This window comes from Marinobacter alexandrii, from assembly GCF_005871205.1.
GTDB classification, from domain to species: domain Bacteria; phylum Pseudomonadota; class Gammaproteobacteria; order Pseudomonadales; family Oleiphilaceae; genus Marinobacter; species Marinobacter alexandrii.
The window spans coordinates 401,278-516,065 of record NZ_SWKM01000012.1 but is presented as its reverse complement, the minus strand read 5'-3'; the positions used below and the strand labels follow the sequence as shown (position 1 = coordinate 516,065).

The window sequence follows — 114,788 nt, the reverse complement described above, 5'->3', positions numbered from 1 at the left end:
ATGTACGGTCGGGACGAGGTGGTCATGATTCTAGTGACCTATGCCGTGCTACTGATCATGGAAGACGCCATTAAACTGATTTGGGGCGTTGAACCCTATTTCGCCTATCAGCCCTACACCATGCTGGGACGAACAAAATTCGCGGGACTGTCGTTCGCCAATTACGACTTCATGCTCATTGGCGTCAGTATTCTTATCGGTCTTGCACTCTGGTACGGCCTCAATCGGACCCGAAATGGCAAGCTGCTGCGGGTCGTCATCCATGACCGTGAGATCGCCGGCGCTCTGGGCATCAACGTCTCACGCATTTTCACCATTACCTTCCTGATTGGCGCCGGCATTGGTGCGCTGGCTGGTGCACTGACCGCACCTGGTCTCTCTGTGGTGCCCGGCATGGGTATCGAAGTCATTGTGCTTGCCTTCGCCGTGGTGGTCATTGGTGGTCTGGGAAGCATATCCGGAGCACTGGTCGGCGCTTTGATCGTTGGCATGGCCCGCGCAACCGCCGTACACCTGTATCCGGAAGTCGAGTTGTTCGTTATCTACGCGGTCATGGGTCTGGTTCTGGCGTTTCGTCCCCAAGGCCTGTTTGCCGTTGCCAACGCGAGGAAGATCTGATGAAAACAAAATCCTTAGCGCTGCTGTTTATTCTGGGCCTGGCGATTCTGGCCGGTGGTCTGCTCTTGCCCCAGTGGATGTCCTATCTGTTCACCATTGCCATGGGCAAAGGCCTGGTGGTTCTCGGCCTGGTCCTATTGATGAGGGCCGGTCTGGTGTCATTTGGCCAGGGCCTCTATTACTGCGTGGGCGCCTACGTGGCGGGCATGCTGACCCAGTTTGCTGAAGTGACCGATATACTCTTGATCCTGCTTGCTTCCATAAGTGTCAGCGTTGTTATTGCTGCCATTATCGGGCTGCTGCTGTGCCGGTACCGGGAAATCTTTTTCGCCATGTTTTCCATGGCATTTTCGATGATCCTATACGGCCTGCTGGTGCGCATGCAGGTTCTCGGCTCAACCGATGGCTTCAACGTTGCCAACCCCAGCCTGCTGGGTTGGGCTCCGGGACCAGAAGGCGCCTCAGACCTGGTATTGGCCGTTGCCGTGTTCCTGGTTGTCAGCCTCGGCATTCTGGCCTGGCGTTACCTCAACTCGTTGTCCGGCTACGCAGGCGAAGCGGTTCGGGAGAATGAGATTCGTCTGGAGTACCTCGGCGGCTCGGTATTCAAGGTGGTTTACGTCAAGTACATCATTGCTGCAGCCCTCGCCGCCATCGGTGGCACGGTAACAGCCTTGGTTAGTGGCCATGTCGATCCGGAAATGGCCTATTGGACCACCTCGGGCGAGTTTGTCTTTATTGCGCTAATGGGTGGCACCGCGCACGTCGCCGCGCCGATCATTGCCGCCGTGCTGTTCGAGGCGCTCCGCACTTACGCCTTTGCTGTTGCTCCGTACACCTGGCAGATGATTCTGGGTTTCGCGCTGCTGGCAATCATCCTGTTCATGCCGTCAGGCCTTTGGTCACTGGTTGAACGATTCCAGAACAAGAAAGCGAGGAAAACCACATGAGCGCTTTGTTGAAAACCGTCAATCTGGAGAGAACCTTCGGTGCGGTCACAGCGGCCACTGACATCAATGTTGAACTCAACAGTGGCGAGATTGTTGGGGTCATCGGTTCGAACGGAGCTGGCAAAACCACCTTTATCAATATGGTAACCGGATACATTCAGCCATCAGGCGGCGACATTCTGGTCCGCGGCGAATCAATCATCGGCAAATCCCCCCGGGAGGTATCACTGGCCGGTGTTGGCCGATCCTTCCAGGTGGCCCAGCTATTCCAGGAGCTAACTGTTCTGGACAACATGCTGATTGCCTTTGGCTTTTCCGTCGACCGAAAGCTCAGCTTCCTGAATCCGTTGCGGTCTGCTGAAAAGATTGAAAAAGCACAAGCGGTGTTGCGAGAGTACGAAATCGAACAGTATACGGACGAGGTTGTGTCGACCCTGCCACAAGGTGTCCGGAAACTCCTGGATATCGCTATGGCCATGCTTTCGAATCCCGGCTTGATGCTGCTGGATGAACCGACCTCTGGCGTCGCCATTGAAGACAAGTTCACCCTCATGGACACAGTGATGGCGGCAGTGCGCAAGAGTGACGCAGCCACCATGTTTGTCGAACATGACATGGAAGTGGTTCTCCGTTACGCGGACCGGGTATTGGCCTTCTATGACGGCCGCGTCCTCGCTGACGGACCGACTCAAAAAGTCTTGTCGGATCCCAAAGTGCAGGAGCTGGTTGTCGGCCACCATCTGGATTTGAGCGATAGCGCGCCCGCTACTACAAAGGAGTCTGGCCATGCTTGAACTTAAAAACGTGACCACTGAAATAGCCGGGACTTTGATCCTCAGGGACGTGACCTTCTCAGTTGAAAAAGGCTCGATGGTCGGCCTGATTGGTCGGAATGGCGCCGGCAAGACCACATCGCTTCGCTCAATAATGGGTCTGCTCAAGCCAAAATCCGGACAAATTCTCATCAATGGAACAGATATGACCAAGCAGGGTTCCTTTGAACGCGCAGGCATGTCCATTGGCTACATGCCAGAAGACCGCCGTTTGGTTCCTGATCTGACCGTTGAAGAAAACATCATGGCGCCGGCCTGGGCCTGCCAGCTGACCAGCGCCGAAGCCCGGTTGGCCTGGATCTATGAAATGATGCCTGAAGTAGAAGCTTTTTCTGATCGCCGGGCACTACAGTTGTCTGGTGGACAGCAAAAGCTGGTGGCGCTGGCCAGGGCGATGATGACCGGTACCAACCTGCTATTACTGGATGAGCCCTTTGAGGGGGTAGCTCCAGCTCTTTCACGGCGCCTAGCCAGTGTCTTGAGTACACTGAAGGATGAAGGGCTGACCGTTCTGCTCTCCGAATCAGACCAATCACATTCGGCAGATCTGGTTGACGAAGCTTTTCAGATCGAGCGTGGCAGCGTTGAGCCATTGGCGTCTCTGACTTAGGAGAGGAAATATGACGGCATTTACCTTTAATACGACCAAAAGCGTGATTTGCGAGCCGGGCTCCATCAAAAAGCTCGGCGCTATCGTAAAAGAACAGATTGGCAACCGCGTTTTGATCGTGACCGACCCCGGCCTGATCCAGGCCGGCCTGTTGAGCAGTGCAACCGACTCTCTGGATCAGGCCGGCGTGCAATACCAAGTGTTCGATGGCGTTGTCGCTGATCCACCTGTGGCGGTTGTGGAGGCAGCCCTTGCAGACGCCCGAGCGGCCAATATCGATGGTGTCATTGGCTTCGGCGGCGGCTCCTCCATGGATATCGCCAAGCTGATTGCGTTGCTTATTGGCGGCGGTGAAAAACTGGACGACATCTATGGCGTCGGGATGGCCAAAGGCCAGCGACTGCCCCTGATTCAGATCCCCACCACAGCTGGTACCGGCTCCGAAGTCACGCCCATTTCTATCATCACGGTGGGCGAAGCCGAGAAGAAAGGTGTGGTCGCACCCCAGCTACTTCCGGACGTGGCCCTGCTGGATGCCGAACTGACCCTTGGCCTGCCAGCACCGGTAACGGCAGCAACCGGGATCGATTCGATGGTTCACGCCATCGAGAGCTACACCTCCGCATCGGCCAACAACAACCCGGTGTCGCGCACACTGGCTCGTGAAGCCCTGCGCTTGCTCGGCGCCAACATCGAGACTGCGGTGAAAGACGGCCGCAATGTTCAGGCACGCTCCAACATGCTGCTGGGCGCCATGCTGGCTGGCCAGGCTTTTGCCAATTCGCCCGTGGCCGCAGTGCATGCCCTGGCCTACCCGATCGGGGGTATTTTCCACGTGCCCCACGGGCTTTCAAATGCTCTGGTCTTGCCCCATGTCATGCGTTTCAACGCCAGTGCCTGTGCCGAAGCCTACGCTACCCTGGCGCCCGATGCCTTCCCGGATCTCGCCTCCGTGCCAGAGTCGCAACGGGTGGAGGAGTTCATCAATCGGCTGGAAGCATTAAGTGCGGATATCGGGCTTGAGCAAACCCTGCGGGAAGTGGGCATTGGCGAATCCGACCTGCCGGTCATGGCGGCCGACGCCATGAAGCAGACCCGATTGCTGGTGAACAACCCGAGGGAGGTCTCAGAAGCGGACGCATTGGCCATATACCAAGCCGCATTCTGAGCGAGCCACCTGATAATCTGGCGGTACTCTTTTCCCCTTTTCAGGCGCAGTCGCGCGACTGCGGCAGCGCCTACTCATTGAGGTTAGTTATGTCACTTGATCTTAAGAACTCTGAACTCCTGCGAGACCGAGCCTACGTTGATGGTCAGTGGACAACAGCGTCGACTGCGAAAACCTTTGCAGTCATCAATCCGGCCAACGGCGAACATCTGATCGATGTGCCGGATATGGACGAGACTGATACCCGTAAAGCCATCGAAGCCGCAGAGCGGGCATGGCCAGCCTGGCGCTCCAAGCCCGCTAAGGAGCGAGCTAACCTCCTACGCGTCTGGTTCAACCTGATTATGGAAAATCAGGAAGATCTGGCTCGCCTGATGACCGCCGAGCAGGGAAAACCCTTGGCGGAATCCCGCGGTGAAGTAGGTTACGGCGCCAGTTTCATTGAGTGGTTCGCGGAGGAGGCCAAACGTGCCTACGGCGATGTAGTTCCTGGCCACGGCCAGGACAAACGCATTGTGGTGATCAAACAACCTGTCGGCGTGGTTGCCGCGATTACACCCTGGAATTTCCCCATTGCCATGATTACCCGGAAAGTGGCTCCCGCGCTGGCAGCAGGCTGCCCGGTAGTCATCAAACCCGCGGAAGATACGCCCCTCTCCGCATTGGCAATTACTGCGCTTGCTGAACAAGCTGGCATCCCCGCTGGCCTGATCAATGTCATCACCTGCTCCAAACCGAACGCCGTCGCGGTTGGCGGTGAACTAACCGGCAATCCTATCGTCCGGAAGGTCTCTTTCACCGGCTCTACGCCCGTGGGCAAGCTGTTGATGCGCCAGGCCAGCGATACCGTAAAGAAGGTCAGTCTGGAATTGGGCGGCAACGCGCCGTTTATTGTTTTCGACGATGCCGATCTTGACGCCGCTGTTGCTGGCCTCATGGCCTCCAAATACCGCAACACAGGCCAGACCTGTGTTTGTGCTAACCGGGTATATGTTCAGTCAGGGGTGTACGATGCTTTTGTTGAAAAACTGAAAGTCGCTGTCGGAAACATGGTGGTTGGCGCCGGTCTGGAAGGCGATACTCAGCAAGGTCCGCTGATCAACGAAGCCGCTCTGGAAAAGGTACAGCGACATATCGCCGATGCCACGGAAAAAGGCGCCGAGATTGCCATGGGCGGCAAACCGCACGCCCTCGGCGGGACCTTTTTCGAGCCTACTATTCTCACGGGTGCCACTCAGGACATGTTAATCGCCAGTGAGGAAACCTTTGGCCCGGTTGCGCCCTTGTTCCGGTTTGAGACTGAAGAAGACGCTATAGCCATGGCCAATGATTCTGAATTCGGTCTCTCCGCGTACTTCTACAGCACCAATATCCACCGGGTGTGGCATGTCGCTGAAGCACTTGAGTCCGGGATGATTGGCGTTAACGAGGGCATCATCTCCACCGAGGTAGCCCCGTTTGGTGGTGTCAAGGAAAGCGGCCTTGGTCGTGAAGGCTCCCATTACGGGCTTGATGAGTACATGGAGCTAAAATACCTGTGCCTCGGTGGTATGCGCTAACCACCTGTATCACGTTTTGAGCTCCGGGCAGAACACTCGGAGCTCACAAAATTAACCTATAGGAGCAGGTTCGTGGAACGAAACAGTTTCCCGGTGTTCTATCCAATCAGCACCCGATGGATGGATAACGATGTCTACGGCCATGTAAACAACGTCACCTATTATTCCTACTTCGACTCAGCCATTAATCGCTATCTGATTGAGGAAGGCGGTCTCGATATCCATAACGGATCAGTGGTCGGATTTGTCGTCAGCTCCAACTGCCAGTTCCGCAAACCCGTGGCCTACCCGGACGTATTGGAAGCTGGATTACGAGTGGTTAAAACTGGCAACAGTTCCGTAACTTACGAGGTTGGCATATTTAAGCAGGGCGACAATCAGGTGTCTGCCGTGGGTCAGGTGGTGCACGTTTTCGTGGACAGAGAGAGCAACGCCTCCACCCCGATTCCCGGCGATCTCCGAAGCGCCCTGGAGAGGATTAGCCAAGCCTGACCTAAAGGTCCTCACCCCAGCGAGACCGGATTTTCGGCGATATGTGCTGGGTTAAAGGGACTGCCAGCGGGCACTGAAGAAATCGAGAAACACCTGGATGCGGGCCGACAACGTGGTGTTGCGATAGTAGACCGCATTGACCAGCTCCCGCGGATTGGGCCGGGTCAGGTGCTCGCCGAGCACTTCCACCAGGCGACCTTGTTTCACATCCTCCCCCACCATGAAGCGCGACAGATAAGCCAGGCCATTGCCTCTCAAGCACAGCTGGCGTACCGCTTCTCCACTGCTGGCACGGATGGCTGGCCGGATCTGCAGGCCGTCACCCACATGCCACAGATTGAGTGTTTCGGGCGCCGTGAAGCCGATCAGCGTGTGCTTGGCCAGATCGTCAGGCGTCTGGCACAGCCCCTGTTCCCGTAAGTAATCCGGCGAACCCACGATCGACAACGGCGACCGCCCCATCGGCCGCGCGTGCAGCGTCGAATCTTCCAGCGGACCGATCCGGATCGCGACATCAATGCGCTTTTCCAGCAGATCCACCATCCGATCACTGGCAGTCAGTTCCAGCTCGATCTCCGGGTACGCCTCCCGAAACGCTTTTACGTGCGGCACGATCTGATGCAGAACGAAGGGATTGGCAGCGTCCACCCGTAACCTGCCAGCAGGTTTCTGGCGCCGAACCGCCAGCGCTTCCTCCGCCTCTTCCAGTGTGGACAAACCGGCACGCACCTGGGCGATAAAGGCCTGGCCTTCCTCGGTGAGGTTGACCTGGCGCGTGGTGCGATTGAGTAAGGTGGCATCCAGGGATTTTTCGAGACGGGACACCGCCCGGGAAACCTTGGTTACCGAGATCTCCAGATGTTCCGCCGCGGCGCTGAAACCACCGCTGTCGACTACCGCCAGCAGGAAAACCAGATCCTCAGAACGACTCTTCATTGCATATTCCGCAAAGGTAATTTTCGAAAACAGGTATTTATCGCAAAAGTATGCGGCGCCAGACTAGCCAGCGTCAATCAAACCTACTGGAGATATCTGCTATGCCCATTGCGCTATTTGCACTGACACTCAGTGCCTTTGCAATCGGGACCACCGAGTTCGTTATTGTCGGCCTGGTCCCGACCATCGCCCTGGATCTCGGAGTCAGCCTGCCCTCGGCGGGGCTGCTGGTGAGCCTGTATGCACTCGGTGTTGCCGTAGGCGCACCGGTTTTGACCGCCCTGACGGGACGCTGGAATCGCAAACTGGTGCTGCTGTCGCTGATGGCACTGTTCATCCTTGGCAACGTGCTGGCGTGGATGGCACCAAACTACGGCTCGTTGATCACCGCCCGGATCCTGACCGGTCTCGCCCACGGGGTGTTCTTCTCGATCGGCTCGACCATCGCCACCAGCCTGGTTGCGAAAGATAAAGAAGCCAGCGCCATCGCCATCATGTTCACCGGCCTCACCGTGGCCCTGGTGACAGGTGTACCACTGGGGACATTCATCGGCCAGACCTTTGGCTGGCGCGCCACCTTCCTCATCGTCGCCGCCCTGGGTGCCATTGCCCTGGTTGGCAGCGCCCTGCTGGTCCCGAAAAACCTTAAGCAATCGGTGCCGGCAAGCCTGCGCGAGCAATTGCAGGTGCTCACCCATCCTCGCCTGCTGCTGGTCTATGCCATGACCGCCATCGGCTACGGTGGCACATTCACCGCCTTCACCTACCTTACCCCCATTCTTGAGGATGTCACCGGCTTTGCCTCGGGTATGGTGAGCCTGTTGCTTCTGGTTTATGGCGTTTCGGTGGCCACCGGCAACATCTGGGGCGGCAAACTGGCAGATCGTCTGGGGCCAACCTCTGCTCTCTACATCATCTTCGGTGGCCTGGCGGCGATCATGTTTGCGCTCACCTTCAGCGCCCACTACCCGATTGCCGCCGTCATCACCCTGTTGGTCTGGGGCGCCTTTGCCTTCGGCAATGTTCCGGGGCTGCAGGTGTACGTGGTGCAACTGGCCGAACGCTACACGCCTCACTCTGTTGATGTCGCGTCCGGTCTCAACATCGCCGCGTTCAACATCGGCATTGCCGGTGGCGCCTGGCTTGGCGGGCATATCGTTGAAGACATGGGGTTGATGAGTACGCCCTGGATTGGCGGACTGATCGTGCTTTCGGCCTTGATGCTGACGCGGATTTCGGCCTCACTGGATAACCGCAGCCCGGTGCCAGCGTAAATAACCTCCCTGGAAGCTTCCGGTTACGGCGGGCACGAGCCGAGCCGGAGGCATACATCTCTAAGCTTGAACGGGACAATTTACTCCCACCTAGTCGGCAAGGAGCTAATAAAAAAGGGGCGTGGCAGTTTTACTGCCACGCCCCTTAGAGGTTGTTTTGACTGACTGTTAATTAAGCCAGATCAAACCGATCTGCGTTCATCACCTTGTTCCAGGCAGCAACAAAGTCCTTCACGAACTTCTCTTTGGCATCGGACTGGGCGTAGATCTCGGAAATCGCCCGCAGTTGCGAGTTCGAACCGAAGATCAGATCCACCCGGGTACCGGTCCATTTGACGTCCCCGGTCTTGCGGTCGCGGCCTTCGAAGACATCAGGATCGTCGGAGGTTGGCTTCCACTCGGTGTCGAGGTCCGTCAGGTTCACGAAGAAATCGTTCGTGAGCTGGCCTGGGGTATTGGTAAACACGCCGTGTTTGGCCTGCTTGTAGTTAGCATCCAGAGCACGCATACCACCCACCAGCACGGTCATTTCCGGTGCACTCAGGCCCAGCAGTTGCGCCCGATCAACCAGCATCTCCTCGTCTGAGACCGTGAACCGGGCCCGGCGATAGTTGCGGAATCCGTCGGCTTCCGGCTTCAGGGGCTCGAACGAATCAGCATCAGTCTGCTCGTCGGTGGCATCGGTGCGGCCTGGGGCAAACTCGACAACGATCTTATGACCTGCGTCCTTCGCCGCTTTCTCAACGGCTGCGGCGCCACCCAGTACGATCAGATCGGCCAGAGACACTTGCTTGTTGCCACTTTGGGCGCCATTGAACGCCTGCTGAATGCCTTCCAGGGTCTGAAGCACTTTCGCCACTTGCTGTGGCTCGTTGGACTCCCAGTCTTTCTGGGGCGCCAGCCGGATACGTGCGCCGTTGGCACCACCGCGCATGTCGGAGCCGCGGAACGTGGAGGCAGAACACCAGGCAGCCGCCACCAGCTCAGACACAGACAATCCGGATTCCAGGATCTTGCTCTTGAGATCCGAAATGTCCTGAGAATTCACCAGCTCATGGTTCACCGGCGGAACCGGATCCTGCCAGATCAGGTCTTCGGCCGGCACTTCCGGGCCCAGGTAGCGAGCCTTCGGGCCCATGTCCCGGTGGGTCAGCTTGAACCAGGCGCGGGCGAAGGCGTCAGCAAACTCTTCCGGGTTCTTGTGGAAGTGCTCGGAGATCTTGCGGTACTCCGGATCCATCTTCATCGCCATGTCGGCGGTAGACATCATGATCGGCACTTTCTTGGACGGATCTTCCGGGTCCGGTGCCATATCGCTTTCAGTCAGGCCCACCGGCTTCCACTGGTTAGCGCCCGCCGGGCTCTTGGTCAGTTCCCAGTCGTACTTGAACAGCACGTCAAAGTAGCCCATGTCCCACTTGGTCGGGTTAGCTGTCCAGGCGCCTTCCAGGCCACTGGTGATGGCATCCCGGCCTTTACCGGAGCCATGACTGTTCTTCCAGCCCAGGCCCATCTGCTCCATCGGGGCCGCCTCGGGTTCCGGGCCTACCTTGTCCGGATCACCGGCACCGTGGGTTTTACCGAAGGTATGGCCACCGGCGGTCAGGGCTACGGTCTCGTAGTCGTTCATGGCCATGCGGGCGAAGGTCTCCCGAATGTCCTTGGCCGAGGCCAGCGGATCGGGATTGCCATCCGGGCCTTCCGGGTTCACGTAGATCAGGCCCATCTGCACTGCCGCCAGAGGATCTTCCAGGTCCCGGTCGCCGGAATAGCGACTGTCTGCCTTGTCACTGGTGGCCAGCCATTCGTGCTCGGCGCCCCAGTAGATGTCTTCTTCGGGCTGGTAAATGTCCGCACGGCCGCCGCCAAAGCCAAAGGTCTTGAAGCCCATGGTTTCCATGGCCACGTTACCGGTCAGGATAAACAGATCGGCCCAGGACAGTTTGTTGCCGTACTTCTGCTTGATCGGCCAGAGCAAACGGCGAGCCTTATCGAGGTTGCCGTTATCTGGCCAGCTGTTGATCGGCGCAAACCGCTGGTTACCGGTTGCGGCGCCACCACGGCCATCGCCCTGGCGATAGGTACCGGCGCTGTGCCAGGTCATACGGATGAAGAAGGCACCATAGTGGCCGTAGTCCGCCGGCCACCAATCCTTGGAGTCGGTCATCAGGTCAGCCAGGTCTTTCTTCACCGCCGCCAGATCCAGTTTCTTGAACTCTTCGGCGTAATCGAATTCCTCGCCCAAAGGGTTAGAGCGGGGAGAATGCTGATGCAGGATATTCAGGTTCAGCTGGTTCGGCCACCAATCCGCTACAGAGGGGCCGCGACTGTCCATCCGTGTCTGGGCACCGTGCATCACCGGGCACTTACCAGCACCTGATTGATTTGTACTTGAACTCATAACTCTCTCCGGGTGTGCAACATTATCGTTGGTCTATCCAAGATAGACCAAGTTCACAATCCGGCAGCCTCCTGCGATGGGCACAGCAAAAAAATTTGCCACGCTGGCTCTTTCAGGAACCCCTGCCAGTTTCTGTACTTATAGTTGTAGCAGCCGTACCCGGTTGTCACTATTAGCTTTTTCTAACCAGAGCCATAGTTTTTTGTTGTCGATGAAAAAATCGTCAATGCAGGTATTTTGAAGTCGCACGAGGGGCCTTACAGGGAGGATAGAGATAAAGCTGGGAGGGAAAATTGGATTGGAAGTGATCAATCGGGGATAATTACACACACTTTCTAAACCCATTATTGATGTCACTTTTCTTTGATTATGACGTTTTTCAATATTGTTCAGCTTGTTATCTTCACTGTTCTGCTTCTCAACACCGTACACCTGATGCCAACACTTGGCCGCTGCCTGCGCTCACCCGAGGCCGCCTCGCAGTCAGGCTATCTGTGCACCCTGCTCGCCGTCCGCCTGGCGCGGAATGTCCTGGGCCTGATCCTGGTCACCGCCAGCACTGCGCCTAATCCCGAGATTCATGCCCTGGTGCCCAAGGGCATCCTGCTCTTCGTTGTGCTGGCTGCAGCCAGTGTTGCGTTGACTCACTTCCGCCAGCGCAACAGCGCGGAAGGGGCCAGGTTCTAGCCCTTTTGAGGCAATCCAGCCCACCAACACTATTGGACCTGTACATTTTCCAAATCTCTCAGGTTTAGTTGGTCAGAAAATTGTTATTGGCTTGGTTGTTCTCGATCACCACCTCTTCGGTCCGGTCTTTCAGCCCGACTCCTGACAACTTCAGGCGGTCGGCCTCTTGGATCAGGTACAGAAGGCGTTGGCTGGCATCTTCAAAGCGGAGTCCGGCAGACCGGACATTGGAAATACAGTTTCGGTGGGCGTCTGACAGGCCGGCTTTCGGCCCGAAGGTCAGGTAGATGCCCAGGCTGTCAGGCGCACTCAGGCCCGGGCGTTCGCCAATGAGCACCACAACCATGCGCGCCCGCAACAGAGCGCCGATTTCATCGCCAATGGCGACCCGGCCCTGCTGAACAATGGTCAGGGGGGCCAACCGCCACGACTGGCATGCCTGCTTGAGATCGCCCAGAAAGCACTCAAGGAAGGGAGTGACATTGGCCTGAACCGCCGAGGACGACAGGCCGTCCACAATCACCACGGCCAGATCGGGCGCAGGCTCCTCCGGATTCTGGGCAGCCAACAGTGCGTCCTGGGCGGATTGCGACAAGCGTCGCCCGAGGTCGGGACGCTGCAAGTAGGTAAATCGGTCTGCTGCCTGGCTATGCAGGCACACCGGCTCGGAGACAATAGCCGTGCTGGCCAAATGGCTTAGGGATTCCACCAACTGACCCACCGCCAGCGGGAAGTGCACCGCGTCCCGGGCCCGGGCATGGGCAAGCTGGAACTCCAGCAGTTCTGACGTTGGCAGGCTTATCCCGGCCCGCCCCAGACCAATACGGGCATCGGTATAGTGGCGCAGTTGGCGCCAGATATTAGCAGTAACAAGATCTTTGCTGTGATCAGTCATGACCGGCCTCCCCGGACACCCCTTTGAGGCTGTTTCTGAACACTGGCGGCAGTTCCGAGCTGGGCTCGTAGCGGGCAACGTCTTCGAAGATGTTCATGCGCTCCAGCCAGGCTGCAAATTCTGGCGCCGGCTTCAGGTCCAGAGCTCGGCGGGCGTAGAGGGCGTCGTGGAAAGAGGTGGTCTGGTAGTTCAACATAATGTCATCCGAGCCGGGGATGCCCATGATGAAGGTACAGCCAGCCACCCCGAGCAGAGTCAGCAGGTTGTCCATGTCGTTCTGATCCGCTTCGGCATGATTGGTGTAGCAGATGTCACACCCCATCGGAACGCCCAGCAACTTGCCACAGAAGTGGTCTTCCAGCCCGGCCCGAATGATTTCCTTGCCATCAAACAGGTATTCCGGGCCGATAAAGCCCACCACAGTGTTCACCAGCAGCGGGTTGAACCGCCGGGCCACAGCGTAGGCCCGGGCTTCGCAGGTCTGCTGATCCAGGCCGTGATGGGCGTCGGCGGACAACGAACTGCCCTGTCCGGTTTCGAAATACATGACGTTCCGACCGACTGTACCCCGATTGAGTGAGAGCGCTGCATCCTGGGCCTCCTGAAGGGTCGCCAGGCTGAACCCGAAACTGCTGTTGGTCGCTTCGGTGCCGGCAATGGACTGGAACACCAGATCCACCGGAGCCCCCAGTTCGATCGCCTCCAGGGTGTTGGTGACGTGGGTAAGCACACAGGACTGGGTCGGGATGTCGTACTTACTGATCACGTCGTCCGTCAGCCGCATTAGCTTAGTAGCCTGGGCCACGTTATCAGTCGCCGGATTGATGCCAATGACCGCGTCCCCGCTGCCGTAGAGCAGGCCATCCAGAATGCTGGCGGCAATGCCTGCCATATCATCAGTGGGGTGATTCGGCTGCAACCGGGTGGAAAGATGCCCCGGCAGGCCGATGGTGTTGCGAAAGGCGGTTTGCACGCGACATTTGCGCGCCACCAGGATCAGATCCTGATTGCGCATCAGCTTGCTGACCGCGGCCACCATTTCCGGTGTCAGGCCGGGCCTGAGGGCCGCCAACACCTCAGGGGTGGCATGATCACTAAGCAGCCAGTTCCTGAAATCGCCGACGGTCAGGTGAGCGACCGGCCAAAAGGCCGTGGCATCGTGATCATCCATAATCAGTCGCGTGACTTCGTCTGCCTCATAGGGAATCAGCGCTTCCGACAGGAAGGCTTTCAGCGGCAGTTCGGCCAGCCTCATCTGAGCCACCACACGCTCTTCCGCCGACTCTGCCATCACGCCTGCCAACCGGTCACCGGAGCGGGCCGGTGTGGCCTTGGCCATCAGGTCTGCCAGGTTCCGGAAGTGCCAGGTGCGCCCCCCGACCTGATGCGAAAATGTGTGCTTCATTGCGTCCCACCAACTAAAACGATCCCCCCGGCTCACGACCTGAGTTGGAAGGTATGTATATTGCTCATAACTCCACTGTAGCCGGTAGACAAAAAACCGGTTATCGAAAATCAGAAAAACTTCGCAAGACCACAAGTCGCCTGAAACAAGGAAAACCTAACTCGCAAGAATCGCAAGTAGAGGCAAAACCTACGGTCATCGGCAAAACGTGGTGAACGGAATCAGGTCTTACGTGGAGTCGGTCGGCGAGATGCCCGCGACGATGGCAGGGTTGTGTGAAATGGGGTAAAGCGCATGCTGAATGGCCCGGACGCGACTCTCAGCCTGACATCGGTGCGAACTCCACCCGGTTTCTGCCCTTGTCCTTAGCCTCATACATGGCCGCATCAGCCGATCGCATCATGTCATTGAAGCTGTGCGTTTGTGGCGAGATAACGACACCACCAATGCTGGCTGACAAGTTCAGCGGGCGGCCTTCCACCCAGCGCCCGCGCCCGGCTATTTTCCGCAGTAGGCGCTCAGTAACGGCCTCCACTTCCTTGCAACTGCCGGTATTTAGAACGGCCGCAAATTCTTCACCACCAATTCGGCCAATAATGTCACTGTCCCGCAGCTCCTCGGCCATGATCGTTGCGACAAAGCTCAGGACGCTGTCGCCCACCTCGTGGCCCCACCGGTCGTTAATCTGTTTGAAGTAGTCCAAGTCAATCATCAGTACCGTCAGCCCCTGCTGCTGTTCACGAGCCTGATTGAACGCCGCGCGGCCTTGTTGAAGAAAAGCCCGCCGATTTAACAGTTGCGTGAGTTCGTCGCGCTCTGCCAGCAGTTTCAGATTGCGCTCTGCCTGAGTAAACGCCAGCAGCGGCAGGGCCATGACGGTGGCTGTTGCCAGCAACAGATGATGGGCCAGGATCAACGTCAGAACGGCATTCACGTCCAGACCAACCAGCTCCCACCTGCTGGTGATAATCACCAGCACCTGCAGCATCATCAGGATGCCGTGAATACCAAAGATGGTCTGGAGTATCCGGAATGGCAATCTGGGCGTGCGTGAACTACTCGCCAGGCGATAGATCGCGACAGTGAAAACCAGCGCCGACCAAAGCGCCGTCAGCAAACGCGGGACCAACGTGTCCCCCGCATAAGATACCAACAGACCCGCAACGTAGACCACGGCGCATACAACCAGCACTCGCGATGATTTTTTTCCACCTGCCAGTGGCACGCCCAGCAGGTTGTGGATGCCCGCAAGAACCAACCAGGGTGACAGGCCCAGACACAGGTGCGCTGCCAGCTCCGTAACGAGAGGCGCATCCACAACAGAGCGAGCAACAGCCAGCACGATGCCTGCAACAAAGGTTACGCAGGCAAGTGCCCAGAGCCGGAAACAGGCTTGAAGATCTCGCAACCTATAGACCAGCCACAACAAACCACCGACCATCAGATTGATGACGACCGATAGCAACAGCAGTGTTGGCAGATGAATGTTCAGTTCCATGGTGCTCTGGTTTATGGGGCTGGATGACGCGCAGGAATGGCCTTTCGAGACAATAGCAGCTCCCATCGACTATTCGATAGGTTGCTTTGTAGCGATTGGTATCGTTATTGTCACTGTTACGCACTCACCAACACTGGATCGCCATGAACGCCACCATCGAACTACTGCAGTCCCACCGCTCGATTCGAAAATTCACCGAGCAGAAAATCCCCCGCGAGCTTCTGCACGAGCTGATTCGCGCCGGGCAGTGCGCCGCAACATCGAACCACGTTCAGGCCTACTCCGTGATCCACGTAACCAATCCGGAAAACCGGCAGGCTATCGCCGAGCTGGCCGGTGGTCAGGCCTACATTGCCGACTGCTCTGACTTCCTGGTGTTCTGCGCCGACATGAAACGCTCTACCAACGCAGCCGAGCGCGCAGGCGCCGAGGTAGTGCGCGGTACAACGGAGCAACTAGTAGTAGCGAGTGTCGACACCGCCCTGATGGCACAGAATGTCGCCGTGGCCGCTGAATCCGAGGGGCTGGGGCTGTGCTACATCGGCGGCATCCGCAACAATCCGGCCGAGGTCAGCAGCCTGCTGCGCCTGCCAGAGGATGTATACCCGGTATTCGGCATGTGCCTGGGCTACCCCGATCAGAACCCGGAGGTTAAGCCGCGGCTGCCGGTGGAAAGTATCCTGATGGAAGACTACTACCGGGACGATCAGGAGGAACAGCAGGTGTCAGGGTTCGACAGCACTATGAATGAGTATTATCGGGAACGCAGCGGCGGCAACAAGGACACCAACTGGTCAGAGCAGCTCAAGCCATTGTTCACCACCAAGTTGCGGCCGCACATGCAGGGTTTCCTGCAAGGCAAAGGCTTTGGGCTGAAATAGGCGGGCATAAAAAAACCGGGGCAAAAGCCCCGGTTCAAGCATTCACACGATGAACAACACCAGTGCAAATCGTCCTGATGAGGCTTAACAATAGCCCCATCCAGTGACACTTTGATGACAACTCACTTTCGCCGATACGCTAGCGAATGCCCTGCTGATCAGGCGCTGACTTTCTGCCAGACTGAGAACTCCGAGAAGCTGTGCTGGAACTTATTCCGGGTTTCCCGGATCACGAATGGCAGACTGCGCGGCTCGCCGAGAAGGCGGAAATGCGGCGCCAGCATGTCTTTCAGACCGTCGAGCGTGGTGTATTCCTTACCGTCCTTTATGAAACCACCCACCCACGAAGCCTTGGGCGTGTATTCCTCCATCCAGGTGTAGGGCGAGGCAATGGCCAGCAACCCGCCTTCGTTGATCCGTTCGTGCACGGTGGTCAGAAAGTCCGCAGGCCTATAAAGCCGGTCGATCAGATTGCCGGCCAGCACCAGGTCGTAACCCGCGAACGAAGAGTCGAGAGCACAGGCATCGCCCTCGTGAAACGCCACCCGTGCCGTAGTTTGCTCCAACCCCAGGGACGCCAGGGTGCGTTCGTGATAGCTCACCAGCTCACCTTCCTCCGGCCGGGCGTAGCGAACCTGCTTGTCCGTGGCCATCTCCTTGCACTTGCGAATGAAGTTAGCTGAGAAGTCGATGCCGTCAACGTGATCAAAGGTCCTGGCCAACTCAAAACTGCTGCGACCGCAGGCGCAGCCAATGTCCAGCGCCCGTCCCAGAGGACGGCCGTCCATGGCGTCCAGGGCCGCATCTGCCAGCTCTTTTGGGAAATTCGGCTCGCCGTGCCACTGCTCGCCGTAATTGAACTCCAGATACTGGGCAAGCGTGGTGTTGTCTTCATAGAACGCGTGTTGCTGCACTGAGTCATCCTCCGGGATTGACGAAATAGGTATCTGAGCCGGTATTACTGACCTGCCAGTTTCGGGTAGAGCGGTTCCATGACCGGTTTGAGACCTTCAGCATCGTCAATGAACAGCTGCAGATGCGGGAAGGGAATTTCTATGCCGGCATGGTCGAGAGCGTCTTTAATTTGCTCCAGCAACTCCGCCTTGATACTGGGCTGCACATCGAGGTTATCCGGGCCGATCCAGGCCTGAACGGTAAGATCAATTGACGAGTCGCCCAGATTCGACAGCATCACCTTGGGCATCATGTCGGCGATCTGCAGCACCTCTGGATGCTGTTCCAGTATCGGCATAATGACCTTGCGGGCGGCCTCCGCCGATTCCTTGTAGGCGATGCCGACCGGAATATTCAGCCGGATGGCGCCCTCGGTGCTGAAATTGACGATCTCGGACGAGGCTACACTGTCGTTCGGAATCATCGTGAAGATGTTGTCCCGGGTCCGCAACCAGGTGGTACGGAGGGCAATTTTCACCACCTTGCCATCCTGGCCATTGATCGTAACCCAATCCCCGATCCGAAACGGCCGCTCAATCAGCAACGTCACCCCGGCAATGAAGTTGGACAAGGTGGACTGGGCAGCGAAGCCGACCGCGATGCCGACGATACCCAGGCCAGCCACAATGGATAAGACATCAAAACCGAACTGCGCCAGCACGGTGACCGCACCGAAGGCAACCAGCAGCACTGAAAACAGGTTATCCACCAACTGACGGATGGACGGGTCGAGATGGGCGCGTTGCATGGATTCAACGATGACTCGGCCCAGCACCAGCCAGCCGACGTAGAAACCTAAGGCGATAAAACCAGCCTTGGCAACCGACTGCAGCAACTCGGGGGTGGCGCCAAACTGGGCCAGCACGGTCAGCAGGAAACCGAGCCCGACCAGATAACGCAGGCCAGTACGAACATGGGCGAACGTGTGACTGTTGCTTCGCTTTTGCCCGACCACCGCTTTTAGCACCGCCATCACCACAAGGTAAATGCCGGCATAGAGGCCGAGATAAACGACCAGAATGAGCAACTGGCTGATTACTCCGACGCCCATATCGGTCCACTCCACCTCCCCCGCGCCCAACGCTTCGAGGGAATCCCCGAGATTCTTTTTGAGCTGTTCAGCCACGGCTTGCCAAAAGCTGTCCGCCATTGTTGTTATCCTTTTTCAATTTTTCATGTGGCCAACAAGTTAGCCCTACGCCCTGCTATCTTAGGGTTAATACCAAATTATGGATCAATCACGTCAATTGCGCAGGGCCCAGCCATGACCACCCCATCCGTTCTTACCGAGCTCGACAATGGCATTGTCACCATCACCGTGAACCGACCCGATCAACGCAACGCCATCGACCGACCCACAGCGACCGCTTTGCGCAAGGCCTTCACCGACTTTGAACAGAACGACGCCGCAAAAGTCGCGGTGTTGTGCGGTGCCGGCGGCAACTTCTGCGCCGGCGCCGATCTGGGAGCACTGGACGACCCAGAGCGCCGTAACGAAGTCGATCCCCATGGCATCGGTCATGGTCCCCTGGGGCCAACCCGGATGTCTCTGTCCAAACCCGTGATTGCCGCCGTATCGGGCTATGCCGTTGCGGGCGGCCTGGAGCTGGCCCTGATGTGTGACCTGCGCGTGGCTGAACAGTCTGCCGTCTTTGGCGTGTTCTGCCGACGCTGGGGCGTGCCGCTGATTGATGGCGGCACCGTACGCCTGCCTCGCATTGTTGGCCAGGGTCACGCTTTGGACATGATCCTGACCGGCCGACCGGTCAAGGCAGACGAAGCCCTGTCCATGGGATTGGCCAACCGGGTGGTGCCCGATGGTTCCGCCCTGGACGCCGCCCAAGATCTGGCTGCAACCATTGCCGGCTTTCCGCAAAAGTGCCTGCTCGCCGACCGGGCCTCGGCCCTGCGCCAGTGGGACCTGGGCGCCCACGAAGCCCTGGTGGCCGAGGGTGCCGGCGGTTATCCGGTGGTATTTGAGGAAGCGCTTGAGGGTGCCAAGCGCTTCAAGGATGGCGCCGGTCGCCATGGCCAGTTCTGAGCAGCGAAGCCAGCCAGGGATTCAGTTCGGGATAAGCCGCCAGATCCAGAACAAACTCCTGGCCCCGGGCTGCACACTGCAGGTAACACCAGGGCGCATCCAGCCGCCAGCGGTCCGCCTTGGTGTGGTAGCTCAAGGGCGGCCGATCCTCGCCAGGATAAAAGGCGGCGGGCAGTCGCCACTGGGTAGGTAACCGGCCCTCAGGGTCACTTAAAACCTGAGGCGCCTCCAGCTCGGTGAACGCACCTGCCCCGGGCAGTTCCTGGCTCAGACCCGGTAGCTGGAAGCCATTCGAGGCCAGGTACAGAGTATTGCCTGGATCGGCCTGACCGTGAAAATGCGGATGATACCGGGCCCACGGCAAAGACTGCTCCGACAACGCATCAATAACCACAATCTCGCCAATGTGCAGCCAGCCCCAGAGCGCATGAAAAGGTTTGGTGCCGGGCACAAAGCGCCAGCGTCGACGCCAGAGTTCGGCGTGGCGAAAAACCCCGAAAAACAGAAACAGGTCTCCGGCCGTCACACCCTGGTTGCGCAGGTGGCCCTGGGCAGCACCGGTCTGGCCAAGCACCGGGCGCCAGCCTTCTGCACGGGGATAGGCCTCCGCCAGCACGTCGGGATCAAGGTGGGCACCATCTCTGCTCCGAACCCGGCCGCCGCTGAGATCCCGGGCCAGCTTGCCAAGCCGGCGCTCGCCAAAGCGCACGTCGTCGTAACGGATTCGGGACTGGCCATCGGGTATCGGCAACACACACAGGGAACCATCCGGCAGCACCGGACTCGGGCAGCCTCCGGCTGAGGAATCGAAGCCTTTGCGGCTCAGAATCAGGCGCATGGGATCACCACAGCAATAAGGATGAAGCAGGGGCGCGCAATGGTAACCCAGCTATCGAGGAAATACCCGCGGTCGGGTTGAAACCCTCCCGCTTCAGCACCATGATTTTCATCTCATGAACGAACGCTGCTGGAGCCCCATGGCCACCCGACCTGACTATTCCCTGCTTGAACTTGCCTCGGTCCGCGAGGGCGATTCTGTTGGTACCACCCTGACCAACAGCGTCGCTTATGCCCAGCATGCCGAGGCGCTGGGGTTCCAGCGGTTCTGGTTGGCCGAGCACCACAACATGGAGGGCATCAGCAGCTCTGCGACATCGGTTCTGATTGGCCACATCGCCGGCAAAACCAACCAGATCCGGGTTGGCTCTGGCGGCGTGATGCTGCCGAACCACCCACCGCTGGTCATTGCGGAACAGTTTGGCACCCTGGAAAGCCTGTATCCCGGGCGCATTGATCTGGGCCTGGGTCGTGCGCCCGGGACTGACCCTGTTACCGCGCGGGCCCTGCGGCGGGATGGCCTGGGTGCGGAACAATTTCCGGAAGACGTGGCCCGGCTTCAAGAGCTGCTGGGGCCGCTGCATCCGGTCCAGGCAGTGAAGGCCATTCCCGGGGCAGGCACCGAGGTGCCGATCTGGCTCCTCGGTTCAAGCCTCTACAGCGCCCAGCTGGCGGCCATGCGTGGCTTGCCCTATGCCTTCGCCGGTCACTTTGCGCCGCGACTGTATCGCGAGGCCCTGCGTGTCTACCGGGACAACTTCCAGCCCTCAGAACAGCTAGACAAGCCCTACGCGATGCTCGCAGTTCCGGCCATTCCCGCCGATTCCATGGCCGAGGCCAAGTTCCTGGCGACCACCAGTTACCAGCGCATTCTCTCCCTGTTCCGGGGCCAACCGCTGTGGATGCGTTCGCCGGTCGAGTCCATGAACGGGCTCTGGAACGCTGGTGAGAAGGCCAGTGTGCAGGACTTCCTCGCGCTGCAAATGATGGGCGATGCCAACGACCTGAACCGCCAGCTTGATGAACTCTTGGCCAGCGTGGAGGTGGACGAGTTGATGTTCACTATCGACATCTACGATCCGGCCCAACGTCGTCGAGCCCTCGACATCCTGGCCCAGACCCGGGCCGAATCGCGCTAGAGTAAGGGTTCGATTGGTCTCAACAGCAACCCAGAGCATGGATTATGACAACACCCAACCTACACGTACTGCTATCCCACGGTCTGGAAAGTGGCCCCGGTGGAACCAAGATTCAGGCCATGAAGGCCGTCGCCGATAGTTTCCCCGGAGTAACCGCCATCGCCATTGATCATCGCAGCACCAAGGTGCCCGCTATCCGGCTTGAGCAGATGGCGGCAGCCATGGCCGAGGCCGGCGCCGATCCGGCAAGAACGGTTTTAGCCGGATCCAGCATGGGGGGCTGGGTATGTGCACAAACCAGCGCCGATTCACCGGTGTTGGGTTGTTTCCTGCTGGCCCCGGCCCTGGCCATGGCTGGCTACCCGCAATCCAGTCCAACAATTCAGGCCCGCTACTGCCAGATCATTCACGGCTGGGACGATGACGTGGTCCCGGTTATGCCAGTGCTTGAGCTGGCTCGCAAGCAGGCATTGCCGGCGCTGGTGCTGCCCGATGGCCACCGGCTCGAGAACAGTGTCCAGCGGGTGGTCTCGGAGTTCCGACTGTTTCTCGAACTCTGTCGTTCAAACCTGAATAAAGCCTAATTTCATGCACTTGGAATATCTGTTCAAAACCATGGCTTAAAATTATTGTTTTGGTAGTTTCCTTGCGAAAACGTCGTTGTTTTGCCAGTCTTTATTGACGGAATGATAGGTTTCATTAATAAAATGGACGGAGAAAACCCGATGAGCAGCATCAGTAAACTCAAGAAACTAGCCGGAATTTCCGCGTTCGCTTTTGCGGCCATGACCGCCGCCAACTCTGTTAACGCCGCGAACTGGCGCTATGCACACGAGGAGTACGAGGGCGACGTTCAGGACGTGTTCGCGTATAAGTTCAAGGAGTACATCGAAAACAACTCCGAGCATACTCTGCAGATCTATCGCTTCGGCGAGCTCGGCGAATCTGACGACATCATGGAACAGACTCAGGCGGGTATCCTGAACTTTGTTAACCAGTCCCCAGGCTTCACCGGCGCGCTGATTCCGGAAGCACAAATTTTCTTCATCCCTTACCTGATGCCCACCGACATGGACACGGTGATCACCTTCTTCCGGGAAAGTGAAGCGATAAACGAAGATTTCCCCGAGCTGTATGCGGAGAAGGGTCTTGAACTGCTGAAGATGTACCCGGAAGGCGAGATGGTCGTTACCGTGGACGAGCCGGTTACCAAACCTGCGGACTTCAACAACAAGAAGATCCGGGTTATGACCAACCCACTACTGTCGGAAACCTACAGCGCCTTTGGTGCCACCCCGACCCCGCTGCCCTGGGGCGAAGTGTACGGTGCCCTGCAAACCAACATGATTCAGGGTCAGGAAAACCCGATCTTCTGGATCGAGTCCGGCGGTCTGTACGAAGTATCCCCGAACCTGGTCTTCACCAGCCACGGCTGGTTCACCACTGCCATGATGGCGAACAAGAGCTTCTACGAAAACCTGGCACCGCAGGACAAAGAGCTGGTTCAGATGGCCTCCGACTACGCCTTCGAAGAAATCATCAAGCACATCGATGGTCTGGCCGACGAAGCACTGGCCAAGATTCAGAAGGCCTCTGACGAGGTTACTGTGACTCGTCTGAACGATGAGCAGATCAAGGCATTCAAGGATCGCGCTCCTCAGGTTGAGCAGAAGTACATCGAAATGACCGGCGAAAGCGGCAAAGAGCTGCTGAACCAGTTCAAGGAAGACCTGAAAGAAGTTCAGAGCAAGTAATCTGACCCGCATCCTTCCTGATGCACCACGGCCCGCCGGCGCCAGCCGGCGGGCCTGTCTCTTAACCCCGCGCCGCCGGGGACAGCCTACCGGCCGGGCGCAGCATGTTCTGGAGCAGAACCCATGTCCGAGAACTCCCCGGATCTAGAGGACGATACAGGCAGCTACAAATCGGGCCTACCCGGGTTTCTGGGAACCATCGATGTCTGGATCAGTAAGATTGAAGCGGTAATGCTGGCGGTTGGGGTCATCCTGATGGCCGTCAACACCTGCGTAAACGTCATTGCCCGTTTTGTCTTTGGCGAAGGGTTGTTCTTCTCCGGTGAGATTAACCGGATCCTCATCATCCTGATCACCTTTGCCGGTATTGGCTACGCCGCACGCCATGGTCGCCACATCCGTATGTCCGCGCTCTACGACGCCTTCCCCGCCAAAGGCCGCAAGGTCCTGATGATCTTCATTGCCCTCTTTACCTCCGTGGTGATGTTTTTCCTGTGTTATCACTCATTCGGTTACGTCGAGACTCTCTACAGTCGCGGCCGGATCCTGCCCGCGCTCGGTTTCGAAATCTGGTGGATCTATATCTGGGCACCAGTCGGCTTTGCCATCACCGGCATTCAGTACTTTCTAACGGCCGTCAAGAACTTGACCAGCAAGGACGTGTATCTCTCAACCGGGGTGGTTGATGGCTACAGCGATACCGAATCAGAAGTATGAACCACGTAGCTGATACCAGGTAAGGATAGAAAAACATGGCAACTACAATGATGTTGATCATGATCGGGTTGTTGCTGCTCGGCTTCCCGATGATGGTTCCGCTAATCGCCGCCGCGGTGTTTGGCTTCGTAATGATGTTCGATGGCTTCGGCCAGATGGGCACCTTTATCCAGCAGATGATGGGAGGAATCCGGCCAGCCTCGCTGATTGCCGTGCCCATGTTTATCCTGGCGGCCGACATCATGACCCGAGGCCAGTCGGCCGACCGGTTAATCAACATGGTCATGGCCTTCATTGGCCACTTCAAAGGCGGGCTGGCGATCAGCACCGCAACTTCCTGCACCCTGTTTGGTGCCGTTTCAGGGTCCACCCAGGCTACCGTGGTCGCCGTTGGCTCGCCGCTCCGTCCGAAAATGCTGAAAGCCGGCTACTCAGATCCGTTTACACTGGCCCTGATCATCAACGCCAGTGACATTGCCTTCCTGATCCCGCCCAGCATTGGCATGATCATTTACGGGGTGATCTCGGGAACCTCCATTGCCGAGCTGTTCATCGCCGGTATCGGGCCCGGCGTCCTGATCCTGTTCATGTTTTCGATTTACTGCCTGATCTACGCCTACAAGAACAACGTGCCCACAGAGGAAAAGGCCACTTGGGGCCAGCGCGCAGTGTCGGTCCGCGACGCTCTCTGGCCACTGTTTTTCCCGGTGATCATCGTCGGCGGTATCTACGGCGGCATTTTCAGCCCAACCGAGGCGGCTGCGGTGTGCGTCCTATACGCCTTCCTGCTGGAATTCGTGGTGTTCCGCGAGCTGAAACTGGCGGATATCTACCGCATTGCCAAGTCCACCGGCCTGATCACCGCCGTGGTGTTCATCCTGGTGGCCGTAGGCAACGGCTTTTCGTGGATCATTTCGTTTGCCCAGATCCCGCAAGCCATTCTGGAAGCAGTTGGCGTTAACGAGGCCGGTCCGGTCGGCGTGTTGATCGCAATCTGCATAGCGTTCTTCATCGCCTGTATGTTCGTCGATCCGATCGTGGTCATCCTGGTACTGACCCCAATCTTTGCGCCGGCCATTCAATCCACGGGACTGGATCCGGTCCTGGTAGGCGTGCTCATTACCCTGCAGGTAGCCATTGGCTCGGCAACGCCGCCGTTTGGCTGCGACATCTTCACGGCCATTGCCATCTTCAAGCGGCCTTACCTTGAAGTGATCCGTGGCACGCCACCGTTCATCTTCATCCTGGTGGCAGCCGCCGGATTGATCATCGCGTTCCCGGACATTGCCCTGTTCCTGCGTGACGTTGCCTTCAGGGACTGACCCGGAACCGGCCCAGAGGCTTAAGGAGAGAACCATGTTCAAAAGGATCCTGGTCGCCGTTGATGGCTCCACGACATCCCTCAAGGCCATGGACAAGGCCATTGAACTGCAAAAGCTAACCGATGCCGAAATCTACCTGCTGTGCGTGTACAAACACCACAGTCTGTTCGAGGCATCGCTGTCGATTGGTCGGCCTCCGGGCATGGATATACCGGACAAGGTGCTCTCGGAATACGCCAAAGAGGTGGTCAACCATGCCAAAGATCTGGCAAAGTCGCACGGCGCCACCAAGGTGCGGGGCTTTGTCAAAGCCGGCCGGCCGTCAAAAGTGATCATCAAGTTCGCTCAGGACAAGGAAGCCGACCTGATTGTTGTCGGTACCAAGGGTACTCACAGCGACAAAGACGGCATCCTGCTCGGCAGCGTCTCCCATCGGGTGGCGTCCAACGCCAAGTGCCCTGTTTTGGTGGTGTGATTAGTTAACCCAATCATTCCACCGGATTTCCAACAGGAAGCACCATGACTGCGGTTGTTGATTTTCTAAACTCCATACTCTGGGGCTACGTCCTTGTGTACGGCCTGCTGGCCGTTGGCGTGTTCTTTACCATTCGCCTCGGGGGCCTCCAGTTCCTGCATTTCGGCGAAATGATCCGTGCCATTCGCGGCTCCCGTGAGAGCGATGTCCACGGCATATCACCCTTTCAGGCGCTTTGCACCAGCCTTGCTTCGCGGGTTGGCACCGGCAACCTGGCCGGTGTCGCGGTTGCGCTCTACCTGGGCGGCGCCGGCGCCATCTTCTGGATGTGGATGGTGGCCCTGGTCGGCATGGCCACCGGCTATGCCGAGAGCACCCTGGCCCAGCTGTACAAACGCCGCGACGGCAAAGGCCAGTACCGCGGCGGCCCCGCGGTTTACATTGCCAGGGGCCTCGGTGCTCCCTGGGCCGGCGGTATTTTCGCCGTCTGTCTGATTGTATCCTTCGGACTGGTTTTCAACGCCGTTCAGGCAAACTCCATTGCCGACGCCATGAAAGGCGCCTTCGGTATACCCAAGCTCTGGGTTGGCGTTGCTGTTGCGGTACTGGCCGGGGTTGTGATCTTCGGCGGGCTTCGCTCCATTGTCCGGTTCGCTGAACTCGTGGTGCCGTTCATGGCCGGGAGTTACGTACTGATTGCACTGGGCATTCTGGTGGCGAACTACGATCAGGTTGGTGACGTTTTGGCCCTGATTGTGAACAGCGCCTTTGGTCTGAGCGAAGCCACTGGCGGTGTCGCCGGTTCAGTCACCGCGGCCATGCTGAACGGCATCAAGCGCGGCCTGTTTTCCAATGAAGCCGGCATGGGTTCGGCCCCCAATATCGCGGCCACCGCAACACCTGCGCCCCATCACCCCTCTTCCCAGGGGCTGGTCCAGGCCTTTGGTGTATTCATCGACACCATTGTGATCTGTACAGCTACGGCAGTGATGATCCTGCTCTCAGGCGTGCTTGAGCCAGGCAATGGCGTCACCGGCACCCAGCTGACCCAGGACGCCATGGCCGGCCACATCGGCGAGTTTGGCAACTACTTCATCGCGATTGCGATTCTGTTCTTCGCCTTTACCTCCATCGTCGCCAACTACACCTACGCCGAGAACGCTCTGGTTTATCTGGGGGGTGACAACGCCCTGGCACTGAACCTGCTACGCAGTGCTGCCCTGGCGATGGTGATCTGGGGTGGCTATGAAGCGGTAGTAACGGTCTTCAACGCCGCCGATGCGTCCATGGGTCTGATGGCCTCGATCAACCTGATTGCCATCGTAATGCTCTCAGGCACCGTCCTGAAGCTGACCAAGGATTACCTCAGTCAGCGAAAAGAGGGCCTGGTTCCGCACTTTAAGTCCAAGGATTATCCCGAGCTGCACGAGAAGATCGACAGCGACATCTGGCACTAGGCGAGATGCGGAAACGGCGGGGACCAGGTACGCTTAAGCGGCCTGCCCCCCGTGGATCCAGACCCGATTCCGCCCCTCTTCCTTGGCCTGATACAGGGCCTGGTCAGCGAGGCTGAGCAGCTGACGCGGTTCGCCGTCAGCCTCCGGCCAACTGGCCACGCCCACCGACACCGTCACCGCGCCAAGATTCTGCCCCTCGAAAACCACATCAACGCTGGCAACCGCATCGCACAGGCTTTGGGCCCGCTCTCTGCCATCGCCCGTCAGCGCCCCCGGCAGGATCACCACAAACTCCTCGCCGCCAAAGCGGCACACGATGTCGCTTTCCCGGAACTGGTTGAGCAGCACCGAGGCAACGGATTGCAGCGCTTGGTCACCGGCCTCGTGCCCATGGGTGTCGTTGAAGGTTTTGAAATGATCGATATCAATGACCAGCAGTGAAAGCGGCGTTCGCCCCCGCTGAGCTACGGCACACTGGTGCTGAAACAGCTGATCAAAGTAGCGTCGGTTTTTCAGGCCGGTTAACGAGTCTTCGTAGGAGAACTTCTGCAGTTCCTCACGCAGGGAGATACTGGACAGGGTGATGCCAATTCGCTGGATTGCCTGATTCAGTACCGCGAACAGCCGCGCCACGCCGTATTCGCTGTTGGCGGCGTCGAACAGGCCCTCACTTTCCAGCAGCAGTAAGCTTTCGGTCACCTGCCCATCGCTAGCCGACTCTAGGTTGATCCAGAAACACAGCAGGTCCGGTTTCGTCCGTTGCCGATCCGAGCCTGTGGCCTCAGATGAGGCCGGCGGGAGCTGCGAGGGCCGGGGCAACCCTTCACTGCTGTACAGCTGACGCGGCATGGCGGGGTGTTCGCCTTCCACTCCCCATTGCGAGAGCCGTTGATACGTTTCATTGGGCGTGCGCCGATACAGCGCACCACGCAGAGGGCTGCACAGATCCGGCAAACTGCCTGTCAGCACAGCGTAAGCTTGCCCCAGGTTCAGACAGTCCTGCAACTGGGTGATTATATCGCCCAGCACCCGATTTTTTTCGTTTTCAAAGGTCAGCAGCCGCACACGAGCCTGCTCACGGCGAGTCAGGGATTCCGCCCGTGCGGTCCGCTCCGCCACCTTCTGCTCCAAGGAAAACGCCAGCTGCGTCAGCGCCTTTTGAGTTCGTGCGTAATGCCACAGAGCGATCACCACCACCGCGATCAGAAAAACCAGGATGCCCCAGCTAACGGGTATCCGGCCCCACGGCAACACACCATGGGCCACCGCCATCTCGGCCACCAGCAAAGCGCAAAAGACCCCAAAGGTCACCAGCAAAACCCGATGTTCCAGCAACAGATGACGGAACCGGCGCACAGCAACCGTGACCATAGACATCACCGTGATCAAGAACAGGGCGTCAAAGACCGGGAAAGTCGACGACAAATCTATCAGCCCAGACAGTGATAGCCCTATCGCTCCCACCAGGTACACCAGGTGCAGCTTCCAGATCCAGTTGATGAGCCAGGGGCGGTGATCGGACAGCCAGTGTTCCAGCATCAGGGCAAGGGCCACCGGCAGCATGTAATAGGAACCGGCCGCCAGGTAATCCCACAGCAAAGGCTGGTGGGTGATCAGCAGGCTGGCCTGGCTTTCGGCCACCAGCATCAAGCCAGCGGACATGGCAAACAGGGAAATGCAGGCGAAAGTCTTCTTTTCCGTTTGCAGCATGGAGAAAATCAGCGTCAGGGTCGCAATCAGGGCGGCGAAGCCCGCCACGATCAACGCCTCCAGGGAGTTTCTTAGGATGAACAGCACCAGATCGGTGTAATCCATGATCGCGACTTCACCCCACAAGCCAATGTCGGTGTAGTCCGAAAACACCCGGAAGTAGATCGGCTTGCCCTGGTAATCCTCAGGGAGCGGTATGGCGTGCCAGGGCCAGCCCTCAAATGAGCCTCGGCCTTCACTATCAAAAGCGCCATACTGATAGATTTTGTCGCCACCCAGATACACCTGGAAAATGATGTCGACGCTGAAAATGTACAGCACAGGTTCCTGGAAATCGCCGGAAGGCGGCGTTACCCGGTACCAGACATGCTCTTGCCCATCGCGATCGGGTGGATTGGAGGGAAAGTCAATGCTCTGCCACTCGCCTGGTGCGTCCTGTTGAACCCAATCGGGGGTGCCATCGGCGTCAAAGGGCGAATCTCCCCAGCGATATTCCCAGCCCTCGGCCACCGGCAGAGACGCAGCTGTAGCCGTGCCGGCCAACATCAGCGCCAGCAACAACAGGGTGATCAGGTGCACGGAACGAACCACAGGCATCTGGATTGGGAACCTGAACTGAGAATTGATCAAATAGAAACTATAGATCAATACAGCACAGATCGGCCCCATCGGCCAATAAAAACCGGAGGCCGAAGCACGAAGCGGCGAAAACAAAAAGGGGCGCGGGGATAATCCGAAGCCCCCACGCCCCTCACAAGCAGCCCATCACAAGCTGGCGCTTGCTACTGCGTTATTCTCCGGCCACGCTATCGAGATAGGCCTTGTCTGAAATATTGGTCCACTGACGAACCTGCCGCATGTACTCGCGCTGGGACGTGATAATCTCTTTTGCCAGCGGGTCGTTCTCGGCCGCTTCCTTGAGCAGCTTGTTGGTGGCGCTGCGCAGGGCCTCAATGACTTCCGGCGGGAAGGTTCTGTGGGTCACATCCGGGTAGTTTTCTTTCATCTTGTCCCACGCCACGCCGCTCTCGTGGGTGCTCTGGATGTACATGTCATAGGCAGCGGTGCGCATGGCCACGCGCAGCACTTCCTGCAGATCCTCGGGCAGCTTGTTCCAAGTGCCTTCGTTGATCAGGAACTGCACTTCAGCACCCGGTTCGTGCCACCCTGAGTAGTAGTTCTTGGCGATCTGGTGGAAGCCCATATTGAAATCCAGTGCCGGACCCACCCACTCCAGAGCATCAATCGTGCCGCGTTCCAGTGCGCTGTACAGTTCGCCCGGCGGAATGTTGGTGACTGCAACACCCAGCTCAGACATCACCTCACCGGCAAAGCCTGGTGTGCGCATCTTAATACCCTTCAGATCTTCCAGGGAGTTGATCTCATCGCGGAACCAGCCGCCCATCTGATTGCCGGTGTTACCACCGGGAAACGACAGCAGACCATATGGCTCATACACCTTGCGCATCAGTTCCATGCCCTCGCCGTGATAGAACCAGGCGTACTGCTCCGGAGCGATCATGCCGAACGGTACGGTGGTGAAGTACATGGCATTGGGGATGGTGCCCTTGTAGTAATAGGACGCCGTGTGGCCCATGTCGTACTGGCCGTTGCGTACCAGATCGAAGATCCCGAAAGGCGCCTTGTGCTTGTTGGAGGCGTCGATACGAATCTTGAGCCGGCCACTGGACATGGTTTCGGCCATCTTGGCCATGTGCTCTACGGTTTCTCCGAGAATTGGTGAATTCGGGCCCCAGGTTTGCGCGAGGCGCAACGTGAAACTGTCCTCAGCCAGGCTGAGTGAACTAAAAGCAAACAGCAGCACAAACGCGGCTATTTTGAGCGGGCGCATTATCATTGTTGACACCATTAATCCGATTGTTATTTAGGTATTTTTTTATCCCGAGCCAATACTAGCGTGGGATCAAGCATCCCGCCAAGCCCTACTCTGAGCTTACTGGATTCGCCCAGGGGATTGGACTATGTTCCATTGTGGAGTAGGTTTTCTTCGACCAATGCGAATGGAATCTGGGCAATGTACATGGACACCAATAAAGATCTAGATAGTCCGCAGGCGCGCCTGAAACAACTACGCCAAAGTTACCAGGAACGGCTCCCCAGGCGGTTGGACCGGCTGGAGTATCTGATCAGTACCATTCCTGTGGACCGCGAATACGCCGAGGACGGTGCCGCCGTGCGCTCGGGCCTCAACATGACCTACCAGGAGGCCCACAAACTGGCCGGCTCGGCAGGTTCTGTAGGCCTACATTCCGTGTCCGACGCTGCCAAGCGGCTGCTGGACCTCATTGATGGCTGGTTCAGCACCAGCCCGCGTGGTCCGGAAGAAAAACGAAGAGACATGCTTAACCTGGTGCAGAAAATGCGCACTATGGATTTTGATCAAGAGCCCGAACTGGATCAGCGGTTCTTCCCTGGCAGCCGAAAGATCCACATTATTGAAGATAACGAGCTGGTCGCCAACGAAATGCTGCTGTGGCTGGAAGCGGCCGGCTTCGATGCCCAGGTGTTTTTGTCAGCGACCATCTACGGCGACACCTTCGAAGTTCTGCCAACCCCGGATTTGATCCTCATGGACGTCGTCTTCGGCAACGAACGCACTGCGGGGCCCCGCGTCATCGAGTACCTGAAGCGCACAGTAGGACGACTGCCGCCGGTTGCATTCCTCTCGGTCCGGGATGATATGGAGGCACGCCTGACGGCGTTGCGGTCGGGCGCCTCTCGCTACCTGGAGAAGCCGGTCACTCAGACAGACCTGATAGACCTGGCCCACGAATTCACCGATCGCAAGGATTCGCCGCCATTCCGGGTTCTGATGGTGGACGACGACGAAACCACCCTGCAGGTAAACCAGGTGCTTCTGGAGCAGGCGGGACTGGCGGTCTACCCAGTCAGTGACCCAATGACCGCACTGGACGCCGCGCGAGCATTCGAACCAGACATCATTCTTCTGGATGTAATCATGCCAGAGGTCTCTGGCACCGAACTGGCGGCAGTAATGCGTCAGGACCGACGACTCGACCCTGTGCCGATCCTCTTCCTGACCACCGATACCCACCCTGATCAAAAGATTATAGGCGCCGCCTTGGGGGGTGACGACTACATTATCAAACCGTTCGACCCGGACTATCTGCTCACCACGCTTCTGTCCCGAGCCCGCCGTTCACGCAGGCTCAGGGAACTGATCAAGCAGAACGAGGGACTCTGACTCACACCTTGAACTGGCCCACCAGCCCGCGCAGAGTTTCACCCAGGCGGGCCAACTCGTGGCTCGCATCGTTGGTTTGGGTTACGCCGGTGTCGCTGCGTTGAGCGGCGTCGACAATGCGCACCACGTTCTGGTTTATTTCCTCGGCCACCTGACTCTGTTGTTCGGCGGCGGTGGCAATCTGAGTCACCTGGTCGTGGATCTGACCCACTGATTTTTCGATGGTGCCCAGGGCGGTGGAGGCGTGATTGATACGCTCCACGGTTTCCGAAGACCGGTCACGGGACTTGTTCATACGCTCAACCGCTGAGCGGGATTCCGACACGAAGCCATCCACCATCTCGCGGATCTGATCGGCGGACTCGGCGCTGCGCTTGGCCAGTTGACGCACCTCATCGGCCACCACCGAGAAGCCACGCCCATGCTCACCGGCACGGGCGGCCTCAATGGCGGCATTCAACGCCAGCAGGTTGGTCTGCTCAGTGACTGCATGGATGACATCCAAAACCTGCTGAATGTCGTCGGATTTTTCCGCCAACGCATCAATGGTGCGGGCGCTCTCCTGGATTTCCTCGGACAGCTTGTTGACCGCGCCCTGGGCACTGACAATGGTTTCACCACCGTCTCGGGCGACGCGGTCGGCGTCCGATGCAGCACTTTCGACCTGGTTGGCATTGCCGGAAATCTGCTGAATGGTCGTCGCCATTTCATTGATAGCCGACGCAATCTGGTCGGTTTCTGAACCCTGCTCCCGAACTGAGGCGCGGGTTTCGTTCGCCACCCGGCTCAATTCTTCGGCCGCCGAGGCGACCTGATCCGTGGTGGCACCAACCTCGCGAATGGTGTTCTGGATCTTGATCACGAAGGCATTGAAGCGACGACCCAGTTCGGACAGCTCATCGCTACCCTCTTCGGGTAACCGCTGGCGCAGATCGCCATCGCCGTCGGCGATTTCCTGCATCGTGTCGCTGACTTTTTTCAGTGGTTGGGTGACCGAGCGGCCAACCAATAGGCCGATCAGCATAGCAATCACCACGACAACAACGGTCACCAGCAAAATAAAGCTAAGTGTGGCGTTTCGATCTTCAGCAATCTCGGCTTTGGCTGACGCAACTTCCTGATCGATATTGGTGACGTATACACCGGCGCCAATCATCCAGTCCCAGCCCGGAATAATCGTGGAATAGGACACTTTCGGCTCTTCCTTACCGGAGCCCGGATTCACCCAGTCGTAGCCGTGAAAACCATCAGACTCTGCCGCGTTGAACAGCGCCTGCACCAGCTTTTTCAAGGTCGGATTATTGCTTGGTCCTTCCTTGGAGGGGTCCGGCGCATAGGCCAGGTTATTCACATCCCGGGTATAAGCGAACACATAGTTAGTCTTATCGAACCGGATACTGCGCAGGCGTGACGCAGCCTCAGCCTTGGCTTCCTCTTCGGTCAAGTCAGGATCGCTCTTCGCTTCCAGAACTACGGCCTTGGCGGCATCCACCAAGTTTTTTAAGCCGTTTTTCCGGGTCTCCAGCAAATCGGTTTTGAGACGGTGGAGCTCGGCCTTTCCATGAGCGTCGATCTGAATGACGGTAATCCAGGCCAGGGTGGCCGCCGTGAGGATAACAGGGACCAGCACCGCCAGAAGCAGCCGCGAGCGAATACGAAGAGTGTTCAGAAGGTTCATGTCAACTATCCTTGAGGACTGATTAGAGTTATGAATTATCCACAGAGATTCGTCGCGTGCTGTTCCAGTATGTTAAGGCAGGTAACGATGCTGCAACCAGCATAGGGCGCACCCAGTGTGTCTTATGCATCAATCTAACGCTGACTCTAGACTGATCTCATTCACGCACGATCTTAATCCAACTGTCGGCCACCGGCCGCCAAACTTGAATTCGAATAAACAAATTTTCCCTTCAGCGGGATGGAACCATGAAGCAGCTTTTTCTGATCCGACACGCTAAATCCAGCTGGGCCGATGATAGTCTCGGTGACCGGGAGCGCCCGCTGAACGCCCGCGGTCAAAGCCAACTGGCACCGTTGGGATCGGCACTGGCTCATCAAGACGCCTTTGCCGGTGAGGTTTACAGCAGCGTTGCCGTTCGGGCACAAGCCACCCTGGCTGGAGTATTACCCTCGACCTTTCCCGAAACGCGGGTGCAGACCTGCCCGGAACTCTACACCTTTGATTACCGGAAGCTGTTGCAATGGCTGCAAGGTCTGGGCGACCAGGAGACCATTGCCATCATCGGCCACAACCCGGCGCTGCTGGAGCTGGCCCAATGGCTACTGAAACAGCCGCCAGCGCAGTTGCCCACAGGCAGCTTCATGAATTTGTGCATACCCATTGAGCACTGGCACCAGCTCGCTAAAGGTAAGGCCAAGCTGAACGCCCTGCTGACGCCGCAGCAGTTCAGCTATACCCACTTTGTCCGCAAGCAGAAAAAACGAACCAACCCCGACACAACAGGGCGCAAGCGGGACCTCGCCGACACACTCCAGAGCCTCCAGCACTGGCTCAATGATCTGGAGCCGGGGGTCCAACTGGGGCTGGATGACGAGTTCTTGCATCAATACCGGATTGCCCTGCGGCGCAGCCGTGCCATCGCCGAATCCATCCGGGAGGTCAATGGTTCCAAGCTGCTGGCCAGGCCCGTCAAACAGCTCAAGAACCGGGCCGGCGCCACCAGCCATCTGAGGGATCTGCACGTGCTGCTGCAACAGCTGCCCGAGCTTTGCGGAGGCAACGATGAGCTGGAAACCGGCCTGCGCACCTACTTCGAAGAGGCCGCAGATGCTGAACAACAGCTGCTGAACAAAAGCCTGGCCAGCAAGCGCCACCAAAAGCGCACGCAGGATTGGCTCAGCCTGATTGAGTCTGGCGCATTTCAGAAACTTGCCAGATCGCTGAGTCATAAAGACATCCGAACAACCATCGACCGACGTATGACCCAGTGCAACCAGAAAACGGCAGAACTCACGCCTGAGTCATCGGACGAGCAGATTCACGCCCTGCGCAAGTTGTACAAGCGCGCCCGGTATCTGATGGAACTGGAACCGGACCGATGGAAGGGGCCGCTGAAGATGGTGAAAGCGCGCCAGCAGTTATTCGGCCGGTTTCAGGATCTCGCGGTGCAGATTCAGCTGCTGCATCAGTTCCGATGGAATTCGCCGGAAGCTTTGCCGGCGGCGGTTGCCGGTTTGGAGACTCAATTAACCCAGCGGAAAGTGGAGGTCCGCGAGCAGATATTAGCCCTTGGAGGACTTGATGGATCCCCGCTATGACACGCTTTTTTACGACGGTCAGTGCCCGTTGTGCGCCCGTGAGATCCGAACCCTGCGCAAACTCCAGGACGGCAATCTGATTTTTGCCGACATCCACGAGCAGAGCGGCACCAACACCGCGCTGCCCAGCCACGAACAACTGCTGCGCCGGCTGCACCTGATGGCGTCGACCGGGGAATGGGTGACCGGCCTGCACGCCAACGTCCGCGCCTGGTCACACACCCGCTTCGGGTTCCTGTTCAAGCCCCTACTCTGGCCGATCATCTACCCGGCCGCGTCCCGGATTTATGAGCGCTGGGCAGACAGCCGCTATGAGCGCAAGTACGCCTGTGCCATTGGCAACCGCCTCCGGCGGCGCTGCCAGCATTAATTCCCGAACTGCCCCGGCTGTCATTTTTACCGGCACGACAATGAAATAGGCCGAAATAAGAACCATCATGACCGGGTCCGCATATACCACCAGGGCCGACCAGGCAGTCTGTTCCAGCCAGGCACCCACACCAAAGCCGATCAGAACGGCGGCGCTCAGCATGGTATCCATCAACCACTGACGGCGTTCCGCCACTACCAATCCGGACCCAACTCGCTTACCTACCCAGGCAAGGTATAGCCACACCGCCAGGCAACCCACAACACTCACGGCCGCAAACACCATGGCCATGTCGGCACTGACCGCACGACCACCCTCAACCAGAGCGATAACGGCGGACACCATTGACAACAGACACACCAGCGCAATGACCAGCCCTTTGACCGCAATTACCAGGGGCTCAATCGCGCCGCGACCAAACGGGTAGTCGGCGCAGGCCGGGCGACGAATCACCCGCGCTGCATAGAGCGACAGCAGCGACAACACCACACTGACCAGCGAGTAGGCACCATCAAACAGGATCACCAGCGAGCCGATCCAAAGCCCCCAACTGATGCCCACCAGCGCAAACAGACCCGCTGCGATGGCAGACAGGGTTAGCGCCATGTTTTCCCGCGCTATTAACATCAACATTTTTGCTCTCCCGTGATTTAAAGGCCATATTAGCGACACCCGCACCCTGGCGTGAGTCGGTGACCGACGGAAAACCCGTCGCAAGGAGAGCAGTCGTTGAAAACATCGCAAATCAAGGTGTTCCTGGCCGTGGTGCGCAACGGCACCATCGCCTCCGCTGCCCGGGAACTGAACCGCAGCCGAACCACAGTCAGCACCATGTTGGCCGCACTGGAAGATGACCTGGGCGTTGAGCTGTTCGAACGCACCGGCAACCAGCTCCACCTGACCCCGATTGGCAGCGCCATCGTCACCGATTGCCGGCGCTTTGATCAGGTGGCCGGGCAGATTCGCGCCCGGTGCCAGCATCATCTCAGCGGGGCCGAATCGGTACTGAGAATCGCCCGGGACGATGCCCTGCCCGAGGCAGCTTGGCGGGATATTTTGCGGCAACTGAAAACCCGCTTCCCACAAACCAGCCTGTCCGTTTACCTGGCACCACCCCGTGAGCTACCCACCCTGGTGCGCAACCAGTCGGTGGATGTAGCTTATGGCCTGATGCCGGAACTACAGAGTGAGGGCTACCAGTGGTTCCGGGAACTGGCTGATGTGCGAATGCTGACAGTCGCGGCCCCAGACCACCCCCTGAGCCAGCTAAAGCGGGTGACCCAGGACGACCTGGTGAGCCACACTGAGGTGACTCTGGCCTACATGAACAATGCGCGAGTAGAAGCGGAATCCCCGGAAACCGCCAACTACCTGGCATTCACCCAGTACGAACTGATTCGTGATGCCGTCATCGAAGGGGCGGGCTGGGCTGATCTGCCCCTGCCGCTGATTGCTGAGGCGCTAAGGCAACAACAACTGACCGTTATTCGTCATCGCAGCGCCCAGTGGTGGAAAGTATTCAGCACCCTGGAATCGGAACAGGCCCAGGGCGGTGCCGTGGTTGGCTGGCTGGCAGGGGCTCTGGAGGAATACCTGGAGGCGGAGCACTAGAGCAGCGCGAGGCAGTGCCTACAAACAGCAGGCTTTGTATTTCCTGCCACTGCCACAGGGACAACGATCGTTACGCCCGGGTTTTAGCTGACCCTCGCCGGTATCGCCGGTGACATACAGCCACCGGCCCTGTTCCCGAACAAACTGAGACTGCTCTTCCAGATAGCCCCAACCATCTCCGACTCGGTGCACCGCCCTGAAGTGGACCTGGCCCGTTTCCCCGGCCTCGGAACTGTCGAGAATAGTCAGCGACACCCAATCTGGCGACGACTCCAGACTCAACTCGACCGGCCGGGTGCTGGGGTGCCAGGTGGCCAGCAGGTAGTCGGCCTGCCCGACCACAAAAGCACTGTACCGGGAACGCATCAGCGCCTCCGGCGTGGCGGCGGCCTCGCCCCTGTGCAACGGCTGGCAGCACTGTTCGTAGGCTAAGGTGGAGCCACAGGGGCATCGGGCGAGGTCTTGGGAGGAGCAATCTGTCATTGAGTGTGATCCGTTCTTACACCATGGTCGGATAGCCGCGGGCAGTCTATCAGTTTCAACCGGTAGCCCGCTGTGTTATCAAAGCACACCGTCCTTAACCCGGTGACAATCTTGGATGATATTAGCCTGTTACAGGTTCTTCTCGCGAACGCCGCTCTTCTGGCTGGCGCCTGTCTGCAGGGCGTCGCCGGCTATGGCATTGGTACCCTGGCAGCACCATTGCTGTTCCTGATCAGTCCCATCCTGCTGCCCGCGCCACTGATCCTGAACGCAGCGGTACTGACCGTGTTCATGCTGGTGCGTAACCGGGGCGCCCTGGCAATCCGGGAAGTTCGATTTGCGATCGGGGGCGGTGTCATTGGGACGATCCTGGCGGCGCTGATCCTGCTGGTGTTGTCACCAAAAGGTTTTGAACTGATTTTCGGCATCCTGATCCTGACCGGCGTGGCCCTGAGCCTTGGCGGCCTGCGCCCTGCCCTGAACGCCCGCAATAGCGTTATTGCAGGGGCCGCCTCCACCTTTATGGGCACCATCACCGCCGTTGGCGGGCCACCCATCGCCATGATCTACCAGAACCAGAAGGGGCCGCTGGTGCGCGCTAACATGTCGGCGTTCTTCCTGACCGCCAGTTTCTTTAGTCTGGCAGCACTGCTGTACTCCGGGTACCTGGGAGTCCGGGAGCTGCGCCTGTTCGGACTCACTTTTCCGGGCATGCTCATTGGCTTCTGGCTGTCCGGCCATCTGGTGCACCGGATGCCGGCCAACGGACTTCGGCCAGTGATCCTGACCATTGCAGCGGTTGCCGGCATTGCCGCCCTGGTGCGCGGCTTGATGTCGCTGTAACCGTCAATCCACCCAGAACCGCACGCGGAACCCGCTCCTGCGCCAGAGCAAGGCCAACCACAGGGCATGGACATTGATAAGCAGGGCAAAGACCCATTCGAAGGCATCGTCGGTTCGGCGATAGAGCTCTGGCGCGAACGCATTCAACAGCACCGAGAGAATGCCCACCGCTAGCGTGAGCTGACACAGCCCAAGCAGGCCCCGAGCCGGGCGACTCCAGCTTGGATGCAGCCTAAGCGCCCCACTGATCAGCAGTTCACACAGGAAGGTGAGGGAAAGGTAAAGCACAACACCAATACGACGCATCAGGTTAAAGCCATCCCCTTCATGGCCGAGCGCCACGGTGTAGGCACCCAGGGCCAGGCCGGCAACCAGACCGAGCCACGGCACCCAGGCGACTGAGGTTGAGCGCAAGCCCAGTTGAGCCAGCCACACACGGTTGCCCCACCAGAACAAGACGCCGACGATGGCCGCCGGCAGCATGGTTCCCTTAAAGATAAAATAGGCAGTGCCGTGGCGCCCAGTACGACTAATGCTGGTGCAGCTGTCCCAGTAGGGGATACAAAACGAGACGTAACCCTCGATAACCGAGACAAAAAAGGTGAGATGAATGGTCAGCAGCGGCACCAGTGCCGCGCCGAGTGCGAGCCACCAGAGCCTTACGCTGTTGGGATTATACATCGCTGATAATCCAGTCTACTCTGTGTAAATGAGGCAGTTTGCCAAAGAAGGAACAACTAGCTTTCTGAATGAACACCATTTGACCAGATTTTGCAATTTTGGCTGCCCGTGAAGAGGTGCCTGGCCTCAAACTAGGGCATTAATTAGGGATGACTGGATACTTGCCATGGGCAAAACCCACCAAGAGATTGTTGAAACCCGCGTCCACGTCTCTGAACTGTCCCTGGGCATGCACGTTGTGCGACTGGACAGGGCCTGGGAAGAAACAGACTTTCTGCTCCAGGGCTTTGTGATCCGCGATCCCCAGGAAATTCATTCTCTCCAGGCCCAGTGTGATTTCGTCTTTATCGAAGGACGGCTGGACACAGCCTCGCAACACACACCGCACCCGATCCGATCCGAGACCCGCCCGAAATCATCTTCCGGCTTCTTTGGCTTGTTCAAGGGCTCGTCCAAGAAGGCTAAGGAGCAGGAGCAAGTAGCCACACAACCTAAAACCCGCAAGCGGGTCACCTACATCAACAAGGTGGACTTAGGCTCCGAAATGCCTTTTGCGGCGGTCAAATTTGAAGACGCGCAACAAACCGCCAAATCGATCATGTCGGGTTTACGGGTGGGCAGAGCGCTAGACCTGAATAACGCCCGTGCGGTGGTGAACAGCTGCGTTGAGAGCGTCCTGCGCAATGAGAACGCCCTCATGCTGCTCACCAAGATCAAGCATCAGGACGAATACACGGCAGAACACTGCATCAACGTGTCGATCCTGTCGGCGGCATTCGGCAAGCATCTGGGGTTGCTGGAAGGCGAGATTCGCACCCTGGCCCTCTGCGGCCTGCTGCACGACGTCGGCAAGACCCGGATTCCGGATACTGTTCTGAACAAACCCGGAGCGCTTACGCCGGAAGAGTTCGAGACGATGCGCACCCACACCACCCACGGCCGCGCCATCCTGATGGGCACCAGCAACTCGCTGGCCACGGCGGTGGATGTTGCCTACAGCCATCATGAACGGATGGATGGCCAAGGCTATCCTCGAGGCCTCAAGGCCCAACAAGTTCCGTATTTTGCCAAGATCGTCGGCCTCGTGGACACCTACGACGCCATTACCAGTGACCGGGTGTACGACAAAGGCCGTGCGTCCATGCAGGCGCTCGAAGCAATTCACAAGCATCGGGGCACCCAGTTCGACAAGGAACTGGCGGAAGCATTCATCCAGATGATCGGCATCTATCCGCCGGGGTCGATCGTGGAAATGCTGAACGGCGAAGTCGGGATCGTGGTCGAGAGCCACCCCAAGCACAAGCTCAAGCCCAAGGTGCTGATGGTGCGCGACGCCGATCACGTGGAGCTGACGCCGTACCAACATCTGGACCTGATGAAATCTCCGAAAGATTCGACCGGAGTCGCTTACCAAATTGCCAGGGAAGTGCCAGATGGTACCTACAGCATCGTATTGCAGGACTTCGTTGACCAGGGGCTGATCAACTCAGCCCCGGTTATAGAGTCCTCAGACGAACCCTGGAACGATTAGCGACTCGGTAGTTTGGTGACTGCCATGGTCAGCCTGGAAATGCAGGTGGGCTTGCCTTCCTCGTTCTCCAGGCGAATTTCCCAGACCTGAGTGGTACTGCCGATGTGCAGCGCGTGTGCGGTGCCGTAAACCCACCCCTTGCTGACCGGACGCAAGTGGTTGGCATTGATGTCCAGGCCCACCGCCACCGTGTCCGGATTTTTCAGGCAGCAGTTCGCTGCCATGCTGCCCAGGGTTTCCGCCAGCAATACCGAGGCACCGCCATGGAGAATGCCAAACGGCTGTACAGTGCGCTCGTCTACGGGCATACGGCCTTTGACATAGTCGTCGCCGACTTCCAGATACTCGATCCCCATGTGACCGACTGCGGTGTTTTTGCTGGATTCCATGAAGGATTCAAGATTTGGGGTGCGGGTCCAGATAGCCATTAGACGACGGCCTCCTGTGAAAGGGTTTGTGGTTGTAAGAGGCCCAGTCTAACCAGATAGGATGCGAACGACTATCGGAATCTGCTCCGGGCTCACTCAACCCGGACCAGCTCCTGCTTGTCCCACCCCAGCCGACCGGTCTCGGCAATCTGCCGACGCATGCCCGGTACCGGCCGGATCATGAACAGGTCACCGTTACGCCCCACCAGGGTTTTCGACACGCCAACGCCCTTGGCAAGGTGGGCATGGGCATCCATGTGCTCCCCTTCTCCATGCACCGGAATGGCAATCTTCGGCCGCACCCACTGGTACATGGCCTGAAGCTCTTCCTGGGCCGGGTGGCCGGAGGCATGAATCGGCACGGCCGATTGCTCGGCGGTAATCACGGTAACGCTCATTGCCCTTAGCCGGTCGATCAAAGCCTCAATGGCTTCTTCGTTACCGGGAATAGCGCGGGCGCTAAAGATCACGGTATCACCGGCTTCCAACTCGAAATCCGGATGACTGCCCATAGCCAGGCGGCGCAAAGCGGTGCGCGGCTCACCCTGGCTGCCGGTGGCCACGGCCAGAACCTCCCCCTTCGGCAAGTAGCCAAGGTGCGACGGGTTGATCAGCCAGTCGGCCTCATCCCAGATGCCGGCGGCCCGTGCGGCGCCACTCATGTTGATCAGAGAGCGCCCCAGCAGGCCCATGTAGCGCCCGGTTTCCCGGGCTATCAGGCTAAGGGTGTGCAGCCGGGCAATGTTGCTGCCAAAGCAGGTCACCACCACCCGGCCCGGAGCCGCCTTTACCACCTCCAGCAAGCCCTGGTGCAGCGCGGCCTCGGAAATGGAGTGCCCGGCCACCGTGGCGTTAGTAGAGTCGCAGACCATGGCATCTACGCCCTCGGCCGCCAGGTCGGTAAAGGTCTCGCGGGAATAGCCATGGCCGACCAGGGGATGGTCGTCCAGTTTCCAGTCGCCACTGTGAAAAATATTGCCGATGCCAGTGCGGATCATCAAGGCATTGGGGTCTGGGATGGAGTGAGTCAAAGCCAGCCACTGGACGTTGAACGGGCCGATCTGACGGCGTTCGCCGGTCTCTACCACAATGATGGGAACGCGATGGGCCAGATCAAATTCCGCCAACTTGCGACGCAGAATCTCCGCGGTAAACCGGCTGGTGTAGATGGGGCACTGTAACAACGGCCACAGATAGGGCACGGCGCCCACGTGGTCTTCATGGGCGTGGGTAATGATCAAGCCCGCCAACTGTTCCCGGCGGTCGGCGATAAAGGCAGGATCAGCCATCTGGACCGGAGGCTCGCCGCGGTGGTGAACCGTACCATCTGCCGACACCCGGCCGGGCTTTGGGAAGGTCACGCCACAGTCCACCATCAACCACTGGCCATCGTGCCCGTACAGGTTAAGGTTCATGCCGATCTCGCCAGTGCCGCCTAGTGGCAAAAACCAGAGGTCGTTGTGATCAGGTGTCATTTATAACGATCTTCCATGTAGTTCGCGACATGATCGCGGAAAATTTTGTGTACTCAGGATAACCTCCGGCAGATCTGTCCTGCTTTAATTCACGTAACCCCGGTTGAATTTATTCCAACAGGCTCCAACTCGATACCAGGCGCAGCCAAGATTCGCCATTCATTCGTCGAAAAAAGGACGGACACACTATGAAGATTTTGATGGTTCTGACCTCCCACGACCAGATGGGCGATACAGGTCATAAAACGGGCTTCTGGCTCGAAGAATTCACCGCGCCCTACTATGTCTTCCGAGACGCCGGTGCCGAGATTACCATTGCCTCTCCGAAGGGTGGTCAGCCGCCGGTTGATCCGAACAGCGAGGGTGAAGACGCGCTGACCGAAACCACCCGTCGATTCCAGGCCGACGCCCACGCCAAGGAATCACTGGCCAGCACCAAGAAACTGGCGGACGTGGACATGAACGACTTCGATGCCGTGTTCTATCCCGGTGGCCATGGCCCGCTGTGGGATCTGGTCAACGATCAGAAATCCATTGAGGTGATCAAAACCGCCTACGAACAGGACAAGGTGATCGGTGCAGTCTGCCACGCCCCCGCAGTATTCCGGGATGTGGAAGTGAAGCCGGGTCAGAACATTGTTGGCGGCCGCAACGTAACCGGCTTCAGCAACAGTGAGGAAGAAGTGGTTGGCCTGACCAACGTTGTGCCCTTCCTGCTGGAAGACATGCTGAAGGAAAAAACCGCCACCTACACCTGCGGTGACGACTTCACGCCACACATCGTGGTAGACGGCAAGCTGATCACCGGGCAGAACCCGCCCTCCTCGGAAGGCACCGCAAAGGCGGTGATCCAGGCCCTGCAGGAAGGCTAATCAGCTCTTTTGTACCTGCTCCCCGGCGTGGCTAATCAGCACGCCGGGTGCTCCCGCCTCCAGTAATTCCCTGATCGTTCCCGGCACCGTCACTTTTGCCATCTTTGACGGCTGGATCATCACATAGGTGATATCGGCATCCGCGATCAATTGGTTTTCACCAAACCGATAGAACTCAAGATGCAGGGTAAACGAGGTATTACCGATCCGCCCTGCCCGAATGCGGGCCTCCAGCACGTCGTCAAACTTTGCCGGTGCTTTCCAGTTCACGGTGAGGCTGACCACCTGAATGTCCAGATCCTGATCCAGCAAGCGCTGGTAATCCCCGAAAAGGGTGCGTATGTACTCGTTGACGGCAATGTCGACAAAGTCCGCGTAACGGGCATTGAACACCACGCCCTGGGCGTCACACTCGCCGTAACGCACGCGAAATCGGAAACGGAATGGCAGTTCGATGTGATCAGTCATGATTGAGCAGCCCTGATAAGTGTGCCCCAAGCCTAGCCGAATCCCTCAGGTTTTTCTGCTACCGCCGCCATTGAGCACCAGGTAACACCCATAACCGATGACAACACCCCAGAAAGCGGACGACAACCCATACAACGACAGTCCGGAGGCGGTCACGATGAAGGCGATCAGCGATGCCTCCCGGTGACTGGCGTCTTCCAGTGCCGAAAACAGATTACCGGCGATTGCACCCAGCAAGGCAAGGCCCGCCAACACCGCAACGAATGCCGCCGGCAGTGAGGTAAACAGACTCACGATAGTGCCGGCAAAAAGCCCGCCCACCAGATAGAACACGCCATTGGCAACTCCTGCGACATAGCGCTTGCCAGGATCCTTGTGGGCATCCTCGCCAGTACAGATCGCAGCGGTGATGGCCGCCACCACGGTGGTGATGCCACCAAAAACAGCCATTGGCAGCGACACCAGACTGGCAACCCCGATAACCGGTTTCGCTTTGACGTGATAGCCAGCGCCGTTAAGGATGGCCATGCCGGGCAGAAACTGCCCGGTCAGGCTAACCAGAACCAGCGGAATCGCCAGGCTCAGGGTTGATTCCAGATTCCATTCCGGGCTGATAAATTGCGGTACGGCAATACTCCAGCGAACGCCCGACAGAGAGGCCCCTTCCAGCACCACCGCCAGAATCACGCCGGTAATGAGCAACAGGACCAAGGTATATTTTGGCACCAGGCGCCGGAACACCACATAAGCGACTACCATTCCCAACGCCAGCGCAGGGGTAGTTTTAATCGACGTAAATGCACCAACTCCGAACTGGAACAGGATCCCGGCCATCATGCCAGCGGCAATACCTTTAGGAATGGCGCGCACAAAGGCATCGAAGGTGCCAGTAATGCCGATGAGAAATATGATGATGGCAGCGGTAATGTAAGCGCCAACAGCTTCGTTCAGGGTAAGTTCGGGAAACAGAGTGACCAGCAACGCCGTACCCGGCGCCGACCATGCAGTCACGATCGGGGCCTTGAGCCAGAGACTCAGGACAATGCCGGAGATAGCTGCGCCCATGGAAATAGCCCAAACCCAGGATGTCATCATTTCCGGAGAAATACCGGCGCTATTGCCAGCCTGGAAAAAGATAGCCAACGGGCCGGAGTAAGACACCAGCACAGCCAAAAAACCGGCGACAACAGCAGACAAAGACAGGTCTTTCGTGAATGAGGCCATGAGAGGTCCCTGTATTGCTAAATAAAAGAAAAAAGGCCCGCGAAGCTTACGCTCCCGGGCCAAAGTGGGCTACGACTAACCGTCTACCCAGACACAACTTCAACGCTCAATTCAGTGAGTGGTCGCTGCAGCTACTGGCCCAACTTGCGCGCGGGTCTCACGCGACAAGCCCTTTCGGTCTACCAGTGCAATGGCGACTGTTGCAATGGCCCCGGGAATCGCCAGCGCCAGGAAATTCATCTGATGCGGTAGCGCCATTGCCAACAGGGTACCGCCGAGCATTGGCCCAACAATAGCGCCATTGCGACCGATGCCTGAGGCCCAACCCAGACCAGTGGAACGAATACTGGTCGGGTAATATTGGGCAACGTAAGCGTACAGCAGAATCTGTGAGCCGATGGTGGTCGCGCCGGCAATACCCATAAGGGTGTACAGGAACCACATGGGGCTCTCATAGCCCAACAGGATCAGCGAACCGGAACCAAGCAGGAAGAAGCTAACCAGTACCGACCGAAGTGAGAATCGGTCCGCCAGCCAACCGCCGCCCACGGCGCCGACAATCGCGCCAACATTGAGAACCATCAGGAACATCAGGCTGGAGCTCAGGGCGTATCCGGCTGAAGACATCAGTTTCGGCAACCAGGAACCCAGGGCATAGACCATCAGCAAGCAGCAGAAGAATGCCGTCCAGAACATCATCGTGCTCATGGCCCGGCCGTCCCGGAACAGCTCCAGTACCGGCGCTTTGCTTTCTGTGGTCGGCGGCACGATCAACACATCGCGCTCCGTGATGTTTCTGTTCGGCGCTACACGTTGCAGAATCGACCGGGCTTCGCCTTCGCGCTTTTGGGCCATCAGAAAGGCCACCGACTCCGGCAGAAATTTCAGCATGAATGGGAGTATCAGCATGGGCACAATGGCCAAGTAGAACATGATCTCCCAGCCAAAGTTGGGCACGATCCAGATGCCAAGCCCCGCTGACATCATGCCACCCACCGCATAACCTGAAAACATCAGTGCTACCAGGGTGCTTCGGCTTTTCTTGGGGGAATACTCGCTCATCAGCGATACCACGTTAGGCATAACACCGCCGATCCCCAGGCCGGCAATAAAGCGGAGAATGCCGAATTCCCAAGGTGTGGTCGCAAAACCGTTAATCACGGTGGTCACACTGAACAGTACCACGCACATGATGATCGTTTTCTTGCGCCCCAACTTGTCTGAGAGCATGCCAAAACTCATGGCCCCGAACATCATGCCAAACAGTGCGCTGCTGCCAAGCAGCCCAGCCACATAGGGGTTCAAGCCCCACTGGTCCATCAAGAGGGGAAGAACGACGCCATAAATCACCAGATCATAGCCGTCGAAAATGATAATCAGGGTGCACCAGAAGAGTACCTTCCAGTGAAATTTATTGAACGTCGCGTTATCAACAACGTCGTTTACATCAATGTTTCTCATGATCTCTCACTTCCGCTTTTGTTATTGTGCGGAGTTTTATGGTTGCTTAACCCAGATCTCCGCCCGCCACCGGCAGGATGGTTCCGGTCATGTAGGATGACGCGTCCGATGCGAGGAACAGGATAGGTTCGGCCTGTTCGTCCAGGGTTCCATAGCGATGCATGAAGCTGTGTTCCGTGGTCTGGTCTATCAGCGACTGGTACCAGGCCTTTTCCTGTTCGCTTTGCTCCTTGGCATTGCGCGGCGTCAGCCGTGGGGGTGCCTCGGTACCGCCGGGCGCCGCCGCATTCACGCGGATATTGTGAGAGGCATACTCGTACGCCATATTCACGGTCATGGCATTCACACCGCCCTTGGCGGCACCATAAGGCACTCGCATGAGGCCCCGGGTTGCCACCGATGACACGTTCACAATTACGCCACCGTTTTGCTTCAGCATGTAAGGTAAGACAGCGCGACAACTCCACAAGGTGGTGAACAGCGAGCGCTGGATTTCCTTTTCAATCTGCTCAGGCGTGTAGTGCTCGAAAGGCTGCGCCCAGATCGTACCGCCGACATTGTTGACCAGGATATCGATGCGTCCGAACTGTTTTTGCGCTTCCGCCATCACAGCTTCAGCGCCAGCCCAGGTTTCCAGGTTAGCCAAGACCGCCACAGCATCAGCACCCTGGTCACGTAGCTCGGCCGCAACACCCTGCACATAATCTGCAATATCAACCAGCACCAGTCGGGCGCCTTCGGCGGCCGCCAGCTCAGCGACTCGCTTGCCAATGCCCTGGGCGGCGCCAGTAATCACCATGACCTTGTCGGTGAAGCGGGCTTTCATGCGACTTTCTCCTTGGCCGCGGGTGCACTGGGCGTGAATTTCTCATAGTGGAACGAATTCGGATCGATGCCCTTCTTGCGGAAGAACCCGAGCACGGAATCCACCATCGGGGGTGGCCCACACAGATAGACATCGACATCGCCATCATTGAGCGGCGCCTCGTCCATGTGCTCGGTGACATAGCCCTTGCGGGGGTGATTACTGTCCTCTCCGGACACCACCGTGACGTAACTGAAGTTGTCCAGCTCCGCGGCAAAGCTATCCAGGATATCCAGGCACACCAGGTCGTCGTCATTGCTGACGCCATACACCAGATGCGTTGGCTGATCACAACCATGGACCTTCAGGTACTCCAGTTTCGCCAACATGGGCGCCAGGCCGGTGCCGCCCGCCAGCATCAGGATCGACCGCTCAACCGGACGCAGGTAAAAACTGCCCATAGGCCCTGTCAGCGTCACCTTGTCCCCTGTACGCGCCTTACCCACTAGCCATGAGCTCATCAGACCACCCGGCACGTTGCGGATCAGGAAGCTCAGGTCCCGGCTGCCAGGTTTGGAGCTGAAGGAGTAGGCACGGGTTTCCTCGGTGCCCGGCACCTGGATGTTCACGTACTGCCCGGGGAGGAATGCTATGTCGTGGTCCGCAGTGATCTTGAGTTCGATCGACGTAGGCGAGATCAGGTTCACCTCCGCCACCGTTCCGGTCACTTCGGCATTACCGGTCTTGCACATGGTGGAGGCAACGGGCACCTCCACCACACAATCACTGGAGGGCACCATCTGGCAGGTCAGTACCATACCCTGGTCGGCTTCCTCATCGGACAAGGCTTCGTCAATGTATTCCTCGCCCATGTCGAAGTCGCCCTGGTGGCAGGCACCTTTGCAGGTACCGCAAACGCCGTCAGAACAGTCCATCGGCAGATTGATCTGCGCACGGTAGGCGGCATCCAGGACCGTTTCGCCCTCGTTGCAAGAGACGAACCGGGTCACGCCGTCTTCAAAGTTAAGCGCAATGTTGTAACTCATGATGATGCTCTCCCCATCAATTACAGGTGATAAACGTCCAGCACCTGATTGATGCAATCGTTGTTCAGGACCATTCTCTTCTCCCGGATTACGGGCTGCTCACCGGTAATATCCAGGGTGTAGAAGGAGGTTCCGAAGAATTCCGCCGTTTGCTTATAGCGATAGGCCTTGGTCAACCAGTTGAACCGCAGTTTCACCTCACTGTCGCTCTGGGAAAGGATTTCCAGGTTGCTGGTGAAGTGCGTGGTGCGCGGCTCCGGCATGGAGCTGGCGCCGGAACGCTCGGTCTTGATCCGATAGATCCGGTCTTCCAGGCCGTCCTTGTTGGGGTAGTAGATGAGCGAGATCTCGCTTTGCGGATCCTCGGTCAGCTCATCGTCATCGTCCCAGGCCGGCATCCAGTAGGTCACGTCTTCGTGGTAGCACTCCAGCCACTTGTCCCACTCGCGATCATCCAGAAAACGGGCCTCACGGATGATGAATTGCTCGATATCGTGGTAGCTCAGGCTCATGCGGACGCCTCCTCTGAATCTGTTGAACTCGAAGCCAGGGGAATGAAACGGGCACGCTCGGCCTCAATGGCACGGGTCATTTCCACTTGCCAGTGTTTATGGTGATTCACGTACAGGCCTTCGTCGTCCGGCCTCGCACCGCTCATGGTCGGCTTCATGTCGATCTGGGTGGCATGCTCGTCAGGGCCGTCGATCCAGTGTGCAGCGCCCCGGCTCATGTCATTCCAACGCATATCCCGGGCTTCATAGCCGTTCTGACAGGCGCGGAATTCCTCGAGGTCGTCCGGAGTACCCATGCCAGTCACATTGAAAAAATCCTCGTACTGGCGGATGCGCTTGGCGCGCAAATCGGCCGGTTCGTTCTTCGGACCAAAACCATAGATGGTTACTTCGGTCTTGTTGACACCAATTGGACGGGTCACCCGAATCTGGGTGGAGAACTGGTCCATCAGGTAAACGTTCGGGTACAGGCACAGGTTCTTGGTGGTGCGGACAATGGAGTCAGCACGGGCCTCACCGTAGGTTTTCTGAAGGCGCTCCAACTGACTGAAAATCGGACGCACTTCCGGATTCAGCAGCCGGGTCCAGAGCATCATGTGGCCGTTCTCGAACGAGTAGAACCCGCCCTCGGCTGACCAGCTCTTGGCATCAACAGCTTCGGTGCCACCCTTGTCGTAGTTGCGCTGGCCCATGGTCGACAGGTAATTCCAGTGCACCGTGCCGACGTGGTAGCCATCGGCACCGTTTTCCGCAGTCAGCTTCCAGTTGCCTTCGTAGGTGTAGGTTGAGCTGCCCCGCAGGACTTCCAGGCCGTCTTCGGACTGATCAACGATGTTGTCGATGATTTTGGTGGTTTCACCCAGATGCTCTTCGAGCGGCACTACGTCGGCATTGAGACTGCCGAACAGGAAACCACGGTAGTTGCCAAACTTGGGCATCTGCTTCAGATCGTGGGAGCCGTCGGTATTGAACTGCTCCGGGTAACCGCCCTTCTTTTGATCCTTGGCCTTCAATAGCTGACCGTCGTTGCGGAAAGTCCAGCCGTGGAATGGGCAGGTAAAGGAGGTCTTGTTACCGCGCTTCTTGCGGCACAGGGTCGCGCCCCTATGGGAGCAGGTATTAAGAATGGCTTTGAGCTCGCCGTCCTTGGTGCGGGTGATGATCACCGGCTGGCGACCCACGGTCACGGTAAAGTAATCACCCGGCTCCGGGATCTGGCTCTCATGGGCCAGGTATACCCAGTTGCCTTCGAAGATGTACTTCATCTCCAGGTCAAACAGCTCCTGGTCGGTAAATATGCCCCGGTCGCACTGGTAGCGACCGGTTTCAGGGTCGGCAACAACTGCGTTACGAACCTTGTCTGCGAGTTTTTCGAGTTTACTGGTCATGTCGTTCACTCCGTCTTGTTCTTGGTGGCGCTCAGGCGACGTCGGCTTCCAGGGCGCGACGACGTGCGTGGCGCTCTTGAAGCTCGGGCTTGTCCGTGGCTACCAACGCAACGTTGAACTCCACTTCGGTAATCGGTCCGGTAACGCCATGGCGGGCGCCGTCTTCGGACTGTTCAACACGCTTGGCTTCAACCACCAGTTCTTCGCGGGTGGCAAAGGCAAAGTCATCGAAGGTGTACTCGTCACCGGCAATGTTGATCTGGGTAGTCAGATGCTTGTAACCCGGCTTGGACACGAAGTAATGAATGTGCGCAGGACGCTGGCCATGGCGGCCCAGGTGGTTCAGCAGTTGCTGGGTTGAACCCTCGGGTGGGCAGCCGTATCCGGACGGCATGATGCTCTGGGCGGCGTAACGGCCCTCAGCATCGGTCTTGATGCGGCGGCGCAGGTTGTACTCGCTCTGGGACTGATCGAAGTAGGAGTAAGCACCCTTGGTATCGGCGTGCCAGATATCGACAATAGCATCGGCCAGAGGCGTGCCGTTTTCGTCGGTGATCTGGCCCTTGATCAGGACCACTTCAGCCTCGGTGTCGGAGCCGTCGTCCATTCGGTCAAAGCCTTCACTCAAGGGGGCTCCGGCCACATACAATGGGCCTTCAATGGTACGGGGGGTGCCACCAGTCAGGCCGGCCTGCTCGTCTTCGGCGTCCTGACGGATGTCCAGGTAACGGTCCATACCCAAACCCGGTGCCAGCAAGGCCACTTCGCCATTGGCACCCAGTTCGCCAACGTAGTAGACGGCACTCCAGAATTCTTCGGGCGTGACATCAAAATCTTCCACGATCTGAAAAATGTCGTGCATGACGCGGTGAACGATTTTCTTCATTCGCTCATCGCCACCGTCCTTGTTGAAGCCGGCTACTTTTTCCAGCAGTTCCTTAACTTCCGCGGTTTGCATAGTTTTAACGGTCATTGTTGGTCTCCCAATTCTCTTGTTGTTGTTGCTTTGATCAGCTCATCGGTTAGCAACGGGGCGTTGGATTTAACGATCGTCCTGATGAATGGACGACGGGTGCCGGCACAGGGGCGCGACAGTGATATCCATGTAGGGAAACAGCGGCAGATTGCTGATCAGCTCCTGCAATTCCGCGTTGTCTTCCACATCAAATATGCTGACGTTGGCGTAGCTGCCTGCCACCCGCCAGAGGTGCCGCCACTTGCCCTGCTCTTGCAGGCCTTGAGCGTAGGTTTTTTCCCGGGCCTTGATGTCGGCCGCGACTTCTGCCGGCATGTCGTGGGGAATGTTCACCTTCATCTCGACTTTAAACAGCATGTGCTTTCCTCCGTTCTCGATTTCTTCCGGCGCCTCAGGCTTGCCGGCGGTAATAGGTCAACTTGTCTTCATCAAGCTCGATACCCAGGCCTGGGCCCTCGGGTAGATCCACACCGTGGTCGTGAAAGCTCAAGGGCTTGACTACGATGTCGTCCTTCATCAACAAGGGACCGAACATTTCAGTCCCCCAGTGCAGGGTTTCCAGGGTGGACCAGGCGTGCAGCGAGGCCACGGAGCCGATCGTGCCTTCCAGCAGGGTGCCGCCGTACAAGCCGATACCGGCAGCCTGGGCAACGGAAGCCTGCTCGAGCGCCCGCATCGGCCCACCGGCCTTGGCGATCTTCATGGCAACAGCGCCACTAAAGCCGGCTGCGGCCAGGGCGTACATATCCTTAGCATCCGCTACGGCTTCGTCCGCAAGAATCGGCAGGTGGAATTTGTTGGACAGACGCACCAGCGCGGCGTAGTCCTTCATTGGGGTGGGCTGTTCGACCAGATCGATGCCGGCAGCCTGAAGTTCAGCCATACCTTTCGCGGCAGTGGCTTCGTCCCAGGCCTGATTAACATCAACACGAACACTGGCCGACTCGCCGACGGCTTCCTTGATTGCCGCCACGTGACGGACATCGTCCATCAGACGGCGGGAACCGATCTTGAGTTTGAAGTCACAATGCCGACGGGTTTCGATGAGGCCGCGGGCTTCCTCAATATCTTTGGCGGTATCGCCACTGGCCAGTGTCCACAGCACCGGAATGTGCCGGTGGACCGCTCCGCCAAGAAGATCGGCAACGGAACGATTCAGGCGCTTGCCCTGAAGGTCCAGCAACGCTGTTTCAATGGCTGACCGCGCCAGGTTGTTACCACGGGTAGAGCGGTTTAACATTACCCTCAGGGTATTGATGTTTTCAGCGGACTGGCCAATCAGTTGCGGACCGAAATAAGTGTCAATGGTAAGTTTCACGCTTTCGGGGCTCTCTGCGCCGTAAGCCAGGCCACCGATGGTGGTGGCCTCACCCAGGCCCTCAAGCCCATTGGAGTCTTTCATCCGCACGATCACCATGCTCTGAACCCCCATGGTTGTCATGGAAAGCTTATGGGGGCGGATGGTCGGGATATCGACCAATACTGCCTCTATGGATTGGATGGTTGCGGACATGGGATCTCCGGATCGCAAGTTGAAAAGCCTGTGATTCGAACAATACGAAGTTCCACGGATGTGAACCAATATTGATTAAGTAGCAACCGATACCCTGGAGGTATGGATGGAGCTAAGACACTTGCGGTACTTCGTGGCAGTGGGGGAGGAAGGCAATCTGACCCGGGCGGCGGAAAAACTGTTCATTGCACAACCGCCACTGACCCGCGCCATGAAACAACTTGAAGAGGAAATTGGGGTCGAATTATTCATCCGCAAACCCCGGGGGCTGGAGTTGACCAGCGGCGGTGAGTTTTTCCTGGAGCAGGCCCGGCAGATTCTGGACAAGGTTGCAGCAACGGTGGAAGACACCCGACGCATTGCCCAGCATCGCAAGACCATTTTCTCTATCGGCTTCGTGCCGTCGGTTTTCTATGGCCAACTGCCGTTGATGGTGCGGAGACTACGGCGAAACAAAAATCTGGAGATTGTCCTGCACGAGTTGAAAACCCGCGAGCAGGTCGAAGCCCTGAAAACTGGCAAGATCGATATCGGCTTTGGAAGAGTCAGTATTGACGATCCGGATGTGGAGCAGGAACTGCTTTTTGACGAGCCCATCATTGCCGCCATCCCAACCGGACATGAGCTGACCCGCAAACCACCTTCCATGAAGGACTTATCCCACTGGCCGATGGTGGTTTTTCCTTCAGGGCCGGGGCCCAACTTTGCCGATATCACTCAGGGCCTGTTCCACCGGCGTGGGTTGAAGGTGCATGTCAGCCAACATGTGAACGACCTGCAAACGGCGTTATCACTGGTGGCCTCCGAGATGGGATTCACTCTGGTGCCTGAGCAGGTTCGTAAACTTAACCGTGAAGGCGTGGACTTTACACCGCTGGAAGATCCCAACATCACCACCCCGGTGATTGCCTCTCGCCGGCGAGGGGAAAACCCGAATGCGGTCATGCGCCTGGCCAACACGATCCTGGATGAACTGGTACAAAATCGTTTGACCGGGCGCTACCCGTGATCAGCGGGCTGCCTGCCTGATCTGCTCGGCAACGGCCTGGAGCCGTGGGAGGTACAGGCCCAATAGGGTATCCATACCCACCCTGCCCGCGTTGGTACTGACGTTGATCGCTCCCAATAGTTCACCACTGCCAGCAAAGACCGGCACCGCCACCGACCGAAGGCCCTGGTCCAGCTCCTGATCAACCACGGAATACCCCTGCTCGCGCACCCTCTGGATCTCAGTTCGTAAGGCGTTTACCGAGGTTACTGAGGAAGGCGTTAGTGCAGACAGCTGAACTCGACCGAGGAAAGCATTCAACTCTGAGTCCGGCAATTGGCCCAGAAGCACCCGACCCATTGAGGTGTATGCCGCCGGCAATCGCGTACCGACTGATAGCGTGATCGCCATGAGTCGGTGCCGCGCAGCCGAACGGACGACATAGACCACCTCGTCGCCATCCAGCACCGCCAGCGATGAAGACTCCCCCAGCTCGGCGGTGACGTCCTCCAGATACTGCTGAATCACCGCCCGATACTGATTCGACGCCTGGTAGGCGTAACCCAACTGCAACACCCTGGGCGTGAGCTCGAACTGACGACCAGACCGTTTTACAAACCCGAGCGCATGCAGTGTCAGCAGGAAACGCCGCGCCTTGGCCCGGTCCATATCTGTTCGCGCCGCGACTTCGCTCAGGGTCATGCGTGGGTGCTCAGCGTCGAAGGCCTGGAGTATTTCCAGCCCGGAAGCCAACGCACCCACGTAATCCCGGTCTCCGGGTTTGAGAATCTTCTCGTCCATTCCAGCTCCTTAAGCGCCCCTGAAAGCCAGGGTCAGCGCATGGTACCAGCTCGTTCGCACTCCGAACATTAGTGCACCCTATCAAGCTGGTGAAATTTTGTACTTGACGGTACAAATCAAATTCCTCCATGATGTTCGCATATTAAACATATGTTCGTATATCGAACTTATCAACCGAAACACGATGGAGACACTGCAATGGCTGAATTCCTCTCTCTCCGGGATGCGGTGAGCAAACACATCACCAACGGTGACACCGTAGCGATGGAAGGCTTTACCCACTTGATCCCGTTCGCCGCGGGCCACGAAATTATCCGCCAGGAAAAACGTGACCTGACCCTAATCCGAATGACCCCAGACCTGGTGTACGACCAGATGATTGGGGCCGGCTGCGCCAAGAAGCTGATCTTCTCCTGGGGGGGCAACCCGGGCGTCGGCTCGCTGCACCGCCTGCGGGATGCCGTTGAGAAGAGCTGGCCCAACAAGCTGGAAATTCTGGAACACAGTCACGCTGCCATGGCCTGCGCCTATGAAGCCGGTGCTGCCGGCCTGCCAATGGCGGTGCTGCGCGGCTATGTCGGCAGCGACTTGCCAAAGGTGAATGACCAGATCAAGTTCATCGAGTGCCCGTTCACCGGAGAGCGCCTGGCCGCCGTGCCATCGGTACGCCCGGACGTTGCCGTGATTCATGCCCAGCGGGCCGACCGCAAAGGTAACGTACTGATCGAAGGCATTGTGGGTATCCAGAAAGAAGTGGTTCTGGCCGCCAAGCGCAGCATCGTCACCGTTGAGGAGGTGGTGGACGATCTGGGCGCTTCCGTGAACGCCTGTGTGTTGCCGTCCTGGGCAGTTACGGCCATTGCTGAGGCCCCGAAAGGCGCAAGTCCCTCCTATGCGCTGGGCTATTACGACCGCGACAACGCTTTCTACAAAGAGTGGGACGGCATCGCCCGGGACCGGGACACCTTCCAGAGCTGGCTGCAAGACAACGTATTTGAAAAAGGAGCTGCGTGATGAGCCTTGAATTTACCTCTTCGGAAATGATGAGCGTCACTGCCGCTCGCGCACTGACCAACGACATGACCTGTTTCGTCGGCATCGGTCTGCCCAGCGAGGCTGCCAACCTGGCACGGCTGACTCACGCCCCCGATGTGACCCTGATCTACGAGTCCGGCACCCTGCAGACCAAACCGGACGTACTGCCACTGTCCATCGGTGATGGTGAGCTGTGCGAATCGGCGTTGACCACGGTCGGCGTTCCAGAAATGTTCCGTTACTGGCTCCAGGGCGGCCATATCAGCGTCGGCTTCCTGGGCACCGCCCAGATTGACCGCTTCGCCAACCTGAACACAACTCTGATCGGTGATTACCGGGAGCCAAAAGTGCGCCTGCCCGGTGGCGGTGGTGCCCCGGAAATCGCCACCAACGCGAAGGAAGTCTTCATTACCGTGAAGCACTCCAAACGCACCTTCGTGAAGGACGTGGACTTCGTGACCACCGTTGGTTTCGGCCGCGACGGCACCGCACGGGATAATGTCCCTAATATTGGTCGTGGCCCCACAGTGGTGATTACCGATCTGTGCATTCTCAAGCCAGACCCGGACACCAAAGAACTGGTGGTCACGTCGCTGCACCCGAACGTGACCCGGGAAGACGTGATCGAAGCCACCGGCTGGGAGATCCGCTTTGCGGATCAGCTGGAGACCACACCGGAGCCGTCTGCCAAAGAGCTTGAGATTTTACGTGATCTGAAAGCGCGCACTCACGCCCATCACGCTTCAACTCAATCGGGCCAACAGTGAGGTTCACCATGACTGACGTATTTCTCTGTCATCCCCGCCGTTCCGCCATTGGCCGCTTTGGCGGAACCCTGGCCAGCGTGCGCCCCGATGATCTCGCGGCTCATATTTTCAAGGCCGTACTGGACCAGGCGCCAGACCTGGACCCGACCGCGATCGACGAAGTCATAATGGGCAGCGCCAACCAGGCTGGCGAAGACAACCGCAACATCGCTCGGATGTCGGCCCTGCTGGCCGGCTTACCGACGTCAGTACCAGGCACCACCCTTAACAGATTGTGTGGTTCCGGCATGGACGCCGTCGGCACCGCGTTCCGGGCGATTCGTGCCGGCGAAATGGAGCTGGTACTGGCCGGTGGCGTGGAATCCATGTCCCGCGCGCCCTATGTCATGGGCAAGGCTGACTCCGGTTTTTCACGGGGCCAGAAGATTGAGGACACCACTATTGGGTGGCGCTTTGTGAATCCTCTGATGAAGCAGCAGTACGGCATTGATTCCATGCCTGAAACGGCGGAAAACGTCGCCGAGCAGTACCAGGTGTCGCGGGAAGACCAGGACCTGTTTGCCTTCCGTTCTCAGGAAAAAACCGCCCGGGCTCAACAAGACGGCATCTTCGCCGAGGAAATCGTGCCGGTGAACATCCCGCGCCGCAAGCAGGAGCCGTTGGTGTTTGATACCGATGAGCATCCGCGCAGCAGTAGCCTGGAAAAACTGGCAGCCTTACCTACTCCGTTCCGGGACAATGGCACTGTGACTGCAGGCAATGCTTCCGGGGTCAATGACGGTGCGGCAGCCATGCTGGTGGCCAGCGAAGCAGCAGTTCAGGCCAAGGGTCTGAAACCCATGGCTAAAATCCTCGGAATGGCCACTGCCGGTGTTGAGCCGCGCATCATGGGCATTGGCCCGGTACCGGCGGTGCGCAAACTGCTCGAGAAGCAGGGCATCGGGGTCGACGAGCTTGATGTTATTGAGCTGAATGAAGCCTTTGCCGCCCAGGGACTCGCCGTATTGCGTGAACTGGGCGTTGCCGACGACGATAGTCGGGTTAACCCCAATGGTGGCGCCATCGCCCTGGGCCACCCGCTGGGCATGTCCGGCGCCCGCCTGCTGATGACTGCGGCCCACCAGTTGCAGCGCACCGGTGGCCGCTACGCCCTGTGCACCATGTGTGTGGGCGTGGGCCAGGGCATTGCTACACTCATCGAACGGGTCTGAGCGAGGAAACGACCATGGCATTTTTAAAAGAAAACGGCCGGACCATCTGTTACCGCCTGCTTGGCGACAGCGCAAAACCGTTATTGGTGCTTGCCCACCCCCTGGGTATGACTCAGGGGGTCTGGGACGACATGCTACCGGCTCTGCTCGAAAGGTTCCGGGTGCTAACCTGGGATCTTCCCGGCCACGGCGCCAGTGCCAGCTGGCCGAAAGCCAGTGACGAGATCACCCCAGAGTACCTGGCGCACGAGGCCTTGCTGTTGGTGAAGCAAGCGGGCGCAACCTCCTTCCACTTCGCCGGCACCTCCATCGGAGGCGTCATTGGCCAACAACTGATCAGCCAGCACTCGGACCAACTGCTTTCCGCGACACTGACCAATACCGGCGCCGTTATTGGCACCCCCGAAGCCTGGAACCAGCGCTCTGCCAACGTCGGCAAGCTGGGGCTCGCCGCCATGGCTGCAGACATAGTGCCACGCTGGTTCGGCCAGGCGGCGTGCGATGCCGAACCGGCCCTGCTGGGTGGCTGGCAGGTCATTATGGGACGGGGTGACGGGCGCAGTTACGGACTGTTGTGTGAAATGCTCGGACGCTGCGACTTTCGTGGCCGGTTGGCCGGACACAAGCTCCCGATCCTGCTGCTTGGCGGTAGCGACGATGTAGCAACACCGCCGGACACGCTAAAGACGCTGGGCGAACACTGTGATGGCAAGGTGCCGGTTATTCTGGATGGAATAGGCCACGTGCCCTCCGTAGAGTGCCCCGACCAGTTCTGTAATCTGCTGCTACAACACTGCGTTTGATCGTTCCTGCAAACAGACTGGCATGAGCCAGTCTGTTTGGTAGCCGGTGTTCACAATACGGATAATGGTTTGCAGCCTACGGATAGGCTCAGGGGCTCACAGCCCTTAGTTTCTTGTTGCAGAAACAACCCTAGTCCGATGGAACCCAAACCATGGCCAACACCGCCACCCTGGCCTCCGAGCCATCCCGTCCCAACAAGTACTTTGCATTGATCGCACTCGCTGGCGTCTTTAGTGCCACTGTGACTCTTCTGCTCGGCGCCGATTCTGCAAAGGAGACTGTGCTCGCCTCAGTCGCCCTGGCATTCGCCGGCCTGTCCTGGATTTGCTACCTGAGGTACCCGATCACAGTCACTGAAACCCGCTATGTCGAGGTTCCTGCCGAACCGCAACTGCCAGACCCCACACCTGAATCACTTCCTCCTGAGCAGCCAGTACAGGCGTCCGAACCGGACCCGGAACTCATGGCACACCTTGATGACTTGCGAGCCAACGTCGACACGATCCTGGCCGAAATGACCGAGGCCGGCAAACTGGCAAAGGCATCCGGGGCGAAAGTGACCGAGAGCCACGCCTGCATCAGTGGCTCAGAAGCCGCCATCCGTGAATTGGCAAGCTACATGAAACGCATCGACACGGTGTTCAACGAACTGGGAAAACAGTCGGAAGAAATCGCCGACATCGTTGCCAAAATACAGGACATCGCCAAACAGACGAATCTGCTGGCGCTCAATGCCTCAATCGAGGCCGCTCGCGCCGGCGAACATGGTCGCGGGTTTGCGGTGGTTGCCGACGAAGTCCGCAACCTGTCTTTGCGGGCAAACCAATCCAGCGAGGACATTCGCGCCATAGCCGACAATCTGAATACCACAGCCACCGATGCCGGCGAGGGCATGGACCGGATTGCCAAGTCCTGCAACCACTGCCTGGAGCAATCCGGTGACGCGCTGCGCGCCATGGAGGCAATCCAAAGTGGCGCCGTGGCACGCATGCAGGTTGTACAGGGCATTACTGACCGACTTCAGATCCAGAAGGATCTGACCAGTCGGGTGTATGCGGACCTGTCGCGGTAACACCATCATCCTGACTTTCTTTGGTTCTGGTTCTCCCCGTGCAGGCGTGCATACAGGGGACACGGGTGTGCAGAAAATGGATATTTCTGCACCGCTTTGACGCCTCTAATGGCAGTACCGCACAACAACAATCTGAGGTGTCGAAATGAGCAGGATCAAAACGCTTGCCGGTGCAGTACTGGCAACTACCCTTACCGCCGGACTCTCTACCACAACTGTGGCGGCCGCCGGTGAAACGGTAAAAGTTGGTTTAATGTTGCCGTTCAGTGGCATTTACGCACAGCTGGGCGAAGCCGGCCGCGATGGCCTGAAGCTGGCACTTAAAGAACACGCTGAGCAGTTGCATGGCACCAAAATCGAATACATCGAACTGGACACCGAAGCCAAACCATCCCGGGCACCGGAGCTGGCGTCTTCCCTGTTAAACCAACACGAAGCTGACTTCGTGATCGGTCCGGTTCACTCCGGCGTTGCCATGGGCATGATCAAGATGCTGCGCGGTAAAGACACCATCATGATCATCCCCAACGCCGGCTCCGCCGCAGCAACCGGGCCACTTTGCTCGCCCAACGTATTCCGCACCTCATTCTCTTCCTGGCAGCCGTCTTACCCCATGGGAAAAGTGGCGCTGGAGAAGGGCTATAAGAAGGTCTATGCAATTAGCTGGAACTACGGCATGGGTCGCGAGAGCCTGGACGCTTTCGCTGAGTCATTCGAAGCCGGTGGCGGCGAAATCGTCGAAAAGGTTCTACTGCCCTTCCCCTCCACCAATTTTCAGTCCCATGTCAGTGATATCGCCGATGAAAACCCGGACGCGGTATTCACCTTCTTTGCCGGCGGCGGCGCCATCAAGTTTGTGAAAGATTATGACGCCATGGGCCTGCGCGGCAAGATCCCCCTGTTGGGTTCAGGCTTCCTCACCGAGGGCACACTGCAAGCACAGGGCGAAGCAGCTGAGGGCGTCATGACTGGCCTGCACTACGCGGAACAGCTGGATGTTCCCAAAAACCAGGCATTTCGTGAGGCCTTTAACACTGAATACGGCCACTACCCGGACATCTATGCCGTGCAGGGCTATGACGCTGGTCAAGCCATTGCCAACACCATCGGCGAGCTCAACGGTGACATTTCCGATAAAAAAGCCGTTATCAGCACCATGGAAAAGCTGACCATCGATAGTCCGCGCGGGGAGTTTACCTTCTCCCGGGCCCACAACCCGATTCAGAACATCTACCTGCGGGAAGTGAAAGATGGTGTGAACGTGGTGCAGAGTGTCGCCGCAGCAGCGTTGGAAGACCCGGCTCGTGGTTGCAAACTCTGAGCACCGGCTCCGAAAGCCTCCGGCAATAGCCGGGGGCCAACCCGAAGTTACCTACCCGTACCTGAACTGACTTATCCGTAAAACCGTTGGGTATCACTATGTCTACCGAACTTATCTTCGTGCAACTCGTTAATGGTATCCAGTACGGGTTGCTGCTGTTTCTGATCGCCTCCGGCCTGACCCTTGTGTTCGGCGTGATGGGCATTCTCAATCTGGCCCATGGTTCCATGTACATGGTCGGCGCGTACCTGGTGTGGTACTTCGTCTCTATTACCGGCAGCTTTACGCTATCGGCGCTACTGTCGGCGGTGATTGCGCTAGGCCTGGGCATTCTGATCGAGCGGGTGCTGATACAGCGATTGTACAATCGCAATCACCTGGATCAGGTGCTGCTGACCATCGGCATGATCTTCGTCTTCAATTCCCTGCAAAGCATTCTCTGGGGTAACGACCCTTACGGCGTTGCCGTTCCAGACACCCTTGGCGGTTCGGTCCCCTTCACCGACAACTCCAGCTACCCGATCTACCGCATTTTTGCGGCACTGATCTGCATCGCTATCGCCGCCGCGCTCTATTTCGTTGTCAGTAAAACCCGTCTGGGCATGCTGATCCGAGCCGGGGAGTCCAACCGGGAAATGGTCGAAGCCTTGGGCGTCAACATCAAGAGCCTCTACACCATCGTGTTTGCCATTGGCGTCATGCTGGCCGCGGTGTCCGGCATTATCGCCGCACCGATGCGTTCCATCGTGCCGGGTATGGGCGAAAGCGTGCTGATCACCTGCTTCGTGGTGGTCGTCATCGGCGGCATGGGTTCGATTAAAGGTGCCTTTGTGGGTGCTCTGCTCGTTGGCGTTATCAGTACCTTTGCAGCGGTGTTGATGCCCAGCATGTCCAACATGATTATTTACATCTTTATGATCCTGGTGCTGCTGGTGAAGCCCCAGGGCCTGTTCGCCAAGTAAGCGGGAGCCGAACATGATTTTCGAGAAACGCACCGAGCGTATTTTCCTCGCGATCTTCTTTCTAATCGCCCTCTGCATCCCCCTGTTCCTGGAGGACAACTCGTTCTTCGTCGGAAAGGCCACCACCATCCTGATTCTGGCGGTGTTCGTGATGTCCCTGGATTTCCTGGTAGGCCGTGTCGGCCTGGTGACCCTTGGGCACGCCCTCTTTTACGGACTGGGTGGGTATCTGTTTGTGATTCTCACTCCGGAGTACGAGGCAGTTAATTTCTGGGTTTATGCCGTCTACATCCTGGCAATCAGCGCCTTGATTGCCCTGGTTGTCGGCGTAGTCGTGCTGCGCACCTCCGGCATCTACTTCATCATGATTACCCTCGCGATATCGCAGATGGCCTACTACTTCTTCTTCGACTCCCTGGAGTTCGGGGGCAATGACGGCCTGTTCATCTTCATGAAGCCAGAGACCAGCATCTTTGGCCTGAACTTCCTGAACCTGGATAACCCAACGCACTTCTATTACCTGTCGCTACTGGCCGTACTGGTCACCCTCTTGGCAATCAAAATCACCCTGCGTTCGCGCTTTGGCCGCATTGTCGAAGCCAGCCGCCTGAACCCGGAGCGCACTGAAGCCCTGGGCTACAACATCTTCGCGTTCCGCCTGATCAGTTACATCATTGGCAGCACCCTGGCCGCCTACGCCGGCTTGCTGTTCGCCCTGCAGTACGGCTACGTAAACCCGCAATTCATGACCTGGGAAATGTCCGGCACGGCACTGGTGATGTCGATCCTCGGCGGTATGGGCACCATTTATGGCGCCATCCTTGGCACCATCACCTACGAGGGTCTGCAGTACTCCTTTGAGCATCTGAGCGAAGACTGGATGCTGCTCATGGGCGGCGCCATCATCCTGATGGTCCTGCTGCTGCGCAAAGGCCTGGCCGGTTACCTCGAAAAGCTGCTGGAGAAATGATCATGGCCAACGACATCATTCTGGAAACCGAATCCCTCAGCAAACACTGGGGCGGCATTAAGGCACTGAACGACATTTCACTGCAGTTCCGGGACCGGCAACTGCACGGTGTAGTCGGCCCCAATGGCGCCGGCAAGAGTACGCTGCTGAACATGCTGTGCGGAACCCTGAAGCCAACCAGTGGCTGCATCTTCCATAAAGGCGATCAGATTGAGGGCATGAAGCCCTGGAAGTTTGTGCGCCGGGGCATTGGCCGCAGTTTTCAGAAAACCAATATCTACGCCGATGTTACCTGCCTGGAAAACTGCGCCGTCGCGGCCCAGCGCCGCTTCACCGGAAGCTTTAATCTGTTTGCGTCACGCCATTCCAACACGTTGGTACGGGACGCTGCCGAAAAAGCACTGCGCCAGGTTGGTCTCGACAGTCGCATCAACACGGTCGCCGCGGAGATTTCCTACGGGGAGCAGCGACAGCTGGAGCTGGCCATGGTGCTGGCGACCGACCCCTGCATCCTGCTCCTTGACGAGCCCATGGCAGGCATGGGCCACGAAGAATCCCAACGCATCATCGAGCTACTGAACGAACTCAAGCAGAGCTACAGCATTGTCCTGGTAGAGCACGACATGGATGCCATTTTTGAACTCTCGGACCAGCTGACCGTGCTTGACAATGGCACCCACCTGATCACCGGTACCGTGGACGAAGTGCGCAATGAACCTCAGGTTAAAGAGGCCTACCTTGGGAAAGAAGATGAGGAGGAAGCCGCATGAGCAACTGCCTTCTGGAAGTAAAGAATCTGAACACCCTTTATGGCCGAAGCCACATTCTGCATGACCTGTCCTTCAAGTTGGAGCAGGGACAGTCCATGAGCCTGATGGGGCGTAATGGCATGGGCAAGACCACCACGCTTAAGTCCCTTCTGGGTATCGTCGCGCCGCGCAGTGGTCACGTTTATTTCGACGGCCAGGACATCAGCAACCTGCCAACCTGGAAACGGATACGGCGCGATATTGCCTATGTACCGGAAGGCCGGGGCATGTTCCACAACCTCACCGTCCGCGAGCACCTGCAGATGGCTGCACGTCCGGACAGCAGCGGCAGGATCGGCTGGGATTTTGACCGGGTCATGGCCACTTTCCCCCGTCTTCAGGAACGGTTGTCGAACCTCGGCACGGAGTTGTCCGGCGGTGAGCAGCAGATGCTCGCAATCGGCCGGGCTCTGGTCACCAATCCTCGGCTGATGATCCTTGATGAGGCCACCGAAGGCCTGGCGCCGTTGATCCGACAGGATATCTGGAACGTCATTGCCACCATCCGCGAATCCGGCATCTCGACACTGGTTGTGGACAAAAACATCAAGGCCCTGAAGAAGCTCTGCGACCGCCACGTGGTGCTGGTAAAGGGCAAGGTCCACTTTGACGGCAGCTGCGAGGAGCTGGATGCCAACGTCGAGAAGGTCGAAACCGCGCTAAGCGTTTAAATGTACAGAATATGGATAGCGATGTTCATTCTCGGGATATTTGACCTGCACTGAATAACCGATAGTTCAATTGCCCAACAACAAGGAGAAGGCAAATGAACTATCAAAAATCACTCATGGCGCTGGCGGTAGCCTCTACCCTTAGCGCCACTCCCGCCCTCGCCCTCGACCTCGGCACCTACAAAGGCACCAGCATCAGCATCGGTGGCTATCTGAAGGCCGAAGGCATCTATGAAGACCCCGAACAAGGCGAATCCCGGTTCTTTGGACGCGCCAACCAGAGCCGCATCAATCTTAAGACCGTCACCCAGAAACAGGGCCACACCATTGTGGGGTTTGTGGAGGGCGATTTTTACGGTGGACTCTTTCCCGGTGAGAACAATGACCTGCGACTCCGTCACGCGTTCATCAAGGTGGACAACGCCACGGTAGGTCAGACCTGGACCGGCCAATTCTGGGCTGTCGCCTACAACGATTATCTGGACTTCCTGGGCGGCCCCCGCGGCACCCTGGGCGGCCTCAACTTCCGGACAACCCTGGCGAGTTATCAGTTCAACAATTTCCGGGTAACCGCCCAGGATCCCGTCAATAACGACGCAGATACGCCAGATCTGGCGGTTAACTACAACCTGAACTTCGACGGCGGCCACCGACTGATCCTCACCGCCAGCGGCCGCGAAGTGGCCAACGGCGATTTCGTAGCCGGCGGCGCCGTTGGTTCAGAAATCAAACTCGGGCGCCACAGCCTCACGCTCAACGCCCATCACGGTGAGGGCCTGGGTGCCTTTACCGGCGTCGGCGTAGGGGGCTCCCTGGCAAGTGATGTCGAGAATGGCGATGCCGTCAGCCAGACAGGTTTCAATGCCGGTTTCCGTTTCGTCATGAACGATCAATGGCGCGCCAACGTTGCCTACACCACCGTAGAGGTTGATGATCAGGCAGACACCCGTTACGAAGCACCGCGCGTGAACGTAGTCCACAATGTCATTCCGGAACTGGAAGTCGGGGTGGAATGGCGCAAATATAACCTCGCGTTTGGCCCGCTGATCCCGGAGGGACAGCAGATTGAGGTAATGGCAAAATACTCGTTCTGAACTGAGCACTCAGAATTGCTACCCTTACCGCAAAAGGGCACAGGTGCCGACCGTCTTCCCGGCGCCTGTACTCCATACGTTCCAGGAACGATCCATCACTTCATAGCGACGGCCTACATGACTGACGAAAGCCCCAAGCGGCAAGGAATTGGTTCTCTCGAAATCGGCCTGCACATCCTGAATTACATCGCCAACGCAGCACGACCACCGTCTCTTAAAGAACTGTCCAGGGCGCTGGACCTCTCACCCAGCCGGGCCCACAAATACCTGGTCAGCCTGTTGCGGGAGGGGTACATCAATCAGGTCAATCAGGCCCAGTACACCCTCGGCAATTCCAGTCTGACACTGGGTATCTCCGCCCTGCGCCGGATCAATCCGATCCAGCTTTCCTACGAGGCGGTAGACCAACTCAACGAAGACACCGACAAAACGGTCTCGGTAACGGTCTGGAACGGGTCCGGTCCGCTGGTGATCAAATGGCTGGACTCAAGCATGCCAATTTCGGTCAACGTGCGCCTGGGCGCGGAGCTGTCGCCACTCAATTCGGCGTCGGGTCGCATTTTCCTGGCTGCCCTGCCGCTTGAGCGTCGACGCCAAATTATTGATCAATTTTACAAACAGTCCAGCAACTTGCCGAAACACCGCGGTAAAGACATTCCCCGGGAGCAGCTGGGAGTCCATCTGGAAGCAATCAAACAAAAGAATTACTGCGCGTTTTTCAGCGACTACCTGCCTGAAATCAATGTCCTGAGCATGCCGGTGTATGACCTTAACGGGTCCATTGTCACGGTCATTACGCTGCTGGGCCTTGCCCGGGATACCGACATCAACGAAGGATCACCGTTGTTCGAGCAGGTCAGGCAGTGTGCGGACAAGGTCACCCGGCAAATCTGCGGGCAGCAAAGAGTGACAGAGCAGGAATAAGGCCGGGATTAACCGACCATACGCAGGGTTTCCGAGGGCAGTTCACCAAACATCTTGCGATAGTCCGACGAGAAGCGACCAAGGTGGCTGAACCCGTAATCCAGGGCAACCTCGGTGACATTACGGCATCGACCGGTCAGCAAATCCGCTCGTAACTGCTGCAACTTTCGTTGTTTCACATAGCACTTAGGGGTGGTCGAAAAGCTTTTCGAAAACGCGTTGTAGATGGACCTGACGCTCATGTTAGAGACCGCGGACAGCTCATCCACATCAATGGCCTGCTTCAGATTCTGATCAATATAATGAATCATCCGGGCAACGGCAGGCGAGAAAACGGGTTGGTCATCGTCCACCGTCCAGGTACTGCGAAACACCGTCAATAACTTCTTCAGGATGATTTCACGATAGGGTGCGGACACCAATCGGATGTCGTCATCACCCCCTTCCTCAAGCTCCAAGAAGACCGCATTCAGTATGCTTGGCAAAGACGGGCAAAGTTTCAGGTTTACCGGACTGCGCTCAAAACGAAGCGGTTGTTCGGGGGCGCCGGTACGACCGAGGGGCCTGGCAGAACAGAGTACGTCTTCCGGAACTTTGATGATCACCTTTTCGCAGTCCGGGGAGTATTCCAGATCGATCTTCTCATAGGGATTCACCATCATAGCCTCACCAGCCTGAAGGCGCAGGCGGTCAGGCCCTTGATGCCAAATGCACTCACCCCGGGTAACGATCTGGAAGTGGTAAATCGATTCCAGTTCCGGACTCTTGACCCGCACTTCATTACCGTAGCTGATTCGGGAGAGCCCAAACCCCGCGAACTCCCGGAAACTGAGACTGGAGGCGGCCTGGCTCTCACTCTTGAGCTCCAGGCGATGCTGCCCGATGTGGTCATTGACGAAACCCGACACCTCTTCTGGAAAGGCGGCACTAAAAACGGTGTTACCGGCAAGTGTATTTCCAAACATAGCGCAACTCTGTTTACTTATTATTAATGCGTTCACTTTATATAAACTAAATCGATCAATCAACAATCAATTTTCTGCCCGCAGTTCTCATTTCCCCACCCGCCATTCCCACCACCCTGTGCTATGTTTTCCTGATACTTCCTCCGAACACTGGCGGTGTTTATGAGCAATCCCAAACACACCCTTTTCTGGATGACATTGTTCCTGGCGGTGGTCTTGATCGTCGGCGTGCTCATTCACAAACCCCTGATGACCGCGTTCATGGCGAACTGGGTTTTCAATCTGCTGATCGTGGGCGTTCTGATTGTAGGCATCGGGCTGACCTACCGGCAGGTGTTCGTGCTGTTCCCGGAAATGCGCTGGATATCCCAGTTCCGCACCGGCCACTCGGGGCTGTCGGTGCTGCAGGAGCCCCGGTTGCTGAAACCCCTGGCCCGGCAACTGGGCGAGGAATCCAAGCGGGACCGCTTCAAGCTCTCCACTCTGTCCCTGCGCACGGTGCTTGACGGCATTCACTCGCGCATGGACGAACAGCGGGAAATTACCCGTTATTTCATCAGCCTGCTGGTTTTTCTGGGGCTCCTCGGCACCTTCTGGGGGCTTCTGGGCACCATCAATGCGGTGGGTGAGGTCATCACCAACCTGGACATGGGCCAGGGCGATTTCGGCAAGGTCTTTGCCGATCTCCAGGCCGGCCTGCTCACCCCGTTGCAGGGCATGGGCACCGCTTTCAGCTCCTCCCTGCTGGGGCTTGGCGGCTCGCTGATCCTGGGGTTTCTGGACATCCAGGCCGGCCATGCCCAAAACCGGTTTTATGACGGCCTAGAGGAATGGCTTACCGGTGTCACCAATCTGGTGGACATCGTGGATGAAGACAGCCTGCAGTCATGATCGGCTCCAAGCGCCGCAGCCGCAGTGCCACCAACGTCTGGCCGGGGTACGTGGATGCCCTGTCGGCCCTGCTGATGCTGGTGATCTTCATGCTGCTAGTCTATGTCGTTAGCCAGTTGTACCTGTCCCAGACTCTGTCCGATCGCAACACGGAACTGGCCCGCCTGAACCAGCGTTTGAATGAAATCTCCCAGTTGCTGGGGCTGGAGCAGAGCAAGACCGAGGCTCTGGAACAGCAGATGGCCGCTGTTCAGGACGATTACAGCGATTCCCTGGCTCACAATGAGGACCTGCAGGCACGCCTGGACGCCTCGCGGAACCAGTTGATGCAGCAATCCGCAGACGCCGAGGCCCGGGCTGCGCGCCTGGCCAGTATGAACGAGGAACTGGAAGAGCAGGATCAGCTATCCGCCAGCCAGCAGGCGATGATTCTGCGGCTGTCGAATCAGATTGCCTCCCTGCAGGCCCAGTTACGGCAAATCACTGCGGCCTTGAAGCTACAGAAGGAGGAAACCGCAGAGAAGGAGGATGAGTTGGAAGATGTCAGCCGCCGGCTGAATACCCTGTTGGCGGAACGGGTAAATCAACTGGAACAGTATCAGTCTGAATTTTTCGCCCGGTTGCGGAACATCCTGGCCACCAATGAAAACATCCGGGTGGTCGGTGACCGCTTCCTGCTGCCGTCGGAGTTGCTGTTTGCCTCCGGTTCGGCGCAATTGGGCGAAGAGGGAAAACGGGAGCTGGATAAGCTGGCTGAAGTGCTGCTCGATGTGGTCGCCGCCATTCCCGGCGACATTGACTGGATCCTGCGGATTGACGGCCATACCGACCTGATTCCCATCAATACCCCGCAGTTCCCCTCCAACTGGGAGCTGTCGACTGCTCGGGCAGTGGCGGTGGTGCGTTACCTGGCTGCTCAGGGGGTGCCGGAGAGACGCATGGTCGCCGCCGGCTTTGGCGAGTTCTTCCCGGTGGCCAGCGGCACCACGCCAGACGCGCTGCAAAAGAACCGGCGCATCGAGCTCAAGCTGACCGATCGCTAGCAGTGATCAGGGCGGGTGCTACTCCGCCCTGATCGACTCTGCTTAGAAGTGAATGACGGTACGAATGCTCTTGCCTTCGTGCATCAGGTCAAACGCCTTATTGATGTCTTCCAGCGGCATCTCGTGGGTGATGAACACATCCAGCGGGATCTCGCCCTTCTCGGCCTTTTCCACATAGCCCGGCAGTTCGGTCCGGCCCTTCACGCCGCCAAAGGCGGAGCCTTTCCAGACCCGTCCGGTCACCAGCTGGAACGGGCGGGTGCTGATTTCCTCGCCGGCACCGGCCACGCCAATGATGATGGATTCACCCCAGCCCTTGTGACAGCACTCCAGGGCCGAGCGCATCAGCTGCACATTGCCCACACACTCGAACGAGTAATCCACACCACCGTCGGTCATCTCAACGATCACTTCCTGGATCGGTTTGTCGTAGTCCTTGGGATTGACCACGTCGGTGGCGCCCAGCTGTTTGGCGATGTCGAACTTGCCCGGGTTGATGTCGATGGCAATAATCCGGCCGGCTTTGGCCATGGTGGCGCCGATAATGGCCGCCAGGCCGATGCCACCCAGACCAAAGATGGCGACGGTGGCGCCCTCTTCCACCTTGGCGGTGTTCAGCACGGCGCCAATGCCGGTGGTCACACCACAGCCCAGCAAGCACATCTTGTCGAGTGGCGCTTCCTTGGGAATCTTGGCCAGTGATACTTCCGGCAGCACGGTGTACTCAGAGAAGGTGGAGCAACCCATGTAGTGGTACAGCGGCTCACCGTTGTAGGAGAACCGGGACGTGCCATCGGGCATCACTCCCTTGCCCTGGGTGGCGCGAACCGCACCGCAAAGGTTGGTCTTGCCGGAGGTGCAGAACTTGCACTCGCCGCACTCGGCGGTATACAGCGGAATCACGTGATCACCCACTTCCAGGTCTTTTACGCCGGGGCCAACCGCTTCCACGATACCACCGCCTTCATGGCCAAGGATGGTCGGGAACAGGCCCTCGGGGTCTGCACCTGAGAGAGTGTAGGCATCAGTGTGGCAGACGCCGGTGGCGACAATGCGAACCAGCACTTCGCCCTGCTGGGGCGGGGCAACATCGACTTCGACGATCTCGAGCGGCTTGTTGGCCTCGAACGCCACGGCGGCGCGGGATTTAATCACGGGCAATCTCCTCTGAAACGGTGGTAGGGAATATCTCGGATGTGCCTGGTTTGACTCACTCTAGACGACCGGTCTAATCTATCATCCATGCAATCGAACGACACTCGCAATCACATCATTCAGACCGGCGCCGAGCTGATCGGCCAGAAAGGCTTCAGTGCCACCGGCCTTAACGCCATCCTGACGGCAGCTGGCGTGCCCAAGGGCTCGTTCTACCATTACTTTAGCAGCAAGAACGATTTCGGCCTGGCCGTCATTGATAACTTTGCACAGGAATACGACACAACGCTGGATCGGATTCTCAGCGATTCCAGCCGTTCCTGTGTTGATCGGCTGCGGGCCTACTTTGACACCGGCTTTGAGTCCATGGCCAACTGCCAGTACACCAGCGGCTGCCTGATCGGCAACCTGGGCCAGGAACTGGCCGGTCAGAATGAAACTTTCCGCCTGCGGCTGAATCGGGTGTTCTCAGGCTGGGAACAGCGTTTCGAGCGCTGCATTGCCGAGGGACAGGCCGCCGGCGCCATTGATTCCTCCATCAATGCCTCGGATGCGGCCAGCCTGCTGCTCTCCGGATGGGAAGGTGCAATCCTCCGATCCAAGGTGGTCAAATCCACGGAGCCGCTGGAGCGGTTCGTGCGCGTGTTCTTCAAACAGTGCCTGGGAATTGCCTAATCTGACCAGGCAATAATCTCTTGCCGGCTTAAGGGCGTACATCTCAGCACCTGAAGATTGGCCGGAAGACTGGCCAAAGACTAGAAAGGAGCGCACCGACTTGCACACCCTCTACTGGTTCACCCGGGACCTGCGCCTGCATGATAACGCTGCCCTGCTGGCGGCGTCGAAATCCGATGTCCTGCTCTGCGTTTACGTGGTGGATCCGCGCTGGTTTGCCCCTGGCCCCCTGCAATCCCGCGCAATGGGTACCCACCGCTGGCGTTTCCTCTGGCAAAGCCTGATGGGCCTTGAGCGCAGCTTGCGGGCGCTGGGACAACGGCTGCACATCGCCTACGGCGAGCCGGAAACGGTCCTGCCCAAACTGGCCCACGAACACCGCGTTGCCCGGATCATCCGATCGCGCCAGCCCGGCATCCAGGAAGCCGGGCAATGGCAGCGTCTCAAGGAGCAGTTGCCAAACACCCTGTTCCAGCAATTCGAGACCCTGAGCTTATTTACCGAAGGCTCGCTGCCAAGGGCGTTGAGCGAGCTGCCGGACACTTTTTCGCAGTTTCGCAAACAGGTGGAAAAAACCAGAGAGCGCTGTTCCGAGCGGCTCCGTATTCGCACCCTGACCTCGCTACCACCACCGCCAGGGTTCCCGGAGGACAATCGCGGGGACTGCCCGGCTATTGCCGATCCACAGCATCCGCTGCCATTCCGGGGTGGCGAAGAGATGGGGCTGGCACAGCTGAAGCAATTCCTGTTCGTCGACCACGGCATCGCCCAGTACAAAGAGACCCGGAACGAACTCGACACGTGGGATGCGTCGTCGAAATTCTCGCCCTGGCTAGCCAATGGCTGCCTATCGGCGCGGGAAGTGGCAGACAGCATCACCGAGTACGAGCGCACCGAGACCCGCAACGAATCAACCTACTGGCTCTGGTTCGAACTGCTGTGGCGGGAGTATTACTACTGGTACGCCCTGAAACACGGCGCCAATCTGTTCCGGCGGGACGGGGTGCAGCGCAAGAAACGGCAGGCGACCTTCTACGGCCACCGGTTCATGGCCTGGTGCCAGGGCAATACTGAGTACCCACTGGTCAACGCCGCCATGAATCAACTCCGCGAAACCGGTTACATGAGCAACCGTGCACGGCAACTGGTAGCCAGCTGTTTCGTCAACGAGCTAGAACTGGACTGGCGCTACGGTGCGGCATGGTTCGAGCAGCAGCTGATCGACTATGATGTCGCCAGCAACTACGGCAACTGGCAATACCTGGCTGGTGTGGGCGCCGATCCCCGCGGGTTACGGCAGTTCGATCTGGACAAGCAGATGCGCCAGTTTGACCCGGTTGGTGAGTTCATTAAGCGTTGGCACGGTAACTCGAAGCAACCGGTGGGGCTGCATACGATCGATGCCGCAGATTGGCCATTGTAACCTGCGCACAGGGTTCAAAAATCTGATTTCACGCAGTTTCTGCCAGCGGCCTTGGCGCTGTACAAGGCTGCGTCAGCGCGCTGGATGATATCGTGAGGCGTGTCACCCTGGTTAAAGGCGGCAATGCCTATGCTGACCGTTATACGCTCGGGAATTGAAAAACGGTGGCTTTCAATGATGCCCCTCAGACGCTCAGCAACAGGTATAGCTAACTCCAGTGAAGTTTCAGGCAGAATGATCAAAAATTCTTCACCGCCCCACCGACCCGCGATTTCAGACTCACGGAGGCCCTTATTGACCAGGTAGGCCACACCGGACAACACTTCATCGCCTTCATTGTGACCAAAACGATCATTAATCGACTTGAAGTGGTCCAGATCAAAAATGATCAGTGAAAAAGTGCTGCCGTACCGAGTGCAGCGCGCCACCTCCTGATCCATGAAGCTTTCAATCTTGTGTCGATTGTAGAGCCCGGTCAGTTGGTCATGCACCGCCTGGTAGGTCAGCGAATTCAGTAGCTGGGCGCGGCTGAGTGCACTGCCAAACAGATTCGCCATCAGCTCCGCGGTCTGCGATCGCTGAGGAGTCCAGGGATTTACGGAGGCGGTCATCTGAACCCCGAGAATGCCAGACACTCTGTCACCCCTATGCACCATGGCCAGCAAAACAGATTGCCCGCGTTCCAATGCCAGTAGCTCGCCCAGGAACTCCAATTGCGGCAAAATCTCGCTTTCAGGCGAAAAAATCACGGTGGGCCTGTGCTCAAATATCTTATTCAGGCTAGTGGTAATCTCAGGATACTTTTTGACCGAGTCCTGGCGCAGGGAACCAACCCCCTCATCGGCCCACTCATGACTGAGCCACATCTGCCGGCTAACGTCGTCGAGCTGACACAGGAACACTCTGTCGGCTCGGAAGAATTCGCCCAGGGTCCGACAGGTTCTGTTAAGGCCTTCATCGGTCTGTTCCGGGCCCAGCGTTAGCAACTCAGTACTGACGCGACGAACCATTTGTTCCGAGAGCACCATGTGTTCCAGCTGCACTTTCGCCTGGTGTCGCTCAATGGCCAGACTGGCAATCGCGATGGGATCAGTCAGGGCATCGATATCATCATCTCCCGGCGCCCAGGGCTCGCCATGATAAACATCAAAGGTACCAAGTATCTCGCCTGTGCTGCCGATAACAGGTTCGGACCAACAGGCCCGAAAACCCGCCTTCTCTGCATCGTCTCGATAACCCTCCCACCGGTCATCGTTATGCACATCCGTCGAGACTACTCGCCCGCGAATGTACACAGCCGTGCCACTGCTGGCAGCACCGAAGGCGACAGGCAATCCATCCAAACTCTCCCGCAAAACCTCAGGTAACGATTGCCCACCAACCCAGCGCAACCTGCCCCCTTCCACATCTCGCACCATCAGTCCACAACGAGCACCGGCCATACTGACCTCCGCCATTGCCGTAAGATGATCAAGAGTGACATCCAGCCCTTTATTGTTAGCCATGGATTTCATAGCCAAATGGCGATAATAATCGACTTTTTCGGAGAATTTTCGGTTAGTGATGTCCACGCCAGTGAACATCAGGGCCTGCCCGCACTGGTAGGAAATAACAGACAATGAACTGTCGAGCCAGACAGGAGTGCGGCCTTCGGGTTCAAAATACCACTCGAATTTCTTCAGGCCCGAGCGCCCCGTCTTGTCGATGAAGTCTTCAAAATCCGACAGGCTGTATGGCGCCGCTGGCCAGGCGTCCGGCCTGTGCATCACCTCCGTAGTAAGCTTCTCTACGGTTTTCGCGCCGAATGCTGTCATGGCGGTCTGGTTAGCATACAGGACAGACTTGTTGGAACGGTCTAGCAACATGACCACAACGTTGGCCTGATCAAACAACGTGCGGAGGTCCCGGTCAGTATTGTGCAACGAGCGGTTTGCAGAACCCATCTCAAGACTCAGCCCCTGTACCCGTCGGTTCAGGCGCCAGTATCTCAGGTACAGATAGACGAGCATGAAGGCTAATAGCGCCGAAACAACAGACAACCAAGCAAGAAGGCCTGATTCAGAGCCCGGCCACCACTGAGCCATCCATGTGAATACATTTAGTACATCCGGGTTCATATGTGAGCGGCCCTAGTCGCTTACTTCTAAGTTTGTATGCTACTGGTTAATAATCTCCACGTTCTCGACAAGCTGGGTTCCACTCTGCCTTGCCGCATCGACACTAACCTGTACGCCGCCAAAGCTGATTCCGAGAGATTCCGCTGTCGGTTTTACTAACACGTTCAGCATGTTGTAACCCACAGCCTCGACAGTGGGGGACAACCCTTCCTCAACCAGCGTTCGAAGCGCATCTTCCAGCACAGTCTCGTCTGGCTCGTCTACAGCCTCATCATCGATCAGCGTTATGTTGATATCATGGACGACCGGTTCCAGCCTGGCATCTACCGCCTCCTCAGCATCTTCGGCATTGCTGAAGTCAGTAACGCGGCAACTGTCACCACTACAATTGAGTTTATAATCGTCGAACACACGCCGTTCTCCCGGCACTGTGATACTTCCCAAAACGGTATACTCAATGTCCACATCAGCGAGGGGCTGCTCAAGACCAAGGATAGACGTTGTCAGTGTCAGGGATTTGATCTGGCGCTCCAGTTGGAATTCGCCCGCTCCATCAAGGATACCGGTGCCCAGTACCGCGGGAGCCCGGCGTATGTCCGCCACCAGCGTTACGCTGTTCCCCACCCCTCGCGCGCACTTGGCGGCCACCAATTCGCCGGAACCACCGCCCAGGGCAATAGCGAGGCTCAAAGGTGTCTCAAGAAAGGTATAACGAACACCCGGCAACAACACGCCCTCCTCTTTGCCCCCGGTTTGCTGATACAACGCTTTCATTTCCAAACCAATATCAGCAGCGTGAAACCGGGTTTCCCAAACACCATTGCCGTCCTGCCGGGCTCGACCTATGGCTATCGTGGGCGGTTGGTTTATCACGATGCTCAACTCTACTTCGCGTTCATTAATCTCATCAATAAAGGGAAGCCCCAAGTCCTCAAACGGCGCATTGACACTAATCGGCTCACCGCTAAGTGTCTGCTGATCCCTCGCAGCACTGATGGCCAGACCCACTAAGAGATCGTATGCCCGAATGGAGGTATTTTCCGGCACACTGACGTTTCCCGAGGTGTGTATCAGGTCACCGATAACAACAGTCTCTACACCTGCAGCAGACAATAGATCATTCGCCAATTCACCTACCGGCGATGAGTGGCCGGCTACATCCCGAACGGCTAACGCCAGATGATCGCCATTCAGCGGCAATAAATCCTCTAGGCTATCAACGTCGGCGGCGCGCAGGAGTTCCCCCACTGTCAGCAGCGAATTTTCAAGGCTATCCAGGTCGCCAATGTCTAAGGTGTAGTTGTTTTCGCCCAGCAGGGCGCCGATAAGATAACCTAGCAAACCGTCATCGATGCTGGCGGTCGAGCCTGCAGCACTTAATGTTCCCACGACCTGCTTGCGCATCGCCGCGTTCACCTCTAGGTCAATGCTGCCAAAGAGGTCGGGCAGAATTCTCGAGATGGGTTCACTGCGGCGAATAACGGCCAACGCTGAATCACTCCGATCGATGCCCGTTGGCCGAAAAATGAGCGTGCCATCGTTTTTGAGCTCCAGCTTACCGGGCTCAATGGTCAACGATCCCGCTTCGCTTTCGAATCCCTGGACCCGCGCTCCCGCCAGGGCCCGATCCAGCATTCGCTGAGGGCTGACATTGTCACCCCCGCAGGTCTTACTTTCACTGGAGGCCGCACCGGCAGCGGCATTAGCTTGGCTTTGCAGTTCCGATTTGAGCATGAAAAGACGTGCGCCATCCAATGCCAACACCATTAACAGAACGATTGCCGAGATAACCAATGGCGTCAGAAAAATCAGCGCGCCTCTCTGGCACCGCAAATGCTCAATCGTCCCCATGGGCGAACTCCGCTATCCTATCGGGTATCGGTCGCCGGAAAGTATCAGCAATGCGTTCCTGACTATCCACATAGGCCTGGACCGATAACTCACTTTTTTCTGGTGCACCGGACTTTGCCTGCCGGTTCAGAATGGCACGCGCTTCCGGCACTGGCTCAATCGCGACAATTGAGTTGGACACTCCATACTCGAACCGTTCCTGACTAAACGCGGACAGCGGCCACAGAATCAGACACAGCATGACAACTGATTTCATTTCTTACTCCTGATGCTGTTCGCAAGTTTTTCGGCATGGGCAAGTTCGTTCATGGACAGGTCGTATTGATCCCGGAGCATGGCAAGGCCCGCCCTATCTCCGGTAATGATATAGCTGGCCGCCAGATTCTGGCGCACTGCACCTTCGCCGCCGGCCAGTTCAAGTGCAGTCCGTAACTCGAACACCGCATCGTAGTATTCACCGCTTAACAGCAAGGCGTAGCCATAGTCGTTGCGTACATCGGCCGATGATGGCTCCATTTCGCGGGCCCTTCTGAGCTGATTGACCCCCTCTCCCAACCTGCTCCGCTTCAGATATACCAGGCCTAATCCATGGTAAGCCATTGCCGAATCACAACTGGCCGACAGCGCATGGAAAATGTCTTCGGCACCGGCAATCTGGTTGGTTGAAGCCAGCAACTGCCCCCGCCGTAACCAGTGCTGTTCAGTTGCAAGCTCTTCACTCTCGAGCCTGGCCAAGGCCGCGTAAGGCTGAGACCTGGACATCAGGGAATCCACTGCATCCAAGTGCAACTGATGTTCCGGCTGCAAGGTCGTTTTACAGCTCACCTTAGGCAATGTGTCTGCAATCTGACGGCCACCTGTATCTAAAGTTGAGCAGCCAGTGAGGGTCAGTGAAATGGCCAGAAGGCCGATTCCCCAGTGACTAGTCCGTTTGCATGCTGCCATAATGTCTCCAGGCGGGGGTTTTATTCATGCGTCATAAATAGCGGATAAGCGCCCTAGCGACTTATCGTTTCGACAATAGCCATCACCGCTGGCCCACCGATCAACAGGAACAGTCCAGGCAACAGAAATACCATCATCACGATGGTCATTTTGGCGCCAATCCTGTTGGTCTCCTCGTTTATCCGGCTACGAGCGGTTTGTTGCGCTTCCCTTATAATCTGATCCAGGCTGGTCGTGACTCCGGCGCCTAAAGTGCCGCTTTGTTTCATCAAGCTTACGTAACTCCGCAACACCACAATTCGTCGGTTTCGGCCTAAATCGTCCAACGCAGCCGAGCGATCGGCACCGCTTTCCATTACACGGTTGAATCGATCCAGCCGGCCCGCCAAGTGGGGCATGATTGGTCGCGCCTGAGCAGCAATGAGCCGCAGTGCCCTTTCGATCGACAAACCTGCCTCCATCAACATCCGTGTCATATGACACAACTCAATCGCTTCGAGGTTCTGTGTTTTCTCGGCGTTGGCTCCCATCGTTCGGATCACCCTGCGGGGCAAGACAAACGCAACCCCTGCGATGATCATCCCCGTGCCTGGACCAGCAATCATAAAGCCCGGAACAATCACCACAAGCGGCAGTAGCCAGCACAAACACATATAGGTTGCCTGGCTCTGCTGCCGATTTCGCCCAGTCGTCTCCAGCGCAGCCTCCATATCCTCGTAGTCACCTTGTATGGCTGACAAGCTGGTAAAGCTCTCGCCCAAATCTGCCAGAATGCCGGAGATATCCTCTTTACCCGCCACATCCAAATTGCTTCCCCGGTTCACAAGGCGTTCATGAACCCTTGCCTTCAGTGCCCAGCGCGGGGCCAGATAGCCGGCCATCCAGACCGCCAGCAGGGCGGCTGCAGCCGATAGGAAAAACCAGAGATCAGCCACGGCCCACTCCCTGAATCATGCGCCAGATCACAAACATGCCTATCAGCTGAAGCAGGCCGGCCGTTAACAGCAGTGAATGCCCGGTGGAGGTATTAAGTAGCACGTTGGAATACTCTTCGTTGACCAACACCATAAACGTGGCCAATGCCGGGGGCAGAATGGCAAAAGTAAGAGCGGTAAAACGGGTTTCTGCACTGGCCGCCAGGAACTCACGCCGGATTGCCTGTTGCAGCCTCAATGAGGCAGACACCTGTTCCAGCACAGGGCGGACCGAGGAGCCAAATCGGGAGGTCGTGCGCAGGGCGATCGCCACCAGCACCAAGGAAGGAACCTTATAAAGCTCTGAAAAATCCTCGAACAGACGGGTATATTCACGGCCGCTTTCAACGGCATTACGAAGTCTGAACACCAAAGGACTGAACACTGGCGACGACTCGTCAAATGAGACCACCAGAGAGTGCTCCAACGACCTGCCGGCGTCCATGTTCCGTAACACCCCGTCCACAACACCCGGAAGCTCTTCATGAATAATCTGGCGTTGCTTCTGAAAGCGAACACGCCACCAGACCCCGATCGCAATCACAACGAAAAACAGAACAACCATTAAAACAGCCGTGCCCCGTGAGACCGCAATAGCGAATAACGCGAGCAGCAAGGTCGACGAAATCATCACCAGGCGCCGCCTACTCCAATCGATGCCCGCCCGCACCATCAGCTTCTCCAGTGGGCCAAGGTCAACCCTGGCACCACCGAGACCCGAGCCTTCCGTAGCAGGCGTCAGCCGGGTTCTGATAGCCTGCTGGATCTGCCGGTTACGACGCAGACGCACCCAAGCCCACTGTATGATGACAAGCAAGGTAGCCAGTACGCCCAACAATAGAGCGCTGGTTAACCACGCCTGGCCGCTCACCCAGGCACCTCCCCGGTCAGTTTCGATATCCCGTCAACAGTCTCCTGCTCGGCGCAATAGAGGGTTTCCATTTTGTACGGATCATCCGGTACGGCTTTCATTGCGACCACTTCACTGATAAATCGTCGACCACTGGGTAACCTGGACAGTTGCACGATGACATCCAGTGATGAACCGATCAGGCGGCCGATGGCTCGCTCACCCGCGTCATACCCATTCACCGCCAACAGAGTTTCTATGCGAACAAGCGCATCTCTGGCCGTGTTGGAGTGAATCGTACTCATTGAACCTTCATGCCCCGTGTTCATCGCCTGCAACAACTCGATGATTTCACCTGACCGCACCTCGCCAAGAATGATCCTGTCAGGACGCATTCGCAGCGCATTGATAACCAGGTCCCTCGCAGAGACCTTCCCGGTGCCTTCCGTGTTCTCGGGTCGCGTTTCAAGCCGAACAATATGAGGATGATTCAGCTGCAACTCAGCGGAGTCCTCTATTGTCACCACCCGCTCATCTCGGGGAATGTACTGGCTCAAAAGATTCAGGATGGTTGTCTTGCCGGTACCAGTACCGCCGCTGATCAGGATATTACGGCGGGTTTCCACCAGGGACATCAGCGTATCAAGACACTCTGAGGTCATGGATCCCGCGTTTACCAGATCCTGTGCTGTCAGATGCTTCTGAGTAAATTTCCGGATGCTTATGGAGGGCCCATCCAGGGCAATCGGAGGAATAATGGCATTAACTCTTGAGCCGTCCGGGAGTCGAGCATCCACCATAGGGCTGGACTCATCCAGGCGACGCCCCAAAGGAGCAAGGATGCGGCGAATGACCCGGGTAACATGGTCGTCATCTATAAAACGTGTTTGGGCACGCTGCAGTACGCCTGAAATCTCGACAAACACATCCTGGGGACCATTAACCAGTATATCGTTAACAGTCTCGTCCGATAGCAGCGGCTCCAGCGGGCCAAAGCCGGCCACCTCGTCGAAAGTTTCCCTGATCAGTAGGGTCAGATCCTGCGCAGACAACGGCATACGATGTTGGGAAACGAAACTTTGCACATTGTTCTGCACAAACCCATAAAGGGTTCCACGCTCGATCCTAGCGACTTCGAGACTTTCTTCATCCAAACGTTCCACCAGATAATAGTGAACACGCTTTTTCAGCTCCTGATATTCCTGGTCGATTCGGGTAGCCACTCAATCGTCTCCTCAGCCGGCCCGCCAGAGTTTTTTCCGTGCTACGACACCGTAACCGTCCTTGCTTTCGCTAATCGCGTATCGTTTCAGGAGGGTCTCAAACCGGCTCTGATAATGGCTTCTCTGGGGCAGTTTGTGCAAAGGCAAGCCAGCATTGATTGACAGCAGGCGGCTGGTCCAATCCAGGGGCAAGTTGCCGATGTAATCAATACCAACCGCTCGTTCAAGTTCACCTAAGGAAGGTGAACCTTTCTTGTCATAGCAGTCCACGACCATGGATTTCCGACAGTCAGCTGTCATGTGACCACGCCAACTATCCAGTTGTCGACGCGCTTCGTGAGCCTGCTCGACGATGGGCTGGACAACCATCAGCAGCTCCTTAGCGTGCAACCCAACTGCACCTATCCAGAAATCCGCAACTACAGGATCAACATTGATGATGATGTTGTCGAACATACTCATTAACTGGCTGACAGCAATGAACAAATCCGCGTTGCGATCTTCACCGAGGGCTTCCGGCGACAGTTTGCCTGACAGCAAACGCAGATTGGGAGCGTACTCCTCCAATGCTGTCTCGATCATTGCCTGGTCAAGAGATTCTGGGTGCTGTAACAGGCTTTCCAGCGTGACCCTATTTTTGCTATCGAGATAAAAGGTGTGTCGATCCGTCGCCGTAGTATCAAGTGCAAGGATCCGGGCGTCCGGAAACAGCTTATTGTTGGTAAATGCCAGGTTCTGTGCGAAAAAACGCGCATCAACAACCGGGCTGGAACCGGTCACCAGAGTTATCTTCTTTCGTCCACTGGCAGGCTGAGAGCCTGAAGCCACCTGGACAGGTGTAACCTGCAGGAAATGCTGGACCCGGGTGCGTATTTCCTCACCATCGCTGATGACGACAAAGCAATCCCGGGCACCGGCACGCATGCTGCGCAACAGAAAGTCCTGGTTCACCCGGCGGGTCAGCGACACTACCGCAAGACCTTCACGCTCCGTGGTGAGCGCGCTGATAATCCTTAGAGCCTTACTCGCGTTGTTCTCATCCGCCGCCACCATAATGAAGCGGCTCCCGGTAGCCTCCACCAAACGGCTGACACGGGAAAGGTCCGACGAAGCTACAAACTCCACCGGCCACATGCCGTCGAGCGTTCGCTCCAGCCAAGTCCGGATGCCAATGTCATCCGCCACACAAACCAGGATCTCGTCTCTGCTCATGGGGTCACCAACTCAATCCATGTTTTATGGGGCGCTCACCAGGGCTCGAATCTATCGCCATGTCCGCCCACTCGGTGCTGCTGTGATGGTAGTCCCGAGCAATGGTTTCCAGCTTGCCACTACCCTTCCGGCCTGAACTGACCAAATGAGGCGTAACCACCATAATCAGCTCACGGTCTTCCCGTGATACGCGGTCGGACCGGAACAGCGCTCCGAGTATTGGCAGATTGCCTAGCCCCGGGATGCGGTCGCTGTTGTTAAAGGTGTTGCGAGTAACCAGACCACTGATGATGAACGTTTCGCCAGAGCCCATGGCAACCGTGGTTTCAGTCCGGCGAACCCGTAAACCGGGAATGGTAATACCATTGGCCGTTACACCGGCTGTCTCATCCAGATCACTGACCTCAGGGGCAACCTTCAAAATGATCTGCCCCTGATCCACTACGGTTGGCGTCAGGCTGAGGCTGACACCGAATTGTTTGAATTCCACCTGGACACCGTCGTCATCACTGCGCACAGGTATCGGAAACTCACCTCCTGAAAGAAAGGTAGCGTTTTGCCCGCTCAACGTGACCAGTGAAGGCTCCGCCAGGGTGTAGGCGAAGCCCCCGGATTCCAGGGCATTAATAATACTGAGTGAATTTTCTCCAAATCGGAAAAAACTGAAGCCACTTGATGTAATAGCCTGGCCTCTCCCAGGTATTGGAGCGACCGAACTTGTTCCTGCGAAAGAGGCTTCAAACTGCCCACCATTGAACAGCTTGGAATAGTACATCCCAAGTTCATTCAATTCGCTTCGGTTCACTTCGACAATGCGAATATCTGTCTGTACCTGGGTTCCAAAGGGCAGTTTTTCACCCAAAGTGGCCGACACAACAACCAAAGAGCGCAACGGCTGCGAGCGGCCTTTAAGCCAAACTGACAAAGTTGCTGAACCTTGGGACTTGGCGGTCAGCAACAACTCGCTGCCACCGGAAATCGAGACGCCGGCAACGTCAGGATCTGAGATTGCCACCTTTACCAGTGTGCCCGGAAAGGTCATTACTCTTTGCTCTCCATCGCCTAGCTTTACCGGAGCTCCGTCCACCGTCTCACTACCAGAGGTCGACGCGGAGAAGACCGCTGCCAGACTCCCCATCAGCAGTGCGGCTATCCAAATGGCAACCGGCTTAGCGTACATAAACACTCCTCGATTCGGTTCCTTCGAAGACCCTGACTCTGGTAGAAGGTGGTCTCACAGATCGCCTAACAGGCTTGGCTTTGGGGGCAGATGGAAACAGATCGTCCAGGTAAACCGCTTTGACTATCTGTTTTTCCTCTCCTGGCTTGGCCGTTTCGACCTGTTTCGGAGAAACCGCCACCAACCGAAGACTGCCCTCACTGGCAGCGAGCAATAACCGTGATACCTGCGCTTCAGGAACCGACAACACAACGGTATTATTGCGGCGGGAGTCGTTATCTTCCCCGGCTTCGCCATTGTAGGGAACGCCTTTGACGGCCAGCACCAAAACACTGTCCAAGAGCTTCAGGGCCGCGGGTTTGTCTTTATCAGACCGCCGGAAAGACGCGGTCACGTCCACCCGGTCACCAGGCCGCAACAAGCCTCCCACGCCTGACACATCATCTACACCAATAGCCATTGCCTGATGATCATGCGGAACCAGGGTTTCCAGCACACTGTCGTTTCGCATGCTGGCTGCGGTGAGTGTCTGGCCGGCTGCCAGCGAAGTCTTGATGGCTTCGCCGAAGGGCGCCTGCTCAGCAGGAATAGCATCCGGCACGAGGTCAGCAGCAGAAACCGAAACGAATCCTTCTTTTTCCATTACATCACCAGGAGATAAAGCCCGCTTGGCGACCAGGTAACGGAACTCCGGCTTGCTTGTCGACTGGTCCGGCACGGCAACCTGAGATTGCGATGGAAATGTCGGCCGCTGTTCGACAAAAAACAGGCCAAAAATGGCCAACCCTAGCGCCGCCAGCGCTAATGCTGTAGCTGGCAGCGCGTATATCAGTCGCTTGTTCATTGTTGCGCCTCAGTCTTCTAAATCTAGAAGGCCATCGTTGCTTCCGCACGCATCGTCTCTGGCATGGGGGGGAACTTCCCCAAGAAACCAAACGTTAGCTGGGGAACCATCGGCGCCTCCAGATTGTTGCGGGAGACGGCACAGCTCAGATAGCTGATGTCAACCGTTTCCACCACACCGCACTGGATAGATTCCGTTCCCGCCGTCAGTCTCTCGTCTTGCGAATCCCATACCCGCTGCAGAGTTGCGTTTGCGGTGTTTACGATCTGGTCGGAGAGACCGTCGGAAGAGAAGTGGGCCCGGTCCAAACGCAATGCTGACGAGGCGGCGACATCCACAACGCCCTGCATTTCATACTTGCCGAAAAACAAGATGCCGTATGCCGTTGCCCCGTAAAGCATGGCAACAACCATGGGAAACAGGATCAGAAATTCCAGAGCCACTGCACCACGACTGCGCCTCATAATTCTCCCCTTGCTCAAACAGCCGGGACCGCTTTAATTGCCGGCAGTCGCCGCGTCGGTAAACAAGCCAGAGAAGGCGTTAGACACTTGCGTCTTGATGGTGTCGTTGGTCATCGCAATGGTGAGGATCCCAACCAGCACAGCTGCAAGCACAATGTACTCGAGTGCGGAAGCCCCGTTCTGTCGGGACCCCATGGTCAATGTCCTGGTTTGCAGATTGACGGCCAGACGAATTGAGATGCTTTTTATTTTTTTCATAATCATGACTGAATCCTTCGAATGTGGATTACACGTTTTAAGGTAGAGCAAATGTGACTTTGATGACGACAGTATTTTTTTTATTTTATGTTTCGAATAGTTACCGTCATGCGTGGGTCGGAATGAATGCAAAAGGATGTAGCAACCCAGCCCACCCGGCGACATCGTTATTTCAGGTACGGCGTTACCTGTCCAACCCCTTTTAATATATGACCCGAATTGACATGCGCACCGGTTATGCCGGCCAATGCAGAATTACAAGAATTAATCGCCCAAGAGTCTGATTTTTGTGACTATTGCCTTCCTTCGGAGGCAAATGGGATACTGAAGCCATCATCAAGTCCAGGTCCGAAACCTATGACCACTCCCCATCAAGCCATCGCACGAATTGTCGATGTGGTTCAACCGTCCACGCTGCTGGTTTGTGGCGCGCTGGCAGAGGAAGCGGGCAAGAACTGGAAGTTACACAACGACGCGTGCCACCTAATAACATTAACCGAAACGGCGGTCGGCGATGCCTTCCCGCTACCAGAAACCCAGGATTTGGCACTGATTACCGGCGTACTTGAACATCTTTCGAGGGACCAGGGTGAGCTTTTTCTCGGGCAACTCAGAAATTACGGCACGCACCAGATTGCCGTGGTTGTAGAACCGGCGAAAGGTTGGAATCTCACAGACTTTATTGCGCTCGGGTTTCGCCGCCAAGCCGAGTTAAGCTGTGATGGCAAATCGTCTATCCTATATACCTACAACCTCGACACCTACAACCACAAACGCGCCTGGAACAATCCCGACAACTGGGCCAACCCGGAGATGTGGGGCAAGGCCTGGTGGTGAACCGGCAACGATTCATCTGCCCGCATTGCCAGCTGCACACCAACATTTGCGTGTGCGACCAGTGCCAGGCGGTGGCCAATCGCATCCCGATCACGGTAATACAACACCCGTCGGAGGTGGGGCGCAGCAAGGGCACCCTCAGAATTCTTGAACGCTGCCTGGACCAGGTGCAGGTTGTGGTGGGCGAATCCCCCAAGCAACTGCAGCGGGCCGGATTAAGTCTTGCAGACTTGAATGGGAACAGTGCCGTGCTGTTTCCCGGCCCCACCAGCCAACTTCTTGAGGAAGCCGACACCAGCGCCATCAGCCATTGGCTGCTGCTGGACGGCACCTGGCGCAAGGCTGCGAAGATCCTGCACCTGAATCCACAGCTTGCCACCCTGCCCCGATTTCACTTCGCCCATCCACCGGCTTCCCAATACGTGATCCGCAAGGCACCCGCCGAGCACCATCTATCGACCGCAGAGGCGGCCGCCTACCTGCTGAAAACCCTGGAGCCCGGCCTGGACGTTCAGCCGATCGACACCGCCATGGCCGCATTGGTGGACAAACAACTGGCCCAGATTCCACCGGAACTGAGGAATCACTACCAGAAACCTGGCGACCCCTGACCAACAGTTCGCTCACCAACGTAGCCCCCCTTCAAAGCCATTGAGCACCTTTACGGGCTGAGCGAAAAAGAGGTAACACCGATAAGCCTGCAATGGTTGGCAACCGACTTCGGCTTGGGCGATCATGGTGGCTGCATTCTCTCTGCCAAAAGGACACGCCGTAATGGCCCTGTTTAATGAGAAAAACGCGGAAAAACAGCTGAATGCCGAATCCGGCAAGGTGCATCGCACCGATCTGGAAGCTCTGCTGGAGCGCCAGCGTGCGATAGAAGAGAAAGTGAAAGGCAGTGGCAAACTCAACCGCTTCAGCGCCGACATCAAGCTCATGTTCGCGATGATCCGCGACTACTGGTACGGCAACTACCGCAGCGTGCCCTGGAAAACCATCGCGGCAATTGCCGGCGCGCTGCTGTATGTTCTCAACCCTCTGGATGTGATTCCCGACCTGATACTCGGCTTCGGATTTATTGACGATGCTGGCGTGGTCGCCCTGTGCCTGAAACTGGTGGAGTCGGACCTACACCGCTACGCTGCATGGAGCGAAGAACGAGACGCGCAAAACAATTTTACACATTCGAATTGATTGAGACTTAAACCGAACGTACTCTCTCAATCGTTTCTTCTTTTGCCCCAGCCTTTGGAGACGACGTGGATTTTGCCACCCTGATTGGCCTTGTTGGCGCCATAGTGCTCATCGCTTCTGCCGTTATTCTCGGCGTCTCACCCGATGTTTTCGTCAACGCCCCCTCCCTGCTGATCGTGATCGGTGGCAGCTCCCTGGTGGTGCTGGCCAAGTTCAGTTTCGGCCAGTTTATTGGCGCCTTCGGCGCTGCCGCCCGGGCCTTCAAATTCAAACTTCCAGAAACTCAGGCCGCCATTGAAGAGTTGGTGGACGTTGCACAGATTGCCCGTAAGGAAGGAGTTTTGGGATTGGAGGGTCGCGACGTCGAGTCCCCTTTCTTGGCGCAGGGAATCCAAATGCTGGTGGATGGCCAGGACGGCGATACCATCGAACAGCTGTTGAACAAAGAGCGGCTAATGACGCTGGACCACAACCGGTCCGGCGCCAAAGTGTTCACCGCGCTGGCCGATGTCGGGCCGGCCATGGGTATGATCGGCACACTGATTGGCCTGGTCCAGATGCTGTCGAACATGGAAGACCCGAAATCCATCGGCCCCGCCATGGCGGTCGCCCTGCTGACCACCCTGTACGGTGCCATGCTCGCCACCATGGTGGCCTCGCCCATCGCCGACAAGCTGTCCTTGCGGATGACCGAAGAGGCGCGCATGCAGTCCCTGTACATCGACGCCCTGAAGGCGATCCAGGCAGGCACTAACCCACGGATCATCGAACAACTGCTGTCCAGTTACCTGCCTCCGAAAGAGCGCAACAAGGCGCCCGAACCGGAGCCTGCGAGCGGATAAGCCATGGACGAGTTACCGGAAGAGGAAAAACCGGGGATCCCGGCCTGGGTTGTCACCTTTGCTGACCTGATGTCGCTGTTGATGTGCTTCTTCGTGTTGCTGCTGTCGTTCTCTGAGATCGACGCCATGAAGTTCAAGCAGATTGCCGGTGAGCTGTCGAAGGCGTTCGGGGTTCAGCGCGAAGTGCCGACCTTGGACATTCCCATGGGCACCAGCCCGATTTTTGACAAGTTCTCACCGGCGCCGCCCGAGCCCACCGTGGTAAACGAGATTCGGCAGACCACGTCCGACCGAAAACCGGAGCTTCAGACCCTCAAAAGCCCAACCGAACAAGCCATTGAGGCCGCCACCCAGGACCAACTTGACCAGAGCACCCAGGACATAACAAAGGTGCTGGAAGAGGCCATCGAAGATGGGCGCATCAATGTGGCTCAGGATGAGGATCAGCGCAGGATCGTGATCCGTATTGAGGAAAAAGGCTCCTTCCCCTCCGGCTCTGCCGATCTGACTTACGATTTCGAAACCTTGCTGCTCGACATGGCGGATGTGCTCGCGGATATTCCGGGCAGACTGACGGTGGAGGGACACACCGACGACATTCCCATTCGCACATCCCGGTTCTACAGCAACTGGGACCTCTCTGCAGCACGAGCCGCCGCTGTGGCCAATGCCCTGCTGGCGGTGGAAGAGGTTGAACCGACCCGGCTGGCTGTGAAGGGGCTGGCCGACACCAAGCCCCGGGTCAGCAACAACACCGCAGAAAGTCGCGCCAAGAATCGCCGGGTGGAAATCATCGTTGACCTGTCAGGCCCGCTGCAGGAGCAGGAAGTCGAACTGCGGGAACTGGTGGAATCAGGTGCTCTTGATCAAGAAGCAGTTATCGATTTTGAAGCAGATCCCACGCCCGAAATCCTTCTTGAAGACGACAACCCAAACAACAATCTTACCTGGTAATCGACCACCCCAGCGGATGCCCATTTCAGTGCAAAGTCGAGATGGGCGCACTTTTTTAGTGCGATAATCCCGCCAAAGACGTCACCTTACGTGTACTTACCCCTGACAACTGACTAACGGCACTGCTTTTGCCTTATTTTGGAACGCCTCTTGCTTCTGTGCACCCGACCAATGCACAACAAGCCCGACTGAGGCCAACAAAACAATTCAGGAGCAATAACCCGTGGACATCACGAGTGCAGTACACACCCTGACTGAAAGCGCCAACACGCTGTTCATCCTTATCGGTGCCATTATGGTACTGGCCATGCATGCCGGCTTTGCCTTCCTGGAAGTAGGCACCGTGCGCCACAAGAACCAGGTCAACGCCCTGGTCAAGATCATGACCGATTTCGGCGTCTCCGCTGTGGCCTATTTCTTCGTGGGTTACTACGTCGCTTACGGCAGCCACTTCATGTCCGGCGCGGCAGAACTGACCGCCAGCAACGGCTACGAACTGGTCAAGTTCTTCTTCCTGATGACCTTCGCGGCAGCCATTCCTGCCATCGTCTCCGGCGGTATCGCTGAGCGCGCCAAGTTCTATCCGATGCTGATTGCCTCTGCACTCATCGTAGCCCTGGTGTACCCGTTCTTTGAGGGCATGATCTGGAATGGCAACTACGGCTTCCAGGCCTGGCTTGAGAACCAGTTTGGTGCATCCTTCCACGACTTCGCCGGCTCCGTTGTGGTGCATGCTGTAGGCGGCTGGATTGCCCTGGCCGCGGTTCTGCTGCTGGGTGCCCGTAACGGTCGCTACCGCAACGGCCGCGTGGTCGCCTTTGCCCCGTCCAACATTCCGTTCCTGGCGCTGGGCGCCTGGATCCTGACTGTAGGCTGGTTTGGATTCAACGTGATGTCGGCGCAGACGCTGGATGGCATCAGCGGCCTGGTGGCGGTCAACAGCCTGATGGCCATGGTCGGCGGCATCCTGGTGGCCATGCTAATAGGCCGCAAGGACCCGGGTTTCATCCACAACGGTCCTCTGGCTGGCCTGGTAGCTGTCTGTGCCGGCTCTGACCTGATGCACCCGGTGGGTGCACTAATCACCGGCGGTGTTGCCGGCGCCATTTTCGTTTACCTGTTCGAATGGGCCCAGGCCAGAATTGAGCGCCTGGACGATGTGCTGGGTGTCTGGCCTTTGCATGGTGTTTGCGGTGTATGGGGTGCAATCGCCTGCGGCATCTTCGGCCAGGAAGCGCTCGGTGGTCTGGGCGGAGTCAGCCTGATGTCCCAGATCATCGGTTCCGTAGCCGGTGTCCTGGTGGCCTTCGTGGGCGGCCTGATCGTGTACGGCGTCATCAACACCATCTCGGGCCTGCGCCTGACCGACGAAGAAGAGTTCAACGGTGCGGACGTCAGCATTCACCGTATTGGTGCAACCGCTATCGAATAATGCGGAATGGCACCACTTTAAAACAGGCGGCCACTTGGCCGCCTGTTTTCGTTCTAAGCCTAAATTGACAGAATGACCATCCTCTCCTTTGCTGTAAGACAGGTCACGAGATCAACAACCTAGTCGCTGGCCCGCCTTTTGCTGCCCCTTACCGTATTGAGTGCCGACTCCACCGGCACCCTCGCAGGAGACGAACGGAATCATGCTGATTGAGACACCGGACGCAGGTCTGTTTGATGAACTGTTCGATGCGGACAACCGGGTACGGCCCCATTGCCGAATGCTGGAAAACTGGCTACTTGAATCGGATGAAAATCTGATTGCCGAAAAACGCCGGGAAGCCGATGTGCTGTTCCAGCGCCTGGGTATTACCTTCAATGTCTACGGTGAGGACCAGGGCGCTGACCGACTGATCCCGTTTGACCTGATTCCCCGGGTTATTTCCGCCAGCGACTGGCACAAACTCCAGGCCGGCCTGCGCCAGCGAGTAACAGCACTGAACCGCTTTCTGCACGACATCTACCACAACTACGAAATCGTTAAAGCTGGCGTGATCAGTGCCGAGCAGGTGTTTGCCAACAGCCAATACCAGCCCGGCATGCAAAACCTGAAACTGCCGCGAAACCTGTATTCCCACATCGCCGGCATCGACCTGATTCGCAACAACGATGGCGATTTTTACGTGCTGGAGGACAATCTCCGGTGCCCCAGTGGGGTCTCGTACATGCTGGAGAATCGCCGGATGATGATGCGGCTATTCCCAGAGCTGTTTGCCCACTCTCCGGTGGCTCCGGTGGAGCACTACCCCAATCTCCTGGGGGAAACCCTGCGCGCGGCATCGTTACAAGCCAATCCGACAGTGGTGGTTCTCACCCCGGGCCGGTTTAACAGTGCCTATTTCGAGCATGCCTTCCTGGCGCGACAGATGGGCGTGGAGCTGGTCGAAGGCGCCGACCTGTTCGTGCACCAGAACAAGGTTTACATGAAAACCACCATCGGCCCGCAACAGGTGGATGTCATTTACCGCCGGGTCGACGACGACTTCCTCGATCCGCTGGCCGGCAACCCCAGTTCAATGCTGGGCGTGCCCGGGCTTTATGCCGCCTACCGAACCGGTAACGTGGTCCTGGCCAACGCCATGGGCACAGGGATTGCGGATGACAAGTCGATCTACCCGTATGTGCCCGACATGATCCGCTTCTACCTCGGTGAAGAGCCCATTCTGAAGAATGTGCCAACCTGGCAGTGCCGCAAGAAAAAAGACCTGCACTACGTGCTGGACCACCTGCCGGAACTGGTCGTCAAGGAAACCCAGGGCGCCGGCGGCTATGGCATGCTGATTGGCCCCAAGGCCAGCAAGAAAGAGCTGGAAACCTTCCGCGGCCTGCTCAAGGCGCACCCCGAGGATTACATTGCCCAACCGACACTCAGCCTGTCGACCTGCCCCACCTTTGTGGACGAGGGCGTGGCGCCCAGGCATCTCGATCTCCGGCCTTTTGTGCTTTCCGGCAAGAAGATTCAGATGGTACCCGGCGGGCTGACCCGCGTGGCCCTGAAAAAGGGCTCACTGGTGGTGAATTCATCCCAGGGCGGTGGTACCAAGGACACTTGGGTACTGGAGGATGACTTATGCTGAGCCGCGCAGCCTCCAGCCTGTTTTGGATGGCCCGTTACCTGGAACGGGCAGAGAGCCAGGCCAGACAACTGGACGTCAGTTTGAAGATGGCCCTGATCGACGTTCCGGAAGACCGCACCGAGCAACTTTCCGTGCCGCTACTGGTCTCTGGAACCTACGATGATTTCTTCCAACACCATGACGAGATCACCCCCCAGAATCTGATCGACTTCCTGTTGCTGGACGACCAGCACCCGGCCAGTGTCTTCAACTACATCCGTAACGCCCGGGATAATGCACTCCATGTTCGGGGCAACCTGTCGGCCGATGTCTGGGAAACCATTAACCGGGCCTGGCTGGACCTGAAAGTACTGCAAAAAGAGGGTGTCACCGAATCCAACGCCAGCTCCGTGTTCGACTGGATTCGCGAACGCTCGCACATGTTCCGGGGCGCCGCCTACGGCACCCTGTTGCGCAACGATGCCTTCCACTTCCTGCGCCTGGGCACGATCATAGAGCGGGCAGATACCACCGCGCGAGTACTGGATATTCGCCATGTCATGGCGATGAAGTCGATGGAGGAACAGGCCACCCAGTCCTTCTTCGAGTGGACCGCCCTGCTGAATTCCCTGGCGGCGTTTGAGGCCTACCAAAACACTTACGGGCACAGCCTGGATCCTACCAGTGTCCCGGAATTGCTGATTCTGTCCCATGAACTGCCGCGCTCCCTGCACAGCTGCCTGGAAGAGATTGCCGGCCTGCTCGATCGGGTTGAAAGTGGTTCTGCCCAGCGAGCCCGGCGCATGGCCTCAAGCCTCTATGCCAACATCCGTTTCGGTGATACCGACTACATCGAAGAGCGTGGCCTACATGACTACCTCGTGGATTTCCTGGCAAGGATTCAGCGCATTGCCGGTCAAATTCAGAAAGACTACATGGGGTGGCACCAATGAGACTGCATATTCGTCACGAGACGACCTACACCTACGAATCACCGGTGCGCAACAGTATCCAGTACATCCGGCTGACGCCCCGGAACACGCCCCAGCAGCGTATCTTCGAATGGCACCTGGACATCCCGGGCGAAACCAGCGACATGATCGATGGTTATGGCAACCCGGTCACGGTGATGACCCTGAAAAAGGCGTTTCCAAGTATCACCCTGGTCGCCGAGGGCATTGTCGACCTGACCGGAAAGCCGCTGACCCGGGACGACTCACCGTTTCCACCTGAGGTATTTTTGTGCGACACCCCGCTGACCGAAATGGACGATGACCTGAAGGCGTTCGCCGAACAGTACTCGCCCAACAAACGCAGCCTGGTTCGCCTGATGAAGCATCTGCGGGAGCACATTGCGTTCACCCCAGGCGTCACCAATGTGACCCATACGGCGGCTGAAGCCTTCAAACTCGGCGCTGGCGTCTGCCAGGATCACACCCACATCTTCATCGCCTGTTGCCGCCACATCGGCGTGCCGGCGCGCTATGTCAGTGGCTACATTCATTCGGTGAGTGATGACCACGTCGCCACCCATGCCTGGGCTGAGGTCTGGCTGGGCAGTAACTGGCAAACCTTCGATGTGGTTAACACCCTGAATGTGGCCGAAAGCCACCTGAAACTCGCGGTCGGTCTGGACTACCTGGATGTAGCGCCCGTTCGCGGCATGCGCAATGGCGGCGGAAACGAGCACATGGAGACCCGGGCGTGGGTGACCGAGGCGGCGCAAGCGCAGTAACAAAACTGCCAAAAAACGCACAATAAAGCGCTCACGTTACGGCTGAATTCGTTTTAGACTACGCGCATTATTGGAGCCTGGCAGGAGGGCTTTATGACTTATTGCGTAGCGATGCGACTGGCCGACGGGCTGGTGTTTGCATCGGATTCCCGGACCAATGCCGGATTCGACCAGATTTCGACCTTCCGTAAGATGCATGTGTTCGAGCAGCCGGGCGAACGAGAGCTGGTGTTGCTGTCCGCCGGCAATTTGGCCACCAGTCAGAGTGTCATCAGCCTGCTGGAACGCCGCGCCGGCACCGACACCACCAACGTGCTCAATACCGCCACAATGTTTGAAACCGCCGAAATCGTGGGCCAGACCATGCGCGAAGTGATCCGCCGGGACAACCCGGACGGCAAGCTAAGCCACGTGGATTTCAGTTGCTCGCTGATTCTCGGGGGACAGATCAAGGGCGAAGCACCGCGGCTGTTCAACGTCTATCCCGAAGGTAACTTCATTGAGGCCACCGAGGAAACACCCTACTTCCAGATTGGCGAATCCAAGTACGGCAAACCAATCCTCGACCGGATCGTGAACTACCGGACACCGCTGGATCGGGCCTATCAGTGCGCCCTGATCTCCTTTGATTCAACCATGAAGAGCAACCTGTCGGTGGGCATGCCCCTGGACGTTGCGATCTATCGCAAAGACGCCCTCAAACCCTGCCTGATGGCGCGGGTGGAAGACCAGTGTGAATATTTCCACGCGCTGCGACAGCAGTGGCACAGCGGCATCCAGGAGCTGTTCTCCAGTCTGGAACCCCCAACGACCAGCTGAACGGCCTACTCCGCCTCGTACCCGGTCAACTCCATGTAGCCTTCCCCCGAGTGACTACCGCTGACGCTGACCGGGCTTTCCCAGTACGGGTATTGTCCCTCATTACGGTATTCACCGGGCGGCGCGGCAATCTCCAAATCAACCCCATAACGGGGCACCTGCAGCCGCCAGTGGGTTGGTGTTGCCTCGGTCTCGGCTTCCGGGGTTAGCGTCAGGTCGTCGGAACTCAGCGCCACTGCTTCCCTCTCTTTGGTAATCCAGGTGCCGGAGACAAACGCACCGCCGTCCTCCCGTAACCGGAACGCCATCAGTTTGTCTCCGGAATCCAGGTGCAGGGCGAACCAGTCCCAACCCTGCTGCCCGGTTTTCAGCAGCTGACTGCTCCACTCCCGATCAAACCAGCCCTTGCCGCGGACCTTCTGGGTTTCGCCGTCGATGGTGACCTTACCCGCAATGGCAATATCCACCAGGCTGAAATACATGGAGCCCTCACCACTGGCCGACTTGGCGCTGAAGCCCCGGTCACCGTGCGCCACCGGCGGGCCGTTCAGCCGCAGGAATAAATCGTAGGACCAATTATCCGCCGACACCTGCAACCGCCAACGGCCGGACTCGCCCGTACTGGTAAGCCGCCAGTCATCGAGCCAGACCTCGAACGGTTGTGCCGTAGCACCGGCGTGACCAACGTCGGCCCGGGCCAGCCGCTCGGCAAAATGATGCTGACCACGCCAACTGAGTGCGCCATGAGCCATCCACGCCGCCTGCAATGGCCACTGGGCTGGCGCCGGCGGTGTCGCGTTCGCCGACCTCGGGGTCAGGGCCTGACGAAACTGCGTCCATTGCAGGCCCAGCGGCTCGCCCGCCTGGTTTTCGAGATTGGCAGTCAAGTACCACCATTCGATGCGGTGCTGGGGGTGGGGCCCGAAATCCTCTGGGAATTTGAGCCGGTCGCCCGGGCCCGGCTGCAGGAAAGGTACGTCGGTGCCTGCCTGTTGCGATTCGGCGAGTCCGGCAAAGCCGCTGTCCTCGGACTCCCCAGAGCAGCCGACAGCCAGAAAAAGCCACAAAAATGACGCCAATACTCGAAAAAAGAACGGAAAGTGAATCGAACGCACACAAAACGTCATCGATCACCTCCAGACAGACTGCCGGCGGATGCCGGAATGGTGGCTGGCTGCTGGAGCTGACGACGCATCAGCGCAGCGATGCTCAGGCCAATCAACAGGCTGAGCCCGATCAACTCTACCCAGAACTCCGGATACACTGCCATCGGCAATGACCAGCCAAAGGCCAAAGGGTTGATCCGGTGCACCAGCACCCAGGTCAGCCAGATACCCAACGGCAAAGCCAACACCGCAATGCCAATAGTCAGGCTGACGGCAAGGCGCACCATCTGGCCGGCCACCTCCCTGTCGCGCAAGCCCCACACCGCCAATAGCCGGTAGTACCAGACCCTGGTTGAGAAGAACACCCAGCCCATAATCAGCAACGCAGCGGCCGCCAGGATCAAAGTCAGCACGGTCATGGCGCGGGTCAGCAGGAATGTCTGGTCGAACACGGTATCCGCCAGCTCCCGAATCCGCTCATTGTTCCGCACCGTCACCGTCTCCACCTGCCATACCCGCTGCAGCCCCGACACCACGGTGGCCATGTCCAGATCGCCCGGGTTGATCGACAGACTCTCGAATCCGGGTTGGAACGCCGCCGGCAAAAGCCCGGCGTTAAGCAGCACCTCACCGGCCGGACGGCCATAGTCGGGATAGATGGCCAAAACGGGCAATGACAGGGTTTCATCGGCCACTGTCAGGTTGAGGGTTTCACCCACCGCCAACTCCTGCCGGCGCGCGAGTTGTTCATTGATCATGATGCCCTCGCCCCGGGCAAAGGCCTGCCAGGGTTGGTCTGCGGCTGCCTGCAGGCGCCACTGGGTCAGCAGCCGGCCGACCGGCGCCACCGCCAACAGATCGACGCGCTGTCCCGGCCCTGTCTCCGAGTGCGACGCGGCGTCTGCCATCATCAGCTCCGCCTCGCCCCGGACCACCCGCTGCCAATCGCCGCTGGCTGCCAGCACAGGTTGGGCCGCCAGCCAGTCGACGCCGGGGCCGCTATCCGCACCCGCAGGCACCTCAACAAAGAAGTCCGCCGCCAGTCGCTGGGACAGCCACTCATCAAAAGTGGCTTCAAACACCGTCACCAGCGCCTGCACCGCCAACACCATGGCCAGCGCAAACTGCAGTGCCACCAGTGGCAGCGCCAGGCGCCGGGCCAGAACGCCAAACTCGGCAAAGTGCCAGCGTTTGAGCGGGTCCGGCGCAGCCCGGGCGAGGCGTTGAGCCAGACCTGACATCAGGATTGGGGCCAGTAACCCGGCGCCGACAAACACCAGGGCAACGGCAATAAACACCGGCACCAGCGACGACGCCACCATGGCCAGCGCCAGCCCGAGCAGCAGCGCCGCCAGGGCCAGAGATTGTCGCTGCCCGGCCAGGAGCATTACCGGCGCCCGCGAAACCGGTCGGATCAGATCAATCAGGCAGACCACCATCACCACCGCCATCATGGTCAGAACCGACGAGAGCCAACTCGCCTCCTGACCCGCGTACAGCGGCGCATCGAACAGGTTGTCCAGGGCCTGACCGAATCCGCTGCCCAGAAGCCCGGCCAGCAAACGCCCTAACGCCACACCCGGTATCACACAGAGCCCGGCCAACAGGGCCATTTCCAGCACCAGCAAGCGATTAACCGACACCGGCGGCACGCCGAACCGGTGCAACAGAGCGAAACTGTCCCGGCGTTGGGCCAGCCCTAATTGATACACGCTGCGCAGCAGCAAGGCGGTGATCAACAGCACCAGCACGCCAAGGGCATCCAGATTCAGCAGGAAGCTCTCACCCAACTCCCCGGTATCGGGGCCAAGGCTGAAGCGGCTCAGGCGATAGCCCTCGGGCAAGGCAGCCTCGGTGACCTGCTCCGCCACCAGCAGCGTCAACTCGGCTGACCGATCGTCGGGGCCGGTAGTCAGGGCTGCGGCATCGCGAATATCCAGGAAGGGCTTGCCGTTCAGGGGCTGATTCCAGGCTTGCGCCGCTTCGCCGGCACCGGCAAAACAGCTGGCCGCTAACCCGTCCACGCCCACCACCCGGCCCTGAGCATCCGGTCGCTGCACCTCAAGCCAGGGCATGACGCAGACACCGGCTCGGCGCAGGGTCACGAAATCAGCTACCGCAACCGACTGCCCGTCCGAACGCACCACTTGCCGCCGCTCCGCTACCGCCTGCTCACTCTGACCGAAACTGGCCCTGGCCTGGTGGGTGAGATGACTGACCCCGGTCCACAACATGGTGGCAACCACAATCATGATTGCCAGGGCGAGCAGCTGCAGCGGGTGACGCCGGTAATGGCTGAACAGTGCGGCAAACAGGGTCATCACTGGGACCGGTCAGCAGGCGCTGGGCTGGTAGAAGACATGGAAGATGGCGAAGGCGCTGCAGAGCAAGAGAGGTGCGCCAGATCCAGGCGCTGGCCACAGCGGGCCGCGAGTTCAGCGTCGTGGGTGGCGAGAATCAGGGCGCAACCGTGTTCGGCCTGAAGCCGGAACAATTCATCGGCAACGTCATCGGCAGTGTGCCGGTCCAGGCTGCCAGTCGGCTCATCCGCCAGGATCAGCGCCGGTTGCATGGCAAACACCATCGCCAGGGCCGCACGCTGACGCTGACCACCCGAGACCTGATCGGGGAACCGATCCGCCAGGGCGCCGATGCCCAGGCGTTCGAGCCAGGCCAAGCAGCCCAAATCGTCCTGACCAGCCAGCCGGGCCCTTAGCCGAACGTTGTCGAGCAGTGACATGGCGGGCATCAAGTTGGCATCTTGAAATACCACACCGATGCGCTGGCGCCGGAGATCGGCCCAGCACCGGGACTGTGCGCGGCGATCATGAGCCTGGCTGCCGTCAAAGTGTTGCCCATCGATATCGATGACGCCCGCGTCCGGATGCTCAAGGCCACAGAGCAGATTCAACAGGGTGCTTTTACCGGATCCGGACCGGCCCATTAACGCCATGGACTCGCCCTGGTTCAGGGTTAAGGCCAGGTCCGCCAGCACCGGGATCTGCTCGCTGCCACTGCGGAAGCCTTTGGCCAGTCCGTGAACCCTTAGCAAAGCTTGTCCCATCGAAAATCTGCCTCTAGTCGTCGACTCCTATCAGAGGAGCATGTTCGCCGTGTCGTTGGGCGCGCCATTCCCGAAACTGCTCCAGCCAGGACAGCAGCGCCGGAATCACCAGCAGCACCAGCAGCGTCGACAGCCCGAGCCCAAATGCGATTGAGGTCGCCATGGGTATCAGAAACTGCGCCTGCAGCGAGGTTTCAAACAGCAGCGGCAACAGGCCACCGATGGTAGTCAACGAGGTCAGCAACACCGCCCGCACGCGCTGAACGGCGGCCTCGTTCAGGGCTTCAGTAATGTCCAGGCCCTTTTTCCGTTGCTGGTTGTAGAAAGCTACGAGGATGATGGCGTTATTGACCACTATTCCGGACAAACCAAACAACCCGAACAGGGACAGGATGGTGAGCTGTAGTCCCATCAGCCAGTGCCCGATCAGGGCTCCGACCAAGGCAAAGGGAATAATCGCCATGACGATCACCGGCAGACTCCAGGACGCGAACACCCAGACCAGCACCACGTACATCAGGCCGAGGCCGATGATCAAGCCGGTCTGCATGTCCGCCAGGGTTTCACGCTGGTCTGCAGCCCGGCCTTCGAAGCTGTAGCGCACGTTATAGCGGCTGGCAATTTCCAGCAGGGCCTCGGCCTGCAGGCTGTCGAGAATCTGGTCGGTGGTGCTGACCTGGGTATTCAGCCCAGAGGTGACCTCCACCGCCAACTTGCCATCGGCATGGCGAAGGGCTTCGAAGCCCTGCCGGTGATCCAGGTTCATAACCTGGCTGAGTGGCACGAAGCGGCCATCCGGCACTCTTACCGTCATCTGTGACAACGTCGAGAGTCGCTCTCGCTGATCCTGGGGCAACTGCACCCGCACTTCCACTTCGTCCCGTCCATCCTGATAGATCTGGGCAATACGGCCATCAAAGGCGGCCCGCAGTTGTCGGCCCAGATCAGAGGTGGTCAGGCCCAGGGCCTCGCCGTAGGCGCTGACCTGATAAATCAGCTGTTCCCGCCCCCAGGGCATGTCGTCTTCCACGTCGAGCACGCCCGGCAGAGTTGATAACGCCTGGGACAGGGCTTCGCCGGCTGCTTTCAGGGACTCGGCATCGTCGCCAGTCAGGCGCACATTAACATCCCGGCCCGGTGGTCCGGCTTGCCGCTCAGAGATACTCAGATTGTCCAGCCCCGCAGGCAGCGCCAGGCGGCTGCGCCACTCGTTTATGAAATCGGGATTGCGAACCAGGCGCTGGTCTGATGGCGCCAGCTCTATGAACATGGCACCGAGCTCTTCACCAGTGCGTGACCGTCCTCCGGACCCAAGGGTTGCGCCCTCGCGGGTAATGGCGTGCCGTATCAGATCGCCGCCGAGGGCTGCCTCGGTCTCGTTCAGGCTACGGCGCATGTCGTCCAGAAACCGGTCCACGGTGCGCTCATCGGTGCCGGCCACAAAACTGACGTTGGCGTAGAAAATCGAGGGCTCGGGCGTGGGGAAAAAATTGAAGCCAAGCCGGCCGCCGACCAGCAAACCGACGGTGACCAGGGCCAGTGCTACTGCGCCAGCCAGGGTTACACCCCGATGCTTAAGACTAAGCAGGGAAAACCGGCGAAACCGGCCTTCCCGGAACTGATCAAATTTCTGCTCAAAACCGGATCGCAAACGCGCCACTGGGTTGCGGCTGGCAGGAGCAGGCTGTTGTTCGCTGCCAGAACCGCCGCGGGGCACGAAAGCGTGACGCAGGTGCGCGGGCAGCACAATAAAGCACTCCAGAAGCGAAGCCACCAGCACACAGATCATCACGGTGGGAATATCACCCAGGATATTGCCGATCACTCCGCCGACCACCAGCAGCGGCATGAACGCCGCCACCGTGGTTAGGGACGACGCCAAAACCGGCCATACCATGCGCTTGGCTGCGCCTTCGGAAGCGTAAATCGACTCTTCTCCCATGCGCGCGTGAGCATCGGCGTCTTCGCCCACAACAATGGCATCGTCAACGATTACCCCCAGCGCCATAATCAGGGCAAACAGTGAAATCATGTTGATGGAGCCACCGATGCCCCACAGCACAGCCATGGACGCGAGGAACGCGGTGGGTATGCCAATCGCCACCCACACGGCCACCCGCCCCGGCAGGAACAGGTACAACAGGCAGACCACCAGCACCAGACCGCCAAGCCCGTTATTAACCAGCAGGGAAATACGGTCGTTCAACAGCTGCCAGGACTGATCATACACTTCCAGAGTCAGGGACGGCGGCAGCGTCGGCCGGGTTTTCTCCAGCCAGTCATCCAGCACCTGGGCCGAGGCCAGGGAATCGCCATTTTCGGCGCGCTGCAGCACAAACTCCGCCGCCGGATAACCGTTGCGACTCAGGGTCATCTGATTATCCCGGGCTTCCTGCCGGATGATGGCAATGTCCCCCAGCCTCAACTGAATCCGCTCACCACTAAGTACCGTGACGTCCTCGAAGGCCTGGGCCGACCGGCGCTGCTCCACCGCCCGCAACTCCCGGGTGGCGTCCTGCTGCGCCATCATGCCCGCAGGCAGATCCCGGGAAATAGAGGCGACCCGGTCGGCAATCTGTTCCAGGGACAGCCCGAGGGTTTCCAGTCGCTCAACCGGCACATCGATACTGATCTGTTGCTCCGGCAGGCCGGAGATTTCAACCCGGTCGATGCCCTGCTCCAGCAGTTCGTCTTCGAACCGGTAACTCAAATCCCTTAATTCTCTGCGATCTACGTCCCCGTACACCAGTAATCGTGCCACCGGTTCGTAGCGTTCAATCCGGGTGACCTGAGGCTCTTCGGCGTCCGCCGGCAGATTGGTGAATTCATCCACCTGCTGATTGACGTCGTCCAGCGCCTGCATGGGATCAGTGCCCTCATGAAACTCCAGGGTGATGGAGGACACACTCTGGGCCGACGTTGACGTCATTTTCTTCAGACCGTCGACGCTTCGCAGCCGCTGCTCCAGCGGATCGGTGATACCCTGCTCGACATCCTCCGCCGAGGCGCCGCTCCAGACTACCCGGACACTGACAATGTCGAGGGCGAAGGTGGGGAAAAACTGCATATTCATCCGGGTCAGCGCCAGGACACCACCCAGCAACATCACCAGCATCACCAGATTGGCCGCAACCCGGTGATGAACAAAAAACCCGATCACCCCTCGGCGGCGTCTCATTCGGCAGCCTCCGCGCCCTTATCATCCGACCGTTCACTGCCCACCGACTCAACCTTCAATCCGGTCATGGCGTTGGGTAGGTGCGTCGTGATCAGTTGTGCGCCGGGCTTCATAGTCTCGCCCGCCACCAGCAACCAGCGCTCGCCATTGTCCGCCAGAGCCTCGCCTATGCGCTCAATCCGGACCCTCTCCATGCGCTGGTCTTGCGTCATCAGGTAAACGGCGTTGGCTCCGTAGAGGGCGCTGAAGGGGATGGCCACGGTATCCGGGCGTTCCGGCCGTTGCAGGTTGACCGGCAGCAACTCACCCGGTCGCAAGCCACCGCCATTGCCAACCAGGGCCAGGATGGCTTCGGTGCCGGCGGCATCTGCGGTACCGGCAAACCGGACCAGTTCAAACCGGTGCTCACCACCTTCACTGGTAGCCATCAGCGTTTCACCCCGGACCAGGGCGTCCAGCAGCTCCGCCCGGAACAGCGCCGGCACCCGTGCCCGCAGCTCAAGGTTCTTATCGGGATAGAGCGACAGCAGAGGTTCGTTCCGGGCCACCAGATCCCCCGGCGCCACCCGGACATCGGTGACCACACCATCGAAGGGCGCCGTTAGCTGTGCCCGCTTGGCGTCCCGCTCGATGGTGGCCAGGTTGGCTTCAGCCTGGGCCAGCTTGGCTTCCAGACTCTGTAATCGGGACGGGTGCTCGTCGATAGCTCGTTGGCGCGTGCTAACCGTCAGCTCCGCCCGGGCCAGGGCATCGGTGGCGGCTTCCAGGTTTTCCTGGGACGCCAGATTGCGCTTAACCAGAGCCTTGGTACGCTCCAGTTGCCGGGCCGCGTTATCACGAATCGCACGCTCGCTCTTAATCGCCGCCCTGTCATTGCGGTGCCTGACCTGCTCGGACTGAAGCTGGGCTTTGAGATCAGCCACCTGGGCCTTGGCCTGGGTCAGAACCGGCTCGATATCGGCATCATCGAGAGCAACCAGAAGGTCCCCGGCCTGCACCCGCTCGCCCTCCGAGACAGGTCGGGCGTCAATGCGTCCAGCCAGTGTCGCGGTGACATTTAACTGCTCAGGCGCCACAACCTGGCCGTACAAGGGCAACAGGGGCGTGTGCCGGCCCGGTTCGACAATCTGGGTGCTCACGCGCCAGCTGCGTTCCGTGGCGCTGACTTCAGCCGGTTCAGGGCGTGTCATCTTGAGCGCGAGGAAACCGAGGACACCAAGGGCAAGAATTATCAACGGAAAGAGTCGTTTGGACATTACTTCATTGCCAGCTAAGGTTAATGGAACCTGCCCAATTCGGGCGCTATTGTCAGTTGTAACCGGAGTAAACCACATTTGACAGCGCAAGCGCATGTTGGCCTGCTAAGTGTCACTCTGATCAATGCCCTGATTGTGGCTGCGGTCGTACTCGTTCACCACGAGTCATTGATCCGCCTCAGCAGCCTGCTGGCCAAAATGCGCCAGCACCACCACTTCCGCATGATTGCCGCGGTCTTCGGCATACTGATCGCGCACACCGTTCAGGTCTGGATCTTCGCTGGCGCCTATTATGCTTTCCACCACGCCGAGGGCTGGGGCGAGCTGATCGGCAACTTCAATGGCAGCCTGCTTGACTGCGTCTATTTTTCTTTCACCACCTTTACCACCCTGGGCTACGGCGATATCGAAGCCCTCGGTGACCTCCGGCACCTGACCGGCATTGAAGGCCTGACCGGGCTGGTGCTGATTACCTGGAGTGCATCCTTCCTGTTTGTGGAAATGCAGCGCTACTGGCCTTCACGCTGACCAGTGCGCTCAACGGTAGCGCCGCTGATCCAGAGTGGTCAGACGATCGGGGTAAAACACCATCAGACCGGTGACAAAGGTGCCATTCACGAAGCCCTCGGGAATCATGAACAGGGGCAAATAACGCAGGTATTCATGCACCAGTTCACCGAACTCATAAACGCCACTGCTCCACAGCATCAGGCACATCACCGTGCCAGCGACCGCCACCGAAATGCCGGCACCAAAAAAACCGCAGAAGAAAATATAGGCGAAAAAGTTGCGGAAATTCTGCCGACGCTCCCACAGCATGATGCCGTGGCTCACCAGCGCCGGCACCATCACGGTGACCAGACCATTGGCGGCAAACATCAGCAGGGGCTCGCGACCGGTAATCACCGTGATCACCAATGCCAACAATCCGGACAACACCGCCAGGGCCCAGCCCAGCATCAGCGTAACCACAGTAATGCCAAATACATGAATGGCCAGCCCTGGTGACAGCCCGGCCCGCAGTTGCCAGAGAAACCCCAAGGCAATGGCCGCCCCGAAAAACGAATGCTGGAGCGCGTTGTCGCTACGGAATGCCCGCCAGTCGATGGTGCGCACCGCCCGGGTCAAGATCAGCAGGAACAGCACCAGCGTGATGATCCACTGACTGGTCGAGAGCAGATTTTCGGTCATACCCATAGTGCACGTGCCGTTGTCTGAATGCCGAAAAGGGAAACTCCATAGTACTGGTCGGCCTCACCCATTGGACAAGCATGCTGACCATCAGACGTTAATACGCTGCGCTACCGACTGTCCGATCAGTCGCTGCCAGGCTTCATAGGTGCTGAGGAAAACCTCACCACTCAGATTGGCCAGTAGATCTGTATTCCTGAGACGGTCCATGACCGGCCCTTTGACCTCGGACAGGTGGAGAACCACGCCAGCATTCCGCAGGCGCTCATTGATGGCTTCCAGGCTTTCCAGCGCGGAGGCATCGATGAGATTCACCGCCGGGCAGACCAGTACGAGGTGTTTCAGCGCCGGTTCCCCGGCAACCAGATCCATAACCCGCTCTTCCAGGAACCGGGCGTTTGCAAAATACAGGCTCTCGTCCACCCGAAGAAAGGTTACCTTTGGGCACAGTTCAACATCGTGGCGCAGCACATTGCGAAAGTGCTCGGTTCCGGGCACCCGGCCAACAACGGCGCTGTGGGGCCGGCTGGTGCGGTACAGAAACAACCCGATGGACAATCCCACACCAGCCATGATGCCGGCCTCAACGCTGTGCACAAGGGTCAACAGGATGGTGGCCAGCATGGCGCCAAAATCGGGCCTGGAATAACGCCAAGTGCGCGCCAATGCAGGCAGATCAATCAGGGTGGCAACCGCCACCATGATAGTGGCAGCCAGCGTCGCCTGGGGCAGATAGGCAATCGCCGGGGTCAGATACAGGGTCGCCAACGCAATCCCTACCGCGGTGAAAGCCCCGGCCGCGGGCGTTTCCGCGCCGGCATCGAAGTTCACCACCGATCGTGAGAAGCCTCCAGTCACCGGCATACCTCCGGACAGGCCGGCGCTAACATTGGCCGCGCCAAGCCCAATCAGTTCCTGGTCCGGATCGATTCGCTGGCGACGTTTCGCGGCCAGGGTCTGGCCCACCGATACCGACTCCACAAAACCCACCACACTGATCAGCAGGGCACTCACTGCCAGCTGCTGCCAAAGTCCCCAGTCGAGGCTGGGCAAAGCCAGGGAGGGCAAACCCGCCGGCACTTGGCCAACCAGCTTTACGCCCTGGGCGCCCAGATTCAGTTGCCAGGCCAGTAAGGTGGTAACCAGGACCGCCAGGATCGGTGCAGTTTTGGTCAGGATATCGGCCAGCCTTGAAGTCAGTCCGGCAGCGCGCAACAGCGGATTCAGGCGTTTGCGCGCCACCAGCAGAAACGCAAGAGCCCCAACACCGACGGCGGCTGTCGCGACGTTGGTCTGACCAATGGAATCCGCCAGAGAATTCAGGATTTCGAGCAGATTGTGGCCGGACGCCTCGACACCCAGAATATGCTTGAGCTGGCTGGCCGCAATGACAATCCCAGATGCAGTGATAAAGGCTGAGATTACGGGATGGCTCAGGAAATTTGCCAAAAAGCCCAGCCGAAGCAGCCCCATGGCTATGAGCATCAGACCGGACAACGACGCCAGCACGACGGCACCGACGAGGTATTCCACCGTACCGGCATCGGCCAGCGGCGCCAGCGCTGCGGCTGTCATCAGCGACGCCACTGCCACCGGCCCTACTGAAAGCGTGCGACTAGTACCGAAAACCGCATACACCGCCAGAGGCAGAATACTGGCGTAAAGGCCCACCTGGGCCGGCAATCCCGCCAGCAAAGCGTAGGCCAGCGACTGGGGAATCAGCATCACGGTGACAATGACCGCCGCCACCAGGTCACTGACGGCCTGGCTACGACCATACCCGGGCAGCCAGTCGAGAAGAGGCAGGTAATGTTTGACGTTCATTGCCGCCTCAGAACCGGTTGATGGGCACTTTCAGATACACCTGGCCATTGTTCTCAGCAGGTGGAAACTGCCCGGCACGCATGTTGACCTGCACCGCGGGCAGTATCAGCTTCGGCATGTCCAGGGTAGCATCGCGCTCAATGCGAAGAGTAACGAACTCCTCTTCGGACACGCCATCATGGACATGAACATTGGCTCTACGTTGCTCTGCCACGGTGGTCATCGCGGTGTAGTCATCCCGGCCCGGGGCTTTGTAGTCGTGGCACAAAAACAGCCGGGTCTCCGGCGGCAGTGCCAGCACTTTCTGAATGGAGCGATACAGGTTGCGGGCGTCGCCACCTGGAAAGTCGCACCGCGCCGTACCGTAATCGGGCATAAACAGGGTGTCACCAACAAAGGCCGCGTCGCCGATAACGTAGGTAAGACAGGCTGGAGTGTGGCCGGGCGTGTGTCGAACCCGGGCCTCGAGCCCGCCTATCCGAAATCGATCCCCTTCCTGGAAAAGCTGGTCGAACTGGCTGCCATCACGAGCGAAATCAGTTCCCGCATTGAAGGCCTTGCCAAAGATTTCCTGAACATCTTGAATGTGCGCGCCGATACCCGTCTTGCCACCCAGTTGCTGCTTCAGATGGGGAGCGGCGGACAGGTGATCGGCATGAACGTGGGTTTCAAGAATCCATTCCACCTCCAGATCGTGACCGCGTACGTAGGTAACAATGTCATTGGCGGAGTCCACAGCGGTGCGGCCGGCAGCGTAATCAAAGTCGAGTACGGAATCCAGAATGGCACAGGCCTGGCTGTCCGGATCCCGGACCACGTAGCTGAACGTGTTAGTGGGCTCGTCAAAGAACGGCTGAACAATAGGGTTAGTCATGACTCTCACCTCTGCCTTATCACTCTATATGTTATAAGGATATACCATTTTGAGATATAGAGTGAAATGCCGTTTCCTAGAGTCCGAGAGGGCCAGAAACGTCAAACGCACAATCCCGGCCCGCCTGCTTGGCCAGATACAGGCGATGGTCAGCCCGCTTGATAACGGCGTCGACAGAGATCATGCGGTCGTCCCGCTCCCGCCCCGAGGCGACTCCCGCACTTACCGTTACAGGAATCGCACGACCTTCGAAGAGGAAATGATCGCTGCGCACAGCCGCCAGAATCCGACCGATTATCTGCTGCACCTCAATCTGGTTAGTGCCGGGAAGCACCACCATGAACTCCTCACCACCGAAACGGGCTACCACGTCAGTTGAGCGAATCAGGTCTTCCAGAATGTTGGCAAACCGACGCAACACAAAGTCACCACCCAGGTGGCCGACGGTATCGTTAATTTGCTTGAAATGGTCGATATCCAGCATGGCGACGGTAAAGTTTTCATCGTAGCGCTCCGCCCGTTCTACCAGCTCGCTGAGGCGCGGCATCAGGTAGCGGCGATTGTGCAGTCCGGTCATCGGATCCCGGATGGACTGACTCAGCAACTGTTCCTCAAGCATATTCCGCTCCAAGGCACCGGACAGCAGGCTGGAAACGATGATCAGCAGATCGTGCAGATCCTGACGCCACTTTCGCGGCGCCAGAGAGTCGAGGCCGAGAAACCCAACGACATCACCTTGGGCCCGCACCGGCACACAAAACACCGACGCGGTGTCGGAGGATGCGGATTCCGTCTCTGATTGAATCACGGCAACGTCGGGTGGTGGTGCGTCTGTGGCACCCGTAACGTGGGCAACCTGATTGTTATCCACCATTTCCAACAGCTGTTTACGCCAACACGGGTAAGCATCAATGGACACAGTCTGGTTTTCATCAACCAGCGAGGGCACACCCTCCCGGCACCATTGATGGGTTTTGGTGATGGCGGTGTAATCTTCCCCAAAAGCGTAAAGATAGGCCCGGTCCATGGAGAAGAACTCACCCACGCTCTTGAGCAACTCATCGATACACTCGTCAATGGTGCCAAACCCCAGGTTGATGAACTCAGTCGATAAGCGGGCCACCAGGCGCTGGAACCCGGCCTGGAATGAATACTCCGATTCACTCTCCCGCAGTTCCTGCTCCAGCACCTTGTAGTGCTGGATGTTGTGGAACTGGCCATACCAGAGTGTGCTGCCATCGGATTCGCGTGTTGGCCGGGACGACGCCTCAAACCATTCGTAGCCATTATCAGGCAGGTGCAGGCGGGCCCGGTATTGCCAGGGCTCCAGAGTGCGGGCGGATTCCCGGATACTCTCCTCCATTCCCTTGATGTCGTCCGGGTGGATGAGGTCGAACAGTGGCTCGGCGTTCTCTTTCAGGGTTTCAGGATCGATACCGAATAGCTGCTGGGTATGGTTGCTGACGTAGGTAAACGCGTGGGACTTGCCATCGGCGCTGAGCCAGTAGGCGAAGAGAATACCGGGCACCGCTGTGGCCAGCTTGTGAAAAAAATCCGCGGACGGAGGAGATGCCGGTCGTTGACGCTTTCTGGTCGGCATGACGGGTACTTCCCTGACCGAGGGCTAATCGCCCCCTTCGAGAAAAGTGTAGCTCACCACAAAGGGCGCAGCGAGAGTCATCGCCGTGGATCCCTCGGCGACATTCAGGCCGGTATTCGGCCTTATACAGGACTCTAATTCTCGACGGTGCAGGACAAGATTCTTGAGAGATGGCTGTATGGCAAGCCAGTTTCCCGATGCCAGCTGTTAAACGCCTCCTGGGCCTGGGTCAGTGCTTTCTTGCTGCCGGGCGAGGCATCCAGCAGCTCTTCCCGGCGCAGGCCGGCAATCACATCCCGGGACAGGATAAAACCGTCCCAGCCGACGTTGCGCAGAAAGTACTGGGCCGTCGCACCTCCCAGCCGGGCACCGTGGCGCTTGAGCCACAACAGCAGGCCAACCTGATCCTCTGACGGCCATTGGCTGAGAAAGGCGCCAAAGCTGCCGTGCTCCCGGGCGGCATCGACGATCATTCGGGCGTTGTCCGGCACGGTGCGGATTTTCTGCATGTTGCGGACGATGCGCTCGTCCTGGGCCAGATCCTCCAGCACTTCTGGCGGCACCTGTTGCCAGTAGATGGGAACAAACCCATCGAAGGCCGCCTCGAAATCAGGCCATTTACGGTTGATCACACGCCAGACAAAGCCGGCCTTAAAAATGCACCGTGTGATCTCCGACAGGTACCGGTCGTCGCCCAGCGCCGCCAATTGACCCGGCTCGGCCAAGGGCGGCAGCAGAGCCTGCAGCGCATTTTCGCCGCCTTTTCGATCCGCGGCCTGCTGATAGATCCTCGCAAAGCTCATTACCTGTCTCCGAATACGATCTTGAAAGTTCGGCCCAATTACCTGGCTGGCACAAACACCGGCGCGCCGTCAGCCTCTACCGTTACCAGTTTCTGGCCGTACAGCTGTTCCAGCGCCGCCGGCACCAGCATGCTCTGCGCCGGCCCCCAACAGGCCTCACCACCGGGATACAGCAGCAACAGGTGGTCACACCAGCGCGCCGCCAGGTTGAGGTCGTGCAGGCACATGAATACGACGTTGCCGGCAGCGGCTTGCCCCGTCAGCAGGCCCATGGTGGCAACCTGATGATGCAGGTCCAGATGATTGGTGGGCTCGTCCAGCAGCCAGAGTCCGGGCGCCTGAGTCATCAGGGTAGCAATGGCAACGCGCTGGCGCTCGCCACCGGACAGTGTGTGTACCAGCCGATCCCGGAGATGGATCACGTCGAGCGCCTCCAGCGCCTGCTCGGCCAGTTCCAGATCAGCCCGGCTTTCCATCTGCCAGGGTAACATCCAGGGATGGCGGCCAATCAGCGCCGTTTCCAGGACCGTCGCCGGGAACCCATCCTGGCGATCCTGAAACACCAGGCCAAGGTGCCGCGCCAACTGCTTGCGCTTCATGCCGGTCACCGGTTGTTCATCCAGCAACACCTGCCCGGCCCTGGGCTGGTGCAGACCGGCCAGGGTGTGCAGCAAGGTGGTCTTACCAACACCATTGGGCCCAAGCACTCCCCACACCTGCCCCGGCTCCACACACAGATTCAGCGGCTGACCCGATGGCCGGCCGGGAATATCGATAATCAGTTCGCTGGTGGTCAGGCCTGTCATGGGTTATCGGCTCCGATACAGCAGGTACAGGAACGTGGGTACGCCCACCAGCGCGGTGATTACACCCACCGGCAGTTGTTCGGGCGCAATCACCACCCGCGCCAGGGCGTCCGCCAGCACCAGCAGGCCACCACCGGCCAGCGCGCAGGCCGGCAGGATCAACCGTTGGTCGTTGCCGAGCACCAACCTGAGCATGTGCGGCACCACCAGGCCTACAAAGCCAACACTTCCAGCCATGGTTACTGCTGTCGCCGTCAGGATGCTCGCCAAAAGGTAAATCAGCCATTCCAGAGGCCGCACCGACACGCCCAGGGCGGCAGCCTGCATTGGCCCCCGAGCCAGCACGTTCAGCGACCGCCCCAGAGGAAACACCAGCAGGCAGACCAACACCAGAATGATCAACGCCGGCCCAGGTGTACCGGCGTGAGACAAGTCGCCCATCAGCCAGTACAGCATGCCCGGCAACCGGCTTGCCGGTGTCATCGCAAGAATCAGGGTAATCAGGGCACCCCAGCCGGAGGCCATCACTACCCCGGTAAGCAAGAGTCTGGAGGGCGTCCAGCTGCCAGTGCCATGGGCCAATCCAAACACCAGCAGGGTCGCCAGCATGGCACCGGCAAACGCCGAGCCGGAAACCACAAAACCGGCGACACCCGCCAGCATCGCCAGCAAGGCACCGACCGCTGCGCCACCCGACAGTCCGAGCACATAGGGGTCCGCCAGGGGATTGCGCAACAACACCTGCATCAGGGCGCCGGCCACGGCGAGCAAGCCGCCGGTCGCAAATGCACTGAGGGTGCGCGGCAAACGCAGATCCAGGATCAGCGTTTGCTGCAATTCGGTGCCACCGCCGGTCAGCACCGCCAGGGTCTGGCCCAGCTCCATGGCACTGGAGCCGATACTGACCGAGATCACCATCGCCACAATACTGATCAGGGCGAGTACGAGCAGCGGGCGCAGAGTGCTAGAGAGTGGCACGGGCGCGCTCCAAAGTTTCACAAAGGTGGCGGGTGCCATCGAGCATGCGGAAGGTTGGCCGTGCCAGCAGCGACGGCGGCTCTACAAACAAATTCTCGCTTTTTACCGCCGCCAACTCCGGAAACTGCTGCCAGCGCGCCAGCCCCGACAGGTCGCTGCTATCCTCGCCCGAAGTCACAATGACGTCAGGGTTGGCCGTCACCACGGCCTCCGCGCTAATCCGCGGCACCAATCGAGGCAAATCGGCAAACACATTCACGCCACCACACAGGGTGATGGCTTTGCTGATCAGCTCCTCACGGTTCACGGTCATCAGGGGCTGGTCCCAAATCTGGAAGAACACCCGAATTGGGCGGGCATCGGCATACTCCGCCTGAAGCTCCGACAGCCCCTGGCGAAAATCGGCGGCGCGCTGCCGACCCAGCTCCGATTGCCCGGTAAGCAAAGCCAGTTGCTCAACCGCCAGGCCGATATCTTCGAAACGACGGGGCGCCAGCCAGAATACGTTGATGCCGATAGCACTCAGCTTCTGCAACTGGGCCCGGGAGTTGCCGTCTATCCAGGCCACCACCAGATCCGGCTGCAATGCCACGATCGCTTCCAGATCCAGCCGGTTGCTGTCGCCGACTTGCGGCAAGGTGACCGCCTCAGGCGGATAGTCGCTCCAGGCACTGACGGCAACGATGCGGTCACCGGCACCAGCGCTGAACAGCAGTTCGGTGGCACCGGGAGAAAGGGACACAATGCGCTGCGCCGGGCTCGCGAGACACTGCTGGCGCTCAAGTGCATCGTGCGCACAAAGTTCAGCCCCGGCCCAGACACGGGTCGCCAGCAGCACCAGGGCGACTACGGTGAGCACAATTTTTTTGCCAAACACCCGTGCCGTCCGCAGGTTCCCCGGTCTGTCCATGCTGGCTCCCGCCAATTGGCTAATTCATGTTACCGAACGAAATCATACCGTACCGACAGGAATACGGTTCGGCCAGCACTGATGAAATTAGTGTTGTCGAATCGCTTGGCAGTGCTGTATTCGCGATCCAGGACATTGTCCACCGTCAGTGTGGCGAGCCAGCCAGGGGCCAGATTCCGGGATGCGCGCAAATCCCACACACCGAAGCCTGCAATACGTTTGCGGTCAACCTGAAACGTGGATGGGTTGAAAATCGCGTCGTACCTGAAACTTTCGGCACGGACAGACGTTCCGAGAACCCATTCACCCAGCTCTTTATCCAAATCTACCCGCAGAGTGTTCTCTGCCCGGCGAATAAGCTGCTCATCGTCTTCTTTATTTTCGTAGTTTCCAACCGTAGCGGCCGCCTTTAGGGTCCAGCCTCGGGCCTGCCAGCCACCGCTGAATTCAACACCGCGCAGACGGGCTTCGGGCACACTGCCGGCGGAATCCTGGGACGGCAGGGACAGATCCTCTACATCGGTGTGGAACACCGCCACATCCCAGAACCAGCGCACGTAGCGGCCTTCGAGACCAAGCTCGTAGCTGGTCGCTTCCTCGGGTTTCAGATCCGGATTGCCGAAGCCGGGGAAGTACAAGTCGTTAAACGAAGGCGCCTTGAAAGATGTGCCAACGCTGGACCGGACCCGGTGGTTGCGATCAAGCTCGTAGCCAACACCAGCGCCCCAGGTGGTCTCCTTGCCATAGGCCTCGTTGTCATCGTTCCGTAAGCTGAAATGGGTGTCCAGCGGACCGAAATTCAACAATGCCTGACCGAACACCGCGGTGTTGGACCGGCTGGATTCATCGTAAGCGGTGGTGCTTTCGACCCGGTCGACCAGGTGCTCTGCACCAAGCACAAACTCATGGGTACCGGCGGTAAACCAGTTTTCCAGACGAGAACTGCGGGTCTGGGTATTGAACTCACCGGGGAAGCTGCTGAAATCTTCCAGCTCATCCCGGGCATCAGAAAACTGAACTACAGAACGCCAGTTGCTGGTGATCGGGACTTCCAGATTCACACCGGCCACCTGGAACAGGAAATCCTCCTCCCCGCCCTCATACTCGGTATTGCCCTTGGCACCGAGAAAGGTAAAGCCGGTGCGCACGCCATTACTGAATTCATGGCTGGCGCTGGCAACACCGGAGCTGTTGTCATAGCCCTTGTCCTCGCCACCTTCGACCACTGGTGCGCCGTCGGTGCGGAAGTAATTGGCGGCGACATTGATCCGCGAGCCGCCTTCCACAGCAGACGCACCTGCGCCGTACTGCTGGCTGTCGAGATTACCCCCACCGGCTTCCACCCAGCCTCGCGTCCCCTGACCAGTTGGTGTGGTAAAGGCCTGAATCACGCCGCCGACTGCATCGGCGCCATAGAGACTGCTGCGACTGCCGCGCACAATCTCGACCCGGTTCACCAACTGCGGCGGCAGATACTGCCAGGCCGGACCACCGACAGTGGCCGAGCGGATGCGAATGCCGTCCACCAGCAGAATCGATGCGTCTGAAGCGTTACCCCGCAGAAAAACACTGGTCTGTTTGCCGTAGGACCCATTACCCACCACCGACACGCCCGGCTGGGAGGCAATCACTTCCCGGAATTCCTTTGGCTGCTGGCGACGTATGTCTTCCTGTTCGATAACAGTGACCGACGACAGACTCTCACCCACCGTTTTCGGGCCAAGCGTGGCCGTGACCACGATTGGATCCATCAACTCCGGATCTTGGTTGGTTTCGGCTGCAACAGCGAGAGGCAGGGTAAGAAGAGAAAGGCCTGCGATCTTGGCAGGAAAAGGACAACTAGCCATGTGTACTTGCTCCGTATTCCGCGCGCACCCGCACGGGAATTATCGTTATTGCTGCGGAACAGGTAGACAGGGGCGGGCGGTGGTCTGGCAAGGAGGCTGAAACCGGGGGATCGCCCACCCACAGTCGCCCACCGCAACGTCGGGTGTTTTTGCGGGCCGGTCTCCGGGCTTGCAGGCGGAACCCATAGAGGGTTCCCGGGCAATCACCTTCCCATGCAAAAGCACAGTGGCGCGTCAGATTGCCTTTATCCTGCTTACCGTTGCGGGGGCAGCATCGGACTTTCCGGCTAACGCCGGGTACACCGATTTCCCGTTTCACCCGTCGCGCTTTGCGACGGACACCTGCAAAAAGTGGCGCAAGGCTAACAACAGAGCCGCAAGTTTTCAATTAAACCTGAGCGCAGCCTCCTTTCCTGCACTTCACATCCATCAAAACCCAACCGCTACCCACGAAATACCATTACCTATGCTTGCCGGGCCAAAAACGATCCCGGCTCCCCTCTGCACTTTATACACACCGTTGCCTTGAATCCGCGCGCAGCCTGGCGTCGCGAGAAAACACGGGACCTGCTCCGCCCCAACTTGGCCCAATGTGAACTAAATCACACTTTTAGATTCATGTTACAAACCGTTTCGCATTGTTACAAAACTCATAGCTAGATGCGTTCCCAGATTTGCCTCCAACAATAAAAACCGGCGCATACCCAGCGTCAAAGAGCCCGAGGAGAGGCCCGATGAAAAACAGCAAAGGCACTCCGATGCCCAAAACCCTGACGGCGATACTGATGGTTGTCTGCATGCTGGTATTGCCGGCCTGTAAAGACGACGGTAGCAGCGGATCAAGCGATAAGACTCAGTCACCTGCCCCGACCTTACCCTCCCAACCGTCCAAACCCGGCACGCCTCAAATCCTTGCCAACCGATATAGCCCGGCCAATGGCTGTTACACCCTGGCAACCTCAAACGGCTTCGTGGCCGCCAGCCCACACAACGAACGGTATGGCGCTACCGGGGAGGCCAACGGGGCGACGCCTTTCTACCTGAGGCCGACGGCCCTGGGCTCTTACCTGCTGATGTCCGGCTTTCAACGAAACCCCGGCGGCATGGGTGACTTCGACCTGCTCGGCATCAGCGATCCCGCCGGCGAACTTCTCGACGATACTGGCAACTTTGTCGGTGAGATCAGCTACCTGGTCGCAGGCCTGGGCGACACCACCAACCTGGTGCTGGACCCGATTGCACCGCTGGGAGGGCTTCTAAGGGAGCTGGGCGAAAGCCTTGAGGAGGCGGGCAACCGAACCGGCGACATCACGGTGGCGCCTGCACTTGCCATGGTCCATGCCCCCAGCGACCTCGCGGTGTGGCGACTGAACCCTACCGGGGACAACCGCTTTTCCCTGGCCTCAGAGGTGACAGGACTGTTGCTCGGAGTTGAGGACGGCAACCTGACCCTGACCTCGCCTTCCCTGGCCGACGCCAGCAACGAATTCCGTCTGATCCCCGCCCAGGGCTGCGATAGCTACCCGGAAGCCGAACTCAATGTCGAAATGCTGAGCAATACCGGTCCCGCCATCTATCTGAAAGAGGTCGAGCGATTCCGAAAGGTTCCGGGCATCGAC

Annotated in this window: 108 protein-coding genes, 1 pseudogene and 1 riboswitch (2 of these 110 only partly in view); of the genes and pseudogenes, 54 read left to right on the top strand and 55 right to left on the bottom strand. The window is 58.2% G+C overall.

Features of this window, described 5'->3' with window-relative positions; genetic code table 11:
• The 7 genes from FCS96_RS09315 to FCS96_RS09285 all read left to right on the top strand — a co-directional run.
• Window positions 1-618 carry the 3' portion of a branched-chain amino acid ABC transporter permease gene (locus FCS96_RS09315; protein WP_138440080.1) on the top strand. It extends 279 nt beyond the left edge of the window, so the window shows 618 of its 897 coding nt (coding positions 280-897); its start codon lies off the left edge, out of view; it ends in the stop codon at window positions 616-618.
• Window positions 618-1,568, top strand: coding sequence for a branched-chain amino acid ABC transporter permease (locus FCS96_RS09310; RefSeq protein WP_138440079.1), 951 nt, complete (start codon window positions 618-620; stop codon window positions 1,566-1,568). Before FCS96_RS09315 ends, FCS96_RS09310 begins: the two co-directional genes overlap by 1 nt.
• Window positions 1,565-2,362 carry an ABC transporter ATP-binding protein gene (locus FCS96_RS09305; protein ID WP_138440078.1) on the top strand — a complete coding sequence of 266 codons (798 nt, stop codon included), beginning with the start codon at window positions 1,565-1,567 and terminating at the stop codon, window positions 2,360-2,362. The genes FCS96_RS09310 and FCS96_RS09305 overlap by 4 nt, the downstream gene beginning before the upstream one ends.
• Window positions 2,355-3,011, top strand: coding sequence for an ATP-binding cassette domain-containing protein (locus FCS96_RS09300; RefSeq protein ID WP_138440077.1), 657 nt, complete (start codon window positions 2,355-2,357; stop codon window positions 3,009-3,011). The genes FCS96_RS09305 and FCS96_RS09300 overlap by 8 nt, the downstream gene beginning before the upstream one ends.
• A 10-nt stretch (window positions 3,012-3,021) precedes the next feature.
• Entirely contained in the window at window positions 3,022-4,179 is a 1,158-nt protein-coding gene (locus FCS96_RS09295; RefSeq protein WP_138440076.1) for an iron-containing alcohol dehydrogenase, read from the top strand.
• Window positions 4,180-4,268: 89 nt separating this feature from the next.
• The gene (locus FCS96_RS09290; RefSeq protein ID WP_138440075.1) at window positions 4,269-5,738 is read left to right on the top strand and encodes an NAD-dependent succinate-semialdehyde dehydrogenase; all 1,470 of its coding nucleotides are present in this window, start codon (window positions 4,269-4,271) and stop codon (window positions 5,736-5,738) included.
• Window positions 5,739-5,810: 72 nt separating this feature from the next.
• Window positions 5,811-6,230 carry an acyl-CoA thioesterase gene (locus FCS96_RS09285; protein WP_138440074.1) on the top strand — a complete coding sequence of 140 codons (420 nt, stop codon included), beginning with the start codon at window positions 5,811-5,813 and terminating at the stop codon, window positions 6,228-6,230.
• A gap of 51 nt (window positions 6,231-6,281) precedes the next feature.
• Here FCS96_RS09285 and FCS96_RS09280 read toward each other — a convergent pair whose 3' ends face one another.
• On the bottom strand, window positions 6,282-7,166 hold the full coding sequence (locus tag FCS96_RS09280) for a LysR family transcriptional regulator (RefSeq protein WP_138440073.1): 885 nt from the start codon (window positions 7,164-7,166) through the stop codon (window positions 6,282-6,284).
• A 101-nt stretch (window positions 7,167-7,267) separates the two neighbouring features.
• On the opposite strand from FCS96_RS09280, the gene FCS96_RS09275 reads away from it, so the two are divergent.
• Window positions 7,268-8,440 carry an MFS transporter gene (locus tag FCS96_RS09275; RefSeq protein WP_138440072.1) on the top strand — a complete coding sequence of 391 codons (1,173 nt, stop codon included), beginning with the start codon at window positions 7,268-7,270 and terminating at the stop codon, window positions 8,438-8,440.
• 172 nt (window positions 8,441-8,612) lie between these two features.
• Here FCS96_RS09275 and katG read toward each other — a convergent pair whose 3' ends face one another.
• The gene (katG, locus tag FCS96_RS09270) at window positions 8,613-10,841 is read right to left on the bottom strand and encodes a catalase/peroxidase HPI (RefSeq protein ID WP_212747061.1); all 2,229 of its coding nucleotides are present in this window, start codon (window positions 10,839-10,841) and stop codon (window positions 8,613-8,615) included.
• A gap of 369 nt (window positions 10,842-11,210) precedes the next feature.
• Here katG and FCS96_RS09265 point away from each other — a divergent pair, with 369 nt between their 5' ends.
• A complete protein-coding gene (locus FCS96_RS09265; protein WP_138440071.1) occupies window positions 11,211-11,528 on the top strand; it encodes a hypothetical protein in 318 nt (105 codons plus the stop codon).
• A gap of 64 nt (window positions 11,529-11,592) precedes the next feature.
• Here the strand turns inward: FCS96_RS09265 and eutC are convergent, their stop codons facing one another.
• The 3 genes from eutC to FCS96_RS09250 form a co-directional block, all read right to left on the bottom strand.
• Window positions 11,593-12,423 (bottom strand): ethanolamine ammonia-lyase subunit EutC, encoded by an 831-nt coding sequence (gene eutC, locus FCS96_RS09260; RefSeq protein ID WP_138440070.1) that lies wholly within the window; start codon window positions 12,421-12,423, stop codon window positions 11,593-11,595.
• Window positions 12,416-13,828, bottom strand: coding sequence for an ethanolamine ammonia-lyase subunit EutB (locus tag FCS96_RS09255; RefSeq protein WP_138440069.1), 1,413 nt, complete (start codon window positions 13,826-13,828; stop codon window positions 12,416-12,418). Before FCS96_RS09255 ends, eutC begins: the two co-directional genes overlap by 8 nt.
• Before the next feature lie 319 nt (window positions 13,829-14,147).
• Window positions 14,148-15,326: a GGDEF domain-containing protein gene (locus FCS96_RS09250; protein WP_138440068.1), complete on the bottom strand. Its 1,179-nt coding sequence runs from the start codon at window positions 15,324-15,326 to the stop codon at window positions 14,148-14,150.
• Between the two features lie 143 nt (window positions 15,327-15,469).
• Here FCS96_RS09250 and nfsA point away from each other — a divergent pair, with 143 nt between their 5' ends.
• Entirely contained in the window at window positions 15,470-16,207 is a 738-nt protein-coding gene (gene nfsA / locus FCS96_RS09245) for an oxygen-insensitive NADPH nitroreductase (protein ID WP_138440067.1), read from the top strand.
• A gap of 158 nt (window positions 16,208-16,365) precedes the next feature.
• Here nfsA and FCS96_RS09240 read toward each other — a convergent pair whose 3' ends face one another.
• A complete protein-coding gene (locus FCS96_RS09240) occupies window positions 16,366-17,121 on the bottom strand; it encodes a putative 4-mercaptohistidine N1-methyltransferase (RefSeq protein WP_138440066.1) in 756 nt (251 codons plus the stop codon).
• 44 nt (window positions 17,122-17,165) lie between these two features.
• Window positions 17,166-18,311: a mechanosensitive ion channel family protein gene (locus tag FCS96_RS09235; RefSeq protein ID WP_138440065.1), complete on the bottom strand. Its 1,146-nt coding sequence runs from the start codon at window positions 18,309-18,311 to the stop codon at window positions 17,166-17,168.
• A 114-nt stretch (window positions 18,312-18,425) separates the two neighbouring features.
• Between FCS96_RS09235 and FCS96_RS09230 the strand changes: the two genes are divergently transcribed.
• Window positions 18,426-19,202, top strand: coding sequence for a crotonase/enoyl-CoA hydratase family protein (locus FCS96_RS09230; protein WP_138440064.1), 777 nt, complete (start codon window positions 18,426-18,428; stop codon window positions 19,200-19,202).
• Here FCS96_RS09230 and FCS96_RS09225 read toward each other — a convergent pair.
• Window positions 19,168-20,040 carry an Nmad3 family putative nucleotide modification protein gene (locus tag FCS96_RS09225; protein WP_138440063.1) on the bottom strand — a complete coding sequence of 291 codons (873 nt, stop codon included), beginning with the start codon at window positions 20,038-20,040 and terminating at the stop codon, window positions 19,168-19,170. The genes FCS96_RS09230 and FCS96_RS09225 overlap by 35 nt on opposite strands.
• A gap of 139 nt (window positions 20,041-20,179) precedes the next feature.
• Here FCS96_RS09225 and FCS96_RS09220 point away from each other — a divergent pair, with 139 nt between their 5' ends.
• From FCS96_RS09220 to FCS96_RS09190, 7 genes are all read left to right on the top strand, one after another.
• Entirely contained in the window at window positions 20,180-21,178 is a 999-nt protein-coding gene (locus FCS96_RS09220; protein WP_138440062.1) for an LLM class flavin-dependent oxidoreductase, read from the top strand.
• 44 nt (window positions 21,179-21,222) lie between these two features.
• Window positions 21,223-21,762, top strand: a complete 540-nt coding sequence (locus FCS96_RS09215) for a YqiA/YcfP family alpha/beta fold hydrolase (RefSeq protein ID WP_138440061.1) — start codon at window positions 21,223-21,225, stop codon at window positions 21,760-21,762.
• A gap of 141 nt (window positions 21,763-21,903) precedes the next feature.
• On the top strand, window positions 21,904-22,932 hold the full coding sequence (locus tag FCS96_RS09210) for a TRAP transporter substrate-binding protein (protein WP_138440060.1): 1,029 nt from the start codon (window positions 21,904-21,906) through the stop codon (window positions 22,930-22,932).
• A gap of 123 nt (window positions 22,933-23,055) precedes the next feature.
• Window positions 23,056-23,649: a TRAP transporter small permease gene (locus FCS96_RS09205; RefSeq protein ID WP_138440059.1), complete on the top strand. Its 594-nt coding sequence runs from the start codon at window positions 23,056-23,058 to the stop codon at window positions 23,647-23,649.
• Window positions 23,650-23,684: 35 nt separating this feature from the next.
• Window positions 23,685-24,971 carry a TRAP transporter large permease gene (locus tag FCS96_RS09200; protein ID WP_138440058.1) on the top strand — a complete coding sequence of 429 codons (1,287 nt, stop codon included), beginning with the start codon at window positions 23,685-23,687 and terminating at the stop codon, window positions 24,969-24,971.
• 34 nt (window positions 24,972-25,005) lie between these two features.
• Entirely contained in the window at window positions 25,006-25,446 is a 441-nt protein-coding gene (locus FCS96_RS09195) for a universal stress protein (protein ID WP_138440057.1), read from the top strand.
• Window positions 25,447-25,490: 44 nt separating this feature from the next.
• Window positions 25,491-26,903 carry an alanine/glycine:cation symporter family protein gene (locus FCS96_RS09190; protein ID WP_138440056.1) on the top strand — a complete coding sequence of 471 codons (1,413 nt, stop codon included), beginning with the start codon at window positions 25,491-25,493 and terminating at the stop codon, window positions 26,901-26,903.
• Between the two features lie 33 nt (window positions 26,904-26,936).
• Here FCS96_RS09190 and FCS96_RS09185 read toward each other — a convergent pair whose 3' ends face one another.
• Both FCS96_RS09185 and FCS96_RS09180 read right to left on the bottom strand, forming a co-directional pair.
• Complete coding sequence (locus FCS96_RS09185) at window positions 26,937-29,210, bottom strand: sensor domain-containing diguanylate cyclase (RefSeq protein WP_138440055.1); 2,274 nt, start codon at window positions 29,208-29,210, stop codon at window positions 26,937-26,939.
• 193 nt (window positions 29,211-29,403) lie between these two features.
• Entirely contained in the window at window positions 29,404-30,471 is a 1,068-nt protein-coding gene (locus FCS96_RS09180) for a TRAP transporter substrate-binding protein (protein WP_171040715.1), read from the bottom strand.
• Window positions 30,472-30,654: 183 nt separating this feature from the next.
• Between FCS96_RS09180 and FCS96_RS09175 the strand changes: the two genes are divergently transcribed.
• Window positions 30,655-31,839: a response regulator gene (locus FCS96_RS09175; RefSeq protein ID WP_171040713.1), complete on the top strand. Its 1,185-nt coding sequence runs from the start codon at window positions 30,655-30,657 to the stop codon at window positions 31,837-31,839.
• Between the two features lies 1 nt (window position 31,840).
• Here the strand turns inward: FCS96_RS09175 and FCS96_RS09170 are convergent, their stop codons facing one another.
• A complete protein-coding gene (locus tag FCS96_RS09170; protein ID WP_138440053.1) occupies window positions 31,841-33,517 on the bottom strand; it encodes a methyl-accepting chemotaxis protein in 1,677 nt (558 codons plus the stop codon).
• A 248-nt stretch (window positions 33,518-33,765) separates the two neighbouring features.
• Here FCS96_RS09170 and FCS96_RS09165 point away from each other — a divergent pair, with 248 nt between their 5' ends.
• A complete protein-coding gene (locus tag FCS96_RS09165) occupies window positions 33,766-35,118 on the top strand; it encodes a CHAD domain-containing protein (protein WP_138440052.1) in 1,353 nt (450 codons plus the stop codon).
• A complete protein-coding gene (locus tag FCS96_RS20225) occupies window positions 35,102-35,488 on the top strand; it encodes a thiol-disulfide oxidoreductase DCC family protein (protein ID WP_138440051.1) in 387 nt (128 codons plus the stop codon). The genes FCS96_RS09165 and FCS96_RS20225 overlap by 17 nt, the downstream gene beginning before the upstream one ends.
• 54 nt (window positions 35,489-35,542) lie before the next feature.
• Here FCS96_RS20225 and FCS96_RS09155 read toward each other — a convergent pair.
• A pseudogene (locus tag FCS96_RS09155) lies at window positions 35,543-36,094 on the bottom strand (cation transporter); the annotation flags it as partial.
• 123 nt (window positions 36,095-36,217) lie between these two features.
• Between FCS96_RS09155 and FCS96_RS09150 the strand changes: the two are divergent.
• Entirely contained in the window at window positions 36,218-37,099 is an 882-nt protein-coding gene (locus tag FCS96_RS09150; protein ID WP_138440049.1) for a LysR family transcriptional regulator, read from the top strand.
• Window positions 37,100-37,117: 18 nt separating this feature from the next.
• Here the strand turns inward: FCS96_RS09150 and FCS96_RS09145 are convergent, their stop codons facing one another.
• On the bottom strand, window positions 37,118-37,582 hold the full coding sequence (locus FCS96_RS09145; protein ID WP_138440048.1) for a YchJ family protein: 465 nt from the start codon (window positions 37,580-37,582) through the stop codon (window positions 37,118-37,120).
• Between the two features lie 111 nt (window positions 37,583-37,693).
• Here FCS96_RS09145 and FCS96_RS09140 point away from each other — a divergent pair, with 111 nt between their 5' ends.
• Window positions 37,694-38,425 (top strand): sulfite exporter TauE/SafE family protein, encoded by a 732-nt coding sequence (locus FCS96_RS09140; RefSeq protein WP_138440047.1) that lies wholly within the window; start codon window positions 37,694-37,696, stop codon window positions 38,423-38,425.
• Between the two features lie 3 nt (window positions 38,426-38,428).
• Here FCS96_RS09140 and FCS96_RS09135 read toward each other — a convergent pair whose 3' ends face one another.
• Window positions 38,429-39,106: a hypothetical protein gene (locus tag FCS96_RS09135; protein WP_138440046.1), complete on the bottom strand. Its 678-nt coding sequence runs from the start codon at window positions 39,104-39,106 to the stop codon at window positions 38,429-38,431.
• 166 nt (window positions 39,107-39,272) lie between these two features.
• Here FCS96_RS09135 and FCS96_RS09130 point away from each other — a divergent pair, with 166 nt between their 5' ends.
• Entirely contained in the window at window positions 39,273-40,637 is a 1,365-nt protein-coding gene (locus FCS96_RS09130; protein ID WP_138440045.1) for an HD-GYP domain-containing protein, read from the top strand.
• On the opposite strand, the gene FCS96_RS09125 is transcribed toward FCS96_RS09130, so the two are convergent.
• Together FCS96_RS09125 and FCS96_RS09120 are read right to left on the bottom strand one after the other, a co-directional pair.
• Window positions 40,634-41,065, bottom strand: a complete 432-nt coding sequence (locus FCS96_RS09125) for a hotdog fold thioesterase (protein WP_138440044.1) — start codon at window positions 41,063-41,065, stop codon at window positions 40,634-40,636. The two genes, FCS96_RS09130 and FCS96_RS09125, sit on opposite strands and share 4 nt — an antisense overlap.
• Window positions 41,066-41,157: 92 nt before the next feature.
• A complete protein-coding gene (locus tag FCS96_RS09120; protein WP_138440043.1) occupies window positions 41,158-42,540 on the bottom strand; it encodes a ribonuclease J in 1,383 nt (460 codons plus the stop codon).
• Between the two features lie 188 nt (window positions 42,541-42,728).
• On the opposite strand from FCS96_RS09120, the gene FCS96_RS09115 reads away from it, so the two are divergent.
• Entirely contained in the window at window positions 42,729-43,412 is a 684-nt protein-coding gene (locus FCS96_RS09115; protein WP_138440042.1) for a type 1 glutamine amidotransferase domain-containing protein, read from the top strand.
• On the opposite strand, the gene FCS96_RS09110 is transcribed toward FCS96_RS09115, so the two are convergent.
• From FCS96_RS09110 to FCS96_RS09065, 10 genes are all read right to left on the bottom strand, one after another.
• Complete coding sequence (locus tag FCS96_RS09110; RefSeq protein ID WP_138440041.1) at window positions 43,413-43,880, bottom strand: acyl-CoA thioesterase; 468 nt, start codon at window positions 43,878-43,880, stop codon at window positions 43,413-43,415.
• A gap of 45 nt (window positions 43,881-43,925) precedes the next feature.
• Window positions 43,926-45,104 (bottom strand): benzoate/H(+) symporter BenE family transporter, encoded by a 1,179-nt coding sequence (locus FCS96_RS09105; protein ID WP_138440040.1) that lies wholly within the window; start codon window positions 45,102-45,104, stop codon window positions 43,926-43,928.
• Window positions 45,105-45,215: 111 nt separating this feature from the next.
• Complete coding sequence (locus tag FCS96_RS09100) at window positions 45,216-46,565, bottom strand: MFS transporter (protein WP_138440039.1); 1,350 nt, start codon at window positions 46,563-46,565, stop codon at window positions 45,216-45,218.
• 46 nt (window positions 46,566-46,611) lie between these two features.
• Complete coding sequence (gene benD / locus FCS96_RS09095; RefSeq protein WP_138440038.1) at window positions 46,612-47,391, bottom strand: benzoate diol dehydrogenase BenD; 780 nt, start codon at window positions 47,389-47,391, stop codon at window positions 46,612-46,614.
• Window positions 47,388-48,416: a benzoate 1,2-dioxygenase electron transfer component BenC gene (benC, locus tag FCS96_RS09090; protein ID WP_138440037.1), complete on the bottom strand. Its 1,029-nt coding sequence runs from the start codon at window positions 48,414-48,416 to the stop codon at window positions 47,388-47,390. The genes benD and benC overlap by 4 nt, the downstream gene beginning before the upstream one ends.
• A gap of 20 nt (window positions 48,417-48,436) precedes the next feature.
• Window positions 48,437-48,928: a benzoate 1,2-dioxygenase small subunit gene (benB, locus tag FCS96_RS09085; protein ID WP_138440036.1), complete on the bottom strand. Its 492-nt coding sequence runs from the start codon at window positions 48,926-48,928 to the stop codon at window positions 48,437-48,439.
• Entirely contained in the window at window positions 48,925-50,316 is a 1,392-nt protein-coding gene (locus tag FCS96_RS09080; protein ID WP_138440035.1) for a Rieske 2Fe-2S domain-containing protein, read from the bottom strand. Before FCS96_RS09080 ends, benB begins: the two co-directional genes overlap by 4 nt.
• Before the next feature lie 31 nt (window positions 50,317-50,347).
• Window positions 50,348-51,289 carry a catechol 1,2-dioxygenase gene (gene catA, locus FCS96_RS09075; RefSeq protein ID WP_138440034.1) on the bottom strand — a complete coding sequence of 314 codons (942 nt, stop codon included), beginning with the start codon at window positions 51,287-51,289 and terminating at the stop codon, window positions 50,348-50,350.
• Window positions 51,290-51,358: 69 nt separating this feature from the next.
• A complete protein-coding gene (gene catC, locus FCS96_RS09070; protein ID WP_138440033.1) occupies window positions 51,359-51,649 on the bottom strand; it encodes a muconolactone Delta-isomerase in 291 nt (96 codons plus the stop codon).
• Between the two features lie 34 nt (window positions 51,650-51,683).
• Entirely contained in the window at window positions 51,684-52,805 is a 1,122-nt protein-coding gene (locus FCS96_RS09065) for a muconate/chloromuconate family cycloisomerase (RefSeq protein WP_138440032.1), read from the bottom strand.
• A gap of 106 nt (window positions 52,806-52,911) precedes the next feature.
• On the opposite strand from FCS96_RS09065, the gene FCS96_RS09060 reads away from it, so the two are divergent.
• Window positions 52,912-53,814, top strand: coding sequence for a LysR family transcriptional regulator (locus tag FCS96_RS09060; RefSeq protein WP_138440031.1), 903 nt, complete (start codon window positions 52,912-52,914; stop codon window positions 53,812-53,814).
• On the opposite strand, the gene FCS96_RS09055 is transcribed toward FCS96_RS09060, so the two are convergent.
• Entirely contained in the window at window positions 53,815-54,594 is a 780-nt protein-coding gene (locus FCS96_RS09055) for an IclR family transcriptional regulator domain-containing protein (RefSeq protein ID WP_138440030.1), read from the bottom strand.
• A gap of 198 nt (window positions 54,595-54,792) precedes the next feature.
• Between FCS96_RS09055 and FCS96_RS09050 the strand changes: the two genes are divergently transcribed.
• The 12 genes from FCS96_RS09050 (at window position 54,793) to FCS96_RS08995 (ending at window position 66,234) form a co-directional block, all read left to right on the top strand.
• Window positions 54,793-55,608, top strand: coding sequence for a CoA transferase subunit A (locus FCS96_RS09050; RefSeq protein ID WP_138440029.1), 816 nt, complete (start codon window positions 54,793-54,795; stop codon window positions 55,606-55,608).
• Window positions 55,608-56,396, top strand: coding sequence for a CoA-transferase subunit beta (locus FCS96_RS09045; RefSeq protein WP_138440028.1), 789 nt, complete (start codon window positions 55,608-55,610; stop codon window positions 56,394-56,396). The genes FCS96_RS09050 and FCS96_RS09045 overlap by 1 nt, the downstream gene beginning before the upstream one ends.
• A gap of 8 nt (window positions 56,397-56,404) precedes the next feature.
• A complete protein-coding gene (pcaF, locus tag FCS96_RS09040; RefSeq protein WP_138440027.1) occupies window positions 56,405-57,607 on the top strand; it encodes a 3-oxoadipyl-CoA thiolase in 1,203 nt (400 codons plus the stop codon).
• Window positions 57,608-57,621: 14 nt separating this feature from the next.
• Window positions 57,622-58,410 carry an alpha/beta fold hydrolase gene (locus FCS96_RS09035; protein ID WP_138440026.1) on the top strand — a complete coding sequence of 263 codons (789 nt, stop codon included), beginning with the start codon at window positions 57,622-57,624 and terminating at the stop codon, window positions 58,408-58,410.
• A 152-nt stretch (window positions 58,411-58,562) separates the two neighbouring features.
• Window positions 58,563-59,483, top strand: a complete 921-nt coding sequence (locus FCS96_RS20305) for a methyl-accepting chemotaxis protein (RefSeq protein ID WP_138440025.1) — start codon at window positions 58,563-58,565, stop codon at window positions 59,481-59,483.
• Window positions 59,484-59,628: 145 nt separating this feature from the next.
• Entirely contained in the window at window positions 59,629-60,804 is a 1,176-nt protein-coding gene (locus tag FCS96_RS09025; RefSeq protein ID WP_138440024.1) for an ABC transporter substrate-binding protein, read from the top strand.
• Window positions 60,805-60,902: 98 nt separating this feature from the next.
• On the top strand, window positions 60,903-61,766 hold the full coding sequence (locus tag FCS96_RS09020) for a branched-chain amino acid ABC transporter permease (protein ID WP_138440023.1): 864 nt from the start codon (window positions 60,903-60,905) through the stop codon (window positions 61,764-61,766).
• 13 nt (window positions 61,767-61,779) lie between these two features.
• Entirely contained in the window at window positions 61,780-62,736 is a 957-nt protein-coding gene (locus FCS96_RS09015; protein ID WP_138440022.1) for a branched-chain amino acid ABC transporter permease, read from the top strand.
• Between the two features lie 2 nt (window positions 62,737-62,738).
• On the top strand, window positions 62,739-63,506 hold the full coding sequence (locus FCS96_RS09010; protein ID WP_138440021.1) for an ABC transporter ATP-binding protein: 768 nt from the start codon (window positions 62,739-62,741) through the stop codon (window positions 63,504-63,506).
• A complete protein-coding gene (locus FCS96_RS09005) occupies window positions 63,503-64,216 on the top strand; it encodes an ABC transporter ATP-binding protein (RefSeq protein WP_138440020.1) in 714 nt (237 codons plus the stop codon). The genes FCS96_RS09010 and FCS96_RS09005 overlap by 4 nt, the downstream gene beginning before the upstream one ends.
• A 95-nt stretch (window positions 64,217-64,311) precedes the next feature.
• Window positions 64,312-65,310, top strand: a complete 999-nt coding sequence (locus FCS96_RS09000; protein WP_138440019.1) for a porin — start codon at window positions 64,312-64,314, stop codon at window positions 65,308-65,310.
• A 117-nt stretch (window positions 65,311-65,427) separates the two neighbouring features.
• Window positions 65,428-66,234: an IclR family transcriptional regulator gene (locus tag FCS96_RS08995; protein WP_138440018.1), complete on the top strand. Its 807-nt coding sequence runs from the start codon at window positions 65,428-65,430 to the stop codon at window positions 66,232-66,234.
• Between the two features lie 8 nt (window positions 66,235-66,242).
• On the opposite strand, the gene FCS96_RS08990 is transcribed toward FCS96_RS08995, so the two are convergent.
• On the bottom strand, window positions 66,243-67,199 hold the full coding sequence (locus FCS96_RS08990; RefSeq protein ID WP_138440017.1) for an AraC family transcriptional regulator: 957 nt from the start codon (window positions 67,197-67,199) through the stop codon (window positions 66,243-66,245).
• Between the two features lie 162 nt (window positions 67,200-67,361).
• Here FCS96_RS08990 and FCS96_RS08985 point away from each other — a divergent pair, with 162 nt between their 5' ends.
• Both FCS96_RS08985 and FCS96_RS08980 read left to right on the top strand, forming a co-directional pair.
• Window positions 67,362-68,090 carry a MotA/TolQ/ExbB proton channel family protein gene (locus tag FCS96_RS08985; RefSeq protein ID WP_041340689.1) on the top strand — a complete coding sequence of 243 codons (729 nt, stop codon included), beginning with the start codon at window positions 67,362-67,364 and terminating at the stop codon, window positions 68,088-68,090.
• Window positions 68,087-69,133: a peptidoglycan -binding protein gene (locus FCS96_RS08980; RefSeq protein WP_138440016.1), complete on the top strand. Its 1,047-nt coding sequence runs from the start codon at window positions 68,087-68,089 to the stop codon at window positions 69,131-69,133. The genes FCS96_RS08985 and FCS96_RS08980 overlap by 4 nt, the downstream gene beginning before the upstream one ends.
• 42 nt (window positions 69,134-69,175) lie before the next feature.
• On the opposite strand, the gene FCS96_RS08975 is transcribed toward FCS96_RS08980, so the two are convergent.
• Entirely contained in the window at window positions 69,176-70,288 is a 1,113-nt protein-coding gene (locus tag FCS96_RS08975; protein WP_138440015.1) for an S-(hydroxymethyl)glutathione dehydrogenase/class III alcohol dehydrogenase, read from the bottom strand.
• Between the two features lie 87 nt (window positions 70,289-70,375).
• Between FCS96_RS08975 and FCS96_RS08970 the strand changes: the two genes are divergently transcribed.
• Entirely contained in the window at window positions 70,376-70,963 is a 588-nt protein-coding gene (locus FCS96_RS08970; protein ID WP_138440014.1) for a TetR/AcrR family transcriptional regulator, read from the top strand.
• A gap of 100 nt (window positions 70,964-71,063) precedes the next feature.
• Complete coding sequence (locus tag FCS96_RS08965) at window positions 71,064-72,386, top strand: DASH family cryptochrome (protein ID WP_138440013.1); 1,323 nt, start codon at window positions 71,064-71,066, stop codon at window positions 72,384-72,386.
• A 14-nt stretch (window positions 72,387-72,400) separates the two neighbouring features.
• On the opposite strand, the gene FCS96_RS08960 is transcribed toward FCS96_RS08965, so the two are convergent.
• The 12 genes from FCS96_RS08960 to FCS96_RS08905 all read right to left on the bottom strand — a co-directional run bounded on the left by FCS96_RS08960 (window position 72,401) and on the right by FCS96_RS08905 (window position 84,310).
• Complete coding sequence (locus FCS96_RS08960) at window positions 72,401-74,395, bottom strand: diguanylate cyclase (RefSeq protein WP_171040711.1); 1,995 nt, start codon at window positions 74,393-74,395, stop codon at window positions 72,401-72,403.
• 147 nt (window positions 74,396-74,542) lie between these two features.
• Complete coding sequence (locus FCS96_RS08955) at window positions 74,543-76,354, bottom strand: hypothetical protein (RefSeq protein WP_138440011.1); 1,812 nt, start codon at window positions 76,352-76,354, stop codon at window positions 74,543-74,545.
• Window positions 76,341-76,610: a hypothetical protein gene (locus FCS96_RS08950; RefSeq protein ID WP_138440010.1), complete on the bottom strand. Its 270-nt coding sequence runs from the start codon at window positions 76,608-76,610 to the stop codon at window positions 76,341-76,343. Before FCS96_RS08950 ends, FCS96_RS08955 begins: the two co-directional genes overlap by 14 nt.
• A complete protein-coding gene (locus tag FCS96_RS08945; protein WP_138440009.1) occupies window positions 76,607-77,116 on the bottom strand; it encodes a tetratricopeptide repeat protein in 510 nt (169 codons plus the stop codon). The genes FCS96_RS08950 and FCS96_RS08945 overlap by 4 nt, the downstream gene beginning before the upstream one ends.
• Before the next feature lie 236 nt (window positions 77,117-77,352).
• Window positions 77,353-78,234 (bottom strand): type II secretion system F family protein, encoded by an 882-nt coding sequence (locus FCS96_RS08940; protein WP_138440008.1) that lies wholly within the window; start codon window positions 78,232-78,234, stop codon window positions 77,353-77,355.
• Entirely contained in the window at window positions 78,227-79,144 is a 918-nt protein-coding gene (locus tag FCS96_RS08935; RefSeq protein ID WP_138440007.1) for a type II secretion system F family protein, read from the bottom strand. The genes FCS96_RS08940 and FCS96_RS08935 overlap by 8 nt, the downstream gene beginning before the upstream one ends.
• Window positions 79,141-80,346, bottom strand: coding sequence for a CpaF family protein (locus tag FCS96_RS08930; RefSeq protein WP_138440006.1), 1,206 nt, complete (start codon window positions 80,344-80,346; stop codon window positions 79,141-79,143). The genes FCS96_RS08935 and FCS96_RS08930 overlap by 4 nt, the downstream gene beginning before the upstream one ends.
• 12 nt (window positions 80,347-80,358) lie before the next feature.
• Window positions 80,359-81,558, bottom strand: coding sequence for an AAA family ATPase (locus tag FCS96_RS08925; RefSeq protein ID WP_138440005.1), 1,200 nt, complete (start codon window positions 81,556-81,558; stop codon window positions 80,359-80,361).
• A 4-nt stretch (window positions 81,559-81,562) separates the two neighbouring features.
• Window positions 81,563-82,738, bottom strand: coding sequence for a type II and III secretion system protein family protein (locus tag FCS96_RS08920; protein WP_138440004.1), 1,176 nt, complete (start codon window positions 82,736-82,738; stop codon window positions 81,563-81,565).
• Window positions 82,728-83,582: a Flp pilus assembly protein CpaB gene (gene cpaB / locus FCS96_RS08915; RefSeq protein ID WP_138440003.1), complete on the bottom strand. Its 855-nt coding sequence runs from the start codon at window positions 83,580-83,582 to the stop codon at window positions 82,728-82,730. Before cpaB ends, FCS96_RS08920 begins: the two co-directional genes overlap by 11 nt.
• Window positions 83,583-83,605: 23 nt before the next feature.
• Complete coding sequence (locus tag FCS96_RS08910) at window positions 83,606-84,046, bottom strand: TadE/TadG family type IV pilus assembly protein (RefSeq protein WP_138440002.1); 441 nt, start codon at window positions 84,044-84,046, stop codon at window positions 83,606-83,608.
• Between the two features lie 33 nt (window positions 84,047-84,079).
• A complete protein-coding gene (locus tag FCS96_RS08905; RefSeq protein ID WP_138440001.1) occupies window positions 84,080-84,310 on the bottom strand; it encodes a hypothetical protein in 231 nt (76 codons plus the stop codon).
• 231 nt (window positions 84,311-84,541) lie between these two features.
• Here FCS96_RS08905 and FCS96_RS08900 point away from each other — a divergent pair, with 231 nt between their 5' ends.
• The 10 genes from FCS96_RS08900 to FCS96_RS08855 all read left to right on the top strand — a co-directional run bounded on the left by FCS96_RS08900 (window position 84,542) and on the right by FCS96_RS08855 (window position 93,732).
• Window positions 84,542-85,141, top strand: a complete 600-nt coding sequence (locus FCS96_RS08900; RefSeq protein ID WP_228264060.1) for a DUF6231 family protein — start codon at window positions 84,542-84,544, stop codon at window positions 85,139-85,141.
• On the top strand, window positions 85,120-85,752 hold the full coding sequence (locus tag FCS96_RS08895; RefSeq protein WP_228264059.1) for a tRNA-uridine aminocarboxypropyltransferase: 633 nt from the start codon (window positions 85,120-85,122) through the stop codon (window positions 85,750-85,752). The genes FCS96_RS08900 and FCS96_RS08895 overlap by 22 nt, the downstream gene beginning before the upstream one ends.
• A gap of 163 nt (window positions 85,753-85,915) precedes the next feature.
• Entirely contained in the window at window positions 85,916-86,335 is a 420-nt protein-coding gene (locus FCS96_RS08890; protein ID WP_138440000.1) for a YkvA family protein, read from the top strand.
• Between the two features lie 65 nt (window positions 86,336-86,400).
• On the top strand, window positions 86,401-87,177 hold the full coding sequence (locus FCS96_RS08885; RefSeq protein WP_138439999.1) for a MotA/TolQ/ExbB proton channel family protein: 777 nt from the start codon (window positions 86,401-86,403) through the stop codon (window positions 87,175-87,177).
• A gap of 3 nt (window positions 87,178-87,180) precedes the next feature.
• Window positions 87,181-88,131 (top strand): flagellar motor protein MotB, encoded by a 951-nt coding sequence (locus tag FCS96_RS08880; protein ID WP_138439998.1) that lies wholly within the window; start codon window positions 87,181-87,183, stop codon window positions 88,129-88,131.
• Between the two features lie 223 nt (window positions 88,132-88,354).
• On the top strand, window positions 88,355-89,563 hold the full coding sequence (locus FCS96_RS08875; RefSeq protein WP_138439997.1) for an ammonium transporter: 1,209 nt from the start codon (window positions 88,355-88,357) through the stop codon (window positions 89,561-89,563).
• Window positions 89,564-89,765: 202 nt separating this feature from the next.
• Window positions 89,766-91,199, top strand: coding sequence for a circularly permuted type 2 ATP-grasp protein (locus tag FCS96_RS08870; protein WP_138439996.1), 1,434 nt, complete (start codon window positions 89,766-89,768; stop codon window positions 91,197-91,199).
• Window positions 91,193-92,131 (top strand): alpha-E domain-containing protein, encoded by a 939-nt coding sequence (locus FCS96_RS08865; RefSeq protein ID WP_138439995.1) that lies wholly within the window; start codon window positions 91,193-91,195, stop codon window positions 92,129-92,131. The genes FCS96_RS08870 and FCS96_RS08865 overlap by 7 nt, the downstream gene beginning before the upstream one ends.
• On the top strand, window positions 92,128-92,913 hold the full coding sequence (locus FCS96_RS08860) for a transglutaminase family protein (protein WP_138439994.1): 786 nt from the start codon (window positions 92,128-92,130) through the stop codon (window positions 92,911-92,913). Before FCS96_RS08865 ends, FCS96_RS08860 begins: the two co-directional genes overlap by 4 nt.
• Before the next feature lie 93 nt (window positions 92,914-93,006).
• Window positions 93,007-93,732, top strand: a complete 726-nt coding sequence (locus FCS96_RS08855; RefSeq protein WP_138439993.1) for a proteasome-type protease — start codon at window positions 93,007-93,009, stop codon at window positions 93,730-93,732.
• Between the two features lie 5 nt (window positions 93,733-93,737).
• On the opposite strand, the gene FCS96_RS08850 is transcribed toward FCS96_RS08855, so the two are convergent.
• Genes FCS96_RS08850 through FCS96_RS08830 form a run of 5 tightly spaced genes read right to left on the bottom strand, consistent with a single transcriptional unit; the run spans window position 93,738 to window position 102,336 of the window.
• Entirely contained in the window at window positions 93,738-94,859 is a 1,122-nt protein-coding gene (locus tag FCS96_RS08850; protein WP_171040708.1) for a lipocalin-like domain-containing protein, read from the bottom strand.
• Window positions 94,856-97,159: an ABC transporter permease gene (locus tag FCS96_RS08845; protein WP_138439992.1), complete on the bottom strand. Its 2,304-nt coding sequence runs from the start codon at window positions 97,157-97,159 to the stop codon at window positions 94,856-94,858. Before FCS96_RS08845 ends, FCS96_RS08850 begins: the two co-directional genes overlap by 4 nt.
• A complete protein-coding gene (locus FCS96_RS08840; RefSeq protein WP_138439991.1) occupies window positions 97,159-97,902 on the bottom strand; it encodes an ABC transporter ATP-binding protein in 744 nt (247 codons plus the stop codon). Before FCS96_RS08840 ends, FCS96_RS08845 begins: the two co-directional genes overlap by 1 nt.
• Before the next feature lie 13 nt (window positions 97,903-97,915).
• Window positions 97,916-101,080 (bottom strand): efflux RND transporter permease subunit, encoded by a 3,165-nt coding sequence (locus tag FCS96_RS08835; protein ID WP_138439990.1) that lies wholly within the window; start codon window positions 101,078-101,080, stop codon window positions 97,916-97,918.
• On the bottom strand, window positions 101,077-102,336 hold the full coding sequence (locus FCS96_RS08830) for an efflux RND transporter periplasmic adaptor subunit (RefSeq protein WP_138439989.1): 1,260 nt from the start codon (window positions 102,334-102,336) through the stop codon (window positions 101,077-101,079). The genes FCS96_RS08835 and FCS96_RS08830 overlap by 4 nt, the downstream gene beginning before the upstream one ends.
• Before the next feature lie 102 nt (window positions 102,337-102,438).
• Here FCS96_RS08830 and FCS96_RS08825 point away from each other — a divergent pair, with 102 nt between their 5' ends.
• Window positions 102,439-102,864, top strand: coding sequence for a potassium channel family protein (locus FCS96_RS08825; RefSeq protein WP_228264079.1), 426 nt, complete (start codon window positions 102,439-102,441; stop codon window positions 102,862-102,864).
• A gap of 9 nt (window positions 102,865-102,873) precedes the next feature.
• Here FCS96_RS08825 and FCS96_RS08820 read toward each other — a convergent pair whose 3' ends face one another.
• From FCS96_RS08820 to FCS96_RS08780, 9 genes are all read right to left on the bottom strand, one after another.
• Window positions 102,874-103,533 (bottom strand): energy-coupling factor ABC transporter permease, encoded by a 660-nt coding sequence (locus FCS96_RS08820; protein ID WP_138439987.1) that lies wholly within the window; start codon window positions 103,531-103,533, stop codon window positions 102,874-102,876.
• A gap of 84 nt (window positions 103,534-103,617) precedes the next feature.
• The gene (locus FCS96_RS08815; protein WP_138439986.1) at window positions 103,618-105,351 is read right to left on the bottom strand and encodes a SulP family inorganic anion transporter; all 1,734 of its coding nucleotides are present in this window, start codon (window positions 105,349-105,351) and stop codon (window positions 103,618-103,620) included.
• Window positions 105,352-105,358: 7 nt separating this feature from the next.
• The gene (locus tag FCS96_RS08810; protein ID WP_138439985.1) at window positions 105,359-106,225 is read right to left on the bottom strand and encodes an MBL fold metallo-hydrolase; all 867 of its coding nucleotides are present in this window, start codon (window positions 106,223-106,225) and stop codon (window positions 105,359-105,361) included.
• 76 nt (window positions 106,226-106,301) lie between these two features.
• A complete protein-coding gene (locus tag FCS96_RS08805) occupies window positions 106,302-107,825 on the bottom strand; it encodes a sensor domain-containing diguanylate cyclase (RefSeq protein WP_138439984.1) in 1,524 nt (507 codons plus the stop codon).
• Between the two features lie 134 nt (window positions 107,826-107,959).
• Window positions 107,960-108,628 (bottom strand): DNA-3-methyladenine glycosylase I, encoded by a 669-nt coding sequence (locus FCS96_RS08800; RefSeq protein ID WP_138439983.1) that lies wholly within the window; start codon window positions 108,626-108,628, stop codon window positions 107,960-107,962.
• A 38-nt stretch (window positions 108,629-108,666) separates the two neighbouring features.
• Window positions 108,667-109,434, bottom strand: coding sequence for an ABC transporter ATP-binding protein (locus FCS96_RS08795; RefSeq protein ID WP_138439982.1), 768 nt, complete (start codon window positions 109,432-109,434; stop codon window positions 108,667-108,669).
• 3 nt (window positions 109,435-109,437) lie between these two features.
• Window positions 109,438-110,412, bottom strand: coding sequence for a FecCD family ABC transporter permease (locus FCS96_RS08790; RefSeq protein WP_138439981.1), 975 nt, complete (start codon window positions 110,410-110,412; stop codon window positions 109,438-109,440).
• Window positions 110,399-111,322, bottom strand: coding sequence for a cobalamin-binding protein (locus FCS96_RS08785; protein ID WP_138439980.1), 924 nt, complete (start codon window positions 111,320-111,322; stop codon window positions 110,399-110,401). Before FCS96_RS08785 ends, FCS96_RS08790 begins: the two co-directional genes overlap by 14 nt.
• 29 nt (window positions 111,323-111,351) lie before the next feature.
• Window positions 111,352-113,169, bottom strand: coding sequence for a TonB-dependent receptor domain-containing protein (locus FCS96_RS08780; protein ID WP_138439979.1), 1,818 nt, complete (start codon window positions 113,167-113,169; stop codon window positions 111,352-111,354).
• 137 nt (window positions 113,170-113,306) lie between these two features.
• Window positions 113,307-113,530, bottom strand: a riboswitch (cobalamin riboswitch).
• 373 nt (window positions 113,531-113,903) lie between these two features.
• On the opposite strand from FCS96_RS08780, the gene FCS96_RS08775 reads away from it, so the two are divergent.
• Window positions 113,904-114,788, top strand: the 5' end (the start) of a protein-coding gene (locus FCS96_RS08775; protein WP_138439978.1) for an amidohydrolase family protein. The gene runs 1,587 nt beyond the window's last position; the window shows 885 of its 2,472 coding nt (coding positions 1-885); its start codon is at window positions 113,904-113,906; the stop codon falls past the right edge of the window.

Excerpts from the sequence above, each read along its gene's own strand:
- FCS96_RS09005 (WP_138440020.1), top strand. The coding sequence starts at position 63,503 with ATGAGCAACTGCCTTCTGGAAGTAAAGAATCTGAACACCCTTTATGGC.
- FCS96_RS08805 (WP_138439984.1), bottom strand. The coding sequence starts at position 107,825 with ATGCCGACCAGAAAGCGTCAACGACCGGCATCTCCTCCGTCCGCGGAT.
- FCS96_RS08870 (WP_138439996.1), top strand. The coding sequence starts at position 89,766 with ATGCTGATTGAGACACCGGACGCAGGTCTGTTTGATGAACTGTTCGAT.
- FCS96_RS09010 (WP_138440021.1), top strand. The coding sequence starts at position 62,739 with ATGGCCAACGACATCATTCTGGAAACCGAATCCCTCAGCAAACACTGG.
- FCS96_RS09080 (WP_138440035.1), bottom strand. The coding sequence starts at position 50,316 with ATGACCAGTAAACTCGAAAAACTCGCAGACAAGGTTCGTAACGCAGTT.
- FCS96_RS09115 (WP_138440042.1), top strand. The coding sequence starts at position 42,729 with ATGAAGATTTTGATGGTTCTGACCTCCCACGACCAGATGGGCGATACA.
- FCS96_RS20225 (WP_138440051.1), top strand. The coding sequence starts at position 35,102 with ATGGATCCCCGCTATGACACGCTTTTTTACGACGGTCAGTGCCCGTTG.
- FCS96_RS09045 (WP_138440028.1), top strand. The coding sequence starts at position 55,608 with ATGAGCCTTGAATTTACCTCTTCGGAAATGATGAGCGTCACTGCCGCT.
- katG (WP_212747061.1), bottom strand. The coding sequence starts at position 10,841 with ATGAGTTCAAGTACAAATCAATCAGGTGCTGGTAAGTGCCCGGTGATG.
- FCS96_RS09130 (WP_138440045.1), top strand. The coding sequence starts at position 39,273 with ATGGGCAAAACCCACCAAGAGATTGTTGAAACCCGCGTCCACGTCTCT.
- FCS96_RS09120 (WP_138440043.1), bottom strand. The coding sequence starts at position 42,540 with ATGACACCTGATCACAACGACCTCTGGTTTTTGCCACTAGGCGGCACT.
- FCS96_RS09255 (WP_138440069.1), bottom strand. The coding sequence starts at position 13,828 with ATGAAGCACACATTTTCGCATCAGGTCGGGGGGCGCACCTGGCACTTC.
- FCS96_RS08850 (WP_171040708.1), bottom strand. The coding sequence starts at position 94,859 with ATGACGTTTTGTGTGCGTTCGATTCACTTTCCGTTCTTTTTTCGAGTA.
- FCS96_RS09020 (WP_138440023.1), top strand. The coding sequence starts at position 60,903 with ATGTCTACCGAACTTATCTTCGTGCAACTCGTTAATGGTATCCAGTAC.
- FCS96_RS09200 (WP_138440058.1), top strand. The coding sequence starts at position 23,685 with ATGGCAACTACAATGATGTTGATCATGATCGGGTTGTTGCTGCTCGGC.
- FCS96_RS08925 (WP_138440005.1), bottom strand. The coding sequence starts at position 81,558 with ATGAGCAGAGACGAGATCCTGGTTTGTGTGGCGGATGACATTGGCATC.
- FCS96_RS09170 (WP_138440053.1), bottom strand. The coding sequence starts at position 33,517 with ATGAACCTTCTGAACACTCTTCGTATTCGCTCGCGGCTGCTTCTGGCG.
- FCS96_RS09210 (WP_138440060.1), top strand. The coding sequence starts at position 21,904 with ATGAGCAGCATCAGTAAACTCAAGAAACTAGCCGGAATTTCCGCGTTC.
- FCS96_RS09190 (WP_138440056.1), top strand. The coding sequence starts at position 25,491 with ATGACTGCGGTTGTTGATTTTCTAAACTCCATACTCTGGGGCTACGTC.
- FCS96_RS09250 (WP_138440068.1), bottom strand. The coding sequence starts at position 15,326 with ATGGAACTGAACATTCATCTGCCAACACTGCTGTTGCTATCGGTCGTC.
- FCS96_RS09060 (WP_138440031.1), top strand. The coding sequence starts at position 52,912 with ATGGAGCTAAGACACTTGCGGTACTTCGTGGCAGTGGGGGAGGAAGGC.
- catA (WP_138440034.1), bottom strand. The coding sequence starts at position 51,289 with ATGACCGTTAAAACTATGCAAACCGCGGAAGTTAAGGAACTGCTGGAA.
- FCS96_RS09225 (WP_138440063.1), bottom strand. The coding sequence starts at position 20,040 with ATGCGCCTGATTCTGAGCCGCAAAGGCTTCGATTCCTCAGCCGGAGGC.
- FCS96_RS09195 (WP_138440057.1), top strand. The coding sequence starts at position 25,006 with ATGTTCAAAAGGATCCTGGTCGCCGTTGATGGCTCCACGACATCCCTC.
- FCS96_RS08785 (WP_138439980.1), bottom strand. The coding sequence starts at position 111,322 with ATGGACAGACCGGGGAACCTGCGGACGGCACGGGTGTTTGGCAAAAAA.
- FCS96_RS08860 (WP_138439994.1), top strand. The coding sequence starts at position 92,128 with ATGAGACTGCATATTCGTCACGAGACGACCTACACCTACGAATCACCG.
- FCS96_RS09110 (WP_138440041.1), bottom strand. The coding sequence starts at position 43,880 with ATGACTGATCACATCGAACTGCCATTCCGTTTCCGATTTCGCGTGCGT.
- FCS96_RS08990 (WP_138440017.1), bottom strand. The coding sequence starts at position 67,199 with ATGTTTGGAAATACACTTGCCGGTAACACCGTTTTTAGTGCCGCCTTT.
- FCS96_RS09275 (WP_138440072.1), top strand. The coding sequence starts at position 7,268 with ATGCCCATTGCGCTATTTGCACTGACACTCAGTGCCTTTGCAATCGGG.
- FCS96_RS09185 (WP_138440055.1), bottom strand. The coding sequence starts at position 29,210 with ATGCCTGTGGTTCGTTCCGTGCACCTGATCACCCTGTTGTTGCTGGCG.
- eutC (WP_138440070.1), bottom strand. The coding sequence starts at position 12,423 with ATGACTGATCACAGCAAAGATCTTGTTACTGCTAATATCTGGCGCCAA.
- FCS96_RS09050 (WP_138440029.1), top strand. The coding sequence starts at position 54,793 with ATGGCTGAATTCCTCTCTCTCCGGGATGCGGTGAGCAAACACATCACC.
- catC (WP_138440033.1), bottom strand. The coding sequence starts at position 51,649 with ATGCTGTTTAAAGTCGAGATGAAGGTGAACATTCCCCACGACATGCCG.
- FCS96_RS08945 (WP_138440009.1), bottom strand. The coding sequence starts at position 77,116 with ATGTCCAGGTCTCAGCCTTACGCGGCCTTGGCCAGGCTCGAGAGTGAA.
- FCS96_RS08820 (WP_138439987.1), bottom strand. The coding sequence starts at position 103,533 with ATGGGTATGACCGAAAATCTGCTCTCGACCAGTCAGTGGATCATCACG.
- FCS96_RS08905 (WP_138440001.1), bottom strand. The coding sequence starts at position 84,310 with ATGATTATGAAAAAAATAAAAAGCATCTCAATTCGTCTGGCCGTCAAT.
- FCS96_RS08880 (WP_138439998.1), top strand. The coding sequence starts at position 87,181 with ATGGACGAGTTACCGGAAGAGGAAAAACCGGGGATCCCGGCCTGGGTT.
- FCS96_RS08995 (WP_138440018.1), top strand. The coding sequence starts at position 65,428 with ATGACTGACGAAAGCCCCAAGCGGCAAGGAATTGGTTCTCTCGAAATC.
- FCS96_RS08900 (WP_228264060.1), top strand. The coding sequence starts at position 84,542 with ATGCCGGCCAATGCAGAATTACAAGAATTAATCGCCCAAGAGTCTGAT.
- FCS96_RS09000 (WP_138440019.1), top strand. The coding sequence starts at position 64,312 with ATGAACTATCAAAAATCACTCATGGCGCTGGCGGTAGCCTCTACCCTT.
- FCS96_RS09105 (WP_138440040.1), bottom strand. The coding sequence starts at position 45,104 with ATGGCCTCATTCACGAAAGACCTGTCTTTGTCTGCTGTTGTCGCCGGT.
- FCS96_RS08960 (WP_171040711.1), bottom strand. The coding sequence starts at position 74,395 with ATGCTCGTCTATCTGTACCTGAGATACTGGCGCCTGAACCGACGGGTA.
- FCS96_RS08950 (WP_138440010.1), bottom strand. The coding sequence starts at position 76,610 with ATGAAATCAGTTGTCATGCTGTGTCTGATTCTGTGGCCGCTGTCCGCG.
- FCS96_RS09135 (WP_138440046.1), bottom strand. The coding sequence starts at position 39,106 with ATGTATAATCCCAACAGCGTAAGGCTCTGGTGGCTCGCACTCGGCGCG.
- FCS96_RS09235 (WP_138440065.1), bottom strand. The coding sequence starts at position 18,311 with ATGGCGGACAGCTTTTGGCAAGCCGTGGCTGAACAGCTCAAAAAGAAT.
- FCS96_RS08835 (WP_138439990.1), bottom strand. The coding sequence starts at position 101,080 with ATGAGACGCCGCCGAGGGGTGATCGGGTTTTTTGTTCATCACCGGGTT.
- FCS96_RS09295 (WP_138440076.1), top strand. The coding sequence starts at position 3,022 with ATGACGGCATTTACCTTTAATACGACCAAAAGCGTGATTTGCGAGCCG.
- FCS96_RS09215 (WP_138440061.1), top strand. The coding sequence starts at position 21,223 with ATGACAACACCCAACCTACACGTACTGCTATCCCACGGTCTGGAAAGT.
- FCS96_RS08980 (WP_138440016.1), top strand. The coding sequence starts at position 68,087 with ATGATCGGCTCCAAGCGCCGCAGCCGCAGTGCCACCAACGTCTGGCCG.
- nfsA (WP_138440067.1), top strand. The coding sequence starts at position 15,470 with ATGAACGCCACCATCGAACTACTGCAGTCCCACCGCTCGATTCGAAAA.
- FCS96_RS09035 (WP_138440026.1), top strand. The coding sequence starts at position 57,622 with ATGGCATTTTTAAAAGAAAACGGCCGGACCATCTGTTACCGCCTGCTT.
- FCS96_RS08910 (WP_138440002.1), bottom strand. The coding sequence starts at position 84,046 with ATGAGGCGCAGTCGTGGTGCAGTGGCTCTGGAATTTCTGATCCTGTTT.
- benD (WP_138440038.1), bottom strand. The coding sequence starts at position 47,391 with ATGAAAGCCCGCTTCACCGACAAGGTCATGGTGATTACTGGCGCCGCC.
- FCS96_RS09025 (WP_138440024.1), top strand. The coding sequence starts at position 59,629 with ATGAGCAGGATCAAAACGCTTGCCGGTGCAGTACTGGCAACTACCCTT.
- FCS96_RS09280 (WP_138440073.1), bottom strand. The coding sequence starts at position 7,166 with ATGAAGAGTCGTTCTGAGGATCTGGTTTTCCTGCTGGCGGTAGTCGAC.
- FCS96_RS09205 (WP_138440059.1), top strand. The coding sequence starts at position 23,056 with ATGTCCGAGAACTCCCCGGATCTAGAGGACGATACAGGCAGCTACAAA.
- FCS96_RS08840 (WP_138439991.1), bottom strand. The coding sequence starts at position 97,902 with ATGGGACAAGCTTTGCTAAGGGTTCACGGACTGGCCAAAGGCTTCCGC.
- FCS96_RS09165 (WP_138440052.1), top strand. The coding sequence starts at position 33,766 with ATGAAGCAGCTTTTTCTGATCCGACACGCTAAATCCAGCTGGGCCGAT.
- pcaF (WP_138440027.1), top strand. The coding sequence starts at position 56,405 with ATGACTGACGTATTTCTCTGTCATCCCCGCCGTTCCGCCATTGGCCGC.
- FCS96_RS08865 (WP_138439995.1), top strand. The coding sequence starts at position 91,193 with ATGCTGAGCCGCGCAGCCTCCAGCCTGTTTTGGATGGCCCGTTACCTG.
- FCS96_RS08815 (WP_138439986.1), bottom strand. The coding sequence starts at position 105,351 with ATGAACGTCAAACATTACCTGCCTCTTCTCGACTGGCTGCCCGGGTAT.
- FCS96_RS08955 (WP_138440011.1), bottom strand. The coding sequence starts at position 76,354 with ATGGGGACGATTGAGCATTTGCGGTGCCAGAGAGGCGCGCTGATTTTT.
- FCS96_RS09100 (WP_138440039.1), bottom strand. The coding sequence starts at position 46,565 with ATGAGAAACATTGATGTAAACGACGTTGTTGATAACGCGACGTTCAAT.
- FCS96_RS08795 (WP_138439982.1), bottom strand. The coding sequence starts at position 109,434 with ATGACAGGCCTGACCACCAGCGAACTGATTATCGATATTCCCGGCCGG.
- FCS96_RS08985 (WP_041340689.1), top strand. The coding sequence starts at position 67,362 with ATGAGCAATCCCAAACACACCCTTTTCTGGATGACATTGTTCCTGGCG.
- FCS96_RS09310 (WP_138440079.1), top strand. The coding sequence starts at position 618 with ATGAAAACAAAATCCTTAGCGCTGCTGTTTATTCTGGGCCTGGCGATT.
- FCS96_RS08830 (WP_138439989.1), bottom strand. The coding sequence starts at position 102,336 with ATGTCCAAACGACTCTTTCCGTTGATAATTCTTGCCCTTGGTGTCCTC.
- FCS96_RS09305 (WP_138440078.1), top strand. The coding sequence starts at position 1,565 with ATGAGCGCTTTGTTGAAAACCGTCAATCTGGAGAGAACCTTCGGTGCG.
- benC (WP_138440037.1), bottom strand. The coding sequence starts at position 48,416 with ATGAGTTACAACATTGCGCTTAACTTTGAAGACGGCGTGACCCGGTTC.
- FCS96_RS09125 (WP_138440044.1), bottom strand. The coding sequence starts at position 41,065 with ATGGCTATCTGGACCCGCACCCCAAATCTTGAATCCTTCATGGAATCC.
- FCS96_RS09145 (WP_138440048.1), bottom strand. The coding sequence starts at position 37,582 with ATGACAGATTGCTCCTCCCAAGACCTCGCCCGATGCCCCTGTGGCTCC.
- FCS96_RS08855 (WP_138439993.1), top strand. The coding sequence starts at position 93,007 with ATGACTTATTGCGTAGCGATGCGACTGGCCGACGGGCTGGTGTTTGCA.
- FCS96_RS09065 (WP_138440032.1), bottom strand. The coding sequence starts at position 52,805 with ATGTCCGCAACCATCCAATCCATAGAGGCAGTATTGGTCGATATCCCG.
- benB (WP_138440036.1), bottom strand. The coding sequence starts at position 48,928 with ATGAGCCTGAGCTACCACGATATCGAGCAATTCATCATCCGTGAGGCC.
- FCS96_RS08970 (WP_138440014.1), top strand. The coding sequence starts at position 70,376 with ATGCAATCGAACGACACTCGCAATCACATCATTCAGACCGGCGCCGAG.
- FCS96_RS08800 (WP_138439983.1), bottom strand. The coding sequence starts at position 108,628 with ATGAGCTTTGCGAGGATCTATCAGCAGGCCGCGGATCGAAAAGGCGGC.
- FCS96_RS09290 (WP_138440075.1), top strand. The coding sequence starts at position 4,269 with ATGTCACTTGATCTTAAGAACTCTGAACTCCTGCGAGACCGAGCCTAC.
- FCS96_RS09265 (WP_138440071.1), top strand. The coding sequence starts at position 11,211 with ATGACGTTTTTCAATATTGTTCAGCTTGTTATCTTCACTGTTCTGCTT.
- FCS96_RS09220 (WP_138440062.1), top strand. The coding sequence starts at position 20,180 with ATGGCCACCCGACCTGACTATTCCCTGCTTGAACTTGCCTCGGTCCGC.
- FCS96_RS09015 (WP_138440022.1), top strand. The coding sequence starts at position 61,780 with ATGATTTTCGAGAAACGCACCGAGCGTATTTTCCTCGCGATCTTCTTT.
- FCS96_RS08810 (WP_138439985.1), bottom strand. The coding sequence starts at position 106,225 with ATGACTAACCCTATTGTTCAGCCGTTCTTTGACGAGCCCACTAACACG.
- FCS96_RS09055 (WP_138440030.1), bottom strand. The coding sequence starts at position 54,594 with ATGGACGAGAAGATTCTCAAACCCGGAGACCGGGATTACGTGGGTGCG.
- cpaB (WP_138440003.1), bottom strand. The coding sequence starts at position 83,582 with ATGAACAAGCGACTGATATACGCGCTGCCAGCTACAGCATTAGCGCTG.
- FCS96_RS09175 (WP_171040713.1), top strand. The coding sequence starts at position 30,655 with ATGGACACCAATAAAGATCTAGATAGTCCGCAGGCGCGCCTGAAACAA.
- FCS96_RS08845 (WP_138439992.1), bottom strand. The coding sequence starts at position 97,159 with ATGACCCTGTTTGCCGCACTGTTCAGCCATTACCGGCGTCACCCGCTG.
- FCS96_RS09230 (WP_138440064.1), top strand. The coding sequence starts at position 18,426 with ATGACCACCCCATCCGTTCTTACCGAGCTCGACAATGGCATTGTCACC.
- FCS96_RS09180 (WP_171040715.1), bottom strand. The coding sequence starts at position 30,471 with ATGATAATGCGCCCGCTCAAAATAGCCGCGTTTGTGCTGCTGTTTGCT.
- FCS96_RS09300 (WP_138440077.1), top strand. The coding sequence starts at position 2,355 with ATGCTTGAACTTAAAAACGTGACCACTGAAATAGCCGGGACTTTGATC.
- FCS96_RS08780 (WP_138439979.1), bottom strand. The coding sequence starts at position 113,169 with ATGGCTAGTTGTCCTTTTCCTGCCAAGATCGCAGGCCTTTCTCTTCTT.
- FCS96_RS08920 (WP_138440004.1), bottom strand. The coding sequence starts at position 82,738 with ATGTACGCTAAGCCGGTTGCCATTTGGATAGCCGCACTGCTGATGGGG.
- FCS96_RS20305 (WP_138440025.1), top strand. The coding sequence starts at position 58,563 with ATGGCCAACACCGCCACCCTGGCCTCCGAGCCATCCCGTCCCAACAAG.
- FCS96_RS08890 (WP_138440000.1), top strand. The coding sequence starts at position 85,916 with ATGGCCCTGTTTAATGAGAAAAACGCGGAAAAACAGCTGAATGCCGAA.